This is a genomic window from Sulfurimonas lithotrophica (genome assembly GCF_009258225.1).
Classification (GTDB): domain Bacteria; phylum Campylobacterota; class Campylobacteria; order Campylobacterales; family Sulfurimonadaceae; genus Sulfurimonas; species Sulfurimonas lithotrophica.
Genome location: NZ_CP043617.1, coordinates 1 through 115,343 on the forward strand (window position 1 = coordinate 1; position 115,343 = coordinate 115,343).

Genomic DNA, 115,343 nt, shown 5'->3' on the forward strand with positions numbered 1-115,343 from the left:
CTAAAGTTATGTGATAAGTCATATAGACTATATTCACATTAGTTCACATATTGGATTATATCTTTTTTTTACTTTTTTTACAATTGAGTTTATTTAGCTTTTAAACGTTAGTTGTTAGTTTATTTGTAAGCTCATCAATTTTTACTTTAAAGTCCTCATCGTTTTCTATAAGTGAATTTATTTTTTTAATAGTATGTGAAATAGCAGTATGATCTTTCATACCAAAATATTGAGCTAACTGAGGCATAGTATTTTGAGTTAGTTCGCGACAAAGGTATATAGATATACGTCTAGCATAAACAAGGTTTTTTGCTCTTCCTTTAGATGTTATTTCACTTGGTTTTATATTTAAATCTTTTGCTACAAATTTAGTAATGTTATCAAGAGTAAGGTTGGCTGTTTTTTCTTGCATCTGATCTTTTAGTACATTTTTTGTAAAGTCGAGGTCTATATCTACATGCATCAGTTGTGAATAAGCATGCAGTTTTGAGAGTATCCCTTCTATCTCACGAACATTACTCTCTATAACGGTAGCAATATAATTAATGATATCTTTTGAGAGTTTTACTTTGTTTATCTCAGATTTTTTCTCAATTATGGCGATTTTAGTTGTTAACTCAGGCGGTTGAATATCTGCAACCAGTCCCCATTCAAATCTGCTTTGAAGTCTTTTTTCAAGTCCGCCTATTTTTTTAGGATGTTTGTCTGCTGTTAGTATTATCTGTTTGCCTGCTCCTTTTAGAGCTTCAAATGTATGAAAAAATTCTTCTTGAATAGTATCTTTGTTACTTAAGAACTGAATATCGTCTATTAAAAGTACGTCACATTTGCGGTATTTTTCTTGAAATCTATCCATAGTCTGGTTTCTTACATGGCGTATAAAGTCGTTTAAAAACTGCTCAACCGTAGTATAAATTACGCTTTTGCCCTGATCTTGAAAAACATTTCCCGCTGCTTGCATCAAGTGGGTTTTTCCAAGACCGACACCACCGTATATAAAAAGAGGGTTGTAAACTTCACCCGCTTTTTCACTAACACTCTTCACTGCCGAGTATGCAAACTGGTTTGAACCGCCTACCATAAAGTTATCAAATGTATGTGAAGGGTTTAAAAGTGATTTTGAAGTTGGTTTTTCCTCTTTTTTCTTGGTTTTTCTTTTATCAAAACTGTCTTTTAGAGTTATTTTAACAGTAACGTTGTTTGATGTTTTAACTTCAAACAAATGTTCGAGTTTAGATGTATATTTATTTTTTATCCAGTTGCAAACTAAAGTATTTGGTGCATAATATACGGCTAAGTCACTGGTTGATTTTTTAGAATCATAGTCTAATTGTTTAATATAACGGTTATATTCAACCTCTGTTATCTCTTCTTTAAGTTGTAATAATATCTCTTGACCAATATTCACATAATCACCTATTTTTTAAATAATAAGTGAATAATAACTCAAACTTACATAAAATAGGGTTAAATATATGTGAATAACTAAAATGTGAATAAGTGATTAAAAGTAAAGATACTTTATTGTAAAATTATTAAAATTTATGTATTTGGGGTATAAAAGATTATGGATAGAATATTAGTAATAGAGGATAATAAAACACTTGCAAATTTAATGGCTAAAAAAATATCTTCTAAGTTAGATTTTGAAGTAGATGTTGCTTATAGTATGTCTGAGGCCAAACTTTTTTTAAAAGGTTATAAATATTTTTTAACTCTCTCGGATTTAAATCTTCCGGATGCTCCAAACGGTGAAATAATTGATTATGTTTTAAAAACAGGAAACCATGTAATAATTTTAACTTCAAATATAGATAAAAGTTTTAGAAAAAAGATGTTTGAAAAAAATATTATAGATTACATACATAAAACAGGAATAGAAGATATAAATTATATCATTAACAACATAAGAAGGTTGTCTAAAAACCGAAAACATAAAGTTTTGGTTGTAGATGATTCGGTCGTGTTTAGAAAACAGATGAAAGATATGCTCACAAATCTTTTTTTTAATGTTATTACGGTTGCTCACGGTGAAGAAGCTATAAATATTTTAGATACTACACCAGATATAAGTTTGGTTTTGACAGATTATAATATGCCTGTAATGAACGGCTTAGAACTAACAACACAGATAAGAAAAAAATACAAAAAAAGTGAACTATGTATAATCGCACTCTCAGGCAAAAGCGATGATGAAGAGATAGCGATGTTTCTAAAAAGCGGTGCAAACGATTTTATAAAAAAACCTTTTTCAAAAGAGGAATTTTCTTGTCGTATAAACAATTCGATAGAAGCCTTGGAAAATATTCATGCAATTACGAACCAATCTATAAGAGATTTTTTAACGGGTCTGTATAATAGAAGATACTTCTTTAAAGAGGTTGAAAAGTATTTTATAGATGCAGTTAATAATGATGAAAGTTTTTCAATAGCTATGGTTGATATAGATGATTTAAAAAAAATAAACGACACATACGGACATGAGAACGGAGATAAAATAATTGTAAGTTTAGCTGAAACTCTAAGAAGTGAAACATCAAAAGATGATATAGTAGCGAGATTTGGAGCGGGAGAGTTCTGTATGGTTTTAAAAGATGTATCAACCGATAAAGCTATAGATGCATTAGAGAGTATAAGACAAAAAGTACAAAATTCGGTTACGCTCTCAGATAAAAATCAAGAGATAAAATACACAATATCGGTAGGTATAGCATTAGAACATGAAAATACTTTAGAAGACACAGTCAATGAAGCAGATATGCATCTATACACTGCTAAAGAAAACGGTAAAAATAAAATAGAGCATCAGTAAAGAAATAAAATGATAATTTTGGGAATAGACCCCGGTACTAGAAATATGGGATATGCCCTTATTGAACTAAATAAAGGTAAAACAAGTTTAAAAGAGGCCGGTCTTATAAAAATAAAAGCAGATGATCTGCAATTTCAAATTCCACAGATGGTAGAAGCCTTTGATACCATCTTTAAAAACAATAAAATCGATGAAGTAGCTATGGAAGACATTTTCTATGCCCATAATCCAAAAACTACCATAAAACTTGCTCAGTTTCGCGGTGCTATCATGTTAAAGCTTCTTCAGGAGTTTGGTCAGTTTAGCGAATATACCGCTTTGCAAGTAAAACAAGCTATAACAGGAAACGGAAAGGCAAAAAAAGAACAAGTAGCTTTTATGGTAAAACGCCTTTTAAATATAAAAAAAGAGATAAAACCCTTAGATATTACAGATGCTATAGCCGTCGCGATAACTCACTCACAAAGAATAAAATTTTCAGAAAATAAAAAGAGTACTACTTAATCTAAATACTTTTTTAATATAGTTATTAAAGATTCATTATTTATAGGTTTAGCTAAATAATCATCAAAACCTTCTTCTATATACTTTTCTCTGTCCCCGCTAACGGCATTTGCGGTTAAGGCTATAATCGGTGTTTTATTTTCAAAATCTTTTTGATACTCTTTTATACTTTTCATAGCTTCAAGACCGTTTTTGTTTGGCATATTTATATCCATAAAAACCATATCGTATTTTTCTTTTTTAAAGTAGTTTTCTGCTTCTAATCCATCATTTGCCATTGTAATATCTATATCCATATCGTCAAGCAACAACTTAATAAGCATTTGGTTTGTTTTGTTATCTTCTACAACAAGTATGCTTTTATTTTCAAAACGATGAATATCTTCAGTTGTAGTTAACTCTTCCTCATTGCTATCTAAAACTTCAATATCTATAGTAAAGAAAAATCTACTACCTTTGCCTAGTTCACTCTCTATATGCAATTCACTGCCTAAAAGTTTTAACAGTTTTAGTACTATAGAGAGACCAAGCCCTGTTCCACCGTATTTTCTAGTTATAGAAGTATCCGCTTGTATAAACTCTTGTGTTATAGAAGATATTTTTTCTTTTTCTATCCCTATCCCTTCATCTTTTATCTCTATGTATAAAGAAGACTCAGCTCTATTAAACTTAACTATAAATTCAACTTCATTATTTTCATGGGTAAATTTTATTGCATTAGAAATCAGGTTTGATATTATTTGTTTTAATCTCAGTTTATCGGTTTTTATGTTTTTGGGTAATTTATTTGAAATTGAATTTACTAGAGTAACTCCATTCTCAGATGCTGCTTCACTGTATAGTTCATATATATTATCAAGTTCTTTTTTTGGATTAAACTTTGTAAATTCAAGTGAAAATTTTCCGGATTCTATTTTTGAAAAATCTAATATATCGTTTATGATGTTTAACAGTGAATATGAGGATTGATCGATAGTATTAAGATATTTTAAACGTTTACTATCTTTTTCGGTTTTTTTAAGAATTTTTATAAAACCTATTATTGCATTTAGGGGTGTTCGTATCTCATGCGACATTGTTGATAAAAAGTTTGACTTAGCTTCTGCAGCTCTATTTGCTTCATCTGCCTTTACCTCTAATTTTTTGATTAAATCTTGATTTCTATAGCTTAAAGATATAGAATTTATAACTAATTTATTCATTTTTTTTGAACTGGCAAAGGAAAATAATATATAAAGAAATAAAGTTATAAAAAGAGGATTATATATAGGGTTGTCCATAGTAGTAATAATATACATAAAGGGTGTCATAGTAAGAATAACAAAACTGATATATAGTTTATTGTTAGTAGCTAAACTAGCCGAAGCCGTTGATGTAAGTCCACCAAGCATCAGAACCAAGAAGATTTGATATACGATACTTTGGGGTAATATAACAAAAGGAATAACACCCCAAACAGTACCGGATGTTATAAGTGAGATTGCAAAATAGAATTTATATTTTTTAAAATTTTTTTTGTTGATTTTAACGGAGGAGTATTTTTTTGCCAAAAATAAACGTGCTATAACCATAAAAACAATGAAGAGATACCAGATATTTAAATTTATATCCGGCACTTCACCTCTTAGTACAAAAAATATAACAGTTGCTACACCAAAAAGACCTAGCGTTGACGAATTTAGATTATCATATAAATAGGCAAGTTCTTTATGCTCTAAATAATCTTTTTTTTCCACTTAATCCCTTTTTTTATTTATCTATTTAATTAGGTGTTCTTTCTGTCTTTCCGGTATATAATTGTCTCGGTCTTGCAATTTTAATAGTTTTTTGTTGACGTAGTTCACTCCACTGTGCAATCCAGCCCGGTGTGCGACCAATTACAAAGATTACTGCAAACATCTCTTTTGGAATCTTTAGTGCACGTAATATAAGTCCGGAATAAAAATCTATATTTGGATAAAGTCCGCGGGATACAAAATACTCATCGTTTAAAGCAATATGCTCTATTTTGTTAGCTACTGCAACTAACTCACTGCTTATTCCCAGTTCATCCATTAGTTTATCACGAATATCTTTTAGTATAGTTGCACGCGGGTCAAAGTTTTTATATACGCGGTGACCAAAACCCATAAGTCTAAACGGATCATTCTTATCTTTTGCACGAGCTATAAACTCATCTACTTTATCGACTGTACCTATCATCTCCAACTGGCGTATAACGCTCTCATTTGCTCCACCGTGACTTCTACCCCATAGTGCACCGATTCCGGCACTAATAGCTGCATATGGGTGAGCCATGGTTGATGCCAGATTTCTTACCGCCGTAGTAGATGCATTTTGTTCATGGTCCGCATGAAGAGTAAAAATAGTGTCCAGTGCTTTAACCTCTATAGGTTTTAAATCTACGTGTTTATGTGGATATGCACGCATCATATATAAAAAGTTTTCGGTAAATGTTTTGTCTAAATCAGGATATATTATAGGCATACCGTTAGAGTAGCGATAACTCATAGCAGCTAAAGTCGGAACTTTGGCAACGATTCTGTTTGCCATCTCTCTATACTCTTCAGGGGTGTTTATCTCTAAATGGTTAAAATATATGGTTGATAAAGCAGAAACTCCGGCAGAAAGAATAGCCATCGGATGTGCACGGTCGGGAAAAGAATCATATAATTTTCTGATACCCTCATGAACAAATGCTCGTTTGTTCATTTCAATTCTAAACTCTTTAGATTCCTCTTTTGTCGGTAACTCACCGTTTAATAATAAATAAGCAGTATCTAAAAAACTTTTTTCTTTTGCCATATAAGAGATATCATAACCTCTATACATTAGTTTTCCGGCTGCTCCGTCTATATAAGTTATTTTAGATTCACAAGATGCAGTAGAAGTATAACCTTCATCATAAGTAAACATTCCGGTTTCTTTATAAAAGCTTGATATATCTACTACTGAGGGTCCTATGCTTGCATCTAGTATATTAAACTCATATTCCTTGCCATCACGATTATTTATAATAGTAACTGTATTTTTAGCCATAAAAAAACCTTTTCTAGTTATTGTAGAAAATTATTATAGCATTTTATTTAGCTTCAAAAGTTTATGTAAATTGTGATACTAAATTATTTAAACTTGATTCATCAAGTGCTCCACTTATTCTATGTGCCTCTTTAGAGTTTTTAAAAATCATCAGAGTAGGAATGCTTCTAATCCCAAATCTTGCACCTAGGTTTTGCTCATTTTCAGTATTTACTTTAACGTATAAAGCTTTTAAAGGATAGTTTTTTGAACTTTTTTCAAATACCGGTCCAAACATTTTACATGGACCGCACCAAGGTGCCCAGAAGTCAACAATAACAGGAATATCACTGTTAACTACTACTTCATCAAAGTTAGAATCTGTAAGCTCTATAGGATTTGTGTCCAATAAAGACTTTTTACATTTTCCGCAATTTGCTTTTTTATAACTCTCTTTTTTAGGGATGTTATTTACGCTTAAACAGTGTGGACAAACTACACGCATCATAACACCACCGCAAATACACCGCCGCGACGGTATATAAAAAGACGTTTTTTACTTTTTGATTTTGTAGCATGTAAAAATTCTTTTGTATTTGTTATCTCTTTATTTTCAACTTGAATAACAACATCACCTATCTTAACGCCTATTCTTGCAGCATCTGATTTTGGATCAACTTTTGTAACTATAACACCTTTTACTTCTTGTGATAACATTAATCTTGATCTTGTCTGAGCGTCTATATCTCTTAGTTCTATTCCGTTATAGCTAACAGCACCACTTGGCGATATGTTTTCCAGAGAACCGAGTTTTACTTCCGCGGTTTTTAATTTTTTGTCTCGTAAAAATTTTATTGTGACTTCCGTATTTGGAGCAAATGTGCCTATTATATTTTTAAGTTCACTTGCACTTTTAATCTCTTTTGAGTTAACTGCCACTATTAAATCACCCCTGATAATCCCTGCTTTTTGAGCAGGTGTTTCATCTTCCACACCTGTAACAAGAGCACCGAAGTTATTGTTATAAAACTTACTCATATCTTCACTAATATCAGATATGTTAACACCTAAATATGCACGTGAAAATTTTCCACTCTCTATAAGTTGTTTTGCTATGGATGTAACCATATTTGAAGGGATGGCAAAACCTATACCTACGTTTCCTCCGCTTTTTGAAAGTATTGCAGAATTTATACCTATTAAATCACCTTTGGAATTTATAAGAGCACCACCTGAGTTACCCGGATTGATAGATGCATCGGTTTGAATAAAGTTTTCATACTCAACTATACCTACACCGCTTCTGCCCGTTGCGGACACAATACCTTGAGTTATAGTTTCATGTAAACCAAACGGGTTACCTAAAGCAAAAACTACGTCACCTACTTTTACGTTATCAGAATTATAAAAGCTAACGGCATTTAAATCATCTTTTTCTATTTTTATAACAGCTAAATCGCTTTTTTCATCTTTACCTATAAGTTTAGCTTCGTACTCTTTTTTATCACCGACTAAATTTACAACTATTTTATCTGCACCGTCAACTACATGGTTATTTGTAACTATATAACCGTCTTCACTTATTATTACACCGCTACCGAGAGCTCTTTGTATCCTCTCTTGAGGTATATTTTGGTAACCTCTAAAAAACTCACGAAAAAACGGATCGTTCATAAGCGGATTAACTGTTTGGGTTACATTCTTTTGTGTTGAAATATTTACTACGCTGGTTCTAACATCTTTTAAAACGTTATTATATGAAAGTATGTAGTCTTGGTTTGTTGGAAATTTTCTTGTTTCTACGTCAGAATACTTAAAATCTATACTGCCTTTTGCTTGAAGCAATGATAATCCAAGCAAAAGAACTAAAGCTATCTTTTTCATATTGTCTCCTTTATATATAAAGATAAAATCTATAACTAGTGTCTTTGAAAATTTTATAATTATTAGGTATATGAAAAACTAACCGTTATCTAACGGATGGTAAATAAGCTCTTTTATTGTTTAAAAGATTCTATAGTCTCAGCCATACCAAAGTCGGGATGGGTTTTAGAGTTTAAAACAGCTTGACCTACTGTTTTATTATCTTCATTTACTATAATAGGAGCTAAAAAGTTAACAGACGATTTTTCAAGCGGTTCTTGTATAACTACAATGTTATATACGTTTACTTTAGAATCTTCTTTTATATCTAGTAAAACTTTTAAATTTGTAGGTAAATCAAAAGAATATTCTCTAAGAACATAAGGGTTAGCCAATGTAAAAGATATATTTTCATTATTGACATCAATCATTGTTGAGAACAACTCATCTACTTCATGTATATCTACAGTCATAGTATTTTCAAAACCTAATATTTGACCCTTAACTTCGTAACTCATTTAATACCCTTTGTGTATATTTAAAATTGTCCTTCTTCATATTTTAATGATGAGGATTTTATTTTGAATGTTGAATTGTTTACCTTAAAAGCAAATTCAGTACCATCATTTTTTAAGTACACTCCCTCACTCATATCTATATGGGCTAAATTTGAACTATCTAAGAGTGAAGCATCACTGATGCCGTCAAACTCTAGTTTTAATGTTATCCAGTCATATCCTCTGGATGCATCTTGGATTGCAAAATTTAGTGTTATGTTTGTCGGTGAGTTTATGATAATATCTCTAAACTCACCATCTTTAAAATATTCAAAACGCTTTAAAAAATTTTCCAAAGAGTTTTTACTTAAAGGTTTCATCCTATTGACAACCTACACATTCCATGCTTCTATCTTCTACGTCGTTGGAAATCTCAGGAGATTGACTTCTTAAATAGTAAGTAGATTTAAGTCCTAGTTTCCATGCTAGCATATATATCTCGTTTAAGTACTTTCCGCTTGCTTTATCAAGCGTAATAAAAATATTTAGACTCTGACCTTGGTCTATCCATTTTTGACGTATAGCGGCAGCTTTAATAAGTATAGTCTGATTTAGATCATATGCCGGTGTATAGAATGCCCAAGTCTCAGGTGAAAGTTTAGGAACAACAACAGGTATAAGACCGCTTAAATTCTCTTCGAACCACTTACGTTTAAATACAGGCTCAATAGCTTGAGTAGTACCAGTAAGGATTGAAATAGAACTAGTCGGTGCTACAGCCATTAGATAACCGTTTCTCATACCTTGCTTTTTAACTTTCGCACGTAAATCATCCCACTCGTATTTCGATGCAAATAAACCACCACGGTCAACTAGATTTACCACTTCTGCATTCGCATGGTCATGAGGCATAATACCTTGGCTCCATTTTGAACCTTCAAATTCAGGATATTGTCCTTTCTCAATAGCTAAATCAGAAGATGCAGAGATAGCGTTAAAACTAACAGACTCCATAATCTCATCTATCTTATCAAAGTGTTCTTGGCTTCCCCATGTTATACCTGCTTCTGCCAGCATCTGAGCTTCACCCATAACACCCAGACCGATTGAGCGGGTTTTCATGTTTGTACGTTTTACTTTCTCAACAGGATAGAAGTTTAAATCAATTACGTTATCTAAACATCTAATAGCAGTCGGAACGATACGGTCGATATCTTCTTTTGTATTTATGCGAGATAAGTTTACGGATGCAAGATTACAAACGGCAGTATCACCGTTAATTTTTTCTTTCTCAACTACATATATCGGCATACCGCCAAGTGAATCTAAAGCGGTTACTTTTTTAGCAGGTTTTTCAATTCCGCTGTCAACTTTAACTATCTCATCCTCTTCATAGGAAACACTGTCTCCGTTTTCAAAAATGAATTTGATTTTATAACGGTTAGGGTTAGTGTTTTGAAAAATTTCCGTACAAAGGTTTGAACTTCTAATAACACCTGTGTGTGAATTAGGATTTGCACGGTTTGCATTATCTTTAAAACATAAAAAAGGTGAACCTGTTTCAAAGTAAGATGTTAGTATTTTTTTCCAAAGGTTTTTAGCTTTGATTTTCTCTTTTATTAGACCCTCGTCATTTTCAAGTTCTATATAACGTTTGCTAAATTCTTCACCGTGAAGAGTTGAGAGTTCTCTAACATCATAAGGATCAAAAAGAGTCCAGATGCCGTCCTCTTGAACTCTTTGCATAAACAAGTCGTTTAACCATAAAGACGGGAACAAATCATGTGCACGACGACGCTCTTCACCTGAGTTCTTTTTAAGATCTAAAAAGTCATTTATATCTATATGCCAAGGTTCTAAATAAACGGCAATTGCACCCTTGCGAGTTCCAAGCTGGTCAACTGCAATGGCAATATCGTTAGTTATTTTTAAAAACGGTACAGTTCCGCCTGCTGCATTTTTATGTCCGTCAATATATGAACCCATTGAACGAACTTGTGTCCAATCCCAACCGATACCTCCACCAAATTTAGACAGCATCGCCATCTCTGCATAAGAATCAAAGATACCTTCTATATTATCCGGAGTAGAACCTATGTAACATGAACTCAGCTGGTGTCTAGTCGTTCTTGCGTTTGATAAAGTCGGAGTAGCGAGCATCACTTCAAACTGAGAGATCATGTCATAAAATTTTATTGCCCACTCTTGGCGATTTTCTTCACGTTGTGCCAAAAACATTGCTATAGCCATAAACATATGTTGTGGGAGTTCTATTGGATCTGAATTTCTATCTTTAATAAGATATCTATCGTAAAGCGTTTTTACGCCAAGGTAGTTAAATAACATATCGCGTTCAGGTTTTATATGTTTGTCTAAAGCTTCAAGGTCATACATCTCTTTAAGACCTAAAAGTAACCTACCCTCTTTTTCACCTCTTTTGAAGTAATCTTCAAGTGAAGAGTAGCCTGAAAAACCGTTTACTTGATGATATAAGTTAAACATAAAAAGTCTAGATGCTACAAAAGTCCAGTTCGGTGCATCTATATCTATTTTATCAACGGCAGTTTTAATAAGGGTTTGTTGTATCTCTTTAGATGTGATTCCATCACGAAAATGAATTTGTGCATCAACTTCCAATTCACTTTGACTTACATTCTCCAAACCTTTTACGGCTGCCGATGTGTACTTTTGAATTTTAGTGATGTCTAATGGCTCGGTTCTACCATTTCTTTTTATAACTGTAATCATATATTTTCCTGATTTTTATGTTCAATCTTTTAGGTAATTATTTATAAAATAATTAGATAAAAAATCATTAATATAATCTCAGATTTTAACCATAGTTAACTTTAAAATGATTGAATTTCTGACAAATTTCAATAGAAATTTTGAAAGCTTAATAAGTATAATTTTATATGATGTTTAGCATAATTTTTTAGGTTATGCTAAACGGTTTTTAACCAAATACCCTCTTAAAAATAGCATCCACGTTTTTAGTGTAGTAATCATAGTTAAAACACTCACGAATTTGCTCTTCACTTAGTTTGCTTCTTAGTTCATCATCGGCTAACAAGTGGTTAAGGTATAATGATTCACCTTTTTCATTTGTAGTCGCTTTACCTTGTTGAATCTCTTCCCAAACTTTCATTGCATTTCTCTGAACTATTTTATAAGCATCTTCACGGCTTACACCTTGAAGCGGAAGTTCAAGTAGTACACGTTGAGAGAAAACAAGTCCGCCTGTAAGATTTAGGTTTTTCATCATGTTCTCAGGCATAACAGTTAGGTTAGCTATAACACTATTCATACGGTGTAGCATGAAATCAGTTGTAATAAATGCATCAGGTAGCCAGAAACGCTCAGTAGAAGAATGGCTAATATCTCTTTCATGCCATAGTGCTACGTTTTCCATCGCAGGGTTTGCATAGGCTCTGATCATTCTTGCAAGACCTGTAATGTTTTCTGTAAGAATAGGGTTACGTTTGTGTGGCATAGCAGATGAACCTTTTTGCCCTTTTGCAAAATACTCTTCTGCTTCATAAACTTCTGTACGTTGTAGGTGTCTTACTTGTACAGCAAACTTTTCAACCGAAGATGCTAGTAGTGCTAAAGCTGTAGCAAGTCTTGCATATCTATCACGATGTACTACTTGGTTTGAACAAGGCTCAGGTTTTAAACCTAATTCTGCCATCGCTAACTCTTCAAGCTCTAACGGTGCATGAGCAAAGTTACCCATAGCTCCTGAGATCTGACCAACAGATATAACTTCCATAGTGTCTTCTAGGTTTTTTAAATGACGTGCAACTTCATCATACCAAACAGCTAGAGTTAAACCAAATGTAATAGGCTCACCATGAATACCGTGGCTACGTCCAACCATTAAAGTAAATTTATGTTCCTCTGCACGTTTTTTGATAGACTCCATTAACATTTTTACATCTTCTATGATAATAGTTAAAGAATCTCTCATTTGAAGCGCTACACCGGTGTCAACTGCATCTGAAGATGTCATACCGTAGTGAAACCATCTTGACTCATCACCAAGAGATTCTGAAACGCTTGTATTGAATGCAATAAGGTCATGTTTAGTGATTGCTTCAATCTCTTCTATACGCTCTACAGAGAATGTTGCATTTTTTACAATTTTGTCAGCATCATCTTGAGGGATTTTTCCAAGTTTTGCCCAAGCTTTTACCGCAGCTTTTTCAACTTCTAGCCATGCAGCATATCTTGCATGTTGCGTCCAATTTTTACTCATCTCTTCACGAGCATATCTTTCTACCATCTATCTAACCTTATCTTTTTTATTTGTGTATAATTCCATTTATACGAAGTATCGAATTGTACAAAAATGTACGTAAAGATATGATTAATTATAAAAGGTACATATATTGCCATTTAAACTAAAGCGTTTTTATAGTCCGACAAAACAAAGAGCTTTTAAATTTCTTGTAAATGAACTCGGCATCTCTCAAAAGCAATCTCAACGAGATATTGCAAACGGTAGGTTATTCATAGATGGTAAAGCTATGACAAAACCAACTGCTGAAGTTGAAGGTCATTTTGAATTTGTAGTTTATGAACCAAGTACCAGAGGGTTAAAACCTATTAGAGTAGAAGATAAGTTTGTTGTCTTTGATAAGCCAAGTGGTGTATTGATTCATCCTCAAAATAGAAATACGGAATACTCATTAGTAGATGAACTAAAATATCAGTTTGGGTTAGATGCAAATATAGCACATAGAATAGATCAAGAAACAAGCGGACTAGTTTTGTGTGCCAAAGATAAGCAAAGTGAGAAAGATATAAAATCTATGTTTGAGTTTCGTGACATGAATAAAACTTACTTAGCTTTAGTCCACGGAAACTTTGAAAATGAGATAACTATAGATGAACCTTTACTTAGACGTGAAGATGAAAGTGCTATCGTTAGAATGGTTGTGAAGGTTCATAAAGATGGTAAAGCATCTAAAACATATTTTAACCCGTTAGAGTATTTTCCAAAAGCAAATATGACCCTAGTTGAGTGTAAACCATATACTGGAAGACAGCATCAGATTCGTGTACATTTGTTTCATGTGAAACATCCAATAGTCGGAGATCCAATTTATGGACAAAAAGAAGAAGATGTACTAAAATTTTTAGATAAAAAAATATTTGAACATGAGAGAATAAAACTTAGTGGAGCATCCAGACTTATGCTTCATGCATCTGAATTAGAATTTGATTTATATAATAAAAACTATAAGATATCCAGTAAAGAAGATTTTTTAAACGAAGTATATAAAGTAGTGAAATAAGCAGTTATTATTTGCTTTACTATTTAGTCCTCGATGGTCCTTCGGACAACATCTGCGGTTCCGAACCTACAAATAATAAGCAGTTATTATTTGCTTTACGGTTCTCATGTGAATAACTTTAAAAGATAAATGTATACTTTTTGTATCACTTGTTATTTTTTATTATCAAATTCTTTATAAAGCCCTGAAAATAGGACTTTAAGCTATGTTAAAGATATTTGATTTAAGTAATAATTTAGATAAAAAAACTCTTAATATATTTATAATTTTTCAAATTCTTTGTTAATATAGATTTATGTTATTCACAACTTAGAACAATGTGTGAATAATACACATAAACATATTTTATATATATAAATTATATTATTTTAAGATTATTTTTTATCACAGAAAGGATTATTTTTCTATAAGAAAAAGAGGGTATTATTACATGTATAAACGACCTTCCTGGTGTGTTGGTCGTTTGCATATAAAATAATGAATTTGTTTGTGGAAGTTGGTTGACCGAATATACGAAAACCTTAATCATCTTCTGGCTAAACATTTGTATAGCAAATGTTTGCTCATGCGATGGGTTTTCTACACTTTATTATATCTATTAATAATCTTTTTAACGCGCTTCTTTAGTTTACGTAATGCTTCAACACTAGTTTCACCGTCTGCAGTTAAGTTTTCAAAACCATCGTCAAATTGAGCCTTAGCAATCCAACCGATTTTTTTATGATATTTGATACCAACAAAGCGGATATCTCCAAAATGTTCTTCACACAAGTCATAGATGCGTTTAATACGCTCTGTATTAGTTTTTTTTGGAATGTCTGACATTTTATTCTCCTTTTTAGAATATACCGGAATTTTATCATAATAAAATTACAATTGACTAATCTTCTTTAGAATCATTAGACGTAGCTACTTTCATAAAACCAATAACACCTACTGCAAAAACAGCTACTAAAAATATTATTTGAAATATTTCAATATAACTCATGAGATTTCCTTATTTTTTTCTTTTAGCTGTCCACATGCAGCAGATATATCTATACCTTTTGAATCTCTAATTGTACATAATAAACCATGTTTTACAAGATACTCTTGAAAGTTGAGCATATCTTTTAGTTCAGGTCTGTTATATGTAGTTCCGGGATAAGGATTAAAATATATCAGGTTTACTTTTGCCTTGATTCCGTGCAAAAGTTTAACTAATTTTTTCGCAGATGCTAAATCGTCGTTTTTATCTTTGATAACCAGATATTCAAACATAACACGCTTACGGGTATCTATAGGAAAGCGTTTAACAGCTTCTATAATAGAGTTAATATTGTGAGCTTTATTCATAGGGATAAGCTCGGTTCTTAACTCATCATCTACGGCATGAAGTGATATAGCTATATGTACACCTAAATCCATTGCACCCAGTTGGTCTATTTTATTGCTCAGTCCACTTGTAGAAACTGTTTGGCGTTTACCGCTTATAGAGAGTCCGTCTTCTTCTTTAAATATCTCTATAGCCTTAGCCAGGTTATTTAGATTATCCAGAGGTTCACCCATACCCATATATACTATATTTATTTTACGGTTGTGTTTGTGAGCATTATCACGCTTAAGCGCAACAACTTGACCCACAATCTCCCCTGCACTCAAATCTCTTGTAAACCCACCTTTAGCCGTTAAACAAAAAGCGCATCCCACTTTGCATCCGACTTGTGTGGATACACAAATAGTATATTTTGCTTCATGGATAAGCTTGCCTGATTCATCGTAAACATCATCTTTCATTTTAAGCCATACTGCTTCTACGGTTTTACCGTCTTGAAGCTCAAAAAGATATTTTACTGTTCCATCAGAGGATACTTCTTTTTTTATTATTTTTAATGGATTAACTATATATTTTTTAGCTAGTTCTTCCTTTAAAGACTTAGGAATATTTTTCATATCATCATACTCAGATGCATAGTTATGGTATAACCAGCCCAGTATTTGTTTTACACGAAAGGAGGGTTTTATAATGTCTAAAAGTTCTTTTTTTGTAAAGTCAAGAAGAGACGGTTTTAGCTCTGTTATACTGATGTTAGTTCCTTAATTCTTTTTTTGACATGCTCAGTCAAGAGTTCTTTCGCTTTTGTATGATTATCCAAAAAATCTTTATGAGCATTTTTGTTAGTATAATTTGTTACACAAAAAACACCGCCTGCAGGTATATTAAACTCCTGAGCAATTTTTAAAACAGAGTAAAACTCCATGTTTTCAATTTCTACTCCAAACTTTAAAAACTTTTTTGTTTGCTCTTTACATGTAGATATATAGTTAGATGAGTTTACTATAATATCTTGAGTGTTAGTTGTGTTAGTTGATACGACGTTGTCCAAAGGTGTATATGCACAAGAATCTAAAAACCCTAACTCAATATTAGAAGCCGTTTTAGATTCTATAATGTCAAATATCTCATGCTTACCATAACTTCCTGCAGTTCCTACAAACAGTAAAAATTCCGGTTTATCAAATAAACAAAGGCGTGTTATGTTCATTGCAGATTCTATAAGACCTACTCCCATTGGAGTTGCAAAATCAAAAGTTTCGTTATTTCCGGCGCAGATAATTATGGTGTATCCTTTTTTGTAGTTATTATTTAGTAGTATAACTTTAGCAATTTAAATGTTTCACATGAAACATTTTGCTTTTGAAAACTCAAGCATACTAAATATTACTCATGAAACAATAAGACTAAAGTCTTACTGCTATACCTTCATCATTTAGATAATGTTTTAAATCCATTATATCAATCTCTTTATAGTGAAAAATACTTGCTGCAAGTGCTGCATCTGCACCATGATTAAATGCATCTTTTATATGTTCCATAGTACCTGCCCCACCGCTGGCAATAACAGGCACGTTTACAACGCTGGAAATCTGCTCTGTAATGTTAAGTTCAAATCCTGCTTTTGTACCGTCTGCATCCATAGAGGTTAAAAGTATTTCACCGCTTCCACGATCAACTACTTCCTTAGCCCACTCAACTGCATCTATACCGGTATCGACTCTACCGCCGTTTAAATAAACATTATAAGAATCGCCTGTTTTTTTAACATCTATAGCAGTAACGATGCATTGTGAGCCAAAACGTTTTGCACCTTCATTTATAAGTTCAGGACGTTTTATTGCAGCAGAATTAACACTAACTTTATCGCAACCTACGTTTAAAAGTTTGTAAATATCGTCAAGTTTTCGGATTCCGCCACCGACAGTTAATGGAATAAAAATTTCACGTGCAACTTCTGCCACTATATCAACTATAGTATCACGGTTGTCACTAGATGCAGTTATGTCTAAAAAGGTAATTTCATCAGCACCCTCTTGATTATAACGTTTAGCAACTTCTACCGGATCCCCCGCATCTTTTAAACCGACAAAGTTAACACCTTTAACAACTCTACCGTCTTTGACATCAAGGCAGGGGATAATTCTCTTTGCAAAGTAATTCAAGTACACACCTTATGGGCTTTATAGAAGCACCCTTATATAATGAACTAATTATACTACTTTAAGCTTATATTTTAATAGTAATATCTCTCTCTGAATAAAATATAAATTAATTTACAATTTATAAAAGAAAGTTATAATATAGAAATTTGTTTTAAAATATTAAAAAAGCCAAAGGCTAGTTATGGATAAAGAAGAGATAATTGAGCATCTAAGAGCGGCAAAAACCGCTCATATAAAGTGGGTGCAAAAAGCTAAGCTTTTGATTAATGGAATAGAGATTGAAAAAGATGCTATACCGGTAAATTCTACTGAATGTAAATTCGGTAAATGGTTTTATAGTGATGGTCAAGTGTTAAATGCTCTTTCTAATAATCCTATGGAGTGTATGAATTCTATAGAACAATTACACTTTGAACTGCATGATATTTATATGCATATTTTTAATATATATTTTTCAAAACCCGAAGGTGGCTTTTTATCTAAACTTTTTGGAAAGAAAAAGGAAGTAACGGAGATAGACGCTCAAAGAGCACAAACATACTTTGCAAATATGGAAGAGGTATCCAAAAAACTTTTAGATGAAATAAATAGACTTGAGAGAAGAATTTTGGCAATACCTGAAGAGAGAATCAAGGAACTTATGTAAACATTAACTAATTATAAGCAAATATAGGGTAAACTCTTGCTTATGAATGAGAATAGTGTAGTAGCCAAAAAGAAGTTTGGACAAAACTTCTTAAAAGATGAGAGTGTATTACACAAAATCATCCAATCGAAGCCCAAAAATGATAATAAGATTGTAGAAATTGGGCCTGGTTTAGGTGATTTAACTAAATATTTAGTAGATGTCGGAAGTGTAGAAGCTTTTGAGGTCGATACCGATTTATGTAAGATATTACAAGAAAAGTTTAAAAAAGAGATCAATACCAAGCAACTCCACTTAAATTGTGGGGATGTGCTCAATGCTTGGCAGAGTAGCTCAGAGGGTAATTTAATAGATGAGCCGTATGATTTGGTAGCAAATCTGCCTTATTATATTGCGACGAATATTATCCTAAAAGCACTCGCTGATACAATGTGTAAAAACATTCTTGTAATGACTCAGCTAGAGGTTGCAGAAAAATTTTGTGCAGAGGCTGGAGAGAAGGTATTTGGTTCTTTGGGGATTATTACCCAAAGTGTAGGGACGGCAAAGATTGTTGTAAAAGTTCCACCGACTGCTTTTGAACCGCCTCCAAAAATTGATTCTGCAGTTTTTTTAATTCAAAAAGATAAAGACAGATCTGACAAAGCTTTCGAGGATATGCTAAGAGTTGCATTTATGCAGCCTAGAAAGACTTTGATGAAAAATTTATCTTCTAAATATGAAAAAGCAAAACTTCAAGAGGTTTTTCAAGAACTGGGTCTCACATTAACGATTCGCCCTCATCAAGTAAATACTAAGGACTATCACCAACTCTATAAAAAAATATAATTGAAGGAGTTTGGATGGAAAAGAACGGTAATGTAAAAGAACCGGAAGTAAACGGTAATGTAAAAGAAAGTTCAAAACCAAATAGTAATCGTAAACCAAACAATAGAAACAATAACAGAAGCAATCAAAACAGAGATTCAAAACAAAATAACAAAAATAATAGTCAAAACCGCAATAAGAATAGCGGTGGACGAGGACGTCGTCGTCAATCGACGCCAGTAGATGAAAATCTTAAAAAATTTGTTGCGATGAATCAAGAAGGTCATAAGCAAAGATTAAATCCACACTTTAAACTTGATTTGAACTCAAAAGATAAAATCCGCATTACACCATTAGGCGGTTTAGGCGAAATCGGTGGAAACATTACCGTGTTTGAGACACAAAAAGAAGCAATCCTTGTTGATGTAGGTATGAGTTTTCCTGATGAAGATATGCACGGTGTTGATATATTAGTACCGGATTTTTCATATATCCGTGAGATAAAAGATAAAATCAAAGCTGTTATTATAACCCATGCCCATGAAGACCACATAGGTGCTATGCCGTATCTTTATAAAGAGATGCAGTTCCCGATATACGGTTCGCCACTGCCTCTAGCAATGATAGGTAATAAGTTTGATGAGCATCATATAAAAGAACATAGAAGATTTTTTAATCCGATAGAAAAAAGAAAAGTATATGAGATAGGTGATGATTTTAAAATAGAGTGGATGCATATGACACACTCAATTATAGATAGTTCATCTTTAGCTATTACTACAGAAGCCGGTACGGTTATACATACCGGTGATTTTAAAATAGACCATACTCCTGTAGATGGCTATACAGCTGATTTACACAGGCTTGCTTACTATGGAGAAAAAGGTGTGCTTTGTCTTTTAAGTGATTCTACCAACTCATATAATCCACAGCCTACACCTTCAGAATTAAGTGTAGCACCTGCACTTGATAGAGTTTTTTCCAAAGCGGAAGGTCGTGTAATACTTTCAACATTCAGCTCAAATATTCACCGTGTTCAGCAAGCTATCCAATACGGTATAAAATATGGACGTAAAATCTGTGTAATAGGTCGTTCAATGGAGCGTAATATTGAGATAGCTATGCAATATGACTATGTAAAACTTCCTAAAAATGCGTTTGTTGAACCTGAACAAATATCTCATATGAATGATAAAGATGTTCTAATTGTTACAACGGGAAGCCAAGGAGAGCCAAGCTCAGCTCTGTTTAGAATGAGTATAGGTGAGCACAGGCATGTTAAAATTAAGCCTACGGACTTGGTAGTATTATCCTCACGTGCAATTCCTGGTAATGAGGGAAGCATCTCAGGAATGCTTAACCACCTTCAACGAGCAGGTGCAAAAATATCTCACGATAAAGATATTCACGTATCTGGTCATGCTTCTATAGAAGAACAAAAGCTCATGTTACGTCTAACAAACCCTAAGTTTTTCTTACCGGTTCACGGTGAATATAATCATGTTGTACGCCATAAAGAGACAGCTGTAATGTGTGGAATTCCTGAGAGAAATATTTATATTATGAATGATGGAGATTCTATAGAGGTAGCTCCAAAATATATGAGAAAAGTTAAAACCGTTAAATCAGGTAAAACTTATATAGACAACCAAAATAATCATAAAATTGATGACGATATTGTACTTGATCGCCAAAAACTTGCATCTGACGGTATTGTTATGCTTATAGCAGAGGTTGATGGACAACATGCTAAGATGCTCTCAAAACCTAAAGTTACTACATTTGGTTTAGTTGCCGACAAACAAGATAAAGCGTTTGCTAAAGAGATGGAGGATGTACTAGAACATTTCTTACTTCATATTAAAGACGGTTTATTAGAAAACGGTCGTGCATTAGAGAATGATTTACGTCAAGTTGTACGCAAACATATCTACCGTAAAATGAAAAAATATCCGCTTATTGTTCCACACGTATTTGTTCAATAATATATAATTATTATCCCCTCCCTTATACCTTGAGGGGGTAATAACTTTAAAATATAGTATAATTCCCTATTAAATATCAAAGGTTATATATTGTCTGATACTAAAGATACACAGTTTGAAAATGCTGTAAAAACTATGATGGAACATGTAGGGGAAGACCCAAATCGTGAAGGGCTACTTGATACTCCTAGTCGTGTTAAAAAAGCATATGAATTTATATTTGGTGGGTATAAGGAAGATCCGAAAAAGATACTTGAATCAGCTTTGTTTACATCCAGTAATGATGAGATGGTACTTATAAAAGATATAGAACTATATTCAACTTGTGAGCATCATCTCTTACCTATAATAGGTCGTGTACACGTGGCATATATTCCAGACGGAAAAGTGGTTGGACTTTCAAAAATTCCACGTGTTGTAAATGTATTTGCACGTCGTATGCAGATACAAGAACAGTTAACTGAGCAAATTGCAGATGCAATTATGGAGACTATAAACCCAAAAGGTGTAGCAGTTGTAGTTCAGGCTCGTCATATGTGTATGGAGATGCGTGGAGTTGAAAAAATAAACTCTACAACTACATCCTCTGCTCTTCGCGGATTATTTAAAAAAGATGAAAAAACCAGAGGCGAGTTTTTCTCTTTAATAAATTCTCCTACAGGAACTAGATACTAAATTTTATGCCGTTTAGCTCCCTAAAAGAAAAATTATCGTCTGTTAGCCACTCTACACATTTTGGAGAAGTGGTTAAAATTAATGCTACGGTAATAACTGCAACAGGATTAAATGTCAGCATCTCCGATATGGTAAAAATCATATCAAACTATAATGGACAAGAAACGGTAGGAATGGTTACCGAAATAGACGGTAATACTTTTTATATAACTCCATTTCGTTTTGTTGAGGGTTTTCGTGCCGGCGATAAAGTATATTTAGATTCTAACGGATTAAATATAAATGTAGGTGAAGGTTTAATAGGTCGTGTAGTAAACCCGTTTATGCAACCCATAGACGGTAAAGGTCCCATAAAAAACACTCAAACAGCCCCGATTATAAAAGAGCCTATTCCTGCAATGAAGCGTGGAATGATAGATGAGGTATTTAGTGTAGGGGTTAAAAGTATAGATGGTCTTTTGACATGTGGAAAAGGTCAAAAGCTTGGTATTTTTGCAGGAAGTGGGGTAGGTAAATCCACTTTAATGGGTATGATTGTTCGCGGTGCTGATGCACCTGTTAAAGTTGTAGCACTTATCGGTGAGCGTGGACGTGAAGTACCGGAATTTATAGAGAAAAACCTCGGCGGTGATTTGACAAATACCGTAATCATCGTTGCAACTTCCGATGACTCGCCTCTTATGCGTAAGTATGGAGCCTTTTCGGCTATGAGTGTTGCCGAGTATTTTAAAGATAAAGGTCAAGATGTCCTTTTTATAATGGATTCCGTTACCAGGTTTGCTATGGCACAACGTGAAATAGGTCTTGCACTTGGTGAACCTCCGACATCAAAAGGTTATCCTCCGTCATCCCTAACTTTACTTCCGCAACTTATGGAGCGTGCAGGAAAAGAGGTTGGTAAAGGTAGTATTACGGCATTTTTTACTGTTTTAATTGAGGGTGATGATATGAGTGACCCTATTGCAGATCAAAGTAGGTCGATTTTAGACGGTCATATTGTACTCTCACGTGAACTTACCGACTTTGGTATATATCCGCCTATCCATATATTAAACTCTGCATCCAGGGTTATGAATGACATTACAAGCGTAGAACATATAGATGCAGTAATGAAGTTTAGAAGAATGTACACTCTTTTAAAAGAGAACGAGATGCTAATCCGTATAGGTGCATATATAAAAGGTACAGATAAAGAACTTGATGAAGCTATAGAAAAAAAAGACAGTATGGAGAACTTTTTAAAACAACGTGCAGATAATCAAATTCCTTATGAACAGAGTATGCAAGAAATATTGTCTATTATTAAATAGTTATTATTGAATAAATTCTGAAAACAACCAACTGTCTCTCTGGGTTGTAATGTCATGTGTAATAGCTAGTTTATGCTTAGTCTTTTGTTCGTATTTTTTCATCAGCATTTTTATCTCATAGTCTAGTCCAAATGTATCTATGTATGAATAAATGAGTTGTTGAGCATTTTTAAAAGAACGCTTAGATAGATATGTTTTGACTCTTATATGAAATGCAAGTCTAAATAAATCACCGATTTTATCAACCCTGCTCTTTAAGGTTACTAATAGCCCAAGAGTGTTCTTTATATCCGATATCTTTCCTTTAAGGGCATAACTCTCACATTCTTCAACTATTTTTTGCCAATGTTTTTCTAAGAGTTCGCCAAGTTCGGTTGTATATAAACTCGTGTATATGTCTAAGGTTTCATAGCATTTTTTTAAATTATTTTCTTTATAATAGTGTTGAAGAGCTTCTAAATGTTTGCACTCTCTATCAAAGTCGGAAATTTGCTGCTTTAAATAAGGCACATCTTTTATAATAGATATTGCTATTCTTGCATTTGCAACATCGCCGTGGTATATAAAATTTTTGATTTGTTCTGTTTTGTATTCAATCTCACTTTGAAGCGTATTATAACTTGGTGATTTCATTAGAAGTTTATTTCTAAGAGCAAGCATAGAAGCTTTCGCATAATTTTTTTTATCTATAGCAAAGATAAACTCAACAAAATCTTTATTTTGGTTTAGAACTAAGTCAATCATCTCCTTTTTTGAAGGTATTGTTTTATATTCTTGAAGCAGGGATCTTGCATTTTGTGTTTTGTTAAGCAGTATTTGTCTTTGTGCATTTTTAAAGACATCCCTCCAAATCTCTTCCATCTTTCTAAATATAGGTGTTTTTTCCAACTCCGGATATTTAGAACAAAGAGCATAGGCAAGAGAGAGTTTTTTACTTAAATATAGAAGTTTTAGATTATTATAATTTTTAAAAGCAATGAATAAAGAGTTAATTTCTTTTTGTTTAGAAGGTATGTTTTTGAACATTTTTAGCAGTTCATTTGCTAAAGAAGTATTTTGGTTTATCAATGCGACTATAGCTTTATTATATATATTATTATATAGTTTATTTAAATCCATATAAGTTTTTGTGCTTTTTAGCATCGGTTCTTTTTCAACAAGTTCATACGCTTTGTCTAAAGAGTTGTGTAGTACCAAGGATTTTAAATCTTCTTCACAAGAGAGTTCAATCTTTTTGATAAAACCGCTTCTTAAAGCAACGGCAACATGTTTATAGTCTATAGATGAGAGTCTGATTACTTTATCGTCAAAGCTCATATATTTGTGTTGCAACATTTTGGAGTTTTTAATATCAACAATACTTACGTAATTTGTATTTGAACAAAGCATGATATAGTTTGACTCTGGCATTGGTAAAACTTGACGAATCTGTGTAAGAGGCGTGTCTATTTCACTTAATAATTTTCTTTGCTTTATAGAAAATATGCTTATTAGACCGTCAAAGTTTGCGCTTAAAATTGTATCATCATCTATAAAGTGTAAAGCATTGATTCTTGAATTAGTATTTTGTAAAACGATTTTATTCGCTCTGGAGTACATATCTAATACAATTATTGCTCCACCTAACCCTGAGCATGCTAAACGATTATTTTTAACACACAGCGCACTAACGTAGTTTTTACGTATATATTTTCTATCGCTACACTCATGTGGAAATGAACATAATCTCGATATTGCAGAAGAATTTGCCCAGTTATATTGGGTTACTCTACCGTTTTCATTACCAGCTATTAAATAATTAGATGTTTCATCAAATGTTAGTATTTGAATGTGCTGGTCATCGGTGGGAATTATTTTTAAAATCTCTTTTTTTTCTATATCGGCTATATATATAGCCTTTATATTTGCAAAAGCAATAAGGTTACCTTGCAGATTAAATGTAAAAGCTGTTGTATCTTGATTTAGATGTTGGCTTGTAAAGTGGTATTTAACATTACAATTTTTGGTAGAAAAAATTTTTGCACCATGAAGTTTTGTACAAAAAGCGAGTTCGTCGGTAGAAGTTGTTTTGAGAGAGGTTATGAATGATCTAGCCTTAATGCACTCTATAATTTCAGACAATCAGCTAGCTCCGTTAAAACTAAAATTGAGCCTTAAAAGGCTCAAAAAGTACTTAACAAGATGGAACGTTTCCACTGTCGTTAGCGTACTCGTAGAAAAAGTCAAAATAGTGTTGTAAATATTTATCTTTTAATGCACTGTCTTTTGCTTTAGGACAAATATTTTTAATCTCTTTAGCTAAGTCACCTTTAACAGCTTCCCATTCCATTTGAGAGTGTTTTGCAGCCATTTTTGCACCGTTCATTCCACATGCACCTTTTAATTTTTTAAGGTATAGTTTTTGACCTTTTGCAGGATCTGCACTAAGTGTTGTAGCACTCATAGTTAGCATTACTAATGCAGCTAAAGCGATTTTAATCATTTTTTTCATTTTTTTCTCCTATTGAAAATTGATGTATTTTAACTAAGAAAATATAAAATTAAGATTTATCACATAAATTACATACAATATTTATGAAAGTGTGTAAAAGCGTAAAATTGAAGATTTTAGAAGAATTTTCCCAAAAAAGGGAAAATTTGATTAAGCACGGCCTGAAAGCATTCCGTGAATAGTCATTGGTTTTAGAGCATAAACTTTTAGTAACCACCAAATCCATCTCTCTTGAGTCGGGTCTAACGGGAATGAAGCAGCATTTTTACCTGAACCTGCAGGTTTAGAAGCCCAGTTAAACTCAGCTAACATTACAGTACCGATGCTAGTAATAAGCGGACATACAGTATAACCGTCATACTTAGCAGTTAAAGATTTACCTTGCATTGCAGCAATCATATTGTCAACAACTACTTTATATTGTTTACGAGCTGAACCACCTGTTTTACCCATAGGAACAGCAGCAACATCACCTAAAGACCATACATTAGGGTATTTTACATGTTGAAGAGTTTCTTTGTTTACAGGTACCCAACCTTTAGCAGAACCAACAGCAGAGTTTCCAACTACGTCCGGAGCTTTCATAGGAGGCGTAATATGCATGAAGTCATATTTTACTTCTACACGCTCGTGTTTAGTTACCATAGTGTACTCTTCTAAGTCCTCATCGTATGCACCTTTTTCTTTCCAGTGCTTGTCAAATACAGCAGTTTTAGTAGCAGTATCTACTTCGATAAGGTTATGTTTGTAGTGCCATTTGAAACCACGAGTTTTAAATTGTTCTACGATTGCAGTGTGATAATCTTTAATACCGAACATTCCACCACCGTTTGGATAGAAAGTTAACTCAACTTTATCACGAACACCAGCTTCTTCTAAACGTGAATTTGTAAGATACATGATTTTCTTAGGAGCACCACCACATTTAATAGGTGTATTTGGGTGAGTAAATACAGCTTGTAGTTTTTCAGGACCTTTGTGAGCTTTAGCTTTAGCGATTAACTCTTCAATACCTTTATAAGTAGCTTCTGCACCATCACGGAAGTAGATAGAGTGAAGACCGTCTTTACCTATACCTGAGTTTTTAACTGCAGAGTTATCAGTACCACTTGAAGTGATTTCACCTTCAAGACCTTTGATTTGTGCATAGTTTAGCATAACACCTGTAGCAATAATCATTTGGTCGTATTTAACTTCTTTAGAACCGTCAACAGTTACAGAGTTATTGTCAGGGTCAAAAGCAGTAACGCTACCTTTAATTAGTTTTACACCACTTGGTAAGAAGTCATCTCTGTTATAGATAATATCTTCTTTGTCCCAAATTCCGGCACCTACTAAAGTTTGACCAGGTTGGTAAGATACAGATGTAGGATCCGGCTCAATAACGGTAATATCAGCATTGCTAATAGAGTTGTTAAGACGAGCAGCTGTACTCATACCTGCAAGTCCACCACCTACGATAACTATTTTACCTTTTACATCAGCAGCAACAGCACTAGCTGCACCAACAGTTGTTCCAGCCATTACTGAAGCAGCAACAGGTGAAACACTCATGAATTTTAAAGCGTCACGACGAGACATAATCTCAGGGTGCTTATCAACTTCGTTTAGAATCTCTTCTAGGATTTGATTTTTAGACATATAATTTCCCTTGTGTTAATAAAGTGATTGATTTTACTTGCTATAAGCTTAAAATATTTTTAAAAATTGCCATTTTTGACAATTTTAAGAGAGTTATCACAAATTTTTGATTATATGTCTGAAAATTACATAATTAAAAGTTTGTCAAATATAGTCAGGCAGGGAGTTTGAAAGGTTTTTGTAATAATTATTATAAGTAGAAGTTTATTTAGTATTTTTTTAAGAATTGAAACAGAAATAAGTGAAAAACACTTATTTCTATTAAATATTTTGGATTAGTATCTATATCTGAAATATACTCTTAAATCTTGAGCAGTTTCTATTTCATCCATCATTTTACCCATAATTGAATCTACCTTATAAGATAAACTACCATCACCAAAGAAACCATTTGATCCAGAGTAGTCATAATTCATTTGCGTATATCTAACTTGCATAGAAAATACATTATCGATTAAAGGTTGTGTCCAATAAGCTTCTATAGCATTACCACGTGTAGCAAGCTTAGAACCGGACATAGTGTCTTCACCGTATGTGAATGACTTCCAGTGTTCATCACCATGATTATACTCTAGTCCAAATCTACCGCCTGTTAAGTTTGGCATATTTACACCAAGCCAGTAAGAATGACCTGTTTCAGATTTATTACTACCCAACATTGAACCAGTTATTCCCATACCTTGTGCAACCATTGTAGCAGTGGCTGTACGATTAACTGAAGCCGGATGAGATTTACTCATAGCATAAGAAGCAAAGAAAGTTGTTTCATCTAAGAAGTCGGATATTTCATTACCTATACCGTCAACTTTAAATGATACAGCCATTCCATCCATATCTCCAGTATTTTGCATTGACCAAGTTTGAACGTCATCAGCAGTGTTCATTGTAGCATCAGCTCCTGCGCTATAATCTGATAAAATTAAACCGGGAACGTTTTTACCGCGATACCATGTAGTTTTAACCGCGTATTGACCATCATCATACGGTACAAAAATAAATCCGTATAAATCTACAGTATCTAAGTTGTTTCCATCTTCCGTATAGTTAGGTTGTGTTGAACCACCTGTAAACGAGTTGAAACCGGTAGGTGTTATACGAGAAGTTGCATTAGAAGCCCATCCGGTTGCATTTGTTAAACCACGACCTAAACAAAGTTTAACCATAAAACCAGGTAGAACCTTATCTAAAGTAACACCGGCAGATGCACCGTCAAATTCCATATTTATAACATGACCTAGTGGAGATTTTGGTTTTTTGTCATCTTCTCTTAAGTTAGCTAGGTAACCGTTTGTAGATGGGCGACGACCGATACTTGCAGTAACTCTAGCATCACCAAATGTAGGCATCCATAACCAATAAGCTTCACGCACACGAACTTTATCGTCATTTAATGTTTCACTTGAAATCCAGTCAAATGTATCAAATCCAAAACCTGTTCCACGTTGACCATAAGAAGCACCAAAAGCTTTATAGTAAGAAAGTTGACCTTTAAAAACCATATCATCAGTAGGTGCATAACCCATATTTAACCATAAACGATTAGAATATAAATTAGTATTTTTATATTTATTACCGTTTACACTTTCATATTCAATTTTATCAACGGCTGTACGAAAATCTACATCAAACTTGATATTGTCATTTGCCGCCTGAGCATTTACACTACTAACTTTTTTTTGTAAGTAATTAACTTGTTTATTTAATTTATCAATCTGAGATTGTAAATCATCATTTGCGTATACTGCTGTACTTAGAAAAGCTGCAGTGGCAGAAAGAGCAATTATTTTTTTCATTCGAATTCCTTCATCAATATATTCACTTACCATCATATCACAAACCCGAAAGAAATTTGATAAAAAAGTGATAAATAATCACCCTTTTGTTACAAAAGTACGCATAAGAAATATTTATATAACTTAGACAAATTATATATATAAATTTATAGAATAATTATAGGGAAATTGGGCTAAACGAAGAATATTTTATACTAACAAATACTAATAGAGAGTTACTCTATTAGTATTTATAGGTTATAGCAAGTCTAATGTTTTTGGAAGTTATATCTGCATCTGTCGGTGCAACCCAACCTGCACATTTATTGTTCGGAGTATAATCATGTTGTATATAAGTATATCTAATTTGTGATGGAAGATATTTTACTCCAAATAAATCAAAATTCCAGTAAGCTTCATAAGCTTGACCGCGTACGGATATTTTTGAACCGATAGTAGTATCTTCAGCCCAAGTCATTGGTGTCCAGTATTTTGAACCATGATTATATTCAAACCCGAATTTTCCAGAATCCGTAATCATATCAGGTATTATAATTCCTGTCCATATAGAAGAACCGTTTTTACTGCCACCGTTACTTGAACCTAATAATTGATATCCGCTTTTTGCATTATAGTCGGTATAAGCACCGGATATAAAAAATGTAGTTTCATCTAAAAAATCACTTATTTCATCCCCAATACCTTCGATTTTTAAACCTACAGAGAATAAATCTGCCGTACCGGCTGCTGCTTTAGCAGTTGAAGGGTCGTTAAATCTTTGACCTTTTGTATTAAAAATATGTGCCCATTCATACATAATTTGATATTGACCGTTATAATACGCTTGACCAGGCACTACAAAAAAATCAACGTCTTTGTCATCACCGTAATTAGTACTGCTATCTAAGGCATAAGGTGTGATGCCTCCTGTTCCGTCGTATCCATATACACCGTTTGTCGCTCCCGTATGAGCACGTCCATATACAAATTTGGTATATGCACCCTCTATAAAACGACCCCAGTCGAGTTTAACCATAGCCCCGTTTACTTCCATATTTGTAATATGTGCTAAAGGTGAACTCGGTTTATCTTCATTCTCTCTATAATTAGCTAAAAAACCATTTGTTGAAGGACGACGACCTATAGAAAAACTTATAGGTTGAGATCCTATAGAGTTAGAGTAAACAAAATAAGCTTCTTTAATGCGCATCACTGTATCAGTAGGTTTAGATGAAGCAGACCAGTCTTTTAAACCTGTACTTTCATCATATATATGTGCACCCCAAGTTGAATATATAGCAAGTTGACCTTTAAAGATTAATCCTTTCATAGGTGTTGCAGCCATATTTAAAAAGAGTCTGCTTGTAAAAAGTGAATCGTTTTCAGCTTTTATATTGTTTTTATTATCTTTATACTCTAAAGATTCAAAGGTGTTTCTAAAATCAATATCGAGTTTAACATTATCGCCTCCAGTAGCTTTTTTAACTGAGCTTAAAGACATATTAGTTCTTTTTTGATCTTTCTTTAATTTTTGAATCTCTTTTTTTAGTTCATCTATTTGAGTTTGAGTATCTGTAGATGCATATAAACCGGAGCTTAAAATAGCAACAGAAGAGAGGGCTATTATTCTTTTCATTGTTTATCCTTATAATTTTTATAAGCTGTAATCTTAACAAAGAAAAGTAAATTATTATTTGATATTATTTATATTATAATTATATATAAATTTTATTAATAAGTAGTTGAGTTGATATTCTATTATTCCATATATTTTTATTTACGGTATATGAACAAGTTATCTTTTTATTTTGAGGCATTTCAAAAACTTCTCTAAATAGTGTAAGCTCAAGAGAGTTTAGGTCATCTTTATTTTGCCTGATTATTATTTTAGAATGATTTTTTTCACGACCAAAGATTTTTATATCTTCAATATATGCATTTTGTATCAAAAAAGTCGGACGTTTGTTTGCTTCACCATATGGTTCAAACATATCAAATATATTTAAGAGTTCAATATCTATAGATGAGCTGTCTAAAATACCAAGTACATCATCTTTTGGTAAGAAACATGAATCCGGGATGTTTTTTGCACTCTCATTTATAGCTTTGGTAAAACTATATATATTTTCTTTGTCTATACTAAGACCCGCCGCCATTTTATGACCGCCAAAACCATTTAGAAGATTATTGTTTGCTGCCAAAAGTTTATAAATATCAACTTCACCTATACTTCTTGCACTTCCTTTAGCTTTTTTATCTTCAATATTAAGAACTATACTCGGTCTTCCGAACTTGTCCGTAAGTCTTGAAGCAACTATCCCTACTACTCCTTCGTGCCAATCTTCACCTGCGACAACTATAATTTTGTCATTTTTATTTACGGATGCCGTAGCTTGCTTTGTAGTATATGCCTCAGTTTCTTTTCTTTGTTCGTTTAAATTGTTTAATCGGTTAAAGTAGTTATAGGCAATATTTACGTCTTTTGCTCTAAAAAAGTTCAGTGCAATAGAAGCGTCTTCTAATCTTCCTGCAGCATTGATGCGTGGTGCAATTGCAAAAGCAATATCTTCACTGCTTATATATGGTTTGTTTATAAAGTCTTTTATTATGACAGATGCAGGTCGGGAAGAGTTCATTAAAACTTTTAATCCCTCTTTTACGAGTAAGCGGTTAATATTTATAAGTGGCATTACATCCGCAATTATTGCTATAGTTAATATATCTAAAAATTGTTTCATATCTATGTTTATAGATAATTTTCTTTTTAATAGACCTAAGAGTAGCCATGCAACTTGTGCACCGCATATCTCTTTAAAAGGATATTGGCACTCTTTTAATTTTGGATCTACTATTGCATATGCGCGAGGAAGTATTTCACCGGGTGTATGGTGATCTGTAATAATTAAATCTATCCCGCGTTCTTTACATATGTCGGCTGCTTCTATAGCAGTTATCCCATTATCCACACTTATAACTAAATCTGCATCGATTCTATTTAAAATAGTCGGGCTCACACCGTAACCGTCATTAAATCTATTTGGGATTACTGCATCTAGGGGATAAGGAATTTGAGCAAAAAAATCACACATTATAGCTGTAGCTGAAATTCCATCTACGTCATAATCACCTACAAGTGTGATTTTTTCATTGTTTTTTATAGCTTTAGCTATCCTAGAAGCTGCCTTGTCGGCATCTTTTAAAAGGGAAGGATTTGGGATTTGTGAAAGAGTTTTTTCTTCATCAAATCTTGAGCTTAGAAGCTCAAAGATTTTCTGTTTATTTAGTATTTCCACTAGTGAACTTCTAAACTTGCTTTAACAAATGCAAGTATAGAAGGATTTGGACTTTGCAGGCGTGATGTAAATTCAGGGTGGAATTGAACGCCTAAAAACCAAGGATGATCTTTTATCTCAACTGTTTCAATTAAACCGTTTGATTCGCCGGTAACTATCATTCCTGCCTTTTCAAGCTGCTCACGATAAGCCGGATTCGCTTCATAGCGATGACGATGGCGTTCATAAATAATTTTTTCACCGTTATAAGCTTTGCGAAGAATTGAGCCCTCTTTAGTTTCGCATGGGTACTCTCCTAAACGTAAAGTACCACCCATTGGCGAGCTATGCGTACGAAGTTGTGCCTCTCCGTTTTGGTCTAAAAAGTCCGAAATTAGATATATCATAGGGTTTTTGCAGTTTTCATCAAACTCTATAGAATTTGCATCATCTAAACCAAGGACATTTCTAGCATATTCTACGAGTGTAAGTTGCATACCTAGACATATTCCAAGATACGGTATTTTATTAACACGAGCATATTCTATAGCTTTTATTTTGCCTTCAACTCCACGATTACCGAATCCTCCCGCAACTAAAACAGAATCACAGTCGGCAAGTAGTGTTTCAGGACCACGTTCTTCAATCTCTTCAGAATCTACCCAGCATATTTCAACTCTTGCATCTAAATGTGCGCCTGAGTGAATAAGTGCTTCCGTTAAAGATTTGTAGCTCTCTTTTAATTCAAGGTATTTTCCCACAAAACCTATAACGACTTTGCCTTTAGGTTGAACAATCTTTTTAACTAGGCTGTCCCATTCTTCCATGTCCGGTGTTAAATCCCCTAATTCAAGTGCTTTAGCTATTGGACTTAGTATATCTTGTCTTAAAAAACTCATAGGAACATCATATATAGATGCCGCATCATTAGCTTCTATAACAGCATCTTGGTGTACGTCACAACTCATAGCTAATTTTTTCTTGAATGATTTTGGAAGTTGGTTTTCACTTCTGGCAATAATCATCTGCGGAGTTATACCGATACGGCGAAGTTCCTGAACAGAGTGTTGAGTTGGTTTAGATTTTAATTCACCTGCAGCTTTTATGTAAGGAATAAGTGTTACATGAACAAAAAAAGTACCTGCTACTTCTTCATCATGTTTCATTTGACGGATTGCCTCCATAAACGGTAAACCTTCTATATCTCCTACAGTTCCGCCAAGTTCAACTACAAGTATATCGTGACCCTCGCCGGCTTCTTTTATACGCTTTACAATCTCACCGACTATGTGGGGAATTACTTGAATGGTTTGACCAAGATATCCGCCCGCACGTTCACGTTCTATTACGCTTGAGTATATTTGACCGGTAGTAAAATTTGAACTCTTTAAATAAGATGTATCTAAAAAACGTTCATAATTACCTATATCCAAATCAGTCTCGGCACCGTCTTTTGTTACAAATACTTCACCATGCTCAAGTGGGCTCATAGTACCGGGATCTACATTAATATATGGATCTATTTTTAGCATACCTACTTTTTTACCGGAGTGTTTTAGTAGTGTACCGATGCTAGCAGCAGTAATCCCTTTTCCAAGAGAACTTAAAACCCCTCCCGTTACAAAAATATACTTAGTCATGCCAAAATTCTCCAAAATTTAAATCTAATCCGCGATTATATAATAAGTGCACTTAAAAAGTTATTTAGATATACTTTTATGAAAATAAAAATCGGAAAAACAAAAATAAAAAATGGATAAAGTTTTATTAATAATAGTACTGGCATTAGGTATATCAACTGTTCTAAGTTTGCTGTTAAAAAGAATAGGCGTATCTCAAATAATAGGATATATTTTTACAGGTACGATTTTAGCATACAGTTTTGGGCTTCAAGATTCAAGTCAATCAAGTACTTTGGAGCATATCGGTGAGTTCGGTATAGTTTTTTTGATGTTTACTATAGGTTTGGAGATATCTCTTTCTAAGATGAACCGTATGAAAAAAGAGATATTTGGAAACGGTTTCATGCAGGCTACATTTACGGCTATTGCTATTTTAATAATAAGTTTTTTTATATTTAAATTAAATTTTGTAACATCACTGATTATCTCAACGGCATTTGCACTTTCATCAACCGCAGTAGTTTTAAGTTATCTCAAATCCTCAAAAGAAATATATGCACCTTATGGTCAAAGAGCTACCGGTATATTGATTTTTCAAGATATTGCGGTTATCCCTTTACTTATATTACTGGGGTTTTTAACAAACGAAGCTAATCAATCTGTATGGATAATTATCAGAGATACGTTTATAAGTGCTCTTATTGTAGTCTCAATACTCTTTTTTATCGGTAGAAAAGTTGTTTCTTGGTTGTTGCATTTTTCTGCCTCTTCGGAGGAAGATGAATTGTTTATGGGGAGTGTTTTATTTATAGTTATTAGTGCATCCCTTTTAGCTTCATATTTTGGTTTTACTTATTCACTGGGTGCTTTTGTAGCAGGTATGGTTATAGCCGAGACAAAGTATCACCACAAAGTCGAATATGATATAGCACCGTTTAAAGATATCCTTTTGGGGACTTTTTTTATTGTAGTAGGTATGAAAATAGATATATCGTATTTTATAAATAATATAGCATTAATTATAGGTATATTTGTTCTGGTTCTTCTTTTAAAAACGGTAATTACATTTTTGGTTTTAAGACTAAGTTCCGATAATTCAACATCATTAAAAACAGCATTGTCGATATCTCAAGTCGGTGAATTTTCATTTGTAATTTTTGCAGTGGCAAGTATGGGAGGTTTAATCGATAAAGAATTGGAATCGCTTTTACTTTTAATAGTAATTTTTTCTATGATGATTACGCCTTTTTTTATTTCACATATAAATGGTTTTGTAGATACTTTTATAAAAGACGACAGTTATGTACTGCTTGATGAAAAAGATTTTAAATCACGTCAAGGACACATAATAGTTTGCGGTTACAGTGATATAGGTAAGTCGGTTGCAGAGCATCTGGATGAAATGGGAATACCCTATGTAATAATAGATAACAATCCGAAAAACGTACAACTTGCACTTAAACAAAATAAAGAAGTTTATTTAGGAGATATGTCTGAGCTTTCTATGATTGAAGCACTTCATACCGAAAGTTGTGCATCTGTTATTGTAACATTAGACAATATCGATAAGAAAAAAGCTGTTTGTGAGACTATACGGGAATATACAAAAGATATACACTTAATAGCCAAAGTTGTATCTCAAGAGGAAAAAAACAAGCTTAGAGGTATTGATATCGATGTTATAGTCGATGGAAAATACGAGGTTGGTAGAATCTTGGTGGACAAGATGATGGTTTGTCAGATGAGGAATTAATTTCCTCTTGAACCCGGCTTTATAGCTTCGCTTCCATCTTTACAAAGTGGACATTTATCAGGTGAATACATCTCAAACGTAAAGTCTTCTAACGCAAAAAACGGAATATTTTGCGGAAGTTTACAGTTTGGCTTAGTCTCAATAGAACTGTTCTCACGTTTACAAAAACCACGGTTAGCTAAAGCTGCTACACCGACTATTTTACCGCCAAGAGACTCAACTACGGCTGCAGCTTCCATTGCACTTCCGCCTGTTGTAATGATGTCTTCGCACATTAAAACTCTCTCGCCTTTTTTTACTTCAAAACCGCGACGGATATTCATCTTGCCATCAACTCTCTCTGCAAAAATATAACGAACATCAAGTGCTTGTGCTAAAGCAAATCCGGCAATAAGTCCACCAAGAGCAGGTGCACATACGGTATCTACTTCAAGTCCGCTCTCTTTGATCTGCTTTGCAAGAGCATCGGCTAGAAGTTTAGCAGTTTTTGGATCTTCTAAAACTTTTGCGGATTGTAGATAAAACTGTGAGTGATTACCACTGCTTAGTTTAAAATGACCCTCTAAAAGAGCCTCTGCATCCATATATATTTTTTTTATATCCATTAAACTTTAAGAACCTCAATCTCTTTAGCTTTTGCGTCTTCTTCAATTTTGGCTATATATTTATCAGTTAATTTTTGAATATTTTCTTGGGCAACTTTTGATTCGTCTTGAGTAATCTCTTTGTCTTTTTCAAGTTTCTTAACGGCATCGTTTGCTTTTTTTCTGTCATTTCTTACAGAAACTTTAGCATCTTCAACCATTCCTTTCATCTGCTTAACAGTCTCTTGTCTTTGCTCACTTGTCATAGGTGGAAAGAAAAGTTTGATAAAGTCACCGTCATTATTTGGATTTACTCCGAGATTTGCAGTGTTTATAGCGGCTTCAATATCACCTAACAGATGTTTTTCCCAAGGGTTGATAGCAATAGTTGTTGCATCTATAGCCGTTACCGAACCGACTTGGTCAAGAGGCGTCATTGTTCCATAGTAGTCGATTTTTACATTGTCTAAAACAGTAGTACTTACTTTACCTGTTCTTAGAGTTTTAAAATCTCTATGCATATGTTCAACACTGCCTTGCATCTTCTCTTCACATTGACTATAAACATCATTTAACATTTTAAGTATTCCTTATTTTGAAGTATTTGTTTCTTTTGCTGCCGGCGCTACAACATTTGTATTCTCAGTTAAGTTATCTACGACCGATTCCTCAGCCGATTTAGAATACATATAACCTAAAGTGATTGTATTTACAACAAATAAAAATCCTATCGTAAATGTAACCTTTGCTAAAAAGCTGTTTGGTCCTTTTGCTCCAAAAACTGAGTCGTTTGAACCGCTATATGCTCCAAGACCGATGCTTGAGCTTTTTTGTAATAGTACAGCGATTACGATTAAAATCACTAAAACTATTTGAACAATAAGTAAAAAACTAGTTGTCATTTATAAATTCCTGTTTGGCTTTTCCAAAATGGTCTAAAGCTATAATTAAAGTTGCGAATTATATCCAAAAAAAGCTTTAATTCAAAATTGGGTATAATACAAAAAAATTTGATGGGTCGAATATGAGTTTAAAAAATATAATTATCGTTCTTTTTCTTTTGATTCTAATAGTTGGATATGCTCTATTAAAACCTGAACAAAAAATACAAAATCACAGTTCAAAAAATAGTATTGTATTGAGTACTTTTGCACTTTACGATGCAGCTAAGCATATTGGTAAAGATAAATTTAAGCTCTCCAGTGTACTGCCTTTTGGAAGCGATGCACACAGCTATGAGTTGACACCTAAAAAAATGGCTGAGATACAAGATAGTTCTTTATTTGTATATAGTGGAGCTTCGCTAGAACCTTGGATTTCTAAAATATCTTCGCCTAATATGTTGGATATGTCAAAATATGTGAATTTAATCCATTTGGAAGAAGATCATCACCATCACCACCATCATGAAGATGAAAGTCATCACGAAGATGAAGAAGTTTCTCACAAAGAGGCAATAGATCCTCATTATTGGTTAGATATAAATAATATGATAAAAGTGGCTCAAAAACTAACGCAGGAGTTTGTTAAACTATCTCCAAAAAATAAAGATTTTTTTGAGTCAAACAAAAATGAGTATATAAAAACTTTAAAAGAGATGGATAAGAGATATAAAGAAGAACTATCTTTATGTAAAAAAGATACTATTATCGTTAACCATAATGCTTTTTCATATCTTGGTAAAACGTATAATTTTCATATAGAGTCTATTAATGGTTTATCAACTGAAAGTATGCCCTCACCAGATGATGTTAAACATATACTCCATGAAATAAAAGAGAAAAATGTCTCTATTATCTTTTTTGAAAGTTTTGCAAGTGACAAACTAATCAAATCTATCGCAAAAGATGTAAACGTTAAAGTTGATACTTTACAACCTTTAGGAAATATTACAAAAGATGAGCAGAATTTGACATATGCTGAGATTATGGATAAAAATATTAGAAAAATCAAACAAGCATTAGAGTGTAGATGAATTTTAAATTACCGATTTTTGATGTAGAAAATCTTAATTTTAATGTTGGCGGGGTAAATATTTTATCTAATGTATCTTTACAGATTTTTAACTCCCAATATATTGCTATTATCGGACCAAACGGTGGTGGAAAAACAACTTTGATTCGTTTATTATTGGGACTTGAGAGACTAAATTCCGGTAAGATTAAAATTTACGGCAAGACACACTCGGAATTTAAAGAATGGTATAAAATAGGATACGTCCCTCAACGTGCATCTCATGTTGATATTAACTTTCCTGCTACTGTTTTAGATATTGTAAAAATGGGTAGGACTGCTCAGAGGAAAATCTTTTCTACAATGAGTAAAGAGGATGAAACTTTAGTGTTAGATGCAATGGAGCAGATGGATATAATGCATCTAAAAGACAAGATGGTAGGTACGCTCTCAGGTGGACAGCGTCAACGTGTCATGATAGCACGTGCACTTGCATCTCAGCCGGAAGTTTTGATACTTGATGAGCCAAATACAGGTGTAGATGTAGCATCTCAAAACAGGTTTTATTCACTTCTTCGCAAACTAAACAAAGAGAAAAAAATAACTATTATTTTTATAACACACGATATCGGTGTTATAGCTGATGATATTGCAAGACTTTTTACGGTAAATCAAAAAGTTATAACCTGTAACAACCCAAAACAAGCTTTAAGCTGTGATGAGATGAGTGAGCTTTACGGGATAGAAGCTCATCTAATCCATAATCATAAGCATGGACATTAACATGATAGAGATGCTTTCATACGACTTTATGCAACGTGCTTTTTTAGCAGGAGTCATTATAGCTACACTCGCATCTATAAGCGGTACTTTTGTTGTACTTAGACGCTATTCTATGATAAGTGAAACGCTTGCGCATTCTGCTTTAGTAGGAGTTGCTGTTGGTTTGGTAGCTGGATATAATCCACTATGGATAGCTGTACTTGTAGCACTTTTTTCGGCATGGCTTATAGAATATCTGCGTTCAAACTTTGCAATATACTCAGATGCGGTACTTGCTATTATGCTCTCTGGTTCACTTGCTTTAGCAGTAATTATTGTATCTCTTGGCGGTTCTTTTAACAACTCGCTAATGTCATATCTATTTGGCTCAATATTATCTGTTAGTTATGAGGATGTTATAACAATCTTTGTATTTGGTTTTATTGCTTTGGGTATTTTACTTACGTTTTCTAAAGAGTTTTATTTTATAGCATATGATGAAGAGATTGCTAAAGTTAGCGGTATAAAAGTTAAACTACTTAATTTTTTACTCGTTAGTGTTGTTGCTATTATTATTGCTTTATCTATAAGAATAGTCGGAACACTCTTAATTGGTGCACTTATGGTTATCCCTACAGTTTCGGCTTTACAGTATAAATTTGGCTTTTTTAAAACAACTATGTTAGCATTGGGTTTTGCCCTACTAAGTGTAATTTCGGGAATGGTTCTATCATATCACTTTTCACTTCCAAGCGGTGCTACCATAGTTTTATCTGTTTTGATAATCTTTATACTTTCTCTAATAATAAATAAGAAATGATGAAAATATCTCAAGAATTTTCAAAATATGCTAAGTCATATGGTACATACAATATTATTCAAAATAAAGTTATAAAGCATCTACTCTCAAAACTTCCAAGAGATAAAAAGATGCCTTTAAATATTTTAGACTTAGGTTGCGGTAGTGGAAGTTTGTGTAAAAAAATAAACTGGAAATATAAACATTTCATAGGTGTTGATTTTGCTTCGGGTATGTTGGAACTGCATCCAAAATCAAAAAAAATAGAGTGCATCTATGGTAATTTTAACGATGATACTCTTTTTGAAAACCTTATTACATATAACTATGATTTTGTTTTTTCGGCTTCTGCTTTGCAATGGGCAGAAGATTTGGATAAGGTATTTAAAAATATAAAAACACTGGATGCACCGGTTGGGCTTGCCATTTTTACGGCAGGGACTTTTAAAACTTTAAATAAAACAGCGGGATTAAAATCAATCTTAAGAGATGCGCAAGAGGTAAACAAACTACAAAAAAAGTATTTTGATGCAGACTTTGAAGTTATAAACTATAAGTTAGAGTTTGAAAATACAAGAGAGATGTTCAGGTACATAAAAAAAAGCGGAGTCAGTGCATCTAGAAAAGTTTTAAATTATAAACAAACAAAAAATCTGGTTAATAACTACCCTCTTAATTATTTAGAATTTGAAGTAGTATTTATATCATCTAAAGGTATTTAATGAATTTTTATGCAGTAATTATCGGTACGGAGATTTTAAATAGCAGACGTGAGGATAAGCATTTTGATTTTTTAAAAAAAGAACTCGCTAAATATGGACACGAACTCTTTGCTTCTTTTATCATTAAAGACGATAAAACACTTATAAAAAATACCTACGAGATGATAAAAAAAGATGAAAATGCTATTTTGTTTTCTTTTGGAGGTATAGGCTCGACTCCTGATGATTTAACACGTGAGATAGCTGCTGAGATTTTTACATCTAAACCCTTACAAACAAATGAAAAGTTTAAACAAGATATTTTGGATAGGTTTGGAGCTGAAGCGTATCCTCATAGAATCCATATGGCAGATATACCTGTTGGTTCAGAACTTATTTTTAACCCTGTAAATAATATGTCTGCGTTTTCTTTAGAAAACAGATTTTTCTTTGTCCCGGGTTTTCCATCTATGGCTCACCCAATGCTTGAGAGTGTTATAGCTAAAAATTTTAGTGTATCTAAGAAAAAATACCGCTATACGCTTTTAGCAAAAACAAGTGAAAATACTTTAATAACTTTAATGAATCAAGTGCCTGATGAGGTGGAGTTATCTTCTTTGCCAATGTTTAAAAATAATAAAGCATCGGTAGAGTTATCATTAAGCGGTTATGATAAAACTCTTTTAGAGAAGTATTTTGATATGTTTGAAAATGAGTTGTCGTTGAAGAATATTGATTTTAAAAAAGTTTGATTATCTCTTTTTCCAAATCATATAATTCATAACGTATATGTTTAAACTTTTCGCTTTCTTTGAGAGTATGCAGTTTAAAAAGTTCTTCTAAAACTCTTGAGCTTTCTTGTGCACGTTTGAAATTTGCAACAACTATTGCTTTTAAATCTTCTCTTTGTAACTCGTCATCCATACTTGAACGAAGTACATCGTTTATACTGTCACGATGTTTTAGTAATGCATCTATATCTTCAAAAATAGCTAAATGTCTTAAATGTTTAAGTTTTTGTGAAAGTTCTTTGTTGTTATGTAGATATCGTTGTAGATCTTCAACAACCCTTATACCCTCTTTTAGACGGTTAAGGTTTGCATCTATCACCCGATAAATCTCGGGTGATAAATTATTGTTATTCATCACTTCCAAATATTCCAAACAGGTGTAAAAGTGCTGTAAAGATATTTAAAAAGTCTAAATAAAGTGCAATTGCACCGTCAATCGGAGTTTCATAGTTTCCTGCAATAATATTCTGTGTATCAAATACAACCAAAATACTAAACAGTACAACAACTACCGCTGATATACCTATAGCTAAGATTGGACTGCCTAAAAATATATTTACGATTGAAAATGCAAATATAATTAAAACAGCAATCATTAACGGTTTACCAAAACTAGTAAAATCTTTAGTTGTTTTGATAGCATAAAAACTCATAGTACCAAAAATTAAAGATGTCATAGCAAAAGCATTACCGATTACAACGCCACCACCATTCATACCCAAAGTATGAGCAAGTAGTGGACCCAACATTAAACCTGTCATAAATACAAAACCAAACATAACCGCTAAGTTAATACCTGGCTTGTGTTTTACGGCAAATAAACCAAACAATAAAGCGATTTCCAAAATCATAAGCGGAATAAACCATGAAGCGATAGTTCCGGCTATTGGTACTCCAACATATGCACCGACTGCACCAGCCATCATAGATGCTGCAAAAAGTTTATATGTTTCTTTTACGAATGTTATGATTTGAGAGTCACTTCTTGATGCGCTACTGTATTCAAAAGCACTACTGCTTCTTGCATAATCACGATCATATAGTCCCATAAATATATTCCTTTATATAGTTAATTATAAGAATTTTACATATAAAGAGTAAACACAGAGAAACAATATAGTATAAAATACTAATAAATAGTATTGCAATACTACATTATAAATATATAGATCATATAAATAGGATTAGTAAATAACAAATGATAACTAAATAAACATTTTCAAAAGAATTTTAAAATTCTTTTGAAAAACTATTGACATCAAAGAATTGTTAGCATATAATTCTGCTCCACAAACGCAAGAGACGTTTGAGATCATTGAAAACTAAGTAAGTGAACTAACTAACAACTAATAAAGAAATTAGTTAACGGTTTTAAAAAGTTTACTTTATAAAACACAATAACAACAACCGTCTATTCTATAAATACCCGGTATTTATAGCAATAGATACTTTACGTGTATATATTATATATAGTATATACATAAAACAAAGCCAAAGATTTTGATCTTGGGCTATGGAATCAAGCATTCAATTATGGAGAGTTTGATCCTGGCTCAGAGTGAACGCTGGCGGCGTGCTTAACACATGCAAGTCGAACGGTAACAGGAGGAGCTTGCTCCTTGCTGACGAGTGGCGCACGGGTGAGTAATATATAGTTAATGTGCCCCAAAGACTAGGATAGCCACTGGAAACGGTGATTAATACTGGATAAGCCTCTAAATCAAAAGATTGCGAGGAAAATGTTTTTTCGCTTTGGGATCAGACTATATCCTATCAGCTAGTTGGTGAGGTAAGAGCTCACCAAGGCAATGACGGGTAGCGGGTTTGAGAGGATGATCCGCCACACTGGTACTGAGACACGGACCAGACTCCTACGGGAGGCAGCAGTGAGGAATATTGCACAATGGAGGAAACTCTGATGCAGCAACGCCGCGTGGAGGATGACGCATTTCGGTGTGTAAACTCCTTTTATATGTCAAGAAAATGACGGTAGCATATGAATAAGCACCGGCTAACTCCGTGCCAGCAGCCGCGGTAATACGGAGGGTGCAAGCGTTACTCGGAATCACTGGGCGTAAAGGACGCGTAGGCGGGTTGTCAAGTCTGATGTGAAATCCTATGGCTTAACCATAGAACTGCATTGGAAACTGGCAACCTAGAGTATGGGAGGGGCAGATGGAATTAGTGGTGTAGGGGTAAAATCCGTAGATATCACTAGGAATACCTAAAGCGAAGGCGATCTGCTGGAACATAACTGACGCTAAGGCGTGAAAGCGTGGGGAGCAAACGGGATTAGATACCCCGGTAGTCCACGCCCTAAACGATGAACACTAGTCGTCGGGATGCTTGTCATCTCGGTGATGCACTTAACAGATTAAGTGTTCCGCCTGGGGAGTACGGTCGCAAGATTAAAACTCAAAGGAATAGACGGGGACCCGCACAAGTGGTGGAGCATGTGGTTTAATTCGACGATACGCGAAGAACCTTACCTGGCCTTGACATTGATAGAATACTGTAGAGATACGGTAGTGCCCTTCGGGGAACTAGAAAACAGGTGCTGCACGGCTGTCGTCAGCTCGTGTCGTGAGATGTTGGGTTAAGTCCCGCAACGAGCGCAACCCTCGTCCTTAGTTGCCAGCAGTTCGGCTGGGCACTCTAAGGAGACTGCCTTCGTAAGGAGGAGGAAGGTGAGGACGACGTCAAGTCATCATGGCCCTTACGGCCAGGGCTACACACGTGCTACAATGGGGCGTACAGAGAGTTGCGATACCGCGAGGTGGAGCTAATCTCTTAAAGCGTCTCTCAGTTCGGATTGTTCTCTGCAACTCGAGAGCATGAAGCTGGAATCACTAGTAATCGTAGATCAGCAATGCTACGGTGAATACGTTCCCGGGTCTTGTACTCACCGCCCGTCACACCATGGGAGTTGATTTCACCCGAAATCGGAATGCCAAACTGGCTACCGCTTACGGTGGAATTAGCGACTGGGGTGAAGTCGTAACAAGGTAACCGTAGGAGAACCTGCGGTTGGATCACCTCCTTTCTAGAGTAAGAGCAACTATTCGTTTAGTTGGCTCAGAAAAGTTCTCACGAACTAATTAGTTGTTAGGATGTTGCTTACTTAGTTTTCAGTGATCTGTGATCATTGAAAGATATAGATGTTTATCTTATAGGGATTTTTGCTTTAATCGAGGTGGGTTCTTGAACGAATGAGGAGTATAGTTAGACTATATGACGAATGAGAGAAAGGTTCCAACGAAGAAAAAAGAAAAAAGCACATAAGAAAGAGGGCCTATAGCTCAGCTGGTTAGAGTGCACCCCTGATAAGGGTGAGGTCCCAGGTTCAAGTCCTGGTAGGCCCACCATTTTTGGAAATTTGCACTTGATAAGCTTGCTCACATACTTAAAGTATGCTTCGCAATCTTCTCAAGCACAACTTCCACAAAAATACTAAAGATTAAAAAGTTTAATCCAAGTCTTAAATATTAAGATTTAGATTAGACTTTTATGTTTAAAGTCTTGTTCATTTAAAATACAATTGTTAAAGTCAACAACTATAGTTAAAGAAACTAGTTATAGATAAATTATTAGATATAACAATAGGTCAATTTAATTATAACAACTAAATAACTACAATAATAAGATTACTGACTTGTTTGAGGTATTAAAGTACATTAAACAAGGTAGTGAAGCGAATTAGAATAAAGATATTAAGGGCCATAGGTGGATGCCTTGGCTAGTAGAGGCGATGAAAGACGTACTAGGCTGCGATAAGCCTCGGGGAGCTGCCAAGAAGCTTTGATCCGGGGATTTCTGAATGGGACAACCCAGCACGGTGCGAATCGTGTTACCATCTTCGGATGGGGCGAACTCAGGGAAGTGAAACATCTCAGTACCTGAAGGAAGAGAAATCAATTGAGATTCTGGGAGTAGCGGCGAGCGAAACTGGAGTAGGGCAGTTAGTAATAGCATATTTGTTAGGTGAAGGATCTGGAAAGTTCCAACATAGAGGGTGATATTCCCGTAACCGAAAGCATTTATGTGGTACTAGGCTAACGAACGAGTAGGACGGAACACGTGATATTTTGTCTGAATATGGGGGGACCACCCTCCAACCCTAAATACTACTACTAGACCGATAGCGAACAAGTACCGTGAGGGAAAGGTGAAAAGGACTGCGGTGAGCAGAGTGAAATAGAACCTGAAACCTATGGCTTACAATCATTTGGAGCACTATTATATATAAGTGTGACAGACTGCCTTTTGCATAATGAGCCTGCGAGTTGTGGTATCTGGCAAGGTTAAGCGAACGCGAAGCCGTAGCGAAAGCGAGTCTTAATAGGGCGACATAGTCAGATGCTGCAGACCCGAAACTGAGTGATCTATCCATGAGCAGGTTGAAGCTGGTGTAAGAGCCAGTGGAGGACCGAACCCGTAGGCGTTGAAAAGTCTTGGGATGACTTGTGGATGGGGGTGAAAGGCCAATCAAACTCAGTGATAGCTGGTTCTCTCCGAAATATATTTAGGTATAGCGTCATGTTAGAACCCTGTAGGGGTAGAGCACTGAACAGGCTAGGGCTGCTTACCGCGGTACCAAACCTTATCAAACTCCGAATACTACAGGGGAATCCATGGCAGTCAGGCGTAGGGTGATAAAATCCTATGTCGAGAGGGGAACAACCCAGACTAACAGCTAAGGTCCCAAAGTTTTATCTAAGTGGAAAAGGATGTGGAGTTGCTGTGACAACCAGGAGGTTGGCTTAGAAGCAGCCATCCTTTAAAGAAAGCGTAACAGCTCACTGGTCTAGCGATTCTGCGCCGAAAATATAACGGGGCTAAGATAAACACCGAAGCTTTAGATTTACACATTAGTGTAAGTGGTAGGAGAGCGTTCCATTCAGCATCGAAGGTATACCGGTAAGGAGTACTGGAGCGGATGGAAGTGAGCATGCAGGCATGAGTAGCGAGAAAAGAAGTGAGAATCTTCTTCGCCGAAAACCCAAGGTTTCCTACGCGATGCTCGTCATCGTAGGGTTAGTCGGGACCTAAGTCGAGTCCGAAAGGGGTAGACGATGGCAAATCGGTTAATATTCCGATACCGACATTACATCATTTGAGTGATGGGGGGACGCATAGAGTTAAACGAGGTCACTGATGGAAATGTGGCTCGAAGGGTGTAGGATGTTAAGTAGGCAAATCCGCTTAACGTGTATCCGAGACCTGACAGGCAGAACAATCTCTTCGGAGAGCGTTTTGAATCGTTGATACTGTCGTGCCGAGAAAAGCCTCTAAACGAGATGTAATGTTGCCCGTACCGTAAACCGACACAGGTGGGTGAGATGAGTATTCTAAGGCGCGTGGATGAATTATTGTTAAGGAACTCTGCAAAATAGCACCGTATCTTCGGTATAAGGTGTACCCTAATTGTTAGAAGACTTGCTCTTCAAAGCAACTACGGGTGGCAGCAAAGAGTCCCTCCCGACTGTTTACCAAAAACACAGCACTCTGCTAACTCGTAAGAGGATGTATAGGGTGTGACGCCTGCCCGGTGCTTGAATGTTAAAAGGATTGCTTAGCTTTGCGAAGGCATGAATTGAAGCACAAGTAAACGGCGGCCGTAACTATAACGGTCCTAAGGTAGCGAAATTCCTTGTCGGTTAAATACCGACCTGCATGAATGGCGTAACGAGATGGGAGCTGTCTCAACAATAAATCCAGTGAAATTGTAGTGGAGGTGAAAATTCCTCCTACCCGCGGAAAGACGGAAAGACCCCGTGCACCTTTACTATAGCTTGACACTGCTATTGGGATATTCATGTGCAGGATAGGTGGGAGCCTTTGATTATATGACGCCAGTTGTATATGAGGCATCCTTGAGATACCACCCCTGAATATTCTGATAGCTAACTCGCTGCAGTCTATCCTGCAGGAGGACAATGTCTGGTGGGTAGTTTGACTGGGGCGGTCGCCTCCTAAAAAGTAACGGAGGCTTACAAAGGTTAGTTCAGAAGGGTTGGAAATCCTTCGTAGAGTATAATGGCATAAACTAGCCTGACTGTGAGAGAGACAACTCGAGCAGAGACGAAAGTCGGTCATAGTGATCCGGTGGTTCTGTGTGGAAGGGCCATCGCTCAAAGGATAAAAGGTACGCCGGGGATAACAGGCTGATCTCCCCCAAGAGCTCACATCGACGGGGAGGTTTGGCACCTCGATGTCGGCTCATCGCATCCTGGGGCTGGAGCAGGTCCCAAGGGTATGGCTGTTCGCCATTTAAAGCGGTACGCGAGCTGGGTTCAGAACGTCGTGAGACAGTTCGGTCCCTATCTTCCGTGGGCGTAGGAACGTTGAGGAGATTTGACCCTAGTACGAGAGGACCGGGTTGAACGTACCACTGGTGCACCAGTTGTCCTGCCAAGGGCATAGCTGGGTAGCTACGTACGGATGTGATAACCGCTGAAAGCATCTAAGCGGGAAGCCAACTCCAAGATGAACGTTCCCTGAAGTACGCTTGAAGACTACAAGCTTGATAGGCTGGGTGTGTACGCACGGTAACGTGTTTAGCTGACCAGTACTAATAGTACGATCGTCTTTTTTTTAAGCTTCACTACCTTGTTTAGTGTATTAAGTTGCTGTTGACTTTAACAATTCTATACAAACAACTTATACAATCAAATATAAGTACATACTACGATGTATTTATACTTGATTGTCTAGGTGGCAATAGAGAGAGGGAAACGCCTGGCCCCATTCCGAACCCAGAAGCTAAGCCTCTCATCGCTGATAATACTTGTCCTTTCAGGATTGGAAATGTAGGTCGCCGCCTAGTTGATCAGTTTCTTACTTTTAACAACAATCAATTACAAATTATCAATACAAAAAATCTGAGTAAATCATGTTACTATAATACCCATCTTGATTATTTTATAATAAATCTTTATATTTTTATATTAGCATTAGAATATATAATAAATATATTTTTACTTATTATACATCACTAATTTGTGATGTATATATGCTTTATTTATTTTTTTGATATATCTATATTATATATGTAAATTTTTAGCTATAAAGTATAATAAAATATAATTTTACTTTAAGTTTTAATTTTAATCTACTCCTTTATAATCAATTTAGTAAAAAAAGGAGATGGAATGAATAAAACTTTACAGTTGTTACTTCGTGCTTTACTGTTACTGTGTGCCACATCATTATTTGCAACAAATGGTTCGGTATTAATAGGTATTGGAGCTAAATCACGTGCTATGGGTGGTAGTGGTATCGGTGTTAGTCATGGAGCAGATTCAGCATTGATTAATCCCTCTTTAATAAGCTCGATAAAGAACAAACACGAAATTTCGTTTGGCGGAACTTTATTTATGCCTGACGTATCAAATAGCATGGGCCAAGCTGGATTCAATAATACCGATAAAAAAAGTTCAGCCGATAAAAGCGTAATTCCATCTGTGTCTTTAGCTACAAAAGTTAATGATAGTTTTGCTTGGGGTGTAGGTATGTGGGGTACTGCGGGTATGGGTGTTGATTATCGAGATAGTATCAATAATTTTAACATGGTTACAAATCTTCAGTTAATGCAGTTTGGCGTACCTTTAGCTTATTCTGTAAATAATTTTAGCATAGGTATTACCCCGATTATACAATATGGCTCACTTGATATTAGTTATAGCGGTACTTTAGATGTAAGCATACCTTATGGTGCCGGTGCTACTGCGGATGTAAGTCATGATACTGGAGTTTCACAAGATCTGTCTATGGGGTACAATATAGGTTTATCTTATGTAATATCAGACGTAACTTTAGGGCTCTCTTATAAATCTAAAATCGATATGGAATACGATGGCCAAATATCAGGTGCTACTGCCGATTTTGCAGCATTTGGATTATTTGGAGGAAGTGTGTTAAAAAACACCCTTTCAACTCCTGCCGAAATAGGTTTTGGAGCTAGTTATAAAATGAAAGCCCATACTATAGCATTAGATATAAAACAGATACAATGGTCAGATGCTAAAGGCTATAAAGATTTTAAATGGGAAAATCAAAACGTACTGATTTTGGGTTATGAGTATAGAACAAGTTTATGGGCTCTAAGGCTGGGATATAATTACGGTGAAAACCCTATTAAAGAACAGGCTACAAATACGGCAGATGCTACGGCTTCAGCTATCAATATGTTTAATTTACTAGGTTTTCCTGCTATAGTTGAATCACACTACACGTTTGGCGGGTCTTATATATTTGATAAAACAACGTCTTTAGACTTAGCTTATACATATGCACCTGAAGTAACAAAAACATATTCAACTTCGCAGTTTGCCGGTTTTGGTCCTACAAATCCAACACAAATAGAAACTAAACACTCTCAAACTAGTTTCTCAATAGGTCTAAATTATTCTTTTTAAAGAGAATAAATAATCCCTCTATATAGATAGTGTCGCATATTGCGACACTTTTTTGACAATATATATTAAATTATATACAGAACATAAAATTGACTTGCAATTATAATAATTTATGATAAAATAGAATCCTTTTATATGTGATTATTTTGTGATAACTATCACAAATAATAATATTAAGGTCACATTATGATAAAAGATTTCTAAGCAAAAATAAATTGACTAAGGAAAACAATGATTAAAAATATACTTGCAGTAATTGGTGCAGTAATGCTAGTAGTGGCTCTAGGTGTTACGGTTCAGTTTGGTACAAAAGTTTCAAAATTAGACAATGGTGCATTGCCAGCGTATATGACAATGTTTGATAATGTATTAGCAAAAGGTGACCCGGCTCGTGCAATGATGAATGAGTATAAGGTTGCTGAGGATGTTGAAAATGAAGATGCCGTTGATGCTATTAAAGCTATAACGGAAGAACTTAACATGCGAGTGACAGGTGACATTAAAATGTACACAAAAGAGGACGCAGCAGCAAATGAAGTTAAACATGCAAGAATTATCTCTGTATGTAGTTTAGAGATAGCAAAAGTATTTTTAAATTATTCTCGTTATTACGGTGGTTTCATGCCATGTAGAATTATGCTTGTTGAGTATGGAAACGGGGATAGATTTTTAGTGACTATGGATTTGAACTTAGCAATTCACGGTGGACATGATTTACCGGCTGATATGTTGGAAAAAGCGCTGTTTGTTCAAAAAGCTATGAAAGATATTCCATCTCGTGCAGCTAAAGGTGAGTTTTAATTAATTTAGAAAATTAAGTGATGGTTTTCTAAACCATCACTGCTTCTCTATCACCTTCAACAATCTCACCGATAAGGTAAGAACCTTCAGCATTTGATAATACAAAATCAACATCTTTTTCTTCAACTACAAGTATCATACCGACACCCATATTAAAAGCTCTGTACATCTCATCTTCATCAACGTGTTTTGAAATTAGATCAAAAATAGGAAGTGTTTTAATAGAGTCTTTTTTAACTTCTGCACGTAAGTTCTCAGGTAGTACACGTGGTAGATTTTCAACTATACCCCCACCTGTGATATGAGCCATAGCTACTATTTTGTCTTTTAGTGCTTTAAAAGTTTTAACATAAATATTTGTAGGAGTTAAAAGTGTTTCGATTAAAGGTTTACCGTTAAAGTCATCATTAAAATCTAAATTCATTTTTTCAAATAATACTTTTCTAGCAAGTGAGAATCCGTTTGAATGTAGTCCTGAGCTTGGTAATGCAATAAGTTTATGCCCTGCTTTTACCAAAGATACCCTGTCCATTTCAGACTTTTCAGCTACACCGACGGCAAAACCTGCTAAATCATAATCATCTTCTGAGTACATCCCTGGCATCTCAGCAGTCTCGCCTCCGATAAGTGCACATTCACTTCTTATACAACCCTCTGCAATACCTGCTACAACGTTTGTAGCAACATCTACATCAAGTTTACCCGTAGCATAATAATCAAGAAAAAAGCTAGGTGTACCGAAGTTACAAATCAAGTCATTAACACACATAGCCACCAAGTCTATACCTACAGTATTATGAATACCGCTGTCTATAGCAAGTTTTAATTTAGTTCCGACACCATCAGTCGCAGCAAGCATTACCGGTTCATTAAAACCTTTTGGTAATTCAAATGCACCTGCAAATGAACCTATCCCACCCATAACACCAGGAACTTTAGTTGACTTTACAAGAGGTTTAATATTTTCAACAAAACTGTTACCAGCATCTATATCTACACCTGCATCTTTATAAGATATTTGACTCATCTAGTCTCCAATTATTCTGGCATATCGCATTTTTTAGAAAAAATACAAAGAGGACAAAAGTTTGCTATGCCGGCAATTAAAGGGATAAATCCTAAAAAGAACCATCCTGCGCCATCAAATGCACCGTATTGTACAATACCGATAGCTATTAATATTAATCCGATAGTTATACGAAAAACTCTACAAAATTTTCTGATTTTGTTGTAATCCATTACATACCTTTATGTTTTTATAAATATAACGCAATTATATCAAATTATTAAGAAAAATTAATCCAAAAGTGGTTAAAATCGCGGTAATTGAAAAGGATATATAACATGAAAGAGTTTATTTATAACGAAATGATGGTTCATGTACCATTGTGTACACACAAAGAACCAAAAAATATTTTAATAATAAGCAATAACGCATCAAACTTAGAAAATGAAGTCAAAAAGCATATAGACATTAGCTCAAATTCAATAGCTTGTTCTCTTGATGAAGTAAGTAAACTTGAAGATAATAAATATGATGTAGTTGTATCGGAAATGGAAGGGGACTCTTTATTTATTTCACAAATAAACCGTGTGCTTAACGATGACGGTGTTTTAGTAATCAAGCATCCAAATCTTGATAAAATTGAAGAAAACAAGTCACTTATTACAAATTTAGGTAACTATTTTAAAATTATTATGCCATATAATATAGGGGAAGGTTCAACTGCCCTGCTTTGTTCAAAAACATATCATCCAACTGCCGATATAATACTACAACGCAGTGATATGTTGGATAACCTAGAGTATTATAACTGTGATATTCATCCTGCTGCATTTGCAATGGGTAATAATGTGAGAAAGACTTACTTAGGAATTATCAAAAACTAATGGCATTTAAATACGCTATCGCATTGACTGGAGGGATTGCTACTGGTAAGAGCACGGTAGCTTCCCTGCTAGCTTTAAATGGGATGCGTGTGATAGACGCCGACACTATTTCACATGAGATTTTAGATGCTTCATCTGCTTGGGTTGAAGATAATTTTGGCAAAGAGTATGTAAATGGGAAAAAAGTCAATCGTACAAAGCTTGGTTCATTGGTTTTCTCAGATGCAGCCGCAAAGAAAAAATTAGAAGATTATCTTCATCCTAAAATTCGTGAGGAGATAGCAAAGAGAAGTGAAAAACAAGATAAGTTTAATTTCCCTTACTTAATAGATATCCCGCTTTTTTTTGAAAATAATTCTTATGATATTAAAGATTCTGTAGTAGTATATACACCAGCCGATATACAGTTAGATAGGTTTATGAAAAGAAACGGTTATTCAAAAGAGGAATCTATAAAAAGAATAGCCTCTCAGATGCCCATAGATGAGAAAAAATCACGTGCTACATGGGTTATTGACAACTCAAAAGACTTAAAGCATCTACAAAAAGAGGTAGAGATTTTTGTTGAAAAGATAAAGGAGAAATACTTATGATGGTCTCAAAATACAGTGCAAGTGGAAATGATTTTGTAATTTTCCATTCAGAAGAAAAGCTAGATAGAACGGAGCTAGCAAAAATATTATGTCACCGTCAAGAAGGTATAGGTGCTGATGGTTTGGTTGTATTGATTCCCCATGAAAAATATGATTTTCAAGGAAATCAATCAAAGATTGATTTTGAGTGGCAGTTTTATAATTCAGACGGAAGCCATGCCGATATGTGTGGAAATGCATCACGTGCAGCAGCACATTACGCATTTAAACACGATTTAGCCTCTAAAAACATGAGTTTTTTAACAGGTGCAGGTGTTATAAGTGCAACTATTGAAAGCTCAGACGATAAAAAAGGGATGGTTTTAAGTGAGCTGACACCACCTGAAATATTAGATACAGAGATAGAGTTTAACGGTAATTCTTGGTGGCTTATAAATACAGGAGTACCGCATCTTGTAAGATATATGGATAATATAGAAGAATTTGATATAGAAGAAGCAAGAGAGTTAAGATATAAATATAATGCAAATGTTAATATAGTTCAAGTAGTAGATGGAAATTTAAAAGTTCGTACCTATGAGCGTGGTGTTGAAGATGAGACACTTGCTTGTGGAACCGGTATGGCTGCTTGTTTTTACAGAGCTTTTAAAGAGGGTAAAGTTAGTGATAGCATAGAAGTATATCCAATAAGTGGTGAGACTTTATATCTTGGCTATAACGGCGAGACAATCACTTTTAAAGGTAAAGTGAAAAATACTTTTAATACTGACTGGACCAATTAAAGTCCAGCAGCTTCAACAATTTTAGCTTGAGTATCAGCAATTAGCGGCTCGATAATTTCATCAAATAAACCGCCACTCATTATCTCATTTAATCTGTAAAGTGTTAAGTTGATTCTGTGATCACTTATACGGTTTTGCGGGTAGTTGTAAGTGCGAATACGCCCACTTCTATCTCCAGTTCCTACTTGTGCCGCACGCTCAGCCGCATTTTCAGACTGTTGCGCTTGCATCTCTAACTCATAAAGACGAGACTTTAGTACTTTCATAGCCTTGTCTTTATTTTTGTGTTGAGATTTCTGATCTTGGTTCGTTACAACAATTCCTGTCGGTAAGTGAGTAATACGAACAGCTGAATCGGTTGTATTTACAGATTGACCACCACAACCGGATGAACGCATAACGTCTATTTTTAAATCATTTTCATTGATTTGAATCTCAACATCATCGACTTCAGGCATTACAGCTACTGTTATCGCAGATGTGTGAACACGACCTTGGGATTCTGTAGCAGGTACACGTTGAACCCGGTGAGTACCACCTTCGTATTTAAGTCTAGAGTAAACTTGCTCACCTTTTATAAGTGCCGTTACCTCTTTGAATCCACCGGCTTCGGAAGGGGAAGTTGAGATAAGCTCAATCTTCCAACCTCTAACATCGGCATAACGCGTATATGCTTCAAACAGATCACCAACAAAAAGTGCAGCTTCATCACCGCCTGTTCCGGCACGAAGCTCAACAATTATGTTTCTATCATCATTTGGATCTTTTGGAAGTAAAAGAAGTTTAATTTCTTCTTCTATTAGCGGTAGTTGAGGTTCAAGTTCTTTAAGTTCTTCTTTTGCCATCTCACCCATTTCAGCATCGCTTAACATCTCTTTTGCTTCGGCAATTTCTTCTAGTATAGATTTATACTCTTTTGCTTTTTCAACTATTGGTAAAAGTGAAGATTGTTCTTTTGAAAGCTCTGTCATCTTTTTGATGTCAGAAGTGATATCAGGTGAACTTAGCAAATCGCTAAGCTCATTATAGCGGTTGATAAACGGTGTAAGTTTATCTGATAACATATTTGTTACCTAATTATATAGCGTTAACGGCTTTGTTAAGACGACTAACTTTTCTTGAAGCTGTTTCTCTTTTAAGAACACCTTTGCTTACAAATTTATGAATTTGTTTGTTTGCTACTTTGAAAGCTACTGTAGCTTCCTCTTTATTACCGGCTTCAACAGCAGTGTTTACCGCTTTTACGATGTTTTTAAGACGAGTTCTGTAAAAACGATTACGCTCTGCTTTAACGATCGTTTGGCGAATTCTCTTAATTGATGACTTATGATTTGCCATTTAATGAGTCCTTGTTTTTGGGTTAATTTATATTACCCAGATAATTTTAGTGCGCAATTTTAGCTTAAATATAATTAAAATTAAGTTAAACAAAAGTCTTATTCCAAAATATTATATAATTATGTTTATTTGTGCTAAAATACGCCAACTTTATAATATATAGATTTTTCTCGCCGAAAGGCGTAGCTTTTCTGAAGAAACGTAAACATTTTGTGAGAGGAATTTTAAAAGAATTACTTCTTTTAAAAGGAGAATATGTGAAATTATTTGGAACTGACGGTGTAAGAGGTGAGGCCGGTACATTTTTAAATGCATCTTTAGCAATGCGCGTAGCGATGGCAGCCGGAATATATTTTAAAAAACATTCAAAAACAAATAAAATCTTAGTAGGTAAAGACACTAGACGTAGTGGTTATATGATTGAAAATGCTATCGTAAGCGGTTTAACTGCAATAGGTTATGATGTTGTAGAGATTGGTCCTATGCCGACACCTGCTATTGCTTATATTACGGAAAATATGCGTTGTGATGCAGGTATTATGATAAGTGCATCCCACAACTCCTTTGAAGATAACGGAATTAAATTTTTTGACTCTCACGGAGACAAACTTTCTTGCGAAGCAGAAGAGGAGATTGAGACTATATATCTTGATGAAGATATTATAACCGAGGCTCAAGCAAAAGGGAAAAATATAGGTAAAGCAAAAAGAATCGATGACGTAATCGGTCGTTATATTGTTGCACTTAAAAACTCTTTTCCAAGAGAACTCTCACTTAGCGGTATGCGTATAGTTTTAGATACTGCAAACGGAGCAGCGTATAAAGTAGGACCTACAGTTTTAGAAGAACTAGGTGCCGATGTAATTGTGCTGCATAATTCTCCTAACGGTTATAATATTAATGAAGACTGTGGAGCACTGCATACAAAAGACTTATGTGAGCATGTACGAATGTTTCGTGCAGACTTAGGTATAGCACTTGATGGAGATGCAGACAGGCTTGTAGTCGTGGATGAAAAAGGTGAGGTTATAGACGGTGATCAGCTTCTTGGAGCTCTTGGAGCATATATAAATGAAAGAGGTCTTCTTAAAGGTGGAGGAGTTGTTGCTACTGTTATGAGTAATCAGGGACTTGAGGATTATCTAAAAAGTTTAGATCTTGAACTTCATAGATCGGCAGTCGGAGATAAAAATGTTTTGGAAATTATGAAGCGTGATGGCATCAACTTCGGAGGTGAACAAAGCGGACATGTAATTATGCACGATTATGCCAAAACAGGTGACGGTTTAGTATCAGCACTCCAAGTATTGGCGCTATTGCTTCATAAAAATGAAAAAGCATCAACGGCACTCCGTCCGTTTGAATTATATCCTCAAAAATTGGTCAATATTAAAGTAAATCACAAAAAACCTTTAAATGAAATTGAAGGTTTAGATATACTTTTAAAAGAATTGGATGATAAACATATACGTCATTTGGTTCGTTATTCAGGAACCGAAAATAAATTAAGACTGCTTTTAGAAGGTCAAAATTCTAAAGAATTGGATTCTGAAATGGATAAGCTTTCTAAATTTTTTAAAAAAGCGTTAAATGGATAAGGTTTATTTAAAACTCGGTGGAATACTTTTTCTCACTATTGCAGGTATATTTATAATCGATCAAAATATAAAAATGCTTTTTGTAGAGGGTTTTCGTTATTACACCGATTGTATAGACTTGATTTTGGTTTATAATAAAGGTGTTGCATTTTCCATGCTTTCTTTTTTGGACGAATGGCTTAAATACATACAGTTGACAATGGTTTTTGGAATATTGGCATATGTTGTATATCTAAAAAAAATATGTTATTCAATACCTGTCGGATTGCTTCTGGGCGGGGCTTTTTCAAATGTATATGATCGCTTTATTCACGGTGGTGTAGTTGATATGGTTTATTGGCATTGTGGTTTTGATTTTGCAGTATTTAACTTTGCCGATGTTGTGATAGATATAGCTGTAGTGTGGCTACTTATACTAAACTTTAAACCTAATTTATGTAAAAATTAGATATTATTGCTCAAAATAATAGTTAAAATAGGACTATAAAAAGATATAAACAAAAGGAAATTGATGGAAATCAAATCAAATAAAATTGATGGTGCGAATGCTGAAATTGAAGCTACAATATTAAAAGAGGTTGTAGATGCCAACTTAGAAAAAATTGCAAAAGAACTTGCTAAAACTGCTAATGTTCAAGGTTTTAGAAAAGGTAAAGTGCCTGTAGCAATCATAAAACAACAATATGGTGAAAAACTTGTTCAAGATGCTGAAGCTGAAGCATTAAGAGCTGTTTTAAACGGTGGATTAGAGCAGATGGAAATTGATAATAGTGCTCTAATAGGAGAACCTACTATTTCTAAATTTGATAAAAGCGACGATAAAATTGAAGTAATGGTAAAAGTTGCTATGCGCCCCGTAATCGAGTTAGGTGATTATGCATCTTTGGCAAAAGACTTTAAAAAGCCCGAAGTAAAAGATAAAGATGTAGATGCACGTTTAAAAGAGATTGCAGAGAGCCAAGCTCCACTTGAAAACATCAAAAGAAACCGTAAAATGAAAGAAGGCGATACAGCTGTAATAGACTTTGAAGGTTTTGTTGACGGTACTGCATTTGAAGGCGGTAAAGCTGAAAACTTTGAGCTTCTTTTAGGTTCAGGTCAGTTTATTCCAGGTTTTGAAGATCAATTAATCGGTGTTAAAAGAGATGAAGAAGTTGAAATCAATGTAAAATTTCCTGATGAATACCAAGCTAAAGATTTAGCCGGTAAAGATGCTATGTTCAAAGTAAAAGTTAACGGCGTTAAAGTAAAAGGTGAAGTTGAACTTGACGATGAATTAGCTAAAAAATTACTTGGTAAAGACGATGCTACGCTTGAATCTTTAAAAGAAGAATTAAAAACTCAAATGGAAAATGAAGAGCTTATCAAACTTTACAACGAAGAACTAAAACCTGCACTTTTAGAGTCTTTAGTAGCTGAGATTAAATTCGACTTACCTGAGTTTGTAGTTGAGCAAGAGATAGATATGGCTCTAAATAAAAAAGCTCAAGGAATGAGTGAAGATGAGATTAAAGAGCTTCGTGAAGATGCAGAAAAATTAAAAGAGCTTCGTGAAACTTTCCGTTCAGATGCACAGGAAAGCGTAAAAGCTACATTTATTATCGATTCTTTAGCACAAGCCGAGAATGTAAAAGTTGAAGAACAAGAAGTTATGCAAACTATTTACTATGAAGCGATGCAAATGGGTCAAGATCCTCAAAAAGCGTATGAGCAGTATAAAGAAGCAGGATATATCCCTGCTATTCAAATGTCAATGGTAGAGGATAAAGTACTTCGTCAAATTTTAGATTCAAAGATAAAAGAGGCATAATATGAGTTATGTACCATACGTTGTTGAACAAACCGGACGTGGTGAGCGTTCATACGATATATATTCTCGTCTTTTGAAAGATAGAATAGTAATGCTTAGCGGTGAAGTAAATGATGCCGTTGCATCTTCAATAGTAGCCCAGTTTCTATTCTTGGAAGCAGAAGATCCTGAAAAAGATATCTACTTTTATATAAATTCACCGGGTGGTGTAGTAACGGCAGGTATGGCTATATATGACACTATGAACTATATTCGTCCTGATGTTTCAACAATATGTATAGGTCAAGCGGCATCTATGGGTGCTTTTTTATTATCAAGCGGTGAAAAGGGTAAAAGATATGCCCTGCCACATGCCAGAGTTATGATACATCAACCACTTGGCGGTGCTCAAGGTCAAGCTACGGATATTGAGATTCAAGCTAATGAGATCTTACGTATGAAAAAAGAGTTAAATTCTATTTTGGCTAAAAACACCGGACAAAGTATTAAAAGAGTTGAAAAAGATACGGACCGTGATAACTTTATGAGTGCTAAAGAGTGTGTAGAGTACGGTATGATAGATAAAGTTTTAACTAAAAACGAGAAAGAGTAGGAATTTGACATGGCAGGTTCATTAAGAAATAGAGGGCGTAGAGAAACTAAAAGAGATGCATCTGTTAACTCAGAATCTATTAGAGATACAGCTAGCAGTGAGCCCAGCAGTGATTTAGAACTTTACGCAAAGGAAGTTCTTAGAAGCTTGATTAATGACAACTTGCCGCCAACCCCTAATAATTACTCACTATATTTCGACAGACTTTTAGAAGATAAGAGTGAAAACTTTCGCAAACAAATTATGTCTATGCTTGAACTTGAAGAGAGTAACGACGCAGAAAATACCATTATGCTTGAGCAAAGTCTAAAGCAAGGTTTTACATCGGTAAAAGGTATTTTAAACGTTACGGCATCGCTATATAAAAATATCTCTTTAATGAGTAAGATACTTAAAAAAAGACGTGATGAGTTGGATGAGAGCAGAGGCGATAACGGTGCATCAAGCAGTGTAATAGCATCTTTAGAAGGTGATGTAGCCAAATTAAACGCTATACTTAAAAAACAATCCGGTACTTTAAAATCACAGTACGATGAAACTGCCAAAGTTGTTAAAAATGTTGAAAATGAAACCATATTTGATAATAAATACGGTGTATATAACAAACGTTATTTAATGACAAAACTTGAACAAGAGATAGAACTGGTACGTGAATTTAAACATAGTTCTTCTTTAATTATGGTTGAGTTAAGTAAAGAGCTTATAGAGAATGTCAATAATGAAAAAGCTACGGTATTAATGACAAGAACTATTGCCAGACTTCTTCTTAAGACTTCAAGAAGAAGTGATACTGTAGCATACTATGGTAACGGACAATTTGCGATGCTGCTTAAACATACGGACTTAGAGAGTGCGAAAAAAGCAAGTGAGCGTTTAACCGAATTAGTTTCAAATTCTAATTTCTTTTTGGCCGATCGTGAAATTCAGCTTAAAATTGCCATTGGTATTACAGATATCAATCCATCATACTCTGTTGAAGAGACAGTAGTTAGTACTATGGATGGTATAGAAAAATCATATATGGATAGAAATAGCGATTATGCAGTATCGCTAAAAAACAAGTCTTAGAGTTTTTTATATGAAGTTGAATATAGTAACTTATCCAGATAAAATTTTACGCCAAAAATCCAATGAAGTTGAAAAGTTTGATGAAGAATTGCACGAGCTTCTGGATGCAATGTATCCGTTTATGATGCAAACCAACGGAATAGGATTAGCAGCTATTCAAGTTGCACATCCCAAAAGAGTACTTATTATAAATATACCCGATGAAGAAGATGAACAAAGTGATGAGAACTTAATAGAGATGATAAATCCTGTTATTACAGAAAAAAATGGTATTACTACATATCAAGAGGGTTGTTTGAGTGTACCAACTTTTTATGAAGATATAGAGAGGTTTGAAGAGGTTAGGGTAAACTACCAAGATAGATTCGGTAATACAAAAACACTTGAAGCAAACGGTCTTTTAAGTATTGCAATTCAGCATGAGATGGATCACCTAGAAGGGATTTTATTTATAGATAAATTATCATACTCACGTAGAAAGAAGTTTGAAAAAGAGTATAAAAAGTATCAAAAAGAACTAAAATTAAAAAAATAACTTTATGTTAGATGGCATTATGCCATTGAACCAGAGTTAATCTGTATCCCTCTTTAACTTCCTTAACCTCATGTGAAAAGTATGGATTGCTTGGAAAAACAATCATATCACCGGCTTTTGGTTTTAATGTGATCGTATTTCCATCATAGTCTTTTAAAAAATTAAATATAAGTTCCCCACCGTTGAATGTAAATTTGTCTTTTAGAGTTTCGGAGTAAGATGTTGCAAATAATACGGTGGTTAGTTTTCTCTCCGGTGCAACCGTAGTATATCCGACTATATTGTTTTCTTTGTCCAAAAGTGCATTCGCATCATCCGAGTGTTGGATATAAAAACCGCCTTTTTTATATTCGAGGGCCTGAACTTCCGTTGAAATAGTTATAGCCAAATTAAAATAATCTTCAATTATAGGCTGATATTCTATAAAACGAGATTTATATAATGAATCTAAATGTTCATCTAATGAATATATATTTGTATCTCTATACTCTTTCACGACTTTAGGATTTACGACTCCCGATATAAGTTCAGTCTTCACTTTTGCTATTTCTGCCTCGTCATCTTTATAAACAGAATTTACAAAAAGTGGAAGCTCATTAGCTTTTAAAAAATCTTTTATTATTAAAAAAGGAGTTGCTTTATATGGACTTGGTAGATAGTTGTTTTGTATATCGAGATTGTATATATATTCATCTAAAAAGATGGATTCGCTTATTTGAATCAAGGTAAACCTCATTGGATAAAGTTGGAAATCATACTCCTTTTTCTAAAATAATGCAATACTAAAATATGACAATTTGCAATAAAATTTAATTTTTTTTATAAAAATAGTTAAGATGTAAAAAAAATAAATGGATAAACTATGAAAAAAATATCCTGTGCTACATATGAAGGCTTAGATGCAAAAGTTGTGATTGTTGAATCCACACTGACTAAAGGTCTGCCGTCTTTTAGCATCGTAGGTATGGCATCATCGAGTATAAATGAGAGTAAAGAGCGTGTAAAGTCTGCTTTATTAAGTAACGAATTTAAATTCCCGCCTAAGAGGATAACTCTTTCTTTGGTACCCTCAGATGTTAAAAAGGACGGCTCGCATTTTGATTTAAGTATAGCATTAATGATAGCTTTAAATGAAGAAGATGATGAATTTTCAGATTGGTTTGTTTTTGGAGAACTGGGCTTAGACGGAAGCGTGAGAGAAAATGGCTATTTGTACCCTCTTCTTCTCTCTTTGGCTAATCAAGGTATTACAAAAAAAGCTATAGTTCCATATGAATCTCTTGAAAAACTATCAAAAATACCAAATATAGAATTCTATGGTGTTAAAACTCTCAGTGAAGCTATAGATGTGTTAAAGTCAGATGAATATATGCCAAGTTTGTCTGAATTTGATTTTCCATATCCAAGTTATACTTTAGATCAGAAATATTATGTATATAACAAATATGATGAAGATTTTTCAGATGTTAAAGGTCAAGACGTGGCAAAAAGGGCTGCACTTATTGCGGCTTGCGGGATGCATAATATTTTGCTTGAAGGAAGCCCCGGAAGCGGGAAAAGTATGATAGCCCAGAGATTAAGATATATATTGCCGCCCCTTAATAAAAGTGAGATATTAGATATTGCAAAATTAGAGAGTTTAGATGATAAAGAACCAAGCTTTAAACCGCTTCGTAATTTTTGCTCACCTCATCATACATCGACATCCGCATCTATCTTTGGAGGAGGCTCTTATAAATCTCGTATAGGGGAGGTTGGTTTGGCTAACGGAGGCATACTGTTTTTCGATGAATTGCCACACTTTTCAAAAAGTGTTTTGGAAGCTTTGCGTGAACCAATGCAAGATGGAAAAATAAAAATCTCTCGTGTTAATTCAAAAGTAATATATCCTGCAGATTTTTTGTTTATCGGAGCAATGAATCCGTGTCCTTGCGGAAATTTACTCGATGAGTCTAAAGAGTGCAGATGCAATGAGATGGAAATACAGCGTTATAAAAACAGATTGTCCGAGCCTTTTTTAGACAGGATAGATTTAAATGTAGTAATGTCTCAGATCAATGCAGATGACAAAGCAAGTATGAGTTCTCGTCAGATGCATCAGAGGGTTATAGATGTTCATCATATTATAAAAAAACGTGGGCAGAAAAACTTTAATGCCAAACTATCTGATCAAGAAGTAGATAGGTACTGTGTATTAGATGTAGATGCTAAAGATACTTTGGATATGGCTATAAACAGATTTGCACTCTCTTTTAGAAGTATAAAAAAAATACAAAAAGTTGCACGTACTATTGCCGATATCGATGCAAGTGAAATAATCAATAAAAAACATATATTGGAAGCTTTGAGTTATAGAAAAAGATAGAGTATAATTTTATATGTCTATATTTCAAAAAACTATAAAATTGCATCCTAGACCAAAAGGTTTTCATCTTATAACGAGAGAGATTGAAGATGCTCTATTATCATTCCCAGATATAAATCATGGGATATTAAATATTTTTTTAAAACATACATCTGCATCACTTAGTATAAATGAAAATGCAGACCCGACTGTACGCGCTGATATGGAAGAGTACTTTAGTGATATGATTGACGATAAACCATACTATATGCATACATATGAGGGTGAAGACGATATGCCCGCACATATAAAAAGCTCTATTTTAGGAAATTCACTAAACATACCGATAACAAATGCAGAAATGAACTTGGGAGCTTGGCAAGGTATATATTTGGGAGAACATCGTGATAATGCACAAAGCCGCAAATTAGTTTTGACTATGCAGTACTAATATGAAAAAGTATATATTATTTGATAATGACGGAGTACTAATTGAAACTGAGATGTGGTACTTTGAAGCTAGTAAACGAGCTTTAAAAGAGTTCTTTGATTTAGAGCTTACATTTCATAGGTATATGGATATTATGGCTAAAGGTAAGAGGGCTTGGGTTATAGCTGAAGAAGCAGGTATAAGTGAAGAAAAAATAGTTATTGCCAGAGAACAAAGAGACAGATACTATCAAGAGTATATAAAAACAAAAGATATAACTATTGATGGTGTAATTGAAACTCTAAAGTGCTTGAATAGAGATTATAAAATGGGAATAGTCACTACTTCAAGAAGGGTTGATTTTGAACTTGCTCACAAGGGGCGAGGGATTGTTGATTATATGGAGTTTGTTTTATGTGTAGAGGATTATCCAAATTCAAAACCGCATCCGGACCCGTATCTTAAGGGCTTAGAACTCTTTAGTGCATCTAGGGATGAGTGTATAATTATCGAAGATTCAAAAAGAGGGTTAAGTTCTGCTGTAAATGCAGGAATAGAGTGCATAATAGTTCATAATGAGTTTACTAAAACACACGATTTCTCAGCTGCTACATATAGAGTAAAAAAGATTACTCAGTTACCTGAACTTTTAAACTCTATACATTGTAATAAGTAGCATTAGGGTGGTAAACCACCAATGCAGAAGTTGACTGCTCAGGATGAATCTGAAAAGTCTCACTAAGTTCTATTCCAAACTCTTCTGGTTTTAACAAGTCAAACAGAGGACGGTTAAGCTCCAAATCCGGACAAGCCGCATAACCGAAGCTGTAACGGCTACCTTGATATTTATTCATCTGAACATCTGCTAAAGTTGAACCTTCGCCTTCTGAGATTCCAAGATCAAGTCTAATTTGTTTGTGTGCTATTTCAGCAAGTGCTTCTGCAAGCTCAACTCCCAAACCGTGAAACTGATAGTACTCGGTATATTTACCCTCTTCATAAATGCCTTTTTCTATCTCACTGAGTTTTGCACCTGCACTTACACAAGTAAGAGCTATAACGTCGTGTCTGTCTGAGTGAAAAAAGTCACTTAAAGCGCGGTGAGGCTGTTTGCTTTGACGTGGAAATGTAAACTCTTTTATAGCCCTTCCCATTACATGTTCAAGATGCTCAGTGTTTACTTCGCTCTCGGAGTTATAACCTTCGCTCTCATCAAAGATTAAAAGTGTGTTGTCATCGCTTCTGCAAGGCCAGTAACCGTAAAGTATGGTAGGCTCAAATAGACGTTCTTCTAAAAACTGTTTTTTTAGCTTTTCGTATGCAGGCCAAACTACTTCATCGAGTTGTTTCTCATAATCCTCTTTACTCATTCCTTTAGAACTGTAACCCCAGCGAGATTTAAAAAGTAGCTTATGGTTAATCCACTCAAAAGCCATCTCAATCTGAGCATCCGTAAGTCTTATTTCACGTCTTCCCCAAAAAGGAGGTGTCGGAACTTTAACATCACGCGAAGGCATTTTCAACTCTTTAAACGGCGGAATTACAATCTCTTTTTTCTCTTTTACTGTTTTATCTTCACTATCCTTACCGTGAAGGTCGGTGTCAAAATTTCCAGCTTCGATTCTGCTCATGGCAGTTACACCGTCAAACGCATCTTTACAGTAAAATATCGGACCGTCATAAAAAGGACGGCAAAATTCATCTATAAAACTTCTAGTTAAAGCGGCTCCGCCTAAAAGAATCGGTATATCAATCCCTTGTGCTTTTAGAGCTTCAAGATTTTCTTTCATAACCTGAGTCGATTTAACAAGTAATCCGCTCATACCAAAAGCAGATATATGACCATCTTTGGCTGCTTGAATAAAATCATCAAGCTCTACCTTAATTCCTAGGTTATTCACTTTAAAGCCGTTATTTGTAAGTATGATATCTACAAGATTTTTTCCAACATCATGAACATCACCCTTTACAGTTCCGAGTGCCAAAGTGGTATCTACAGCTTTTTCAACTTTTGGCAGATGCGGGTTTAAATAATCAACCGTAGCTTTCATAGTCTCTGCAGATTGAAGTACGAATGGCAGCTGCATCTGACCTGAACCAAACAGTTCCCCGATGACCTTCATAGCATCTATTAGAATTTCATTTACGATTTTTTCAGGTGAAATGGTATGACGTACCTCTTCAACGAGAGGAATCATTCTCTCTTTATCACCGTCCATCAAAAGTTTGGCGATTTTTTCTTCATCACTCATAGCAAGATACTCTTCATCTTTGGTCTCTGTATCTACGGCTTCTTTAGATGAAAAGTGTTCTATAAACTCAAAAAGAGCATTTTCTGTTTTATTGAAGATAAGGTTATTACATACGTCTTGATCTTCCTGAGAAATTTTATTTATAGGGATAATATGTTTAACATTTATAATAACACTTGTGAGGCCCGCTTCGACACAGTGGTGTAAAAACATAGAGTTAAGATAAGGTCTTGCATCTTTATCAAGTCCGAAAGAGATGTTCGAGAGTCCTAAAACAGCTCCGACTTCGGGATGCTTAAGACGTAGCTGTCTTATTGCTTCAATGGTATTTATACCCGCATCCAGATACTCTTCATCACCGCTTCCAAGAGTAAAAGTAAGTACATCAAAGATTAGGTCTTCTTTTTTAAGCCCATGTCTATTTGTTGCTAAATCTATTATTCTATCGGCAACTTCTAGTTTATGCTCAACTGTTTTTGCCATACCGATTTCATCTATAGTCAGACATACTAAACTGGTACCGAATTTTTTAGCTAGCTGACAAATCTCATCTAACTTCTCTTCTCCGTCTTCAAGATTAACCGAGTTTATAATAGGTTTACCGCCGATATTTTTTAGAGCAGTCTCAAGACCTTTTACCTGAGTAGAGTCCGGCATAAGAGGAAGTGAGATTTTTTGGTTATACATACTCATAACCGCATTCATATCTTTAGTCTCGTCACGTCCTGCAAAGCCTACGTTTACGTCTATAACATGTGCACCTGCACGAACCTGCTGTTGAGCTACACTTAAAGTGCCTTCATAATCTTCATCTAAAAGAAGTTCACGAAAGGCTTTTGAACCTGTTGCGTTTGAACGCTCACCCATAAGAAGCGGTGCAGGTTCTTGCATTAGCGGAGTTGAATGGAAAAGTGAAGCTACAGACGTAGGATGACTTCCTCTTGGCTCCTTTGGTTTTATAGCTGATACTTTATCAACAAGCGCACGTATGTGTTGAGGTGTAGTACCACAGCATCCGCCTAAAAAACTAACTCCGTTAAAGTCCAAAAATTTCTCTTGTTGAGTCGCAAATTCATCAGGACCCATTGGGTAGTAAGTATAACCTCCGCGATTTTGAGGAAGTCCGGCATTTGCATGTACAGATATCGGTTTATGCCAAAGCTCGCTTAGAGTTTTTACGTGTTTTAAAACCTGTTCCGGTCCAGTCCCACAGTTAAACCCGAGACTTAAAATATCAAACGGCTCTAGTATAGTCGCAATGGTAGTTGCATCCGTACCTATAAGCATCGTACCGCTAAGCTCAATTGTCGTACTAACCATAATTGGAATATTTTTATCTCTGCTTTTGTTTGCAGCCTCGCAAGCATGAAGTGCCGCTTTTATCTGAAGCGGGTCTTGTGCAGTTTCGAGTAAGAAAATATCAACCCCACCGTCAATAAGTGCTTCACAAAAAACCGTATAACCCTCAAACATCTCATCATATGTTATGTGACCGAGCGATGGCAGTTTAGTTCCCGGACCTATAGAGCCTAAACAAAAGCGTGGATGTTCAGGTGTGCTAAATTTTTTACATTCAGCTTTAACTAGTTCCGCTCCGGCTTTGGTCAACTCATATGCACGCTCACTAATGCCGTACTCATCTAACACCCAAGAAAATGAACCGAATGTATTTGTAGTTATTAAATCAGCACCCGCCGTTAGGTATGCATGAAAAATCTCTTGCATAATTTGGGGGCATGTAACATTTAATAGCTCGTTACACCCTTCATTTCCTTCCCATGCCTCTTTAGGGATTTTATCTTCACGCTGTTGAAGCTGAGTACCCATAGCACCGTCAATAATAAGAGGACGTTTTTTTATCGTTTGTAAAATATATTTTTTTGTATCTATCATATGATTTAATCTTTATTAAAATTCTCTCTTATTTTATCCAAAGGGAGCATAAAAAATACTTTTACATTTTTTTAGATTTTAATACCTTAAGTTATATTTATGAAAATTACATAATAAATTTTTATGCTATAATCTTGGAGTATATTATAAAAAGGAATATGTGATGTTGAAAAAAATATTTTCTATATCATTACTTACTTCTGCACTTATATTTAGCGGATGTGGTAGTGCCGACAGTGAAGGTGAAACAAGATTGGAAACACAAGATGCCATTGATACCGGTAATTATGCCGTTGCTATAGCAGCTCTTGAAGCAAAATTAGTAAAAACAGATGAAGATTATTTACAGTTAGCTTCCGCATATATGGGGCAAGCCGGATTCAGTTTTACCGAGTTAATTTCTATTATGAATCAAAGTACAAGCGGTAATACTGAAGCATTTGCAAGTTTTTTTGAAAGTGTAAAAGATAATTCAAAAACTCAAAGCTTGGAATATTTAGATGATGCTATTGATTCGTATTCTGCTATAAGCGATCAAACCGATGATGTAAAATTATATTTAGGGTTAGCCTACATTACAAAAGCAACAGTCGTCGTTGGTTCGTTAAATAATGTAGCAGATGTAAATGCTTCTACAGCTGCACTTTTAAGTGACGGTATAGATGCCGTGGAGGCTGCTGCACCGACTGAAGTAGAAGATGATGTTATAGAGTTTAGAAATGAAATAGATACAAGTGTTGATGGTGTAATATCTGAGAGTGAATTAGAAACATATTTAACAAATGAAGGATTGATATAATGAAAAAAATAATCTCTTTAGCACTTCTAGGTGCTACAACCTCTTTGTTTGCATTATATGCCGAACATGCAAGTTTATATAAAGATCCGCGTATAATGGGTATGGGTGGAGCAAATGTAGCGGTTGGCGGTTACTCGACTTCAGTTTTTTCAAATCCTGCAGGTTTGACAAATATAAAAAAAGAACACGGTTATGTAGTTGATTTGTTAAGTTTGGGAGCCTCTTTTAGTTCCGACGGGATGGATTTTATAGATGATGTAAACGATGTAGAAACAAGCGATATAAATCCAAATGCTACAACGGATATGATTAATGTATTAAGAAAATATTCGGGAGAGAATTTTCATGTACGTGCAGACAACTATACGGCTATATCTAAAAATTCCGATGCTTTTGCATGGAGTGTAGGTATTTTGGCCGCAACGGAATCTAACTTTATGGCTCATCCAAACGGTGGAAGTCAAGGGTTGCTATCAACAAGTACACGTGTTTACGGCGGTGTTGTTTTAGGTGCTGCTAAACCTTATGATTTAAGTATAGGTCGTTTGGATGTCGGTATGAGTGTAAAATATATTAAGTTAGAGTCATATGAAGGTTCTTTAAGCGTAAACGATTTAATAGGTAATGAAGATGTAGATGACTTAATCGAGAGAAAATATAAAAAAGAAAATTCCGGAGTCGGTGTTGATATAGGTGTGACTTACCGTCCATTTGTTGATAGTTTTTGGAATCCTAGTTTTGGTTTAAGTGTTTTAAATATAGGTTCAATGGATATGGATGATTATTATGGTGGTCAACCTATGACTGTAAATATCGGTGCAGCGGTATCTCCAAAAATAGATATTTTTGATAAATTAGTTATAGCCGTTGATTATGTTGATTTACTAGATGAAAATAAACTTCGTTTATATGATTTAAGTAATGATACGGTTGTTACATATAAAGATTACGATGAAAGTGATTTTGAAAAAAGACTACGTTTAGGCGTTAGTTTAGGACTTATAGATACAACGTTTTTATCTACAACGTTAAATGTCGGGTTATACCAAGGTGCATATACGGCAGGTATTGATTTTCATATAGCCGTAGTAAGACTTAACTTTGCTACATATGAGGAACAAGTCGGTACGGGAGATATTGATATATCTGATAGAAGATATATGGGACAATTGGCTATCTCTTGGTAAAATAAATATGGATTATGATTAGTATAATCCATATTTATAATAATTGTTTTATATTTATTTGGTTATAATTCTGACAATATTCAAAATAGGGATAAACTATGGAAAATCAGAATATAGAAAAAGCTTCTCCTTGGAGGATTAAAAGATACTATTTTTATATATTTATAACAATAGTAGCTTTAGTTCTTCCATGGATAAAAGTTAATGGAAACCACTTTTTTCTACTTAGTTTCGATAAACTAAAATTACATCTTGCTTTTGTACAGTTTGATATGCAAGAACTTTATCTTATGCCGTTTATTTTAATGCTTTTATTCTTAGGAATATTCGGTATGACGGTTATGGGTGGACGTGTATTTTGTGGATGGGCATGTCCTCAGACAATCTTTCGTGTAATTTATCGTGATTTAATAGAAACAAAACTCCTCGGACTTCGTAAACGCATCAAAAACAAGCAACAAGAACCTGATATGTCAAAACCGGAAAACAAGGTTAAAAAAGTTATAGCTATACTTATTTGGACTTTTTTAGCATTTGTAGCTGCAGCCGATTTTATGTGGTATTTCGTTCCGCCGGAAGATTTTATAGCATATATGGCAAATCCTTCCGAACACATGGTACTTGTAGGCGGTATGCTTATAATTGTAGTGTTTTTAGTATATGACATTGTTAGACTTAAAGAGGATTTTTGTATATATGTGTGTCCATATAGCCGTGTTCAATCTGTTTTATATGACGATCATACGGTTATGGCAATATATGATCCGCATCGCGGAGGTGATATATACGACCAAGATCACAACAGACTTCCTTCTTCATCGCAAAAAGAGATTCAAGAGCGTCAAGAGTATGCTGAATGTACGGCATGTGAAAGCTGTGTTACCGTATGTCCTACGCATATAGATATCCGTAAGGGGCTTCAACTTGAATGTATAAACTGTTTGGAATGTGTAGATGCATGTACAACGGTTATGGGTAAACTCGGAAAAGAATCACTGGTAAGATGGTCAAGTGACTATGAAGTAATAGATCAAAAAGGAAAAACTAAACTTTTCCGCACAAAAATTATTGCATATATTGTTTTACTTATAGGTGTTATGATAGCGCTTGGTATTATGAGTACTAAAAAAGAACATATGCTTTTAAATGTAAATAAAGAAAACCGTCTTTATTCTATTAAAAAAATAGATGATAAATACAGAGTAGATAATGCGTATGAGTTTTTACTTCAAAATACAAAATCAGAGAAGATGAAATTTTATTTTGAAATTATACCTCCAAAAGGGATGGAAGGTAAAATTATTATCGCTAAACCAAGTAAGCCGTTTACGGTTGTACCAGGTGTTAAAAAGAAAAAAATCGTAGTACTTAGAACTACTGAAAGACTAGTAGATAACGATAGAGCAGATACGGTTATCCCTATAACAATCAGAGCATTTGCACTTGGACATGAGGATAAAATTGTCGTCTTTAGAAACTCTACATTTACTTACCCTAGAAGTGATTTGCTGAAATAAATCACACTCTCTTTTATAAGTAGAACTAATCCAAGGTAAACCTTGGGTTAATGTAAACTTATTGTATAATTCAAAAAAAACTTATACAGGAAAATAAATGGCTTTTTCAAAAGAAAATAGACAAGGCACGATTTCTGGAATCATATTTGTTGCTATATTTGCAGCAGCAGCAACTATGATTGCAGACATATCAGCCGTAAAATCATTAGGTATATCTCCACTGGTTATAGGTATAGTTATGGGTATATTTTATGCAAATACCCTGCATAATAAAATTCCTTCTGAATGGGGTACGGGTATTACATTTTCAGGTAAAAAAATACTTCGTTTTGCCATAGTTTTTTATGGATTTCGTATCACGTTTCAGCAGATTGCAGATGTCGGTATGAGTGGTTTTATGGTTTCGCTTATTATGCTTAGTACGACATTTATCTTAGGCTCTTATTTAGGTTATAAAATATTTAAAATGGAAAAAGATACTGCGATGCTTACGGCAAGTGGTGCATCGGTCTGTGGTGCAGCAGCTGTTTTGGCAACTGAACCTGTTTTAAAAGCAGAGGGTCATAAAACTGCTATTGCAGTTTCAATGGTTGTACTTTTTGGTACTATCTCTATGTTTTTATATCCTGTATTGTACGCATCTATAATTGAGCCTGCAACCGGTTTTTTACATATGAGTCCTCAAGAATTCGGTATCTACGTAGGTGGAACAATTCATGAAGTTGCACAAGTTGTTGCAGTCCCTGCATCTGTAGTCGGTGCACCTGCCGAGATGGCAAATTCTGCCGTTATCGTTAAGATGACAAGGGTAATTATGATAGCTCCGATGCTTATTATCCTTGGTATTTATCTTTCATACTCAGCTAAGAAAAGTGGTGGAGAGGCTGCAAAAGTTGGACTTGTTATCCCATGGTTTGCTGTTTACTTTATTGGTATGGCTGGATTTAACTCACTGCAAATTGTTCCGCAAAATATAGTTGACGTAATAAATGAGATAGATACTTTTTTACTTACAATGGCAATGACCGCTTTAGGTATGGGTACTATATTTGCAAAATTTAAAGGTTTGGGTTTAGCACCGCTTTATACTGCCGGAGCAATGTTTGCTTGGTTAGTTGCTGGCGGATTTATAATCACTAAACTGGTTGTTGCATTTTTTTAACAATTTAAGGAGCCTACATTTGGAAAATGTAGAGCCCGTAAAATTGTAATAAACTAAAAAAATGTACATTAAATTAAAATGTCGTAGTTGTTTTTTAACAATTTAAAATTTTGGCATCTTTAAGAGTTTCATTAATATAGACGATACTTATATCGCTGGTTTAATAAAACTCTATAAAATAAAACTATATAATCAAAACAGAAAACTATATAGGAAGCAAAAAGATGTCATATTTACCGAATACTTTAAACTCTTTTTGGCTATGGAAAGAGGTTTCAAAAAAACTAGGTGTCAGTAATCCGGCATATAAATACTGGAGGGATACACCAAATATTAAATTAAATAATAAATACGTTTTTGTAAAAAAAGACACCCTTCCAAAAAAGCATCAATATATAGAACCTATTTTAACTGATCTGTCGGGACATCTTCCTATTAAATTTGCATCTGACCAGTTGCATGTAAATGAGCATATATTTTCTTATGAGAAAATGAAGTTGCATCGCGAATTTGAATATAAATTTGTTGAAGACGTAAAATTTGTGAATATAAAAAAATTTTTTAGAGAAAACGGAATATATATTCCAAAAAACTCCATTGTGCAACTAGGTAAGTTAAAAGATTTGGATTTAGCCGCATCAAGTGCATTTTACAGATTAAAAGATGATTACGGGGTAGTAATTTACGAATGAATAGTTTTTTTATAGAGTTTCGTGACCCACTCTTTGGCATCATAGTCTTTTTTGTTTTAGTATTTTTGATTACTATATCCTCATACTGGTGGGCAAAATATAAAAATAAAGAACATACAAAATCATTAGATAATTTTTTAAATGATTTTAAAACCATACCCTCTTCAAAAGATATTGAACTGCTTGTGTCTAAAGGGGAAATGAGTGAAAAGTCCTGGTTACTTTTAGCGGCACTTTATTCAAAAAACGGTGATTTTGAAAAAAGTATAGAGATATATTCCGAACTCTTAAAAGTGACGGATAAAACAAACGTAAGAGAGATAATGTATCTCCTTGGACGGACATATTTTAAAGCAGGTTTTTTGGAGCGTTCAAAAAAAGTTTTTTTAACAATACTAAAAGATAATCCACGTTCGCCAAACGTACTACATAACTTACTTTTAGTATATGAATATATGAAAGATTACGACAGTGCATTAGAGGTATTGGAACCTTTGGATGAGCTAAAAAGTGATATCGAGCTGGATGCGCAGTATTTAAAAGCTATTAAAATCATCCATTCGACTAAAATGGATAATGATGAAAAAGCAAAAGAACTTCTTAAAATAAACAAAAAAAACGGAAATCTTACATATATGATATTTGAGTATCTATTCAGAAATAACCCGCCGTTGGCATGGAAAAATTTAGACAGTTCAAAAAGTGAAATTCTAACCGACATATTTTGGAACCTGCAAAGAAAAGATTTGGATTTTGATATAATTTCAAACAACGGATATCTAAGAGAGCTCTATAGTGCAAGAGGGGATATTTCAGATGTAACAAAAAGCAATGTATTTGAGTTTGACGTATTAATTAACTTAGGTAAAAAAAGCAGTGCTACACTGAGCTTTGAATATATTTGCGATAATTGTAAGCATATTTTTCCTTTTGCATTTAACAGATGTTCAAATTGTCACTCTATCGATACAATAAATATTGAAATATCTTTGGTAAAAAATTTTAATAGGGACTTTTGTGAAGAAAATAACTCTTTTCAGTGACGGAAGTGCATTAGGTAATCCCGGTCCCGGCGGATATGGCGTAGTACTAAGATACGCAGGCAAAGAAAAAGAACTAAGTGGCGGCGAAGCCCATACGACAAATAATAGAATGGAATTGCTTGGTGCCATAGAAGGACTTCGTGCTTTAAAAGAACCTTGTGACGTAGAGATAATATCCGACTCGTCTTATGTTGTAAAAGGTATAAATGAATGGTTGTCCGGATGGATAAAAAAAGATTTTAAAAAAGTTAAAAATATTGATTTATGGAAAGAGTATATTGAAGTCTCAAAGCCTCATAAAATAAGTGCACTATGGGTTCGCGGACATAACGGACATGATGAAAACGAACGTTGTGATAAACTAGCACGAGATGAAGCCGAGAGGCAAAAAGAATTACTGGAGAATAGTTAATGTCAAATGATATTAAGAGCCTCGAGAAGGCCTTGGGTTACAGTTTTAAAACTCCAAAGCTCATTACCGAAGCACTGACGCATAAAAGTTATAAACAGCCCTACGATAATGAGCGTTTAGAATTTTTAGGAGATGCAGTATTGGATTTGGTTGTGGGTGAATATCTGTATAAAAAATTTCCAACTTCGGATGAAGGAAAATTATCTAAAATAAGAGCTTCATTAGTAAATGAAGACGGGTTTAATAAATTAGCAAAGTATTTGAATTTAGGCGATTATATATATTTATCAAATGCCGAAGAAAAAAATGGAGGCAGAAAAAAGGCATCTTTGCTTTCAAATGCATTTGAAGCTGTTATGGGGGCCATATATTTAGAAGTGGGTTTAGAAAAAGTTCGTGATGTTGCACTTGACTTGATAGAAAAAAACTACGAGACGATATCTCTTGATGAGTTATTTAAAGATTTTAAAACATCTTTGCAAGAGATAACACAGGCAAGATTTGGAATTATTCCGGAGTATGATGTTATAGCATCCAGAGGCCCTGATCATAAAAAAGAGTTTGAAGTAGCAGTCGTAATAAATAATAAAGAATATGCAAGAGCTGTCGGAAAAAGTAAAAAGATAGCACAACAAGAGGCCGCAAAAGTTGCGGTTAGTATGTTAAAGAAGGAAAAGTAGTGAATAGTTTTGGCCAGAAGTTAAGGTTTTCAACATTCGGTGAATCTCACGGTGTTGCACTTGGTTGTATTTTAGACGGAGTACCGGCAGGACTTAAGATAGATGAAAAGTTTATTCAATCTGAACTTGACCGTAGAAAACCCGGAAAAAGCGAGTTTGAAACAGCAAGAAAAGAGGCTGACAAAGTCGAGATACTAAGTGGTGTATTTGAGGGTTTAAGTACGGGTACGCCTATAGCTATGGTTATCTATAATACAAATCAAAAATCTAAGGACTACTCAAACATAAAAGATATTTTTCGTCCAGGTCATGCGGATTTTACATACTTTCACAAATACGGTTTACGCGATTACCGCGGCGGAGGCAGAAGTTCAGCCCGTGAAACGGCAGCACGTGTTGCAGCGGGTGCTATAGCAAAACTTATGATAAAAGAGCTAGGTATTGAAGTAAAAAGCGGAATTTGTGAAATTGACGGTATTAAGTCCAAAAACTTAAACTACGAAGCTGCAAAAAAAAGTATTATATTTGCTTTGGATGCAGAGATGGAAGATGCTCAAAAAGAAGCGATTTTAAATGCTAAAAATGAGCATGACTCAGTCGGTGGTGTATCACGTGTAAAAATTAGCGGCGTACCCGTAGGTCTTGGACAGCCGCTTTATTATAAACTTGATGGAGTTTTGGCAGATGCCATGATGGGGATAAATGCAGTCAAAGCGGTCGAGATAGGAGATGGCATACTCTCATCATCGGCTAAAGGCTCGGATAATAATGACGAGATTCGCTCAAACGGCTTTGAGTCCAATCATGCAGGCGGAATACTCGGAGGTATCAGTAACGGTGACGATATAATTTTAAATGTGCATTTTAAGCCGACCCCTTCTATATTTAAAGAACAGCATACCGTAAATACAAAAAACGAGGAATTAGACTTTTCGCTAAAAGGAAGGCATGACCCATGTGTAGCCATAAGAGGGACAATAGTATGTGAAGCTATGGCTGCTTTAGTTATAGCGGATATGTGTTTGCTAAATATGGGATCAAATATGGACGGTATTTTAAAATACTATAAGTAAGGAATAGTTTTGAATAAAGAAGATATAAAAAAACAACTTCAAAAAGATATAGAGATTTATATAAAAGATGCCTCAAATATAGAACCGTATATAAAAAGTATGAATTCTTTAAATAAATGGCTAGACGAGATAAAAAAATAATGAAGATTTTGTGTACCGAAACTTTTGAGAAACAATTAAAACATATATTAAAACCTATGGCTAACCAAAATTTTGAAGATACAAAAAAGTTTAAAACGTATCTCGATACAATTTTGATAAATATACCTACAAAAGCTGCAAAATATAAAAAATCTGTTTACTATGATAATGAGAATGTAAAAGATGTAGAATATGAACAATATACCATAGTTTTCTATATAGACGAGCTAAATAATAGCTATGTGATTTTAGGAATATTTGATAAAAATAACTAGTACGAACCCCTTTGTATAAGCCTAAATAATAAGCTGTATTATTGTGTGTAATATAATAAGTTATTATCTAAATTACTCTCACTTATACCATGTTTTTTGTGTCAATTAGTAACAAGATATATCACATTTATATCACTGTATCACAAAAAAAACACATTTTGCAAAATAAATAATGATACAATGACAGAGTTTAATTTCACTATATTAATAAAATAATAACTGAAATTCAAAGATATTAAAATTATAAATACGAAGGAGAAAGTATGGATAATAAGAAATCTGAAAAAGACTTAGAAGCATCTAGCAGAAGAGATTTTTTTAAAAAAACTGCCATAATGTCAGCAGTAGCTCTTAGCGGAACAAGTCTCGCAGCATCAGAAGACGATCATGCTATTATGCACCACCCTAAATGGGGTCAAACATGGGGTGATCCGATAACGAAAAATCTTTACGGTGTACCGTCAAAGTATGAGCATAATGTAACTAGAAGATATACAAAACTATTAGCTTCCGGTAACTATAGAGCATCTATCGCAGTTACACCGATTCATGAATCAGAAGGTATTATCACACCAAACGGTCTTTTCTTTTCACGTGCTCACGGTGGTGTAGCACATATAGATCCAAATGAATTTCGTTTAATGATTCACGGTTTAGTTGAAAAACCGATAGTGTTGACATTAGATCAACTGAAACGTTATCCAAGCGTTACGCGTACTCACTTTATCGAGTGTCCTGCAAACGGCGGACAAGAGTGGCGTGCTCCGCAGTTTAATTCTCTACAATTTTCCAAAGGTTTTATGAGCTGTGCACAGTGGACAGGTGTGTATATAAAAACAATTTTAAAAGACTTAGGTCTTAAACCTGAAGCTCAGTGGATGCTTGCAGAAGGTAGCGATAACTCTGAAATGGGTCGTACTGTTCCTTTAGACAAAGTTCTTGATGATGCAATGATTGTTTGGGGTCAAAACGGCGAGGCACTTCGTCCTGAACAAGGTTATCCTGTTCGTCTTCTTCTTCCGGGTTGGGAAGGAAATTTATGTGTGAAATGGCTTAAACGTTTAGAATTCTCAGACGAGCCTTGGTATGCTAAAGAAGAGACTTCAAGATATACGGCTCTTAAGCCAAGCGGAAAAGCTATACAACATTTTTATGCAAACGAAGTTAATTCAACGGTAGTTAAACCGTCTCCTGAAAAACCATGGACAGATCTTAAAGAAGGCGATGTGGTAGAAATTGAAGGTCTTGCATGGTCTGGAATGGGCACTATTACACGTGTTGATTTATCATTTGACGGTGGTAACAACTATGTAGAAGCTAAACTAAAAGGTCTTGTCCTTCCAAAATGTTGGACTCGTTGGTCTTACCTATATACAATACCTAAAGGTTTCAAACATACTAACGGTAAACAACTATTACTTACATCTCGTGCAATGGATGATGCAGGTTATATTCAACCGACCGTTCAGCAAGAAGTTGATATGATGGGTGTTGAGTCAATTTACCATAGAAACGGTATAGAAACTTGGGAAGTAAATGAAAAAGGAGAGGTAAACCATGTTCAAATTAGAAAAGTCTAAATTATTAATCTCTGCTTCAGCAGTTAGTTTAGCTGCTTTGTTCGCAGCAGGATGTATGGGTAATGCTGCACCGGGTAATGCAAACGTTGCTACTGCGGCTGATATTGCCGGTGGTGTTATCTATCCAATAGAAAATGGAAAAACAGGACCATATGCGGTAAATGAAAAAGCATTGGCAAACAGTGTTTATCAAGGTCGTGTACCGACTGCAAATGAGTTAAAAGCTTGGGATAAAGATATTCAGGCAGGTGGTAAAGGTTTACCTGAAGGTGAGGGTTCTGTCGAAGAGGGCGAAGAACTTTATGAAGCTCAATGTGTAATGTGTCACGGAGATTTCGGTTCAGGCGGTGGCGGATATCCGGCATTATCAAAAGGTAATGCTTATGCTGGTCAAAAAACTTTAACAAATAATAGATGGAAAGACCCTGAAGCTGACGGTCCTTCACGTTTCTTCGGTTCATACTGGCCAGAAGCTAGTACAATGTGGTGGTATATTAAAGATGGTATGCCTCATCCAAAATCTAAAACTCTAACAAATGACGAAACATATGCACTAACTGCATATATGTTACTGATTAACGAGTTAAAAGTTGATGGTGAAGTAGTTGATGAGGAATTTGTTTTAAATAAAGAAAACTTTTCTAAAATCGAAATGCCTAATAAAGACGGTTTTGAACCAAATATAGAAGGTCCAAAAGCATTAGAAGATGTCCGTGCATATTATGCAAATCCTAAAAATTTTGGAGCTATAAAACTTCAAAAAGGTGAAGAACCTTGTATGACAAATTGTCAGCAAACTGATAATATTGTTCGTATTGCTAATGGCGGTATAGATGATTTTCATCCTCCAATGTCGGTTGAGAGATCTTTGCCAAAGGTTGAAAAAAAGGAAATTGATCCTAAAAAAGTATATGCTACAAACTGTGCAATGTGTCACGACAGTTATTTAGCACCTGGGTCTGGCGAATGGTCGGCTTTCACAGGAAAAGGTATGAAAAAAGTTCTTGCAAACGCAATTAAGGGTACATCAGGCGGTATGCCTGCTCGTGGTGGAACTACACTTAATGATGCAGATATGAAAATTATGGTAGACTATATAGTCACAGGAAAATAAAGAGAAGGATGATATATTATGGATAGAAGAAATTTTTTAAGTTTTACACTAGGTTCATTAGCATTAGCAGCAATTCCTGCTAGTGTTAAAGCTGAGGATTATAGAAAGTTAAAACCGTCTGTATGGACTGCTCATACAGTTGAAGATGCTATTAAGAACCTATACGGTACTTTAGATATGACAATGAAAGGGGTTAAGTTAAAAACTCCTGATGTTGCTGCAAACGGTGGTGCAATCCCTGTTGATTTTTCAACTAAGATTCCTGCTAAAACAGTGTCTGTATTTCAAGATGCAAACCCTGAGTCTGCTGTTATAGTATATGACGTAAATCCTTATGATATGACTGATTACTCAATCAAAATCAAAATGGGTAAACCTGGAACTATTACCGTAGTTGTAGAGGGTCAAGACGGTAAGCTTTACGCTGCTAAAAAATCTTTAGACGTTGCAAAAGGTGGATGTGAAGGTTAATCCCTAACATCTCTTTTGAAAAATAACTGATAATATAAAGGAAAACTATGAGAGTAAAAGCAAAATTAAAAAAAGGCGTAATCAAAGTTAAGTGTATGGCTAAACACGGAATGATTACATATAATCAAGCTGAGAAAAAAACCGGTAATAGAGATGATGCTAATTTTATCACTCACATGAGCGGTACAATTAACGGTAAAACTGTTATTGATATGTCAACTAGTCAGTTTTTATCTAAAAATCCTATTTTTAAATTCAAAATCAAAGGTGATGAATTTAAAGAAGGTGATACATTAAAGATGAGTTGGGTTGACCGTAAGGGTAAAACAGGTAAGGGTAAAGGTAAAATCAAGTAATTTACTTTTATCATGCAATAACAATAAGGAAAATACAATGAATGTTTTTATTAAAATTTTTCTTATTGTTTACTGCCACAAGAGTCTCTATTTTCAAGAGACATAAATCACAATAAACTTTTATTTAACATATCTATATTTCGATAAATTGTAGTAAATATATGAAGCTATATTTATCAGTAGATAGTGTTTTTAAGATATTTAAGTTTATTAATACTAAGTTATATTTGAATAAATATAACTTTAAATAAGGTTAGAGGAAGCTAGATGACAGAGGGAAACATACTAGAGCTGTTTATATCTGTAAAGGGTCAAGACAATAGAAAAAGTAAAAGACTCATTACTTTAGACGAAAAAGGTGTATATGAAGACAAGTTCTATGGAAAAAACGTCCAAAGATCAGTTTTAATTACATCTGTTTCAAGTTATGAACTTGCTCTAAAAAATGGGATAAATGCTCCATATAGCTCATTAGGCGAAAATATTTTAATAGATATAAATCCATATCATTTAACTCCGGGCGATAAAATTGAAATTGGAGAAGTTATACTGGAAATAACTCATAACTGTACAATATGCAACAGCCTTTCAAAAGTTGATAGTGCTTTACCTAAACTGCTTGAAAACGATAGAGGCATTTTTGCCAAAACTATAAAAAGCGGTAATATAAAAATAGGCGATAAGGTTAAATTTTTAAAATAGTTTTATAAAAAAAAATTATTTTAATTTAAATTTTGATATTAAAATAAATTATTGTAATATAATATTACAAAAATAAAAGGAAACATATGAAGTTGAATAAAATACTTTCGGTAGTTGCTATCTTTTTTGCAATTACGTCTTCTGCATTTGCTAGTGCTCCTCAGAGCGTACAAGTTTTTTCATCTAAAAACTCAGACGGTAAGATTACACCAAAAACAATAGGTGCCGCATTTGAAGCGAATGGTCTTAAAATGGGTGGAAACAATAATATGAACACACCGTTTGAGTTGAGATTTAAAAAAACTTACTATAAAACTTATCATTTAGCGATGTTTCGTAATAACGAACTAAGTATAAAGCTTGTAAGAAAATATCCTCATTTTGGTAGATTAGTTCCTTTAACTATGTCTATTTGGTCTGAAGGTGATACAATGAACGTATCTACTTTAACATTGGAAGGGATTGCCAGAACAGCAAAATTACCTGCAACCGATCCTGACTTAATAGCATATTCAAAGATGATTGAAAAAGCTTTAAAAGCTGCTATGCCAAATGGAAAGTTTAAAAAATTAAATCATAAAGTACTAGATCCAAAAGCTACATACGAGATTAACTTCACGTCAGAATTGGATGAAGATGCAGACGGTGATGAGTGGCGTGATAATTTTGAGATGGAGTTTGAAGGTGAGATGGAACCTATCGGATTTTTATTTCCAAACTATACAAATATGAATGAAGAGTTATTTGAAGAAGCAGGTATAGATGATTTTGATTTTTATATCACTTATTCAATTTGTAAATTTGACGTAATATTCCCTGTATCTAAGGAAACGCCTGAAGCCGGTGCGTATGCTCCGTGTTCTATGTATGCATACAAGAAAAAAGGTGAAAATATGGTTCATATAGGTTATTTAGGTGTTGATAACTGGATTAAAACTTTAGATATTAAAGATGAGCACGCTAAAAAGCAACTTTATGATGCTCAAGGTATGATTAACAATATCTTATCTGAATTAACTGAATAGTAAATGGATATATAAAAAAGAGGTAAACGAAAATGTTTACTTCTTTTCCATAGCATTTTTAGCACTTTTTAGTGCATTTCCCAAAGCTTCTTTAGCTATACCCCAAGCCTGTATCCCCATTTGTTTAGCCTCTTTTGCTTTATTGCTTTTAAGAGCTGTATCTGCTTTTTCAACGGCTGTTTTTGTAAAGTTGGATACTTTTTCTCTAATTACGCCTGCCGTTTCTTTAGATATAACTACTAACTCTTCTAAATCGAGATGCATCTTTTGATTTAACTCGACAAGTATTTGTCTTATTTCAGGAGATGATTCGTTAGCTTGAGTTTGAATTACTTGCATAAAAAGAGTATCTGTTTGATTTAAATCCTCCATTATGTTATCGTAGTCCTCTATAAGTATATGTTTTGCTTCTAAAGGCATATATGCTACGCGACGTTTAAATCTCTCAATGGAGTGTAAAAGACCGCTTCTCATACCTTTTAGAGTCGGGCTTAAAATATTTAGGGCATTATTCGGACTAGCCTCAGCTATATCTATGACTGAGCTAAGGATTGTAGCTAAAATTTTTCTGGTACGGATAGTGCTGAGTGAGCCTTCTTTTATAGCTTGATAAGTTATTTCTTTTATAACTTCTTGTATATTTTCACTTGCTTCAGAATCTTTTGAACGCTCTATAGATGTAATTACAGCTGACTCGACCGTTTGACTTAATATATCAAAAATATCTATTGATTGTAGTTTTACTTGGTGTAGTTTTGACAAGGTATCTGCATCTGTTGGATCGATTTTAGATTCAATTGCTTCAAACACTGCATATTTAATATTTTGCAAATCTTGTCTTTTTTTATGAAGTTTAGATTCTATAGCCTCTTTTTGAGAAATCAATTCCTCTAGTTCATCATGAACTTTTTCACATTCTAAATCTAAGACCGTATTAGATAGAGCTTTCATCTCATGCAGGTTTAAAGCAGTTAAATCTACATGTAGAGTATTTTGAGTTTCATCAATAGCATGGGTAACTCTTTTATCAATTGAGCGGTACCTGTGGTTGTACAACTTTTTTATATCGGTTATAATCTTGTCTAAATCCATCTTCTCATCCTTAATTTTAAAGTACCATTTTTATATGTTGATGTGCTTTTAGAGCTTCATATATAAAGTTTCTGTCATCCTCATTATGAACTAAAAGTTCTAAATTCATACTTACGTATTTACCTGTTTTGCTCTCATTGGAGTGTTCAAGTTTATGTTCACGTTCAAGTATTACGTCATGTATAGCTTTTTGAATCTGCTCTTTTGAGAGAGATATAAGTTTATATTTCCAGTTTACAGGATAATCAAGTTCGAGTTTTTCTTTACTATCGTTTATAATCACCGCTTTTTCCTCCCGACTTTTCTTCAAGTTGAACATTACGTATAACCATCCCCTTATCTATCGCTTTTACCATATCGTATATTGTTAAAAGACCGATGCTAGTTCCTGTTAGTGCTTCCATCTCTACACCTGTCTGACCTGTGAGTTTTGCGGTAACCGTGAGTTTAAAGCCGGGTAGTTCAGGTAGTTCTTCTACATCACAATTGATACCGCTCAGGTTTAAAGGATGGCACATAGGTATTAAGTCACTTGTTTTTTTTGTCCCCATGATTGCCGCAATTACAGCAGTTTGTAAAACGGGTCCTTTTTTGGTTTTTTCACTTACAATAGCATCGTATGCATCTTGACTCATCTCTATTATTCCGCTAGCTACTGCAACTCTGGTAGTTTGATTTTTGTCTGATACGTCAACCATTTTTGGTCTTTGGTTTTCATCTAGGTGGGTAAGATTCATTTTATCCCTTATTTTAATTCATTATTTTATTATTATATCTATAATTAAATAACGGTATTATGAATTAATTTGAGGGCTTGCTCGTACTCTTTAGGATTATTAAGATTTAAAAAAGTTTTATCATTTTTAAAATATACAAAGTTTGTTTTGGAATTTTTTAGTAAAAAGCCCAGTTTATGATTATCCTCTTTAAGCATCTGTATAAATTCTGGATGCATACTTTTATGGTAGATGCCGCACATTGGTTGCATCCCTTTATCTGTTTTTGCTATCGTTGCATCTGCATCTGCATCTGCAGTGTCTGCATCTAGTAGTTTATTAATCACATCCGCATCTACAAAAGGCGTATCGACACTTATAGCAAAAAATCTTTCACATTGTAATTTTTCGTAAACAGCAATAAAGCCTGCCGTGGGAGCAAAAACATTATCTGTTTTTACATCCTCTATAAAATCAGCACTAAAGTTGAACTTGTCTTTTGTTTTACAAGAGATATATACGTTTTTAAAAAGTTTTGAGAGTTTGTTTAATTGAAACTCGGTGAGTGTATTGAAGTCGCCAAAAGGAAGAAGAGCTTTGTCCTCTCCCATACGGCTTGATTTGCCACCTGCAAAGATGACACATGGTATGTCAAACATTATCTAGGGTCTGTAATATAACCCGTTATAGCCGATGCTGCGGCTACTGCAGAATTTGCTAAGTAAACTTTTGAACTGCGTGAACCCATACGTCCTACAAAGTTACGGTTAGTCGTTGCAATAGCTACTTCATTGTCACCTAAAATCCCCATATATCCGCCAAGACAAGCACCACATGTAGGATTTGAAACTACACCGCCTGCATCTACGATAATATCGATATATCCACGTTTTGTAGCTTCGCGTAAAATCTTTTGAGTCCCCGGTGTAACGATAAGTCTAACGTCTTCATGAACTTTTTTACCCTCTAGTATCTCAGATGCCACTTTTAAATCTTCTAAACGGCCGTTTGTACAAGAACCGATAAATGCCTGATCGACTTTGATTTTGTCCTCTACCGCTTTATTAACAGGATGACCGTTTGATGGCAAGAACGGATATGCTATAACAGGATCAAGGTTAGCTACGTCTATCTCTAAAATTTGAACATAGTTGGCATCATCATCAGAGTAGTGGATTTTAGGCTCACGAGCTAAATCTTTATCTGCTAAAAATGCTTTAGTTGTATCATCATAAGCAACTATACCGTTTTTTGCACCCGCTTCGATAGCCATGTTACACATAGCAAATCTGTCATCCATGCTTAAGTGCTCAATCGTACTACCTACAAACTCTAAAGTTCTATAAAGTGCACCATCAACACCGATCATACGGATAACTTCCAAAATTATATCTTTCCCCGTAGTATATTTGCCAGGTTTACCGCTTAATACTACTTTGATTGATTCAGGAACTTTGAACCAGTTTCCGCCTGTTATCATAGCAAAAGCCAAATCGGTTGAACCCATGCCCGTAGAGAATGCTCCAAGTGCACCGTGAGTACAAGTGTGTGAATCTGCACCGATAATAACGTCACCCGGAACTACAAGACCTTTTTCAGGTAAAAGAGCGTGTTCGATTCCCATGTCTTTTTCATCAAAAAAGTTTTTTAGTTTATGCTTTTTAGCAAAGTCACGGCTGATTCTTGCTTGGTTTGCAGAAGCTATATCTTTTGCAGGGATAAAGTGGTCAAGTACGATTGAAAAACCATCAGGGTTTGCAAGTTTTGTTGCACCGTTATCCTCAAATGCTTTAATAGATATAGGTGTTGTAATATCGTTTCCGATAACCATGTCGATCGGTGAACGTACTATTTCACCTGCAAAAACAGCTTTGCCTACATGCTCGGAAAATATTTTTTCAGTTATAGTTTGACCCATAGTCATTTCCTTAATTTTACTTCGTAAAATGAAGGGAACCTCCTCCATTTTTTAGCACGGGAAAGGAAATAATTCCTTTTCCTACGTTAACACTAGGTTCTCTTCGGCAGAGAGCCCAACGCACAAGTGCGTTTTTTAAAGTTTTATAAAAAGTTTGTGGAATTATACCATTTCATACTTAAGAGCTTTTTTTGTAAACTCACTTGAACAAAAAAAGATAGCTACAAAAATAGGGTTTATTGATACAAAATCATCTTCAAGTTTGTCGAAAATTTTAAAATTAAATCCGTCTCCGTCATTTGCAGAAACGGTAAATTCCAGAGGTGCAAGTGTTTTTACCATATTTAATATCTTTTTGCTTTTTTTAGAGTTATCTTCTTCTAAAATATTGAAGTTATAACCCTCATTGCTTTTATGGGAACGTATTATTTCTTCTAAAACGTCAAACTTATCTTTGAAAACAACTTTGTTCCATTCAATTTTTGCCTCTTTTGAGATAACTTTTTTTTCTGCAAGTATTAGTGCATTTGGTCTATTTTGCTTAATAGCTTCGATTAAATTAAGTAAAAAATTTACACCGCCTACATTTTGAGAGGCTTTTTTCATAAAAAGATGAATAAAAGCTTTCGTATCTTCGTCATGTTTGTTAAAATTACACATTATGTTTCCTAAGTTTGTAAAAATATTATAAATATCGTATTTATAAGGCATTTTACAAGTATTAGGCATAAAGCTTTATAAAAGTAAGTTTAAACGATTTGGCAAATCAGTTTGGTTTAAGCATATCATAATGACAAAAGCATTATCATATCAAAATCAAAAAAGGACAAAAATAGTCTGAATTAAAAAAATAAGGTAAAAAATGCAAGTTTATTTAGACAATAATGCTACTACTATGTGTGATCCATTAGTAGTAGATGCTATGTTGCCGTTTTTTAGTGAGTTATACGGAAATCCAAACTCGCTCCATAAATTTGGTACGGCTACACACCCAGCGATTAAAAAAGCTATAGATCAGGTTTATACGGCATTAAATGCAGGTGATAATGATGATATTATTTTCACTTCATGTGCGACGGAATCTAACAACTGGGTTTTAAAATCCGTATATCACGATTTAATTCAACACGGTGAAAAAAACCATATAATTACAACCGAAGTTGAGCACCCTTCAGTTTTAGCTACCTGTAGAGCTTTAGAAGATGATGGCGTAAAAGTTACTTACCTTCCGGTAAATGAAGACGGTGTAGTTGAAGCACATACTGTTAAGAGTTTTATTACCGAGCGTACGGCATTGGTATCTGTAATGTGGGCATCAAATGAAACTGGTTCAATCTTCCCTATTAAAGAGATAAGTGAAGTTTGCCAAGAAAAAGGTGTATTGTTTCACTCGGATGCAGTTCAGGCAATAGGTAAAATACCAGTTGATTTGACAGATGTTAAAGTTGATTTTGTATCTATGAGTGCTCATAAGTTTCATGGACCAAAAGGTGTCGGAGCTTTATATATTAGAAATTCACGCAAATTAAGTCCGCTTTTAAACGGCGGTGAACATATGGGCGGACGCCGCTCAGGTACGCTAAATGTTCCTTATATCGTAGGTATGGGTAAGGCAATTGAGCTTGCTACAACAAATATAGAAGAAAAGATGGCTTCAATCAGAGCAAAAAGAGATAGACTAGAAGATGCTATTTTAGAGTTAGATGATACATTTGTAGTGGGTAAACGTGAAAACCGTACGCCAAATACAATCTTAATATCTATTAGAGGTGTTGAGGGTGAAGGTATGCTTTGGGACTTAAATAACGGTCAAATCGGAGCTTCAACGGGTTCTGCTTGTGCATCTGAAGATTTAGAAGCAAATACTGTAATGTTGGCTATCGGAGCTGACAACGAACTAGCTCACACGGGTATCAGGCTTTCACTTTCTCGTTTTACGACTGATGAAGAAATAGATTACACTATAGACCATTTCAAAAAAGCGGTTTTAAGACTTCGTGGAATTTCCAGCTCGTTTGCAAAACAAAAGCCGACAGCAGGTGGAGAAGTTAAAGAGTGCGAGTTGCATCACCACTAAAATAAATAAAGAATTAAAGGAAAAAAAATGGCAAAAGCAGATTTATTCGGTGACTCACTTTGGGATGCATATTCTAACAAAGTAACGACACTGATGAATAATCCCCAGCATCAGGGTGAAATTTTTCAAGAAGATGTAGATAAACGTGGCAACAAACTTATTGTTGCAGATTTCGGTGCGGAGAGTTGTGGAGATGCAGTAAGACTTTACTGGGAAGTTGATCCAAAAACAGATACGATTATAGATTCTAAATTTAAATCTTTCGGCTGTGGTACGGCTATCGCTTCAAGTGACGTTATGACTCAGCTTTGTATAGGCAAAACTGTTCAAGAAGCCGTTAAAATTACAAATATCGACGTTGAGATGGCTCTACGTGACGATCCGGATACTCCGGCAGTTCCGCCTCAAAAGATGCACTGTTCGGTAATGGCATATGATGTTATTAAAAAAGCTGCAGGTATGTACCTAGGTGTAGATAGCGAGAGTTTTGAAGAGGAAATCATTGTTTGTGAATGTGCAAGGGTTTCACTTAAAACGGTTCAAGAAGTTATCCGTTTAAATGACTTAACTACGGTTGAGCAGATAACCGACTATACAAAAGCGGGCGGTTTTTGTAAAAGCTGTATTAAACCAGGTGGACATGAAGCAAGAGAGTACTATCTTGTAGATATTTTAGCAGACGTAAGGCGTGAAATGGATGAAGAAAAAATGAAAGCAGCTGCCGATGCAGGTGCTAAGGGTGATTTTGAAACAATGACTTTGGTGCAACAGATTAAAGCCATAGATGCAGTTATAGATGAATCTGTTCGTCAGTACCTTGTAATGGACGGCGGAAATATGGAAGTAATCGATATCAAAACAAATGATGAAAATATCGATGTATATATTCGTTATCTTGGTGCTTGTAACGGTTGTGCAAGTTCGACTACGGGTACATTGTATGCGATAGAATCAACTCTAAAAGAAAAACTAAGTAAAAAAGTAAGAGTACTTCCAATTTAATCATGATTGATTATATAGACCTTGGTGCAACACTGTTTGTACCAAGTACTCATAAAAATCTCCCCCAAATTTTAAAACGCGAAAAATACCCAAATTTAAAAAGTATAGTTATAGATGCAGAAGATGGCATCAATGATGATGAGCTTGAAGATGCAAAGAATATTATAAATAATATACTAAAAAACTACCAAAAAACAAATCTTTTAGTTTTTATCCGTCCAAGAGATACAAAAGACTTAAAAGAGTTTTTAACATACACAAATATAGATAAAATAGATGGTTTTATCCTTCCAAAATTTTCATTAGATAATGCAGACGCTTATTTAGAACTTCTAAGTAAGAGTAAACACTCATTTATGCCTTCTATTGAAGGAAGTGAGTTATTTGATACGGATGCACTAAAAGAATTGAGAGAGAAGATATCAAACTATAAAGAGCGTGTAATACTTGTACGTTTTGGTTTGGAAGATATGTTAAGACAATTAAGTATGAAAAGATCTTGTGAGTACAGCATCTTTGATTATACCGTATGTGCATCCGTATTAGGAAATTTTTTAGCGGTTTTTAAAAGCTCGGGTTTTGCAGTAAGTGGCGGAGTTTATCCGTGTTTTGAAAATAAAAAGAGCTTTATAAAAGATGTAAAAAGAGATTTAAAAGAGGGGCTTTTTTCTAAAACAATAATCCATCCCTCACAAATCAATTTAGTTCATGATATTTATAAAGTATCTGAGTTAGAACTACAAGATGCAAAAAAGATATTGGATGAACACAGAGCAGTTATAAATTTGGATGGAAAAATGGGTGAAGTAAAAACCATGAGCCCTTATTCAAAAGAGATTATAAAAAGGGCTGAGGTTTTCGGGGTTAAATAATTAAATTATTCTCTACCTACCGTTTCTTCATAATAAACGACACTAAGGTTTGTTCCGTCTATTTTTGCTATACCTTGGTAAAGATTGTTCCCATCTAAAGTTTCATAAAAAACATGTCCATAATATACATTATCGACTACATACTCATCAAAATTGTATAATTCAGTATAGTTTCTAGCTTCAAGAGGGAAAACAAAATTAAGTTTATTAAATGATAGATTGCCATTTTCTGCTACACTCACTTTAAACATCTCATCATTATATGTGCCGTTGTCTTGCAGTTCAGCTTTTAAATATGTCTCATTATTCATATTAAAAAACTCTAAACCTGCATGGTTAGAACTTAAAGAGCCAACTTCAGAAATATTTGTTTCACTGATGCTGTATATAGTAAAATCGTCATTATAATATACAGTGCCGTTTATATTTTTAAATGAATTAGAGCCTATACTTATATTATTTGTATTTGGAACATCTGTAACGGTATCGCCATTGCTAATAGAAATACCGTAAGAACCTGCTTGATTACCTGTTTTGTAGATAACTTTATTTTCATCAAATTTTGTAATGCTGTTAAAGCTGTTGTAAGATGTTACTAAGTTGGTTCCATTCTCAGTTCCGTCACTTACCCAAAGTTCATTTGAATATTGAAAAAATAGTTTATTTCCAAGCATAAGAGCATCCAAAATCCACATTTCGGTTCCCTGTTGTGTAACTTCTTTAATTATTTGTGTCCCTTCGCTTGTTCCGTCTGTTATCCATAAGGCATTGTTTGTCGGACCGTCTTGAATACTAAAATATACTTTTGTTTTATCTTCGATTTGAAAAAATCTATAAGGGTGAGAATTTCCATCAGGATTAATATTTTTAAGTAGTTTCGTACCATCCACAGTACCGTCACTAACCCATAACTCATAGTCGTTATCTACACCGGTTAAGCTATCAGCTTTAAAAATTACTTTTGAACCGACTTGAGTCATATTGGATATATAGTCCAGAGTAGTAAGCTTAGATGTCCCTTCTTGAGTTCCGTCACTTATCCATAAGCTTTTACCAAGTTCTGTTTTAGAACCAACATTGCCGACAGAGCCTAAAAGGAAGATTGTATCTTCGACTAATAAAAGTTCATTAGGTGTAAAAACTGTATCATCAGTCGTTTCAAAATTAATCATTGTCGTATTAATACCATCGGTTGATACTAAATACGTGGCTTCCGTTTGTGCATCTTCAACAAGCATAAAGTGTTGGTTAGCGGTCTTTATTTGATCAGAAGGATCGGAAACCATACAATAATCTTCTAAAAATCTAGTTTGGGAAGTTTTTGTTAAAAGATAGATTTCATTACAATTGTCAGTATTTCTTACAGATATAAAAGCCGGATTTACTGGAGGTTCAGGTGGTGTGATATCTAAAGTTGCCAAAGAATCTCGCATATGCTGTTCAGCTTGGTCCTCATCTACTAAAGAGTTTATACCATCTAGCAATCTTGGAACTATACGATCAAACCTTAAGCTTGTAAAATCTAAACTGTCTCCTAAAGATTCGATATGTACAGGGTTGGGAGTAATACCGTTAGATAGGTCACCGTCATCATCTATCGTTTGGAGAAGTTGAGCAAGGTTTAGTGCCGCATCGTGATTATTTTCAAATAGGGTATAAGGTGTTATAACATCACCGCTATTTATTTCAACGCTAACACCTAAAGGGATGTTGCCGAGCTTGAATGAAACACTGTCGTTTATGTCACATGTAAATTTACCGTCTTGATCTGTAATACCGAGTGTACCGGATGGAGAACATTCATAATTTAAACCGGATACAGCCGCATCAATGAAATGCCCAGAAACGCTTGTAGAGTTTTCTGTGGGTATGTATGAATTTGAGCTACTTCCACCTCCACAAGCTACAAATACAAACGAAGCTAAAGCCAATCCTAATAATCTACATATTTTAATATACATGCTAAACCCTTTTTTAGTTAAGTACGCTAATTTTAACAAAATTAAATATTATTTTTACTTAAAAATCGGTTTGTGTATTTATAGTATCTCCGTAACACGACCCTGTACTATATATATGTCTTTTTTCTTTAACTCTTCCAACGTTTCCATATTCATAGCACCGGTAGCAATTAATGAGATTCCTACAGAATCGGTAATAAGTCTTAAAGCCGATAAACTTTGCTCACTTTGGTTTAAATAATAATCTACCTCACCTTTTATATAAGCAGGACGCAGGTCTTGTAAATATTTATAGTCGTGGCTTTCACCGATAAATTCAAATACGGCCATTTCAAAACCGTATTTTTCAAACAGCTCTTTATACTGTGCAATAGTTTCCGACTCTTGAGATATAAGTTTATCAGGCATTTCAAATATCAGTTTAAAAGGTAGTTTGGATGCATGAGATTCAAACAGTTTTAGCATATGAAGATAAGTTTCTTTTGAATCTAAATAGTCATATGGAAGTCTAAGTGAACAAGTTGAATCTTTTAGTCTCATATCAGGCTGTATAAATATCATTTCAAGTATTTTATTATAAATATCATGACCGTATCCGGCTTGATTTGCAGGCGCCATAAACTGACCAAAAGAGTAGGTCTGAGAATCAACACTCATAGATATACTAAGGGCATTATGGACATCTTTTTTTGTTCTTGTATCAACTGCTTTGTAGGACAAAAATTCAAATCCGTTTCTCTCAATTGCTTTATTTATAATTTCACGCCATGCATCCCTACCCATAACCTCTGTAGCACTCTGTGCATGGTCAAGATGAATTTTACTGTCGCTAAATTTGGCTTGTGCCAATGCATTATCGGATAAAGATAAGAGTTTAGCTATATTTTGTGTATAGTTGTATTCATATAGACCTATAGAGACAAACGTTACATCGGTTTCAAGACCTTTTTTTTCTATAGCTTCATTTATAGAGTCTCTTATAGCTTGAGCTAAATCCGTAGCTTCTTCATCATTGCAATCAGGTAGTAAAATAGAAAATTCCGTACCGTTCATACGTGCAACTATCGAATTAAAATAATTGCCGGCAAAAGAATTAAATATTTCGGCAATTTCGCAAAAAAGTCCGTCCACATCCCTGTGACCGATTTTTTCATTGGCTTCAATTACACCGGAGACTGCTACCATCATAAGTATGCCGCCCTTTGAAGAAGCATCTATTTTTAAATATGAAGGTAACTTGTCAATAAGATATTTTCTGTTTTTAAGTTTTGTATCGGGGTCTATATACTCCAATTCTTTTTGGCGTTTTAGCTCCTCATTACCTTTGTCAAACATCACTTTGACTTTTTGAACCATGGTATTCATTCCGACCACTACGTCTTTAAACTCTTTTGTATTTGGTATGTTTGTCTGAGTAATAAACTCGTTTCTAGCTACGGCTTCGGCTTGAAGCTGAACTTGTTTTAGAGGTTTTAAAACGGCATGAATAAGCAGATACAATACGACTAAAGCAATTATAGTAAGAATAGAAAAAGATATTATAAGATTTTTGAGTATAGAGTATAGTTGTGAATATGCATAAGATATATCGCTTTGAACATTTAAAATCCCTATCGGGCTCCAGCCGGCAGATACATTGGCACTAGCAATTGGTGCTTTTATATTTACAAGATTTATGAACCAGTCGGGTGCATTGATATTTTGAATATCGGCTTTTCTGCTATATACGGTCTTACCATCTATATCCTCTAAAGAGATAAACTGATAGTTACCGCTGTCGAAGTTTGCATTTATCATAGTTGACATCATAGTGATGTCGCCGTTTGCACTGCCAAGAGACAAGCTTAAAGAGCTAGCGGTGTTTTTTGCATCTTCAAACAATCTCTTTTGTACACCGTCGTTTGCACTTTGAAAATTTAGGATTAAAACGGTTGATAAAATGATAATTAAAAATATTGAGAGCATTATTGCTATTTGTTTGAAGAGTGTCATAAGTCAAAGCCTCTTGGTTTTTTAATGTATTGTGCTCATTTTATCAATATATTGCTTAATAGTGTTTGATAATGTTTATTTATTAAATACCGCAACACCGTTTATTTCAACATTTTCATCTACACACATAGTAAATCCAAGTAAACAAGGCATCTCTATACCGTAATCTTCAACGTTAATTTTTGACTTCGCATCTATACTCAAAATCATATCGTCTTGTGTTATCGTAGCGTTAAAGTCAAGTGCTTTTTTAACCCCGTGCAGGTCAAGTTCACCTTTTAAAATATATACGCTTGGAGCTTTTGTATCTTCAACGCTTTGTATAGTGTATATACTTTTTGTAAATTTTTCAACTTCTAAAGTTTCAAGCATATTTTCATCTCTATCGGCATTTTGGCTTTTAAACAGAGCCATCTCCACGGATATAGTACCTTTTAGTGTAGTTATATCATCTCCATCAATAGAAAGATTTGTTAGTAGATTGTCGTTTTTAGGATCAATCTTGCTATCACCCAATACACTTGTTAGTCCCATAACAGAACCGCTTTGTAGTTTAAGTTCACCTGCAAACAGAGATAGAACCAAAATTATAGATAAAACTAAGAACTTCATGATACTTCCTTTAAATAAGATTTTATTATTATAGCACTAATGCAGTAACTTTGATAACGCCAGTGCTAAACCTGTTCCTGATGCCGCCCACCCTACAAACACCATCACAAAAGATAGGTCTTTTAGACTTGTAAGTTTTGTAAGAGAGGTAAATACTATTACATTATAGTAAGAGATTACAAAAGGGTAAATAATAGCCAAAGCAAAAGGTAGCTCAAGATAAGAGAGCACATAGCTGAGAACAAAAAGAACAAATATAAAAAAGTGTTGTTGTTTTTGTTTTGCTTTTATGAAATACGCACTTATCAAACCAAGTAGATGAAAAAAGATAATCGTATATGTATAATTATCCCAAATATTTATTCCTTCATGTCTTGAGAGGGTTTCAAATAGATTAGAATCTAGAAATATCCATAGTACAAAAGGGATAAAAGTTATAATATTATAATCCGTGCGTTCTATCTTTTGTACTTTAAAATCTTTAAGAGTTAGAGCCGAAAGAAAAACTATAGCTGAGAAAAAAATAGCCATATAAATCCTATCCGATGCTACGGAAGTGAAATTATAAGTTCCTACAGTATATGCAATTGCCAGTGCAAAAAAAAGGGAGCGTTGTTGATGTTGTTTAAATAGATATATCCCAAGCGGTGCCATCATGCCTATAGCAAGACCTAGTATAAATAATCCTAAGGGACTATAAGAAGGGTATAAAAACGACATGAAAAGTTGAATACTTAATGCCAAAATTATTTTATGTATCGGATTATTAAGTTTTCCCCAGTTAAACCCTGCTAAGATTGTACCGCTGACTCCGCCTATAAAAAGCGGAGAGAGAACCAATATATCTGAGTTAAAATGTTCAGCTATACCGGTTTGTACAATCAGAAGATAAAAACTTAGCTCAAAGCCAAGAAGCAGTGTAAGGGCTAAAGAGTTTATCATCTATTTCTTATCCATAAAAGATATATAAGTGCATAGGAGATATCGTAAAATCCAACCAGCAAAGCGAGTGCATCCAAGCTAGAAACATAAAATAGAGAGAAAAACATTGTCCCCGTGATTACACGTGCATACGAGGTCATCTCAGCCAAAAAGTGTGAATGTTTTGAGATTCCTATCAGATGCAATAAACCTACAAAACCCATAAATCCAAATACCAAGTAATAATGCGGCGAAAAGTTAAATCCTAAAAAGTCAAAAAGCTGCGGTGCAAAAAGTATAAGTATAATCGCACCAAGACCATCGGATGCAAAACCGTTGAGGTGATAAAGTTCTAAAAGAGAAGGTTTTTTGATGCAAAGTGCTTTGTATATATAGTATAAAATAACTCCAAGTGCCAAAAGCCCGCCAAGTAATCTCAGCCACCAAAATATCTCTATATTTGCGTCTAAAAATCCGGCTTGTACAAAACCTGAAATAGTAAGAGGAAAAAAGATTAAAGCTATAACGTAACTCCAAGCGTGTATAAGTTTTTTAGGCAGTTTATAAAAATAACTAAGGATGCTAAGAGACATAAAAAATATTCCAAGCCCTATAGCTACGTGAGCGTGAGCTACTACTAAATCGTTTCTGTGAAACGGCCATCTGATTTCCGGAATAAAAAGGATGTTCCCTTGAATCATTACAAATAAAAATGCCCATATAGATATGATGAGGTAGGGGTGTGACTTTAAACTAAGTTTTGCATCTTTATACCAAATGTAAAGAACAGGTGCGTAAAAAAATGTCAGCCACTGAAAAAACCACTCTTGGCTGTAAGAAAGCTCTCCGATAAAGATGCGATGAGATACAGAAGCTATATATCCTACAAGAGGTATAATCCAAAGTATATTCAGTCTTGGTTTTATCTCTTCTTTTGCATAAAGTTTTATCATAAGATAAAAAAGCGGAATAAGCGTAAAACTCATCCCTAAAGTGTTATCACCGTGTGGACCTGTTATAGTAGATTCAACCTGACCTATTACCGGATTCATTAAAATAATCAGTGCAATCGGTGCAGAGAAAAGTACCGTTTTAGATACTTTTACCCAAACAGGCTGGACTTTATATTGTTTTATAGTTTTAAAAATCGCAATTATGTAAAAAATACCGCTAGATGCAAGTATAAAGTTAAGTTCATACGCAAAATCATAAAAAGCAAGTCCACGTTGAGCACCTAAAAGTATAGAGATCCCAGCCATAAATAAAAACAGATGCCATAGAAAGAAGTAGTTTTTTAAATACTTTGCAGCATCGCTCAGATTTAAGTTATCTTTTGCAAAAAGTGCAAAAGGCAAGAGAGACAGAGCAAGCATTATCGGACCATACAGCATAAGTGTAATATGCAGACTTCTTGTCGTAACAGGGTTTAGAAGTGTATTTGAAAAAAGTGAAAATCCAAGAAGTTGTGCAGCATATATAGCACCGACTAAAATAGATATAAAAAATATCCAAGTCCAAGTCGGCAGTGTTTTTTGTATAAGTGTGTTAAAGTTTTCCATCAATCATCTTTATGGTTCTTGTTGCATAATTTTTTATAGCCAAGTCGTGAGAGGCTACTACAACGGTGGTACCTGCATCTGAAGCCGTTTTTAATAGCTCATATACCAGTGTTGAATTTTTAGAATCCAAACTACCTGTCGGCTCATCTGCAAATATAATTTTAGGTTTGTTTATAAGTGATCGGGCGAGTGCTACGCGTTGGCGTTGACCGCCTGATATCTCATTTGGATATCTTTTTGCCAAATCAAGTATTCCTAACTTTTCTAAAAGTTCATTTATATCTTTTTTATGCTTCTCTTTTGCAGCCAAAGCTATATTTTCATAAACGTTTAAATAGTTTATTAAAAAGTGAAATTGAAAAACAAAACCGACATTTTCCTGTCTGAAATTATCTATATTTTTGATTTCCTTTACATTTACTTTATCTATTAAAAGCTCCCCTTTACTGGGTTTTAAAAGGGTTGAGAGGATTGATAAAAGTGTAGATTTTCCACTCCCGCTCTCACCTGATAAAAATAAAAATTCTCCCGCAGATATATTTAGAGAAATATTATGCAGCACTTGTTCACCCTCGACATAGAAGTGGGATATATTTTTTAACTCTATCATGCACATCCTTGGTTTATCAGGATAATCGGGTCTGTTTTTGAGGCTATATAAGCAGGGAGAATTGAGCCTACTATAGCCATTGAGATTGTAGATACAAATACATAAAATGCAGTCTGCTTATCTATAGAACCGTTAACGTAGCCTTGAAGCATCTCTATATGTGGAATCAACTCTAAAACGGATATGCTCAAAATTAGGGCAAAACTATATGCAGCTATGCTCATAATTACACTCTCAAAAAAAAGATTTTTAATAATAAAAAATCTGCTTTTTCCAAGTGCACGCATAATTCCAAATTCCTCTTTACGTGAGTTTACAATCATACTCATAACAGATGCGATACCCATAAGACCCATAATGTAAGCGAGTGATGAGATAACCAAAGATGAGTTTTCTATAATCTTAAACTGATTATATTCATCAACAAAACTCTGTGTTGTTTTAACATCTATATCTTCACTCATTTTTGAAATTTGAGTTTTTAAGCTCTCTGTCTTATTTGGATTTTTTGAAGATACGAGTATAAAAGAGGCCGAACGGTTAAAAAGCTTCCCTGCATCTTCTATATTCATAACTACGCCGCCCTCTTCAAACCCTATCTCACTTGAAAATTTACCCGAAATTTTGAAATGTTTATTTGCTATTTTGACGTCTTTGGTAAAAATCTGTTTGGCAATATTTTGACCTAAAATAACCTCGCCGTGTTTTGGATAATTACCTTCGTCAAGTTTGTAATGTTTTAGATGATTTTTGCTTACACCGTATATACCGGCTATGGGGAGTTTTCCAACCGGAGAAGCCCCTACTATGACGGCGTAACTCGATTTTGCAGCATCCAAAGCATCTATTTTTTTCCGCAGATTTATATCTACATTGGAAAAAAACGTATCGGCTATACCTTTTTGGGTTATGATGATATCTCCATCGGTCTTTATCATATTTGAGTACATTGCGATAACGCCCTGAGAGATTGAAGAGATTAAAAAAATAGCACTTACGGCTATAGTTATCGATAAAAAAATCAAGAGACTTTTAAACTTGTTTTTGCTTAAAGCTCTTAATGCTATCAATCAAATACCTTTTTTAATTCTTCTTGAGTTGATATATATGAGATACTTTTTACTTTTTTATCTTCAAATCTTACAACACTTATTTTTTCATCTTTTTTTGGAACTGCATTTTGAAATTTTTCATTATAATGTAAATAGATAAGATGCTTGTATTTTCTAAGTTTAGGAAGTGCAAACATATTTGTAACCACTGTAGGCATCTTGTTTATATCTGCAATAAATATAGCTTTTTTCTTTTGCAGAAAATATTTGTTTTTTGTTGCAAGATACTCGTTAACAAGTGCTCCCGTGTCTTTATCAAAGGCGATAAGCAGAGTTTTTGTATTTAGCGGTATTTTCATTTTACGTGACTTTGGCGTTTCATACTCAAAGTTGTTCAGCATCTGGATATCCGAGCCTATCTTTAGGTTTTGTGCATATATAGATGCAAAAGTAATTACTAGAAGTAAAAATATCTTTTTCATTATTTATCTCCCGCGTTTAGTTCAGATGCGACACTCTCTACCCAAGCATCTATAGAGTCTTTTAAATCATCTATACTCAGATAATCACCGTTTAACGATATAGCTACGTTTTTTACCAAATTTAATGATTTTACAACTGTTTTGTTATTGTTTAGTAAACGGTACTCACCGACTAGACGGACAGATTCATCAAGGTATGCATTAAGAGATACTACCGTAATACCCAAAGCCAAGGGCGAGAGTTGATTCCATTCTTTGTCGTCAAAATGAACTTCCGATGCAGACAGTGCACTTTGCATAACTAAGCTGTCTTTTGTTTTTGTATCGGTATTTTTAAATTTTAGCGCCTCTTTTAATCTTGCCGTAGCATATTTTGATATCTCGGCATACAGTTTTTTTTGCACGTCTGTTTGTTCGTTTATATCTATAGAAGGTATTACCGTAACATCTTCAATATAGATATTTTTTCTTAGCTCCTTTGCATCGCTTACAAGGACATTACTTGTTTTTAAGTCATCATAACTTTTAAAAAAGCCCGAGTTTTGAGGTGCTTGCATCTTTGAAGCACAACCGCTTAGCATAGTCAATGTTATCAAAGTTGATATTAAGAGAGTTTGTTTCATTAGATTTTCCTTTTCTTGATGTTTATTTGAAGTTCATCCCATTTTTTGTGAGATTTATTTTGTTTGAGTTTTTTGCCTGTACCGCTTTTTGAAGCTTTATATAAAGAATCCCCGTTAAAGTTGTAAATAGGAATCAAATCTTTTCTTTTTGAAGCAGGAAATATACGGCGATTGTAATTATCAAGAACCAAGGGCTCACTTTTTGGTGTTTTAAAGTATGTTAGAACCATATGCGGTGCTTTGAACTTTGTAGAACGGACATAAGTAAAAAAAAGTTTTTTGGTATCGACTCCAAGATATTTTAATGCAAAATATTTTGCTATAACGTAGTCTTCGCAATCACCTTTGTCCTTACCCAAAAATTCATATGGAGTAGCCCAATAATCCTTTTTTTTATAAACTTTTATATCGGAGGAGTATTTAACACCGTTATAAAACTCGTTTACGGTTTTGAGTTTCTCCATGTCGGAGGAATCGGCTACGCTGTCCAAAGTTTTTTGCTGATAAAAGAATCTTTTTTTTGCAAACATTTTATACTTTTTTCCAATTCTATCAAGAGTTGGCTTATCTACATAAGGCTCTTTTGCATTAATGCTTGAAAATAATAAAAATATTAGAAAGATACTTTTAAAAATCATACTAAATTATAGCAGATTAATGTTGTCTTTTATTGAACCCTGATGTGCCTTTTTTTGCTTCTATATTAAAACCCTCGGCATACTCTTTTAGGTAGTATGGGACGGAACGGCCTTTTAGTTTCATCATATCTTTTAGCATTAACTTTGAAATCACTTCTGCTTCGAGTTTTTTTACTTCTTTAAGATATGTGAACATAAGTTCACCCAGTCTTAAAAGCGATATCTTATATGTTGAATCCGTTTGTGAGTATATCCATGCAGAAAATTTATAAAAATTCTCAAATACGCTACCGTTTTGCCAAATAAGTTTAACGGAGTTTTTGAAATTTCCGCTGTTATATGTCAAATCCCAAAATCTGGCAAAACGTTTCATTATTTGAATATCTTTAAAACTAAGCAGGTCATTTTTTAATATATCGTAAGGAGGATAGTCGCTATATACCATACCGAAATCTATGTCATGTCTGTTTATATATGTACCGGAGAGTTTTTTAAGTATGCCGATTTGAATCTCGCATGAACTAAGTCTGACAAGCTCATCCAAGTTTTTGCCAAAACTCTCTAATGATTCACCCGGAAGTCCTACTATCAAGTCAAGATGGATATGTGCAGATGTGTCTTTTTCTAAAAATTCTATGTTTTGTTTGATTTTATCAAGTTTGAGGTTTCTTGATATATTGTTTGCAACATCCAAGTTAAGTGTCTGGATGCCTATTTCAAGCTGTAGTGCTCCGTGTGGAAATTTTTGTATTTTTTCCTTTAAAGATGCAGGAAAATGATCGGGTATTACTTCAAAGTGCGCAAAATACGGCGGCTCTTTTTCTAAAAAGAAATCTAAGATTATGTTTGCTGTTTTGATGTTTATGTTAAAAGTTCTATCGACAAATTTAAAAGCTCTTGCACCCCTGTTCCAAAGTTTTTGAAACTCATCAAGTGTTTGTTCGATATTAAAAGTTCTTACTCTCTCATCCATTGACGATAAACAAAACTCACACTCAAAAGGACAACCGCGGGATATTTCAACATAGATATATCTGTTTTTTATATCATCATCGCTGTAAAACTCATATGGAAGTTTTAACTCTTTTAGATTTGGCATAGTTTGTTTTATGATTTGTGTTTTTTGTTTGGTTTTTTTTGAGATTTTTATCTCTTTGCACAGCTGGTAAAAGGCTAAATCCCCTTCGCCTTGTATTATATAATCTGCATCTGAATAATCAACTCTAAAAGGCTCATGTGAAACCTCCGGACCACCTAAAACTACAGTAGTTTCGGGAGAGACTTTTTTAAGTATATGTATAAGCTCTCTAATCTGGGATGCATTCCATATATACGTACCTAAACCTATGATGTCAGGGTTTTCGTTTAAAAGTTTTTCCGCAACGCTTTGGAGAGAATCATTTATGTTAAATTCCAAAATTTTTGCATTTGTTTGAAACTCGTTAAGGTTTGCGTATATATAACGCAATGCCAAAGACGAATGCGTATATCTTGAATTTAGCGTCGATAAAACAATTTTCATTTAATTTATAATCCATAATACTTATTTAGTTCAATTTTAATTTTTTCATGCAACTTCATAATCTTTTGAAAGTAGATATTTTTATCTATCTCTTTGTTATTAACTACTTCATTGGCTAAAGCATGTATTTTTCCATGTAAATCATCGATATTTTTAACGGATTCACTTGAAAAATATTTTTTTGCATCGTTTTTTAACCATTTTGCAAAACTGCATTTGTGTTTGTCTAATTCCGGATATACATTGTTTACAGGGTCATCTAAATATTTTTTTAAATTTTTTATCCATTGTTTGTGTTCTACCGTAGCATATAAAGCCGAGTTGTCGTGAAAAAACTTTTTGGAATTTTCTTCCCAGTCTTTGTACCCTTTATATGACTTTAACCACTCTATAACTTCATTTGATGGCATAGGTTTAGATAAAACATAACCTTGTGCATTATAACAGCCCAGTTGTATCAAAGTGTTTCCATGCTCAATACTCTCTACACCTTCGGCTATTACGTCACATCCAAATGCTTCTGCAAGACCGAGTGTAGCTTCAAGTATGGAAAGACTTGCTCTGTCTTCTAACATATCCATTACAAAGCTTTTATCTATTTTTAGGGTATTTATACTTAAGTCTTTAAGGTAACTAAGTGTAGAGTAACCCGTACCAAAATCATCCAAAGCTATTTTAAAGCCAAGTTTTTGAAAGGTTTTAATCATTCTTTGTGCTTGCAAAATATCATCAAAAGCATGAGTTTCCAGTATCTCAAACTCTATTTCGCTTGGAGATATATTTGGGTATTTTTCCAAAAGAGATTTTAAAAGGTTAAATGTTTTTATCTCTTTAAACTCATGCGCGCTTATATTTATGCTTAGTGAAAAATCATAACCTGCTTCTTTCCATTTGGAGAACTGATTAAAAGCCGAAGTTACAACCCATTCACCTAAAGATAACATAAGTTCTTTTTCCGTATTTATTTGAGGTAAAAACTGATCTGGATAAAGCATCCCTCTTTGCGGATGCTCCCACCTTAATAAAGTTTCAAATCCTATGATTTTGTTTGTTCTCATATCTGCTTTTGGTTGGTAGTGTAAAACAAAGTGATTTTGTTTTAAAGACTGTTCAAAATCTTGAATAATATGCAGATGCTCTTTGATTGATGAATCAATATCTAAGTTGAATATATGATATTGGTTTTTCCCGAGTTTTTTTGCATCGTACATAGCCTGTGCAGCTTGACGCAGTAAAGCTTCAGGGCCTATCTCATTTTGTTGTGGATAAAAAGTAACCCCTATGCTTGAGGTTATAGTAGATATTTGCGAAGCATCTTTAGGGTTTGGGATATTTTGTTTTAAAACCTCTAAAAAACGATTTAAATGAAGCATAATATTTTTTGTATTATCTAAATTTGCCAAGGCTACTACAAATTCGTCTCCGCCGAGCCTTGCAACAAAATCTTCTTTATTAAGAAGAGTTTTTATTTTTTGCGATATTTTAATCAGGACTAAATCTCCTGCTTCATGTCCGTGTTTGTCATTTATATCTTTAAATCCGTCTAAATCTATATACAATAAAGCAAGATGTGTATTATCTTCCTTTGTTTTGTATAAAAGTTTTTGAATAAGTTCGTTAAATAAAAATCTATTGGGCAGATCCGTTAACATATCATGTTTAGCCGTATAATCGAGCTCTTTATTATGTTGCTCGATTTTAAGTCTCGATTTTTTTATAGCATCTAACATAAAGTTAATTGTTTTTGCCAAAGAGGATATCTCTTTTGGTCCGCTAAAGTCGATTCTGTTTATAGGTATTCCGTCATTATCTTGTATTGAAAGGGTGTATGAAATATTTGATATCGGCTTGATTATAAAATAGTATATGCTTAAGTAAAGCAAAAAAGTTAAGATAAATGTAATTAAAATAAAATCAAAAATAGAATCTTTAATAAGTCGGTTTAACTTATTCTCAAGATTTTTACCTGAAATATAAATGCTAATAGAACCTATTTCTTCGCCTTTTGATGAGAGTACTTTTTTGCTTTGAAAAAAAAGTGCTTTTGTTGTAAGCTTTTTATGTTGTTTGTTTGATGGATCGAAATCTACTATTTTTCCGGAACTTAGTTTTATTTTACCGCTTATATAAGCATCGCTACTAAGTATTTTTCCCATATTATAATCTTTGACTATGATGGCAAGGTGTTGACTCAGTTTCATCTCATTATTTAAAAGCTTGTCATATTCGTTAACGGCATACGATTCGATAAAGGTTGCAATATTTTTTTCCAAGACATCTATTGTTTTTATCGAGTCTGTTCTCATTTTTAATACGGTATCGGTTTTAATAGTGTTGTAAGTGGAACTTGTATGTAGGGCTAAAACTACCAATACCGTAAAAGTGATAGTTAGGGCTAGCGTAAAATACAGGGATGGTTTATATTTTAGTTTTAACATTTTTTTCACTTATTTTGTTTTAGTCCCAGAACGTTTCTTTTTATCAGAGAAATATTTTCTTGCATATTCTCAGCCGATATTGCCAAAACGGGAACTTGCTGATTGAGTTCTACTTTTAAACCCTTCAGATGCGAGTCTAAACTTAAAACCGCTTTTTCACCTATAAGAAAAGGTTGTTGCATCGCTGCCGCTGTCAATATACCTTTTGGTATTAAATCCATAAAACTAGGTTCGGCATCAAAACATATAAGTAGTATTTTATCTTTTTTTCCGCTTTTTATTACGGCATCTAATGCAGCTTGGTATTTGTCTGAACCTTGTAGCCAGATTGCCCGTAGTTTAGGGTCATTTTTTATAAGTTTTATAGAAAAGTCATATGTCTCGGCATATGAAAAATCTACTTGTTGGTATAGATTTGAACTTTGTATTTTATGTTGGCTTAAAGCTTTCATAAAACCTGCCGTTCGTTCCTTGCCGTTATCTCTGCTTTGAGGAATGGCTATAATACCAACACTGCCTTTTTGCCAATTACGTTTATACATCTCTTTGGCAAGTATTTTTCCTATTTTATATGCACCGTCTTTATTGTTTGAAGATATATATGAAATATATTTTCCACCTTGCGTTCCTATATCTGCAATTACGACAGGGATATGAGCATTTTGTGCCAGTTTTAAAACAGTAACCGCAGCAGAAGAGTTAGTAGGAGAGAGTATGATACCGTTTACTTTTGTTTTTATTGCATTTACCGTATTCTCAAGCTCTTTTTTTGCACTGTTATCCGCACTGTATATATCTATTTCGTATCCTAGTTCATTTGATTTTGAACTTATACCTTTTGACATAATATTCCAAAACGGTATATTCATATCCGAAACAAGATAAGCTATTTTTTTATTAGAGGCATCAATATCCAATGCGTATATATGAGTGTTTGAGAAAAAAACTATTGCGAGCGTAAAATACGTTAAAAATCTGTAAATAAACATATAATATTATAGTGAAATTAGTTTGAAGTTTCAATGTAGATTAAATAAACTTCAGCCAAGCAGATAAAAAAGGGGAAAAACTCAGCTGAAGCCAAAATAATGATAAATATTATTTTGTTCTCGTTTATGTAAAAAAGGGGAAACATAATTGAGATAAAAAAATTGTACTGTAAAAAAGTAAACAAATAATTAAATAAAACTTAAACCGATTTGGTTATCACAAAAATGTAATTATTTTCTATATTCCAGTAACATTTCATCCAATAAATTGTATAACTTACTTGAATTATTTTCTAAATTTAAAAAATAATCGACTATTTTTTTAGGATTGTCATATTTTAATACCTTGCCATCTTCAATAAACTCTTTTACCTTTATAGCCGCGTTATGGACTTCACTATGAGGTTTATCTAAATCTTTAAATGTTTTTAGATGACCAAAACGCTCTTTACCCTCACTTAAATACCATTTACCCATTCTACAATTTTGGTGATCACTTACCTTATATGATTTATTTTGTTCAAGCGTTGCCGAATATGCATTTGATTTAAACAAGATATGGTCAACTTTTACGAGTGTAGTATATAGTCTGTTCTGGATATCTACAGCTACATCGGAAGAACTTTGTGCGTGTTGGTTTAATTCGCTAAATGTTCCCTCGAAATTTCCTATAAGTTCCGAAGAACTTTGTGCAATGTCGGAAATATTATCTGAATTTGAACGCATTTCATTTGCCTCTTGTTGAAGAGTAGATATATTCATTTCTATCTCGCTGGTAGCTTTTTGTGTACGTTCAGCAAGTTTACGAACTTCATCGGCAACAACGGCAAATCCACGACCGTGTTCACCCGCACGAGCAGCTTCAATAGCGGCATTTAGTGCAAGAAGGTTTGTCTGATCGGCAATGTCTTTAATAAGTCCTACAACCTCTGATATTTCCCTGCTTCTACCCTCTAAAGATATAATAGCTTCGTGAGAAGATGATATAAGCTCAACCAAATTACTTAATCTATGGGTCATGTCTATTACGCTGTTTAAACTTTCTTGAGATTTATTAGCCGTATTGTCCGAGAGTGAAACGATTTTACTGGATTCACCTTGTGCCTGAATCAAATCTTTTTGTATAATATTTAAACCAGAAGCAATACCACCGCCTAGGGTGCTTAATTGTTCAGATAGTTCACCTCTTAATTTAGTTTCATATCCTGCTGCAATAGAATCGATAGCTTCGGTTAGGTGTCGGGCAGTAGATCTAAACGCACCGTGAAGTCCGGATGAGTAATTTTTTCTATATGTTTTCCCCACGGATGCATTTTGTATAGTTGTTTCTGTATCTCGCATAAAAGCTTCAAGTTGGTCTAATACATCGTTAACATCCCAGGCAAAATTTGAAAATTCCGAATTGTCGTTAGGTATGTTTGTAATACGATTTTCAAGTTTTCCAAGTGCCGCTGCTTTTAGTACTACGGAAGCTTCTTTACAAATATGCAGGTTATAATCTTGATGTTTTCGATGAGGAATAAACATTGATATTATAATTATAACTACACTCAAAGCTGCCAAAATAAAATCAGAAACGATAAATGCATAAACGGTTACGGCGATTAAGCCTGTAAATAATACAAGATAGTTCTTATCCTTGAAGAGAGATGACAAGTTCATCATACGATACTCCTTTTTCAAATAACAAATTTTCTAAAATTTTTTCCGAAGCTTCCATTCCGCCCGTTTTTTCAGCTTCAATCATTTTTTCGTATATCGGTTCAATAATTTTTATTGCTTGGGGGTTTGGTCTTCTTCTAACGGAGTAATATCCTATAATATTTTCGTTTTCATCTAATGAAGCGGTTATGTTTGCATAGACCCAGTAACCGTTTGAATTTTTTGTTTTGTTTAAAACAAAAGCAAAAATTTCCTCTTTTTTTTCAATTCTGTCCCAAAGCAACTTGAATACGATTTTTGGCATTTTGGGATGTCTTATAATACTGTGGGGTTTTCCAAGAAGTTCGGCTTCTGTGTATTCTGCCATGTCCATAAAAATTTTATTGACATAAGTAATTTTACCCTTTTTATCTGTTTTTGAGACTATAAAGTCTTCATCTTTCATCTCTTTTATCACAATTTACCCTTTTTTATAATCACTAATATTGTTATTAACACAATATATTATCATATTTTTTTTAATAATCAAATGATGTATATTACTTAGATATAATTCCGTATGCAAATACTCTTATCCTTATTTTATTTTTTTTATTTTGCACTTATAGGCGTATATATTATTTTTATGCCGAAGGTATTAAATATAAGCGGTTACAGTGCAAGTGAAATCGGTATTATTTTTGCAGCGGCTCCGCTTGTACGTTTTGTTGTACCTTTTTTGTTTATACGCGGTTTAAAACTCGATACAAGAAGCTTTAATACGGCTCTTATTATTTTACTTGCTTCTGCTGTATCTTTTTATTTTGCATTAGATAGTTTTTACAAACTTTTGTTTTCAAACATAGGTATAGGAATCGGACTTAGTTTGGTACTGCCTTATGTTGAATTGATATCTTTAAATATACTGGGTAAAGAGCGTTACGGAAAAATAAGGCTATTTGGCTCAATCGGTTTTATAAGTGTGGCACTTGTCTTGGTAAAGTATCTATCAAATCCTTCAACGGCACTTACCTACCTGTTGATTTTAACTTTTTTTACCGTTATCAGCTCATTTATTATTGTTCGCGGTCAAAAAGATACTTTAAACAAAACTAGCAAAGAAATTAACGATATAAATATCTTAAAAGATTGGAGGTTATGGGTTGGTCTTACCCTGATGCAGGTTGGTTTCGGACCTTTTTACAACTTTTTTACCATCTATGAAACCGATGCGGGCGTGAGTTTGGATATGACTATATATTTGTGGAGTTTTGGCGTAATCGTTGAGGTATTTATGCTTTTTTTTCAAGCTAGATTTTTAAGAAAAAATCTGCTTTTAGTATTGCAAATCACAACATTGGCAACGGCTTTTAGATGGTTTTTGGTTTTTTTATTTCCGCAGAATTTAACTGTTTTATTTTTCTCGCAATCGATTCACGCACTTAGCTTTGCACTTTTTCACTCTGCTGCCATATCTTATCTTTTTGCACTATATAGACACAAATCTTTGGCACAACAGATGTTCTCGGGTATAACTTACGGATTCGGTGCATTTTTAGGGGCTTTATACAGCGGTTATATATATGAATATCTACCGACTTACCTGTTTTTGAGTGCAGCACTTATAGCGTTTTTAGCGAGTATGAGTTTGTATTTTTGGGAGAAAAAAGTAAAAGTTAGTTGAAATCTTTTTTTGACTTTTCAATCTCCAAAGAGATTAGATAATAGATATTTTGTTGTTTCGAGTTTAATTTAAAAAGCAATTGTCTGTATTTCAAATAAGTTTTCCATGGAGTTTTGCTTTGGTTTTTTCTACCTCTTTTAATCAGTTCAAACGATACCGCCGCATTTATAAAACCTTTTAAAAGTTTTATCTCGTTTGAATTTTTAAACCTGTTTGGATACCAGATTTTTTCCAAAACTTCATGAGCATTATAAAAATCTTTTTGTTTTAGAGAGTTTACAAACTCATCAAAATCTTTAATCGTTATCATCGATTAGCATCATGTTTTTTCTCCAGTAACCCCTGCCGCCTTTAAGTGAGATGCAGTGATGCTGAGGAAATTTTTCTTTATATTCGTTTAGTCTGTCTAACGTGGCTTTTCCGCTGTCGCAATAAAATACAAAAACACTTCCCTCAGGGTATTTTGCCAGCTCATAAGGGTTGTAAACTACAGAAGCTGCTTTATCGATAGGAGAGAGTATGGTATCAACAAGTATTACCTCTATACCTTCTTTTTCCAGCTTTTTTTTATTTTCTAAAAATTCTTTTTGCGTCCATTCATCAGGATAGCTCATTATAAGCCTTTTATTTTATAATCTTAGGATAGAATTATACTATGTCTAAGAAAAATAAGAAAAATACTAAAATTAACCAAAGAATTAAAAAATATTTTGATGATGACCCCTTTGACGTGGGGATTGAAAGAGTCGAGAGTGAAGTACTTAGTGAGTTGTTTCATTATCTTGGCATCTATGAGGTTGCACACTCAAAAGAGTTACTTGTAAAAACAGCCAGAATGGTTTGGAGTGAAGCCGATAGTTCAATAAGAAAACTTATTTTGGAATTTTTTGCAAACAACAAAAAAATATACGTCTCAAACAAACCAAAAGAACCGGAAGAAACAACGCTTGAAAAAATAGATGAACTCTTACAAGAATATACTCTTACAAATGATGAGGTAACTCAGATTTACGGCGAATTTGCATCACAAAAAGCAAAAAAAATAACTGCCGATAAAATCTATTCAAAACTGCAATATATACGTCATGAACAAAAAATGATGAAACTTCAAAAAGCGGTTGATGGGATTTTTGATATTGATGATTCTTTAGAGTTTAACGCAGATATACACTACGTGTTGTTAGGGCAAAGTTTTCATAAAATTCATACTATAAATACAAAAAAATATGAATACAAGCATCTGCAGGAAACGGATATAGAGGAGCTTGTAAAAGAGATAAAAGCCGATAAAGAGAGTGCAAAACAAAGTTTTCAAAAAAGAATAGATGAGTTTATAAGCTCTATTCCTAGCCCACATACTATTTTAAGCGATAAAGAGATTGTCTCATCTCTTCGTTCATCTCCTCCAAAAGCCAAACAAAAATATCCTCTGATTAAAGAAGATATCTTAAACGAGTTAATCTCAAAGCATCTTAGTCTGATATCTTTAGATGTCCATAACGAAGAGTTGATGCTTGGGGTTGAAGAGTATATAAATCTGCCTTATTCAGAGGAAAGATTTAAATACAAGCTTGATTTGCATATAGAGATAAACTCGTTTTTAGAGTCCGTTTGGAGGGATGAAGAGTTAGATTTTGACGATGTATTGCATGAGGCAAAAACCGAGCATGAAAAACATTTTTTAGAGGAGCTTGCATATCTGGTAAACGAGTGTAAAAAAATATCAAGCACGTTAAAATTAAGTGATGCAGACTTATATAACAAAATATATGAACATTTGCTTGATATACTGCCTACGTCTTTGATTATAACTCCAAAAATTTCCAGAAAAGTTCAAAAACGTTTTATCTACTCTATTCAGGGAGAGATTATAAAAGCTCAAAAGCATGCACTTTTAGCGCAAACTATACGAGATTTTAAAAATCTTTTTCCACTTGCACGCTCCATAAAAAGAAAACTAATTCTTCATATAGGACCTACAAACAGCGGTAAGACATATCAGGCGATGCAGAGTCTAAAAGAAGCGGATACGGGATACTACCTTGCACCCCTTAGACTTTTGGCACTGGAGGGATATGAGGGTTTAAAAGATGACGGGGTAGATGTGTCTTTGATAACAGGAGAGGAGCAAATAATAGATGCAGATGCTACACATATAAGCTCAACCATAGAGATGCTTAATTTTGAAGTAGATGTAGATGTGTGTGTAATCGATGAAGTTCAAATGATAGGCGATAGTGAGCGTGGCTGGGCTTGGGCAAATGCTATTATCGGAGCTCCTGCAAACGAAATAATTATGACTGGCTCACCAAATTCCAAAGAAGCTGTTATTGCACTTGCGGAATATCTTGGAGAAGAGCTTGAGATTATAGAGTTTGAGCGTAAAAATCCTCTAAAACTTTTACCGACGGCTACAAATGCAGACGATGTACAAAAAGGGAGTGCTATTATCGCTTTTTCAAGAAAAGACGTACTTCGATTAAAACAAAATTTTTCCAAGCAGTTTGATGTAAGTGTAGTTTACGGAAATCTATCGCCCGAAGTAAGACGTGAAGAGGCAAGACGCTTTCGCGAGGGTGAGACAGATCTTCTTATAGCTACAGATGCAATAGCAATGGGGCTTAATTTACCGATAAAAACTCTTTTATTTTCAAAAGCAGTAAAGTTTGACGGAAATAACGACAGGGAATTAACCGCAAGTGAGATTCATCAAATCTCGGGTCGTGCGGGAAGATACGGACTCAATGAAGAGGGATATGTAGGGGCTTTATACAGTGATGTTTTAAAAATCATCCATAAAAATTTCTACAAAGAAGCAAAAAAAATAGAGATTCCTTTTAAAGTTATGGCAAATCTCGGGCATATTCAACTTGTTGCAAGTATATTAGAAGAGAAATCTTTGTATGAGATACTAAAGTTTTTTGTAAAAAATATGGAGTTTAACGGTCCTTTTATAGCTTCTAATCTTGAAGATATGCTCGAAGCTTCAAAAATAACGGATGAATATGACCTCGATATTGCTACGAAGTATCATCTCTCATGTGCACCTATTACCCTAAAATCGCCGTATATAGTATCGGTTTTTGAAAGTTATATAAGAAAAATAGAACAAAAACACTCGATTGATTACATACCTCCTCAGCTTATCGGAAAATATGCCAAAACTACGCAAGATTTGCTTTTAGCAGAAGATATGGTTAAGGAGATTTCACTTTATCTATGGCTTTCATATAGGTTTGGAGATTATTTTTTAGATCAGGAAAAAGCGAGACGCTATCGTGCTACTTTAAATAAATATATTGAGAACTCTCTGCATCAAAGCGGGTTTGTGCAGTCATGTAAAATGTGCGGGGCGACGCTGCCTCCAAATACAAAATACAATATTTGTAACTCTTGTTATAAGAAAAATTACGGTATTAAAAACCGTAAGCGTAACAGAAGGTATTAAAAACTTCTGTTAACTTTTAAACTGGTTGATAGTAGAATCAAGCTCGGTAGCTATCTCAACTAAGATTTTTAGCTGGCTTTCGATATCTGCGGTACTTGTATTATTTGAGCTTGACAATGCTTCAATATCGTTAATGTCTTTTATAATTTCTTTTACGTTATTTGACATTTTTTTAGAGTTCTCTGCAGATTGACAAGCTATTTTATTTGATTCTGCAATAGCATCAGAGGTGCTGTCTATTTTTTCTTCAACTTCATGTGAAATCTCGGATAAGTTTTCTATTTTGTTGGCATTAGTTTGCATCTTGTCGCTTACGTCGTTTATGGATTGAACAATCGTACTTACGTTCATATCAATTTCACTTAAACTTTTTGTAGTACGTTCTGCCAGCTTACGAACTTCATCTGCAACAACCGCAAATCCGCGACCGTGCTCACCTGCACGTGCAGCTTCAATAGCAGCATTTAGAGCAAGAAGATTTGTTTGTTCTGCTATATCTTTTATAACGTTTAGAACTTCTTTTACACTGTCTGCATCGCTTCTTAGACCTACAAGTTCTTGTGATAATTCATTTTCCGATTCAACAAAAGTATCAACCTCGTTTGAGAGTGAACTTAGCGAATCTTTTGCGGTATTTAGTTGAATTTGTGTTTGTGCAACGTTTTCCTGAGTCTCTTCAACAGCTTGGATATTTTCGTGAAGAAGGTCTTCAATAGATTTGGTTTTTACAATGGTTTTTTCTATTATCTCGCTTTCTTTTTCAGTGGTAGCTTTGATAACGCGACTTGAGTCTTCTATTCTGAGAGATATTTGATAGTTTTTTTCGCCGAGTGTTTTTACTTCATTTACGGTAGTTTGAATCATCTCTATGAAGTTGTTCATCTCTTTTGCGGTATTACCGAACTCATCATCGTTTTTATGATGAACTCTTTGAGTTAAATCTTTTTCACCGCTAACAAGGTCTGCTACCCTTTGTGTCAGTTTTTTAAGAGGTATAAATATCTCTTTTGCAAAGAAAACCGAAGCTCCTACGGCAAAGATTAAGCCAACGATTATCATTGTCACGATAAGGGTTATATTTGTGCTGCTAATATTTTCATCGTTTTCATCAAGTGAAATTACTAAATCCATAGCACCTAGTACATAACCTTCTTTTGCATTATAGTGACAACTTAAACATCTTTCTTCTGCAATCATCGGTTTAATCATTCTAATAGTGTGATGATTATTTTCTTCCGTTTCGATAAGTTTGGTGTTTTTATTTTCTAAAACTTCGCGTATAAGTGCATCTTTAGTATATGGAGTGTTTGGAGAATATACTTCGTGTACGGCTTTTGATTTATGAACTTCCAAGTGTTCTATACCTTCTATCTCTTGAGAAGCTTTTAGTGCCTGCTGTACTACACCCGGATCACCCATCATCATACTCGTGGTCATAGTTTGAAATATAGATTTGCTAAGCATCGACAAAGATTTTCTTGACGTGTTATTTGATATATCTTGAAGTGTGCTTGATAGATAAGAACTTATACCGATAAGTCCAAGTATACTTAAAAGAGACAATGAAAAAATAACTTTAGATTTAATAGTTTTAAGCATGATTTTAATCCTTCGTGTAATCATTAGAATATAATACAATACAATTGGACTTATTATAAGACTTGTTGTCTTTGAAGTATATTAAATTATGTTAGCTAAGTATAACTTTATTGCTCTTTTGTACAAAATAGAGTGTTTTTTTATCGCCATAGTTTATCTTTTCACAAAAAGCATTTTCTAATGTTATATTATCGTATAGACTTAAAAAGGTTTTTATAACCCCGCTGTGGGTAACTATAAGAATATTTTCATATTTTAAATTCGGTAAAAATTCAAAAAAAAATTCATCTATTCTTTTTGTAAAATCTTCTATGCTCTCGCCGCCTAATGCAGATATCCATTGCTCAAAACTCTCATATGTGATATTTTTGCTATCACAAATCTCATCGTAGGTTTTCCCTTCATCTTCACCCCAAGACTTTTCTCTTAGCCTATCTGTATAGATTATATTTTCAAGATTGGAAAAATATTTTAGGCTCTCTTTTGCACGGATAAGATCTGAGCAAAATACTGCATCGTAGTTTTCGTTTTTTAACTCATGTGAAAGTTTTTTGGCTTGAATGTAACCGTTTTTTGAAAGTCCTATATCTATATGACCGTTATAGCGTCCCAGATATTTTTCCTCTACTTCACAGTGGCGAACAAGTGTTAATCTCATATAAGTCCAAATACGACTATGTTTAAGAGAATCAATTCGCTTACTTCAATAGTAAAACCGTAAATATCCCCGCTAAGTCCGCCATAGCGTTTTACAAAAAACTTAGAGACTATAACAAGAGTTAGCAATGAGATTAAGACTAATTTCCAAGATAAAAGTATTGCCAACAAAATGGTAAACAAAGCTGCAAATATAAGCTGTGTTTTACTAAATTCATCCTTTGCAAGTTTTGCCATACCGCCACCTATATAAGGAAAAAAGTATATAGCCAAAACAGCGTTAAAACGTGAGAGCAAAAGTATGAAAGGCAAAAGGTAAAATGATTCCAGAAGCATAAATGTAGATGCTTTTAAAATTAAAAATACAGCTGTGATTATCATGCCCATTGCACCGATATGCGGGTCACTCATAACTTCAAGGGCTTTCTCTTTTTTAACGTACAAACCATCTATGGTATCTGCAAAACCGTCCAGATGCAAAGCCCCCGTAAAAAGAACAAGCAGGGCGAATATAATAATGTTTAGATGTGTAGATGCTACAAAAGGCTCAAGCAAAGAATGAATACCAAAAAGGGTAAAACCTAAAATCAAACCAACCAGTGGGAAAAACATGACGGCATAACCGTTGATGCCTTTAAAAAAATCATGCATTTTAAAAAAAGGCAGGGTTGTGAGCATTGAGACCGAGAGTGCGAAACCTTTTAGTATTTTTTTCATTTTATCTTTGTACTTATTCCAGCGACCGTATGAAACACTTTATCACACTTCGCGGCTATCTTTTGAGAAATAATTCCGCTTAAGTCTATAAACTCACGAGCTAGTTTATTATCGGGGATTATTCCACCTCCGACGTCGTTTAAAACAAACACTATGGAGTTTTCAAGTTCTAAAAGTGTTTCTATCTCTGCGTATATCTCTTTGTGGGGTTTGTTGTGAAAAAGCATATTGTTTATCCACATACTTATACACTCTATGACAACAATATCATCACACTTTGATACGGTTTTTGAGAGTTCTAAAGACTCTTCTACGGTTATGAACCTATCTTCTCTTTGTTTTTTGTGAAGCTCTATCCTTTGTGCTATCTCTGCATCTATAAACTCGGTAGTGGCGAGGTAGTATGGTTTTGTTTTGGCGTGCATGAGTGTAAACTCTTCAGCATTTTTGCTTTTACCGCTTTTGATTCCACCTATAAAAAGAGCCTTCATATATCTACATCATCCCATACATTATAAGCTGGGTTGCATCTACAACACTTTTGTTCGTCTGTCCATTTGCATTTGCGTAAGCTAGTGCCGCACCTGCACCCACACCCTCTTTTGCTTCACCCTCATCATACTTTTTAAGTACGGGTATTTCTGCATCTGAGAATGAGAGCTCGGTATATACAGCATGTGGAGTGTAGCTTAAAAAACCTAGAAGTTTTTTGATGTCTGAGTTTGCATCGTTTACAACCCAAGCCGTAGTAGCAAGTGTAAGGTTTTCTGAGTTTAAGCGCATCAAAACATCCTCGCGAAGTTTGTCGGCTATAAGCAGACATGCCGCCATCTGTGTACCGCCGCCTAAAACTACGTGAAATCTTTTCGTAGCTTCAAGTAAAAATCCGGCACAGAATATAAGCATATTGT

109 protein-coding genes, 1 tRNA gene and 3 rRNA genes (1 of these 113 running past the window's edge) are annotated in these 115,343 nt (G+C 34.3%); 54 read left to right on the forward strand and 59 right to left on the reverse strand.

Translation table 11 applies throughout. The features are described 5' to 3' along the window. Positions 1-100: 100 nt before the first annotated feature. Complete coding sequence (dnaA, locus tag FJR48_RS00005; RefSeq protein ID WP_152306134.1) at positions 101-1,408, reverse strand: chromosomal replication initiator protein DnaA; 1,308 nt, start codon at positions 1,406-1,408, stop codon at positions 101-103. A gap of 159 nt (positions 1,409-1,567) precedes the next feature. Between dnaA and FJR48_RS00010 the strand changes: the two genes are divergently transcribed. After that, positions 1,568-2,812 (forward strand): GGDEF domain-containing response regulator, encoded by a 1,245-nt coding sequence (locus tag FJR48_RS00010; protein ID WP_152306135.1) that lies wholly within the window; start codon positions 1,568-1,570, stop codon positions 2,810-2,812. A gap of 9 nt (positions 2,813-2,821) precedes the next feature. Beyond that, entirely contained in the window at positions 2,822-3,316 is a 495-nt protein-coding gene (ruvC, locus tag FJR48_RS00015) for a crossover junction endodeoxyribonuclease RuvC (RefSeq protein ID WP_152306136.1), read from the forward strand. Here ruvC and FJR48_RS00020 read toward each other — a convergent pair. The 8 genes from FJR48_RS00020 to purB form a co-directional block, all read right to left on the reverse strand. Next, positions 3,313-5,052, reverse strand: a complete 1,740-nt coding sequence (locus FJR48_RS00020; protein ID WP_152306137.1) for a response regulator — start codon at positions 5,050-5,052, stop codon at positions 3,313-3,315. The two genes, ruvC and FJR48_RS00020, sit on opposite strands and share 4 nt — an antisense overlap. A gap of 25 nt (positions 5,053-5,077) precedes the next feature. Next, positions 5,078-6,355 carry a citrate synthase gene (locus FJR48_RS00025; protein ID WP_152306138.1) on the reverse strand — a complete coding sequence of 426 codons (1,278 nt, stop codon included), beginning with the start codon at positions 6,353-6,355 and terminating at the stop codon, positions 5,078-5,080. Positions 6,356-6,416: 61 nt separating this feature from the next. Further along, a complete protein-coding gene (trxC, locus tag FJR48_RS00030; RefSeq protein WP_152308338.1) occupies positions 6,417-6,839 on the reverse strand; it encodes a thioredoxin TrxC in 423 nt (140 codons plus the stop codon). After that, entirely contained in the window at positions 6,839-8,218 is a 1,380-nt protein-coding gene (locus FJR48_RS00035; protein WP_152306139.1) for a Do family serine endopeptidase, read from the reverse strand. The genes trxC and FJR48_RS00035 overlap by 1 nt, the downstream gene beginning before the upstream one ends. A 113-nt stretch (positions 8,219-8,331) precedes the next feature. Next, on the reverse strand, positions 8,332-8,715 hold the full coding sequence (gene fliW / locus FJR48_RS00040; protein WP_152306140.1) for a flagellar assembly protein FliW: 384 nt from the start codon (positions 8,713-8,715) through the stop codon (positions 8,332-8,334). A gap of 20 nt (positions 8,716-8,735) precedes the next feature. Continuing rightward, complete coding sequence (locus tag FJR48_RS00045; RefSeq protein ID WP_152306141.1) at positions 8,736-9,074, reverse strand: hypothetical protein; 339 nt, start codon at positions 9,072-9,074, stop codon at positions 8,736-8,738. 1 nt (position 9,075) lies between these two features. Then, positions 9,076-11,442, reverse strand: a complete 2,367-nt coding sequence (locus tag FJR48_RS00050) for a ribonucleoside-diphosphate reductase subunit alpha (protein WP_152306142.1) — start codon at positions 11,440-11,442, stop codon at positions 9,076-9,078. 208 nt (positions 11,443-11,650) lie between these two features. Further along, on the reverse strand, positions 11,651-12,979 hold the full coding sequence (gene purB / locus FJR48_RS00055) for an adenylosuccinate lyase (RefSeq protein WP_152306143.1): 1,329 nt from the start codon (positions 12,977-12,979) through the stop codon (positions 11,651-11,653). A gap of 106 nt (positions 12,980-13,085) precedes the next feature. Between purB and FJR48_RS00060 the strand changes: the two genes are divergently transcribed. Then, a complete protein-coding gene (locus FJR48_RS00060; RefSeq protein WP_152306144.1) occupies positions 13,086-13,994 on the forward strand; it encodes an RluA family pseudouridine synthase in 909 nt (302 codons plus the stop codon). A 579-nt stretch (positions 13,995-14,573) separates the two neighbouring features. Here FJR48_RS00060 and FJR48_RS00065 read toward each other — a convergent pair. The 4 genes from FJR48_RS00065 to hisF form a co-directional block, all read right to left on the reverse strand. Continuing rightward, positions 14,574-14,819, reverse strand: coding sequence for a hypothetical protein (locus FJR48_RS00065; RefSeq protein ID WP_152306145.1), 246 nt, complete (start codon positions 14,817-14,819; stop codon positions 14,574-14,576). A 159-nt stretch (positions 14,820-14,978) separates the two neighbouring features. Beyond that, positions 14,979-16,055 carry a dual-specificity RNA methyltransferase RlmN gene (gene rlmN, locus FJR48_RS00070; RefSeq protein WP_152306146.1) on the reverse strand — a complete coding sequence of 359 codons (1,077 nt, stop codon included), beginning with the start codon at positions 16,053-16,055 and terminating at the stop codon, positions 14,979-14,981. Then, entirely contained in the window at positions 16,052-16,594 is a 543-nt protein-coding gene (locus tag FJR48_RS00075; RefSeq protein WP_152306147.1) for a phosphorylase family protein, read from the reverse strand. The genes rlmN and FJR48_RS00075 overlap by 4 nt, the downstream gene beginning before the upstream one ends. 121 nt (positions 16,595-16,715) lie before the next feature. Next, positions 16,716-17,474 (reverse strand): imidazole glycerol phosphate synthase subunit HisF, encoded by a 759-nt coding sequence (gene hisF / locus FJR48_RS00080; protein ID WP_152306148.1) that lies wholly within the window; start codon positions 17,472-17,474, stop codon positions 16,716-16,718. Between the two features lie 181 nt (positions 17,475-17,655). Here hisF and FJR48_RS00085 point away from each other — a divergent pair, with 181 nt between their 5' ends. The 5 genes from FJR48_RS00085 (at position 17,656) to fliI (ending at position 22,897) form a co-directional block, all read left to right on the forward strand. Beyond that, the gene (locus FJR48_RS00085) at positions 17,656-18,120 is read left to right on the forward strand and encodes a CZB domain-containing protein (protein ID WP_152306149.1); all 465 of its coding nucleotides are present in this window, start codon (positions 17,656-17,658) and stop codon (positions 18,118-18,120) included. Between the two features lie 42 nt (positions 18,121-18,162). After that, positions 18,163-18,948 (forward strand): 16S rRNA (adenine(1518)-N(6)/adenine(1519)-N(6))-dimethyltransferase RsmA, encoded by a 786-nt coding sequence (gene rsmA, locus FJR48_RS00090; protein WP_152306150.1) that lies wholly within the window; start codon positions 18,163-18,165, stop codon positions 18,946-18,948. Between the two features lie 14 nt (positions 18,949-18,962). Next, on the forward strand, positions 18,963-20,912 hold the full coding sequence (locus tag FJR48_RS00095) for a ribonuclease J (RefSeq protein ID WP_152306151.1): 1,950 nt from the start codon (positions 18,963-18,965) through the stop codon (positions 20,910-20,912). Between the two features lie 90 nt (positions 20,913-21,002). Beyond that, on the forward strand, positions 21,003-21,587 hold the full coding sequence (gene folE, locus FJR48_RS00100) for a GTP cyclohydrolase I FolE (protein ID WP_152306152.1): 585 nt from the start codon (positions 21,003-21,005) through the stop codon (positions 21,585-21,587). Positions 21,588-21,592: 5 nt separating this feature from the next. Beyond that, on the forward strand, positions 21,593-22,897 hold the full coding sequence (gene fliI / locus FJR48_RS00105) for a flagellar protein export ATPase FliI (RefSeq protein ID WP_152306153.1): 1,305 nt from the start codon (positions 21,593-21,595) through the stop codon (positions 22,895-22,897). 3 nt (positions 22,898-22,900) lie between these two features. Here fliI and FJR48_RS00110 read toward each other — a convergent pair whose 3' ends face one another. The 7 genes from FJR48_RS00110 to pyrG all read right to left on the reverse strand — a co-directional run bounded on the left by FJR48_RS00110 (position 22,901) and on the right by pyrG (position 33,713). After that, entirely contained in the window at positions 22,901-25,018 is a 2,118-nt protein-coding gene (locus FJR48_RS00110) for a WD40 repeat domain-containing protein (RefSeq protein ID WP_152306154.1), read from the reverse strand. Between the two features lie 52 nt (positions 25,019-25,070). Then, positions 25,071-25,388: a cytochrome C gene (locus tag FJR48_RS00115; RefSeq protein ID WP_152306155.1), complete on the reverse strand. Its 318-nt coding sequence runs from the start codon at positions 25,386-25,388 to the stop codon at positions 25,071-25,073. 150 nt (positions 25,389-25,538) lie between these two features. Next, positions 25,539-27,029 (reverse strand): NAD(P)/FAD-dependent oxidoreductase, encoded by a 1,491-nt coding sequence (locus FJR48_RS00120; protein ID WP_152306156.1) that lies wholly within the window; start codon positions 27,027-27,029, stop codon positions 25,539-25,541. Positions 27,030-27,304: 275 nt separating this feature from the next. Then, a complete protein-coding gene (locus FJR48_RS00125) occupies positions 27,305-28,822 on the reverse strand; it encodes a DUF3373 family protein (RefSeq protein ID WP_152306157.1) in 1,518 nt (505 codons plus the stop codon). 223 nt (positions 28,823-29,045) lie between these two features. Further along, positions 29,046-30,437: a DUF3373 family protein gene (locus tag FJR48_RS00130; protein WP_152306158.1), complete on the reverse strand. Its 1,392-nt coding sequence runs from the start codon at positions 30,435-30,437 to the stop codon at positions 29,046-29,048. Positions 30,438-30,516: 79 nt separating this feature from the next. Beyond that, on the reverse strand, positions 30,517-32,094 hold the full coding sequence (gene recJ, locus FJR48_RS00135) for a single-stranded-DNA-specific exonuclease RecJ (protein WP_152306159.1): 1,578 nt from the start codon (positions 32,092-32,094) through the stop codon (positions 30,517-30,519). Beyond that, the gene (gene pyrG, locus FJR48_RS00140) at positions 32,094-33,713 is read right to left on the reverse strand and encodes a CTP synthase (protein WP_152306160.1); all 1,620 of its coding nucleotides are present in this window, start codon (positions 33,711-33,713) and stop codon (positions 32,094-32,096) included. Before pyrG ends, recJ begins: the two co-directional genes overlap by 1 nt. Positions 33,714-33,825: 112 nt before the next feature. Between pyrG and FJR48_RS00145 the strand changes: the two genes are divergently transcribed. Next, complete coding sequence (locus tag FJR48_RS00145; RefSeq protein ID WP_152306161.1) at positions 33,826-35,448, forward strand: cation:proton antiporter domain-containing protein; 1,623 nt, start codon at positions 33,826-33,828, stop codon at positions 35,446-35,448. On the opposite strand, the gene pyrE is transcribed toward FJR48_RS00145, so the two are convergent. The 3 genes from pyrE to secG are packed head-to-tail and all read right to left on the reverse strand — an operon-like array spanning position 35,445 to position 36,934. Beyond that, the gene (gene pyrE, locus FJR48_RS00150; protein ID WP_152306162.1) at positions 35,445-36,053 is read right to left on the reverse strand and encodes an orotate phosphoribosyltransferase; all 609 of its coding nucleotides are present in this window, start codon (positions 36,051-36,053) and stop codon (positions 35,445-35,447) included. The two genes, FJR48_RS00145 and pyrE, sit on opposite strands and share 4 nt — an antisense overlap. Next, positions 36,053-36,610, reverse strand: coding sequence for a ribosome recycling factor (gene frr, locus FJR48_RS00155; protein WP_152306163.1), 558 nt, complete (start codon positions 36,608-36,610; stop codon positions 36,053-36,055). Before frr ends, pyrE begins: the two co-directional genes overlap by 1 nt. Before the next feature lie 12 nt (positions 36,611-36,622). Further along, on the reverse strand, positions 36,623-36,934 hold the full coding sequence (secG, locus tag FJR48_RS00160) for a preprotein translocase subunit SecG (protein ID WP_152306164.1): 312 nt from the start codon (positions 36,932-36,934) through the stop codon (positions 36,623-36,625). Between the two features lie 122 nt (positions 36,935-37,056). Here secG and FJR48_RS00165 point away from each other — a divergent pair, with 122 nt between their 5' ends. From FJR48_RS00165 to FJR48_RS00185, 5 genes are read left to right on the forward strand one after another with little or no spacing between them, the layout of a single operon-like run. Further along, complete coding sequence (locus tag FJR48_RS00165) at positions 37,057-38,007, forward strand: metal ABC transporter substrate-binding protein (RefSeq protein ID WP_152306165.1); 951 nt, start codon at positions 37,057-37,059, stop codon at positions 38,005-38,007. Next, complete coding sequence (locus tag FJR48_RS00170) at positions 38,004-38,768, forward strand: metal ABC transporter ATP-binding protein (protein WP_152306166.1); 765 nt, start codon at positions 38,004-38,006, stop codon at positions 38,766-38,768. Before FJR48_RS00165 ends, FJR48_RS00170 begins: the two co-directional genes overlap by 4 nt. A gap of 1 nt (position 38,769) precedes the next feature. Continuing rightward, a complete protein-coding gene (locus tag FJR48_RS00175; protein ID WP_152306167.1) occupies positions 38,770-39,567 on the forward strand; it encodes a metal ABC transporter permease in 798 nt (265 codons plus the stop codon). Further along, positions 39,567-40,268 carry a methyltransferase domain-containing protein gene (locus FJR48_RS00180; protein ID WP_152306168.1) on the forward strand — a complete coding sequence of 234 codons (702 nt, stop codon included), beginning with the start codon at positions 39,567-39,569 and terminating at the stop codon, positions 40,266-40,268. The genes FJR48_RS00175 and FJR48_RS00180 overlap by 1 nt, the downstream gene beginning before the upstream one ends. Next, the gene (locus tag FJR48_RS00185; protein ID WP_152306169.1) at positions 40,268-40,999 is read left to right on the forward strand and encodes a competence/damage-inducible protein A; all 732 of its coding nucleotides are present in this window, start codon (positions 40,268-40,270) and stop codon (positions 40,997-40,999) included. Before FJR48_RS00180 ends, FJR48_RS00185 begins: the two co-directional genes overlap by 1 nt. Here the strand turns inward: FJR48_RS00185 and FJR48_RS00190 are convergent. After that, positions 40,986-41,393, reverse strand: coding sequence for a thiamine-phosphate pyrophosphorylase (locus FJR48_RS00190; RefSeq protein WP_188108585.1), 408 nt, complete (start codon positions 41,391-41,393; stop codon positions 40,986-40,988). The two genes, FJR48_RS00185 and FJR48_RS00190, sit on opposite strands and share 14 nt — an antisense overlap. Beyond that, on the reverse strand, positions 41,386-42,087 hold the full coding sequence (locus tag FJR48_RS00195; protein ID WP_152306170.1) for a Bax inhibitor-1/YccA family protein: 702 nt from the start codon (positions 42,085-42,087) through the stop codon (positions 41,386-41,388). The genes FJR48_RS00190 and FJR48_RS00195 overlap by 8 nt, the downstream gene beginning before the upstream one ends. Before the next feature lie 481 nt (positions 42,088-42,568). Between FJR48_RS00195 and FJR48_RS00200 the strand changes: the two genes are divergently transcribed. From FJR48_RS00200 to FJR48_RS00225, 6 genes are all read left to right on the forward strand, one after another. Beyond that, positions 42,569-44,081, forward strand: a 16S ribosomal RNA gene (locus tag FJR48_RS00200). A 245-nt stretch (positions 44,082-44,326) separates the two neighbouring features. Then, positions 44,327-44,403: transfer RNA gene (locus FJR48_RS00205), tRNA-Ile, on the forward strand. A gap of 335 nt (positions 44,404-44,738) precedes the next feature. Continuing rightward, positions 44,739-47,634, forward strand: a 23S ribosomal RNA gene (locus tag FJR48_RS00210). Between the two features lie 114 nt (positions 47,635-47,748). Then, positions 47,749-47,864, forward strand: a 5S ribosomal RNA gene (gene rrf, locus FJR48_RS00215). Together the 16S, 23S and 5S rRNA genes with 1 tRNA gene alongside form the textbook arrangement of a ribosomal RNA operon. Positions 47,865-48,189: 325 nt before the next feature. Beyond that, a complete protein-coding gene (locus tag FJR48_RS00220; protein WP_152306171.1) occupies positions 48,190-49,455 on the forward strand; it encodes an OmpP1/FadL family transporter in 1,266 nt (421 codons plus the stop codon). 231 nt (positions 49,456-49,686) lie between these two features. Continuing rightward, complete coding sequence (locus FJR48_RS00225; protein ID WP_152306172.1) at positions 49,687-50,256, forward strand: DUF302 domain-containing protein; 570 nt, start codon at positions 49,687-49,689, stop codon at positions 50,254-50,256. Positions 50,257-50,284: 28 nt separating this feature from the next. On the opposite strand, the gene purM is transcribed toward FJR48_RS00225, so the two are convergent. Beyond that, positions 50,285-51,283 (reverse strand): phosphoribosylformylglycinamidine cyclo-ligase, encoded by a 999-nt coding sequence (purM, locus tag FJR48_RS00230; RefSeq protein WP_152306173.1) that lies wholly within the window; start codon positions 51,281-51,283, stop codon positions 50,285-50,287. Positions 51,284-51,294: 11 nt separating this feature from the next. Next, the gene (locus FJR48_RS00235) at positions 51,295-51,495 is read right to left on the reverse strand and encodes a YgaP-like transmembrane domain (protein WP_152306174.1); all 201 of its coding nucleotides are present in this window, start codon (positions 51,493-51,495) and stop codon (positions 51,295-51,297) included. 105 nt (positions 51,496-51,600) lie between these two features. Between FJR48_RS00235 and FJR48_RS00240 the strand changes: the two genes are divergently transcribed. The 3 genes from FJR48_RS00240 to dapF are packed head-to-tail and all read left to right on the forward strand — an operon-like array spanning position 51,601 to position 53,521. Continuing rightward, positions 51,601-52,146 (forward strand): spermine/spermidine synthase domain-containing protein, encoded by a 546-nt coding sequence (locus tag FJR48_RS00240; protein ID WP_152306175.1) that lies wholly within the window; start codon positions 51,601-51,603, stop codon positions 52,144-52,146. After that, entirely contained in the window at positions 52,146-52,739 is a 594-nt protein-coding gene (gene coaE, locus FJR48_RS00245) for a dephospho-CoA kinase (RefSeq protein ID WP_152306176.1), read from the forward strand. Before FJR48_RS00240 ends, coaE begins: the two co-directional genes overlap by 1 nt. Continuing rightward, on the forward strand, positions 52,736-53,521 hold the full coding sequence (gene dapF / locus FJR48_RS00250; RefSeq protein ID WP_152306177.1) for a diaminopimelate epimerase: 786 nt from the start codon (positions 52,736-52,738) through the stop codon (positions 53,519-53,521). The genes coaE and dapF overlap by 4 nt, the downstream gene beginning before the upstream one ends. Here dapF and prfA read toward each other — a convergent pair. Further along, complete coding sequence (prfA, locus tag FJR48_RS00255) at positions 53,518-54,585, reverse strand: peptide chain release factor 1 (protein ID WP_152306178.1); 1,068 nt, start codon at positions 54,583-54,585, stop codon at positions 53,518-53,520. The genes dapF and prfA overlap by 4 nt on opposite strands. A gap of 13 nt (positions 54,586-54,598) precedes the next feature. After that, positions 54,599-54,859, reverse strand: a complete 261-nt coding sequence (gene rpsT, locus FJR48_RS00260; RefSeq protein ID WP_152306179.1) for a 30S ribosomal protein S20 — start codon at positions 54,857-54,859, stop codon at positions 54,599-54,601. 257 nt (positions 54,860-55,116) lie between these two features. On the opposite strand from rpsT, the gene glmM reads away from it, so the two are divergent. The 6 genes from glmM to def all read left to right on the forward strand — a co-directional run bounded on the left by glmM (position 55,117) and on the right by def (position 60,462). Further along, positions 55,117-56,457, forward strand: a complete 1,341-nt coding sequence (gene glmM, locus FJR48_RS00265) for a phosphoglucosamine mutase (protein WP_152306180.1) — start codon at positions 55,117-55,119, stop codon at positions 56,455-56,457. Continuing rightward, positions 56,450-56,905 (forward strand): signal peptidase II, encoded by a 456-nt coding sequence (gene lspA / locus FJR48_RS00270; RefSeq protein ID WP_152306181.1) that lies wholly within the window; start codon positions 56,450-56,452, stop codon positions 56,903-56,905. Before glmM ends, lspA begins: the two co-directional genes overlap by 8 nt. Before the next feature lie 63 nt (positions 56,906-56,968). After that, on the forward strand, positions 56,969-58,267 hold the full coding sequence (gene tig / locus FJR48_RS00275; protein WP_152306182.1) for a trigger factor: 1,299 nt from the start codon (positions 56,969-56,971) through the stop codon (positions 58,265-58,267). Between the two features lies 1 nt (position 58,268). Further along, positions 58,269-58,859 (forward strand): ATP-dependent Clp endopeptidase proteolytic subunit ClpP, encoded by a 591-nt coding sequence (gene clpP / locus FJR48_RS00280; RefSeq protein ID WP_152306183.1) that lies wholly within the window; start codon positions 58,269-58,271, stop codon positions 58,857-58,859. A gap of 9 nt (positions 58,860-58,868) precedes the next feature. Next, positions 58,869-59,927, forward strand: coding sequence for a GGDEF domain-containing protein (locus FJR48_RS00285; RefSeq protein ID WP_152306184.1), 1,059 nt, complete (start codon positions 58,869-58,871; stop codon positions 59,925-59,927). Between the two features lie 10 nt (positions 59,928-59,937). Then, positions 59,938-60,462, forward strand: coding sequence for a peptide deformylase (gene def, locus FJR48_RS00290; RefSeq protein ID WP_152306185.1), 525 nt, complete (start codon positions 59,938-59,940; stop codon positions 60,460-60,462). Positions 60,463-60,469: 7 nt separating this feature from the next. On the opposite strand, the gene FJR48_RS00295 is transcribed toward def, so the two are convergent. Further along, a complete protein-coding gene (locus FJR48_RS00295) occupies positions 60,470-61,186 on the reverse strand; it encodes a 2OG-Fe(II) oxygenase (protein WP_188108586.1) in 717 nt (238 codons plus the stop codon). A 138-nt stretch (positions 61,187-61,324) separates the two neighbouring features. Between FJR48_RS00295 and FJR48_RS00300 the strand changes: the two genes are divergently transcribed. Genes FJR48_RS00300 through FJR48_RS00310 form a run of 3 tightly spaced genes read left to right on the forward strand, consistent with a single transcriptional unit; the run spans position 61,325 to position 63,912 of the window. After that, on the forward strand, positions 61,325-62,827 hold the full coding sequence (locus tag FJR48_RS00300) for a YifB family Mg chelatase-like AAA ATPase (protein WP_152306187.1): 1,503 nt from the start codon (positions 61,325-61,327) through the stop codon (positions 62,825-62,827). Between the two features lie 13 nt (positions 62,828-62,840). After that, positions 62,841-63,257 (forward strand): secondary thiamine-phosphate synthase enzyme YjbQ, encoded by a 417-nt coding sequence (locus FJR48_RS00305; protein ID WP_152306188.1) that lies wholly within the window; start codon positions 62,841-62,843, stop codon positions 63,255-63,257. Position 63,258: 1 nt separating this feature from the next. Then, positions 63,259-63,912 (forward strand): HAD family hydrolase, encoded by a 654-nt coding sequence (locus FJR48_RS00310; protein ID WP_152306189.1) that lies wholly within the window; start codon positions 63,259-63,261, stop codon positions 63,910-63,912. Here FJR48_RS00310 and metH read toward each other — a convergent pair. Beyond that, a complete protein-coding gene (metH, locus tag FJR48_RS00315; protein ID WP_152308340.1) occupies positions 63,893-67,378 on the reverse strand; it encodes a methionine synthase in 3,486 nt (1,161 codons plus the stop codon). The two genes, FJR48_RS00310 and metH, sit on opposite strands and share 20 nt — an antisense overlap. A 166-nt stretch (positions 67,379-67,544) precedes the next feature. Between metH and FJR48_RS00320 the strand changes: the two genes are divergently transcribed. From FJR48_RS00320 to FJR48_RS00395, 17 genes are all read left to right on the forward strand, one after another. Beyond that, positions 67,545-68,180 (forward strand): hypothetical protein, encoded by a 636-nt coding sequence (locus FJR48_RS00320; RefSeq protein WP_152306190.1) that lies wholly within the window; start codon positions 67,545-67,547, stop codon positions 68,178-68,180. Beyond that, positions 68,180-69,367: a conjugal transfer protein TraF gene (traF, locus tag FJR48_RS00325; protein ID WP_152306191.1), complete on the forward strand. Its 1,188-nt coding sequence runs from the start codon at positions 68,180-68,182 to the stop codon at positions 69,365-69,367. Before FJR48_RS00320 ends, traF begins: the two co-directional genes overlap by 1 nt. A 98-nt stretch (positions 69,368-69,465) precedes the next feature. Beyond that, complete coding sequence (ccoG, locus tag FJR48_RS00330) at positions 69,466-70,884, forward strand: cytochrome c oxidase accessory protein CcoG (protein WP_152306192.1); 1,419 nt, start codon at positions 69,466-69,468, stop codon at positions 70,882-70,884. A gap of 97 nt (positions 70,885-70,981) precedes the next feature. Continuing rightward, positions 70,982-72,046 (forward strand): YeiH family protein, encoded by a 1,065-nt coding sequence (locus tag FJR48_RS00335; RefSeq protein WP_152306193.1) that lies wholly within the window; start codon positions 70,982-70,984, stop codon positions 72,044-72,046. A gap of 224 nt (positions 72,047-72,270) precedes the next feature. Next, on the forward strand, positions 72,271-72,738 hold the full coding sequence (locus FJR48_RS00340) for a hypothetical protein (protein WP_152306194.1): 468 nt from the start codon (positions 72,271-72,273) through the stop codon (positions 72,736-72,738). Continuing rightward, a complete protein-coding gene (locus FJR48_RS00345) occupies positions 72,735-73,781 on the forward strand; it encodes a tetratricopeptide repeat protein (protein WP_152306195.1) in 1,047 nt (348 codons plus the stop codon). The genes FJR48_RS00340 and FJR48_RS00345 overlap by 4 nt, the downstream gene beginning before the upstream one ends. Next, positions 73,756-74,193 carry a ribonuclease HI gene (rnhA, locus tag FJR48_RS00350; protein ID WP_152306196.1) on the forward strand — a complete coding sequence of 146 codons (438 nt, stop codon included), beginning with the start codon at positions 73,756-73,758 and terminating at the stop codon, positions 74,191-74,193. Before FJR48_RS00345 ends, rnhA begins: the two co-directional genes overlap by 26 nt. Then, the gene (gene rnc / locus FJR48_RS00355) at positions 74,193-74,873 is read left to right on the forward strand and encodes a ribonuclease III (RefSeq protein ID WP_152306197.1); all 681 of its coding nucleotides are present in this window, start codon (positions 74,193-74,195) and stop codon (positions 74,871-74,873) included. Before rnhA ends, rnc begins: the two co-directional genes overlap by 1 nt. Next, positions 74,873-75,946 carry a chorismate synthase gene (aroC, locus tag FJR48_RS00360; protein ID WP_152306198.1) on the forward strand — a complete coding sequence of 358 codons (1,074 nt, stop codon included), beginning with the start codon at positions 74,873-74,875 and terminating at the stop codon, positions 75,944-75,946. The genes rnc and aroC overlap by 1 nt, the downstream gene beginning before the upstream one ends. A 9-nt stretch (positions 75,947-75,955) precedes the next feature. Further along, complete coding sequence (locus FJR48_RS12395) at positions 75,956-76,087, forward strand: hypothetical protein (RefSeq protein WP_277872376.1); 132 nt, start codon at positions 75,956-75,958, stop codon at positions 76,085-76,087. After that, complete coding sequence (locus FJR48_RS00365; protein WP_152306199.1) at positions 76,087-76,362, forward strand: type II toxin-antitoxin system RelE/ParE family toxin; 276 nt, start codon at positions 76,087-76,089, stop codon at positions 76,360-76,362. The genes FJR48_RS12395 and FJR48_RS00365 overlap by 1 nt, the downstream gene beginning before the upstream one ends. 263 nt (positions 76,363-76,625) lie before the next feature. Beyond that, on the forward strand, positions 76,626-77,942 hold the full coding sequence (gene soxC / locus FJR48_RS00370; RefSeq protein ID WP_152306200.1) for a sulfite dehydrogenase: 1,317 nt from the start codon (positions 76,626-76,628) through the stop codon (positions 77,940-77,942). Further along, positions 77,920-79,056 carry a c-type cytochrome gene (locus FJR48_RS00375; protein WP_152306201.1) on the forward strand — a complete coding sequence of 379 codons (1,137 nt, stop codon included), beginning with the start codon at positions 77,920-77,922 and terminating at the stop codon, positions 79,054-79,056. Before soxC ends, FJR48_RS00375 begins: the two co-directional genes overlap by 23 nt. Positions 79,057-79,074: 18 nt before the next feature. Further along, entirely contained in the window at positions 79,075-79,527 is a 453-nt protein-coding gene (locus FJR48_RS00380) for a thiosulfate oxidation carrier protein SoxY (RefSeq protein ID WP_188108587.1), read from the forward strand. Between the two features lie 47 nt (positions 79,528-79,574). Next, positions 79,575-79,883, forward strand: coding sequence for a thiosulfate oxidation carrier complex protein SoxZ (soxZ, locus tag FJR48_RS00385; protein ID WP_152306203.1), 309 nt, complete (start codon positions 79,575-79,577; stop codon positions 79,881-79,883). Between the two features lie 267 nt (positions 79,884-80,150). Next, entirely contained in the window at positions 80,151-80,585 is a 435-nt protein-coding gene (locus FJR48_RS00390) for an MOSC domain-containing protein (RefSeq protein WP_152306204.1), read from the forward strand. Between the two features lie 86 nt (positions 80,586-80,671). Beyond that, the gene (locus FJR48_RS00395) at positions 80,672-81,610 is read left to right on the forward strand and encodes a DUF302 domain-containing protein (protein WP_152306205.1); all 939 of its coding nucleotides are present in this window, start codon (positions 80,672-80,674) and stop codon (positions 81,608-81,610) included. A 36-nt stretch (positions 81,611-81,646) separates the two neighbouring features. Here the strand turns inward: FJR48_RS00395 and FJR48_RS00400 are convergent, their stop codons facing one another. From FJR48_RS00400 to FJR48_RS00425, 6 genes are all read right to left on the reverse strand, one after another. Continuing rightward, entirely contained in the window at positions 81,647-82,702 is a 1,056-nt protein-coding gene (locus tag FJR48_RS00400) for a DUF6781 family protein (protein ID WP_152306206.1), read from the reverse strand. Positions 82,703-82,718: 16 nt separating this feature from the next. Continuing rightward, complete coding sequence (locus FJR48_RS00405; RefSeq protein ID WP_347402073.1) at positions 82,719-82,985, reverse strand: HP0495 family protein; 267 nt, start codon at positions 82,983-82,985, stop codon at positions 82,719-82,721. Further along, positions 82,969-83,439, reverse strand: coding sequence for a cyclic pyranopterin monophosphate synthase MoaC (gene moaC, locus FJR48_RS00410; protein ID WP_152306208.1), 471 nt, complete (start codon positions 83,437-83,439; stop codon positions 82,969-82,971). The genes FJR48_RS00405 and moaC overlap by 17 nt, the downstream gene beginning before the upstream one ends. 44 nt (positions 83,440-83,483) lie before the next feature. Then, positions 83,484-84,077: a molybdenum cofactor guanylyltransferase MobA gene (gene mobA / locus FJR48_RS00415; protein ID WP_152306209.1), complete on the reverse strand. Its 594-nt coding sequence runs from the start codon at positions 84,075-84,077 to the stop codon at positions 83,484-83,486. Continuing rightward, on the reverse strand, positions 84,077-85,336 hold the full coding sequence (locus FJR48_RS00420) for a 3-isopropylmalate dehydratase large subunit (protein WP_152306210.1): 1,260 nt from the start codon (positions 85,334-85,336) through the stop codon (positions 84,077-84,079). The genes mobA and FJR48_RS00420 overlap by 1 nt, the downstream gene beginning before the upstream one ends. A gap of 162 nt (positions 85,337-85,498) precedes the next feature. Next, on the reverse strand, positions 85,499-85,996 hold the full coding sequence (locus tag FJR48_RS00425) for a hypothetical protein (RefSeq protein ID WP_152306211.1): 498 nt from the start codon (positions 85,994-85,996) through the stop codon (positions 85,499-85,501). Positions 85,997-86,198: 202 nt separating this feature from the next. Between FJR48_RS00425 and FJR48_RS00430 the strand changes: the two genes are divergently transcribed. From FJR48_RS00430 to FJR48_RS00440, 3 genes are read left to right on the forward strand one after another with little or no spacing between them, the layout of a single operon-like run. After that, on the forward strand, positions 86,199-87,413 hold the full coding sequence (locus tag FJR48_RS00430; RefSeq protein WP_152306212.1) for a NifS family cysteine desulfurase: 1,215 nt from the start codon (positions 86,199-86,201) through the stop codon (positions 87,411-87,413). 27 nt (positions 87,414-87,440) lie between these two features. Then, positions 87,441-88,415: an iron-sulfur cluster assembly scaffold protein gene (locus FJR48_RS00435; protein ID WP_152306213.1), complete on the forward strand. Its 975-nt coding sequence runs from the start codon at positions 87,441-87,443 to the stop codon at positions 88,413-88,415. A 2-nt stretch (positions 88,416-88,417) separates the two neighbouring features. After that, positions 88,418-89,287, forward strand: coding sequence for an HpcH/HpaI aldolase/citrate lyase family protein (locus FJR48_RS00440; protein WP_152306214.1), 870 nt, complete (start codon positions 88,418-88,420; stop codon positions 89,285-89,287). Positions 89,288-89,292: 5 nt separating this feature from the next. Here the strand turns inward: FJR48_RS00440 and FJR48_RS00445 are convergent, their stop codons facing one another. The 15 genes from FJR48_RS00445 to FJR48_RS00510 form a co-directional block, all read right to left on the reverse strand. Next, positions 89,293-91,248, reverse strand: coding sequence for a hypothetical protein (locus tag FJR48_RS00445; protein WP_152306215.1), 1,956 nt, complete (start codon positions 91,246-91,248; stop codon positions 89,293-89,295). Positions 91,249-91,326: 78 nt separating this feature from the next. After that, a complete protein-coding gene (locus FJR48_RS00450; RefSeq protein ID WP_152306216.1) occupies positions 91,327-93,240 on the reverse strand; it encodes a LapD/MoxY N-terminal periplasmic domain-containing protein in 1,914 nt (637 codons plus the stop codon). 75 nt (positions 93,241-93,315) lie between these two features. Continuing rightward, the gene (locus FJR48_RS00455; RefSeq protein WP_152306217.1) at positions 93,316-93,852 is read right to left on the reverse strand and encodes a YceI family protein; all 537 of its coding nucleotides are present in this window, start codon (positions 93,850-93,852) and stop codon (positions 93,316-93,318) included. Positions 93,853-93,888: 36 nt separating this feature from the next. After that, positions 93,889-94,794: a hypothetical protein gene (locus tag FJR48_RS00460; protein WP_152306218.1), complete on the reverse strand. Its 906-nt coding sequence runs from the start codon at positions 94,792-94,794 to the stop codon at positions 93,889-93,891. Beyond that, on the reverse strand, positions 94,791-96,332 hold the full coding sequence (locus FJR48_RS00465) for a hypothetical protein (protein ID WP_152306219.1): 1,542 nt from the start codon (positions 96,330-96,332) through the stop codon (positions 94,791-94,793). Before FJR48_RS00465 ends, FJR48_RS00460 begins: the two co-directional genes overlap by 4 nt. Next, the gene (locus tag FJR48_RS00470; RefSeq protein ID WP_152306220.1) at positions 96,319-96,942 is read right to left on the reverse strand and encodes an ABC transporter ATP-binding protein; all 624 of its coding nucleotides are present in this window, start codon (positions 96,940-96,942) and stop codon (positions 96,319-96,321) included. The genes FJR48_RS00465 and FJR48_RS00470 overlap by 14 nt, the downstream gene beginning before the upstream one ends. Further along, entirely contained in the window at positions 96,939-98,012 is a 1,074-nt protein-coding gene (locus FJR48_RS00475) for an ABC transporter permease (protein ID WP_241856076.1), read from the reverse strand. The genes FJR48_RS00470 and FJR48_RS00475 overlap by 4 nt, the downstream gene beginning before the upstream one ends. After that, entirely contained in the window at positions 98,009-98,476 is a 468-nt protein-coding gene (locus FJR48_RS12130) for a hypothetical protein (RefSeq protein ID WP_188108650.1), read from the reverse strand. The genes FJR48_RS00475 and FJR48_RS12130 overlap by 4 nt, the downstream gene beginning before the upstream one ends. Beyond that, positions 98,476-99,099: a DUF3313 family protein gene (locus FJR48_RS00480; protein ID WP_152306221.1), complete on the reverse strand. Its 624-nt coding sequence runs from the start codon at positions 99,097-99,099 to the stop codon at positions 98,476-98,478. The genes FJR48_RS12130 and FJR48_RS00480 overlap by 1 nt, the downstream gene beginning before the upstream one ends. Beyond that, a complete protein-coding gene (locus FJR48_RS00485; RefSeq protein WP_241856077.1) occupies positions 99,099-99,629 on the reverse strand; it encodes a transglutaminase-like cysteine peptidase in 531 nt (176 codons plus the stop codon). The genes FJR48_RS00480 and FJR48_RS00485 overlap by 1 nt, the downstream gene beginning before the upstream one ends. Positions 99,630-99,753: 124 nt before the next feature. Beyond that, positions 99,754-101,259 carry a B12-binding domain-containing radical SAM protein gene (locus FJR48_RS00490; RefSeq protein ID WP_152306223.1) on the reverse strand — a complete coding sequence of 502 codons (1,506 nt, stop codon included), beginning with the start codon at positions 101,257-101,259 and terminating at the stop codon, positions 99,754-99,756. 5 nt (positions 101,260-101,264) lie between these two features. Then, positions 101,265-103,697 (reverse strand): EAL domain-containing protein, encoded by a 2,433-nt coding sequence (locus FJR48_RS00495; RefSeq protein ID WP_152306224.1) that lies wholly within the window; start codon positions 103,695-103,697, stop codon positions 101,265-101,267. 5 nt (positions 103,698-103,702) lie between these two features. Then, positions 103,703-104,686, reverse strand: coding sequence for a substrate-binding domain-containing protein (locus FJR48_RS00500; protein ID WP_152306225.1), 984 nt, complete (start codon positions 104,684-104,686; stop codon positions 103,703-103,705). Between the two features lie 231 nt (positions 104,687-104,917). Beyond that, complete coding sequence (locus FJR48_RS12400; RefSeq protein WP_277872377.1) at positions 104,918-106,351, reverse strand: methyl-accepting chemotaxis protein; 1,434 nt, start codon at positions 106,349-106,351, stop codon at positions 104,918-104,920. Continuing rightward, a complete protein-coding gene (locus FJR48_RS00510; protein ID WP_188108636.1) occupies positions 106,320-106,793 on the reverse strand; it encodes a PAS domain-containing protein in 474 nt (157 codons plus the stop codon). The genes FJR48_RS12400 and FJR48_RS00510 overlap by 32 nt, the downstream gene beginning before the upstream one ends. A gap of 180 nt (positions 106,794-106,973) precedes the next feature. Here FJR48_RS00510 and FJR48_RS00515 point away from each other — a divergent pair, with 180 nt between their 5' ends. Further along, complete coding sequence (locus FJR48_RS00515) at positions 106,974-108,011, forward strand: MFS transporter (RefSeq protein WP_347402074.1); 1,038 nt, start codon at positions 106,974-106,976, stop codon at positions 108,009-108,011. Here the strand turns inward: FJR48_RS00515 and FJR48_RS00520 are convergent. Both FJR48_RS00520 and FJR48_RS00525 read right to left on the reverse strand, forming a co-directional pair. Then, on the reverse strand, positions 108,004-108,321 hold the full coding sequence (locus FJR48_RS00520; RefSeq protein ID WP_152306228.1) for a DUF309 domain-containing protein: 318 nt from the start codon (positions 108,319-108,321) through the stop codon (positions 108,004-108,006). The two genes, FJR48_RS00515 and FJR48_RS00520, sit on opposite strands and share 8 nt — an antisense overlap. Further along, positions 108,308-108,625, reverse strand: a complete 318-nt coding sequence (locus FJR48_RS00525) for a hypothetical protein (protein WP_152306229.1) — start codon at positions 108,623-108,625, stop codon at positions 108,308-108,310. The genes FJR48_RS00520 and FJR48_RS00525 overlap by 14 nt, the downstream gene beginning before the upstream one ends. A 41-nt stretch (positions 108,626-108,666) precedes the next feature. Here FJR48_RS00525 and FJR48_RS00530 point away from each other — a divergent pair, with 41 nt between their 5' ends. Then, positions 108,667-111,459 (forward strand): SUV3 domain-containing protein, encoded by a 2,793-nt coding sequence (locus FJR48_RS00530; RefSeq protein WP_152306230.1) that lies wholly within the window; start codon positions 108,667-108,669, stop codon positions 111,457-111,459. Positions 111,460-111,468: 9 nt separating this feature from the next. Here the strand turns inward: FJR48_RS00530 and FJR48_RS00535 are convergent, their stop codons facing one another. The 5 genes from FJR48_RS00535 to FJR48_RS00555 form a co-directional block, all read right to left on the reverse strand. Next, entirely contained in the window at positions 111,469-113,058 is a 1,590-nt protein-coding gene (locus FJR48_RS00535) for a methyl-accepting chemotaxis protein (RefSeq protein WP_152306231.1), read from the reverse strand. Positions 113,059-113,149: 91 nt separating this feature from the next. Beyond that, on the reverse strand, positions 113,150-113,716 hold the full coding sequence (locus FJR48_RS00540) for a histidine phosphatase family protein (protein WP_152306232.1): 567 nt from the start codon (positions 113,714-113,716) through the stop codon (positions 113,150-113,152). After that, complete coding sequence (locus tag FJR48_RS00545; RefSeq protein ID WP_152306233.1) at positions 113,713-114,432, reverse strand: adenosylcobinamide-GDP ribazoletransferase; 720 nt, start codon at positions 114,430-114,432, stop codon at positions 113,713-113,715. The genes FJR48_RS00540 and FJR48_RS00545 overlap by 4 nt, the downstream gene beginning before the upstream one ends. After that, entirely contained in the window at positions 114,429-114,923 is a 495-nt protein-coding gene (locus tag FJR48_RS00550) for a bifunctional adenosylcobinamide kinase/adenosylcobinamide-phosphate guanylyltransferase (RefSeq protein ID WP_152306234.1), read from the reverse strand. The genes FJR48_RS00545 and FJR48_RS00550 overlap by 4 nt, the downstream gene beginning before the upstream one ends. A gap of 4 nt (positions 114,924-114,927) precedes the next feature. Then, positions 114,928-115,343 carry the 3' end of a nicotinate-nucleotide--dimethylbenzimidazole phosphoribosyltransferase gene (locus tag FJR48_RS00555; RefSeq protein WP_152306235.1) on the reverse strand. It continues 643 nt past the right edge of the window, so the window shows 416 of its 1,059 coding nt (coding positions 644-1,059); its start codon lies off the right edge, out of view; it ends in the stop codon at positions 114,928-114,930.

Bases quoted from the DNA above. Each gene is read 5' to 3' on its own strand.
- FJR48_RS00180 (WP_152306168.1), top strand. From the start codon at position 39,567: ATGAAAATATCTCAAGAATTTTCAAAATATGCTAAGTCATATGGTACA.
- FJR48_RS12130 (WP_188108650.1), bottom strand. From the start codon at position 98,476: ATGAAAAAGATATTTTTACTTCTAGTAATTACTTTTGCATCTATATAT.
- FJR48_RS00535 (WP_152306231.1), bottom strand. From the start codon at position 113,058: ATGCTTAAAACTATTAAATCTAAAGTTATTTTTTCATTGTCTCTTTTA.
- purM (WP_152306173.1), bottom strand. From the start codon at position 51,283: ATGAGTCAAATATCTTATAAAGATGCAGGTGTAGATATAGATGCTGGT.
- FJR48_RS00010 (WP_152306135.1), top strand. From the start codon at position 1,568: ATGGATAGAATATTAGTAATAGAGGATAATAAAACACTTGCAAATTTA.
- clpP (WP_152306183.1), top strand. From the start codon at position 58,269: ATGAGTTATGTACCATACGTTGTTGAACAAACCGGACGTGGTGAGCGT.
- FJR48_RS00185 (WP_152306169.1), top strand. From the start codon at position 40,268: ATGAATTTTTATGCAGTAATTATCGGTACGGAGATTTTAAATAGCAGA.
- FJR48_RS00490 (WP_152306223.1), bottom strand. From the start codon at position 101,259: ATGAAAATTGTTTTATCGACGCTAAATTCAAGATATACGCATTCGTCT.
- FJR48_RS00225 (WP_152306172.1), top strand. From the start codon at position 49,687: ATGATTAAAAATATACTTGCAGTAATTGGTGCAGTAATGCTAGTAGTG.
- traF (WP_152306191.1), top strand. From the start codon at position 68,180: ATGAAAAAAATAATCTCTTTAGCACTTCTAGGTGCTACAACCTCTTTG.
- rsmA (WP_152306150.1), top strand. From the start codon at position 18,163: ATGAATGAGAATAGTGTAGTAGCCAAAAAGAAGTTTGGACAAAACTTC.
- FJR48_RS12400 (WP_277872377.1), bottom strand. From the start codon at position 106,351: ATGATGAACTTGTCATCTCTCTTCAAGGATAAGAACTATCTTGTATTA.
- rpsT (WP_152306179.1), bottom strand. From the start codon at position 54,859: ATGGCAAATCATAAGTCATCAATTAAGAGAATTCGCCAAACGATCGTT.
- moaC (WP_152306208.1), bottom strand. From the start codon at position 83,439: ATGAATCTTACCCACCTAGATGAAAACCAAAGACCAAAAATGGTTGAC.
- FJR48_RS00145 (WP_152306161.1), top strand. From the start codon at position 33,826: ATGGATAAAGTTTTATTAATAATAGTACTGGCATTAGGTATATCAACT.
- FJR48_RS00120 (WP_152306156.1), bottom strand. From the start codon at position 27,029: ATGTCTAAAAATCAAATCCTAGAAGAGATTCTAAACGAAGTTGATAAG.
- FJR48_RS00125 (WP_152306157.1), bottom strand. From the start codon at position 28,822: ATGAAAAAAATAATTGCTCTTTCTGCCACTGCAGCTTTTCTAAGTACA.
- FJR48_RS00320 (WP_152306190.1), top strand. From the start codon at position 67,545: ATGTTGAAAAAAATATTTTCTATATCATTACTTACTTCTGCACTTATA.
- mobA (WP_152306209.1), bottom strand. From the start codon at position 84,077: ATGTTTGACATACCATGTGTCATCTTTGCAGGTGGCAAATCAAGCCGT.
- FJR48_RS00435 (WP_152306213.1), top strand. From the start codon at position 87,441: ATGGCAAAAGCAGATTTATTCGGTGACTCACTTTGGGATGCATATTCT.
- lspA (WP_152306181.1), top strand. From the start codon at position 56,450: ATGGATAAGGTTTATTTAAAACTCGGTGGAATACTTTTTCTCACTATT.
- FJR48_RS00345 (WP_152306195.1), top strand. From the start codon at position 72,735: ATGAATAGTTTTTTTATAGAGTTTCGTGACCCACTCTTTGGCATCATA.
- FJR48_RS00400 (WP_152306206.1), bottom strand. From the start codon at position 82,702: ATGGATTTAGACAAGATTATAACCGATATAAAAAAGTTGTACAACCAC.
- FJR48_RS00545 (WP_152306233.1), bottom strand. From the start codon at position 114,432: ATGAAAAAAATACTAAAAGGTTTCGCACTCTCGGTCTCAATGCTCACA.
- fliW (WP_152306140.1), bottom strand. From the start codon at position 8,715: ATGAGTTACGAAGTTAAGGGTCAAATATTAGGTTTTGAAAATACTATG.
- secG (WP_152306164.1), bottom strand. From the start codon at position 36,934: ATGACAACTAGTTTTTTACTTATTGTTCAAATAGTTTTAGTGATTTTA.
- FJR48_RS00365 (WP_152306199.1), top strand. From the start codon at position 76,087: ATGAAGATTTTGTGTACCGAAACTTTTGAGAAACAATTAAAACATATA.
- FJR48_RS00195 (WP_152306170.1), bottom strand. From the start codon at position 42,087: ATGGGACTATATGATCGTGATTATGCAAGAAGCAGTAGTGCTTTTGAA.
- FJR48_RS00165 (WP_152306165.1), top strand. From the start codon at position 37,057: ATGAGTTTAAAAAATATAATTATCGTTCTTTTTCTTTTGATTCTAATA.
- fliI (WP_152306153.1), top strand. From the start codon at position 21,593: ATGCCGTTTAGCTCCCTAAAAGAAAAATTATCGTCTGTTAGCCACTCT.
- FJR48_RS00460 (WP_152306218.1), bottom strand. From the start codon at position 94,794: ATGATAAACTCTTTAGCCCTTACACTGCTTCTTGGCTTTGAGCTAAGT.
- FJR48_RS00470 (WP_152306220.1), bottom strand. From the start codon at position 96,942: ATGATAGAGTTAAAAAATATATCCCACTTCTATGTCGAGGGTGAACAA.
- FJR48_RS00380 (WP_188108587.1), top strand. From the start codon at position 79,075: ATGGATAGAAGAAATTTTTTAAGTTTTACACTAGGTTCATTAGCATTA.
- FJR48_RS00335 (WP_152306193.1), top strand. From the start codon at position 70,982: ATGGCTTTTTCAAAAGAAAATAGACAAGGCACGATTTCTGGAATCATA.
- FJR48_RS00520 (WP_152306228.1), bottom strand. From the start codon at position 108,321: ATGATAACGATTAAAGATTTTGATGAGTTTGTAAACTCTCTAAAACAA.
- purB (WP_152306143.1), bottom strand. From the start codon at position 12,979: ATGGTAGAAAGATATGCTCGTGAAGAGATGAGTAAAAATTGGACGCAA.
- FJR48_RS00190 (WP_188108585.1), bottom strand. From the start codon at position 41,393: ATGAATAACAATAATTTATCACCCGAGATTTATCGGGTGATAGATGCA.
- soxC (WP_152306200.1), top strand. From the start codon at position 76,626: ATGGATAATAAGAAATCTGAAAAAGACTTAGAAGCATCTAGCAGAAGA.
- FJR48_RS00455 (WP_152306217.1), bottom strand. From the start codon at position 93,852: ATGAAGTTCTTAGTTTTATCTATAATTTTGGTTCTATCTCTGTTTGCA.
- FJR48_RS00130 (WP_152306158.1), bottom strand. From the start codon at position 30,437: ATGAAAAGAATAATAGCCCTCTCTTCTGTTGCTATTTTAAGCTCCGGT.
- prfA (WP_152306178.1), bottom strand. From the start codon at position 54,585: ATGTTATCAGATAAACTTACACCGTTTATCAACCGCTATAATGAGCTT.
- FJR48_RS00175 (WP_152306167.1), top strand. From the start codon at position 38,770: ATGATAGAGATGCTTTCATACGACTTTATGCAACGTGCTTTTTTAGCA.
- FJR48_RS00440 (WP_152306214.1), top strand. From the start codon at position 88,418: ATGATTGATTATATAGACCTTGGTGCAACACTGTTTGTACCAAGTACT.
- FJR48_RS00425 (WP_152306211.1), bottom strand. From the start codon at position 85,996: ATGTGTAATTTTAACAAACATGACGAAGATACGAAAGCTTTTATTCAT.
- dapF (WP_152306177.1), top strand. From the start codon at position 52,736: ATGATGGTCTCAAAATACAGTGCAAGTGGAAATGATTTTGTAATTTTC.
- FJR48_RS00085 (WP_152306149.1), top strand. From the start codon at position 17,656: ATGGATAAAGAAGAGATAATTGAGCATCTAAGAGCGGCAAAAACCGCT.
- FJR48_RS00390 (WP_152306204.1), top strand. From the start codon at position 80,151: ATGACAGAGGGAAACATACTAGAGCTGTTTATATCTGTAAAGGGTCAA.
- FJR48_RS00530 (WP_152306230.1), top strand. From the start codon at position 108,667: ATGTCTAAGAAAAATAAGAAAAATACTAAAATTAACCAAAGAATTAAA.
- FJR48_RS00240 (WP_152306175.1), top strand. From the start codon at position 51,601: ATGAAAGAGTTTATTTATAACGAAATGATGGTTCATGTACCATTGTGT.
- FJR48_RS00550 (WP_152306234.1), bottom strand. From the start codon at position 114,923: ATGAAGGCTCTTTTTATAGGTGGAATCAAAAGCGGTAAAAGCAAAAAT.
- soxZ (WP_152306203.1), top strand. From the start codon at position 79,575: ATGAGAGTAAAAGCAAAATTAAAAAAAGGCGTAATCAAAGTTAAGTGT.
- FJR48_RS00305 (WP_152306188.1), top strand. From the start codon at position 62,841: ATGTCTATATTTCAAAAAACTATAAAATTGCATCCTAGACCAAAAGGT.
- FJR48_RS00115 (WP_152306155.1), bottom strand. From the start codon at position 25,388: ATGAAAAAAATGATTAAAATCGCTTTAGCTGCATTAGTAATGCTAACT.
- FJR48_RS00045 (WP_152306141.1), bottom strand. From the start codon at position 9,074: ATGAAACCTTTAAGTAAAAACTCTTTGGAAAATTTTTTAAAGCGTTTT.
- FJR48_RS00500 (WP_152306225.1), bottom strand. From the start codon at position 104,686: ATGTTTATTTACAGATTTTTAACGTATTTTACGCTCGCAATAGTTTTT.
- pyrG (WP_152306160.1), bottom strand. From the start codon at position 33,713: ATGACTAAGTATATTTTTGTAACGGGAGGGGTTTTAAGTTCTCTTGGA.
- FJR48_RS00525 (WP_152306229.1), bottom strand. From the start codon at position 108,625: ATGAGCTATCCTGATGAATGGACGCAAAAAGAATTTTTAGAAAATAAA.
- FJR48_RS00035 (WP_152306139.1), bottom strand. From the start codon at position 8,218: ATGAAAAAGATAGCTTTAGTTCTTTTGCTTGGATTATCATTGCTTCAA.
- FJR48_RS00445 (WP_152306215.1), bottom strand. From the start codon at position 91,248: ATGTATATTAAAATATGTAGATTATTAGGATTGGCTTTAGCTTCGTTT.
- FJR48_RS00220 (WP_152306171.1), top strand. From the start codon at position 48,190: ATGAATAAAACTTTACAGTTGTTACTTCGTGCTTTACTGTTACTGTGT.
- FJR48_RS00510 (WP_188108636.1), bottom strand. From the start codon at position 106,793: ATGAAAGATGAAGACTTTATAGTCTCAAAAACAGATAAAAAGGGTAAA.
- FJR48_RS00170 (WP_152306166.1), top strand. From the start codon at position 38,004: ATGAATTTTAAATTACCGATTTTTGATGTAGAAAATCTTAATTTTAAT.
- FJR48_RS00540 (WP_152306232.1), bottom strand. From the start codon at position 113,716: ATGAGATTAACACTTGTTCGCCACTGTGAAGTAGAGGAAAAATATCTG.
- FJR48_RS00340 (WP_152306194.1), top strand. From the start codon at position 72,271: ATGTCATATTTACCGAATACTTTAAACTCTTTTTGGCTATGGAAAGAG.
- FJR48_RS00095 (WP_152306151.1), top strand. From the start codon at position 18,963: ATGGAAAAGAACGGTAATGTAAAAGAACCGGAAGTAAACGGTAATGTA.
- trxC (WP_152308338.1), bottom strand. From the start codon at position 6,839: ATGCGTGTAGTTTGTCCACACTGTTTAAGCGTAAATAACATCCCTAAA.
- pyrE (WP_152306162.1), bottom strand. From the start codon at position 36,053: ATGGATATAAAAAAAATATATATGGATGCAGAGGCTCTTTTAGAGGGT.
- rnc (WP_152306197.1), top strand. From the start codon at position 74,193: ATGTCAAATGATATTAAGAGCCTCGAGAAGGCCTTGGGTTACAGTTTT.
- FJR48_RS00480 (WP_152306221.1), bottom strand. From the start codon at position 99,099: ATGAAACAAACTCTCTTAATATCAACTTTGATAACATTGACTATGCTA.
- FJR48_RS00050 (WP_152306142.1), bottom strand. From the start codon at position 11,442: ATGATTACAGTTATAAAAAGAAATGGTAGAACCGAGCCATTAGACATC.
- FJR48_RS00285 (WP_152306184.1), top strand. From the start codon at position 58,869: ATGGCAGGTTCATTAAGAAATAGAGGGCGTAGAGAAACTAAAAGAGAT.
- FJR48_RS00450 (WP_152306216.1), bottom strand. From the start codon at position 93,240: ATGACACTCTTCAAACAAATAGCAATAATGCTCTCAATATTTTTAATT.
- FJR48_RS00515 (WP_347402074.1), top strand. From the start codon at position 106,974: ATGCCGAAGGTATTAAATATAAGCGGTTACAGTGCAAGTGAAATCGGT.
- FJR48_RS00065 (WP_152306145.1), bottom strand. From the start codon at position 14,819: ATGTCAGACATTCCAAAAAAAACTAATACAGAGCGTATTAAACGCATC.
- FJR48_RS00235 (WP_152306174.1), bottom strand. From the start codon at position 51,495: ATGGATTACAACAAAATCAGAAAATTTTGTAGAGTTTTTCGTATAACT.
- def (WP_152306185.1), top strand. From the start codon at position 59,938: ATGAAGTTGAATATAGTAACTTATCCAGATAAAATTTTACGCCAAAAA.
- FJR48_RS00420 (WP_152306210.1), bottom strand. From the start codon at position 85,336: ATGGGTCAAACTATAACTGAAAAAATATTTTCCGAGCATGTAGGCAAA.
- ccoG (WP_152306192.1), top strand. From the start codon at position 69,466: ATGGAAAATCAGAATATAGAAAAAGCTTCTCCTTGGAGGATTAAAAGA.
- coaE (WP_152306176.1), top strand. From the start codon at position 52,146: ATGGCATTTAAATACGCTATCGCATTGACTGGAGGGATTGCTACTGGT.
- FJR48_RS00395 (WP_152306205.1), top strand. From the start codon at position 80,672: ATGAAGTTGAATAAAATACTTTCGGTAGTTGCTATCTTTTTTGCAATT.
- FJR48_RS00300 (WP_152306187.1), top strand. From the start codon at position 61,325: ATGAAAAAAATATCCTGTGCTACATATGAAGGCTTAGATGCAAAAGTT.
- FJR48_RS00465 (WP_152306219.1), bottom strand. From the start codon at position 96,332: ATGGAAAACTTTAACACACTTATACAAAAAACACTGCCGACTTGGACT.
- FJR48_RS00495 (WP_152306224.1), bottom strand. From the start codon at position 103,697: ATGTTAAAACTAAAATATAAACCATCCCTGTATTTTACGCTAGCCCTA.
- frr (WP_152306163.1), bottom strand. From the start codon at position 36,610: ATGTTAAATGATGTTTATAGTCAATGTGAAGAGAAGATGCAAGGCAGT.
- FJR48_RS00025 (WP_152306138.1), bottom strand. From the start codon at position 6,355: ATGGCTAAAAATACAGTTACTATTATAAATAATCGTGATGGCAAGGAA.
- FJR48_RS00430 (WP_152306212.1), top strand. From the start codon at position 86,199: ATGCAAGTTTATTTAGACAATAATGCTACTACTATGTGTGATCCATTA.
- tig (WP_152306182.1), top strand. From the start codon at position 56,969: ATGGAAATCAAATCAAATAAAATTGATGGTGCGAATGCTGAAATTGAA.
- ruvC (WP_152306136.1), top strand. From the start codon at position 2,822: ATGATAATTTTGGGAATAGACCCCGGTACTAGAAATATGGGATATGCC.
- FJR48_RS00375 (WP_152306201.1), top strand. From the start codon at position 77,920: ATGTTCAAATTAGAAAAGTCTAAATTATTAATCTCTGCTTCAGCAGTT.
- FJR48_RS00485 (WP_241856077.1), bottom strand. From the start codon at position 99,629: ATGTTTGCAAAAAAAAGATTCTTTTATCAGCAAAAAACTTTGGACAGC.
- FJR48_RS00310 (WP_152306189.1), top strand. From the start codon at position 63,259: ATGAAAAAGTATATATTATTTGATAATGACGGAGTACTAATTGAAACT.